84 protein-coding genes and 2 pseudogenes (1 of these 86 running past the window's edge) are annotated in these 115343 nt (G+C 71.4%); 54 read left to right on the forward strand and 32 right to left on the reverse strand.

The genetic code is table 11. The annotated features are described in order from the left end of the window. The 6 genes from ACG83_RS11820 to ACG83_RS11845 form a co-directional block, all read left to right on the forward strand. A protein-coding gene (locus ACG83_RS11820; protein ID WP_054566165.1) for a thiolase family protein crosses the window boundary here: on the forward strand, positions 1-126 show its final stretch. It extends 1047 nt beyond the left edge of the window; 126 of the gene's 1173 nt are visible here — the last part of the coding sequence; the start codon falls outside the window, past its left edge; it ends in the stop codon at positions 124-126. Positions 127-274: 148 nt separating this feature from the next. Next, positions 275-1939: an NAD(P)/FAD-dependent oxidoreductase gene (locus ACG83_RS11825; RefSeq protein ID WP_083473227.1), complete on the forward strand. Its 1665-nt coding sequence runs from the start codon at positions 275-277 to the stop codon at positions 1937-1939. A gap of 9 nt (positions 1940-1948) precedes the next feature. Then, positions 1949-2734 (forward strand): alpha/beta fold hydrolase, encoded by a 786-nt coding sequence (locus tag ACG83_RS11830; RefSeq protein ID WP_054566166.1) that lies wholly within the window; start codon positions 1949-1951, stop codon positions 2732-2734. Positions 2735-2817: 83 nt separating this feature from the next. Beyond that, positions 2818-3798 (forward strand): zinc-binding dehydrogenase, encoded by a 981-nt coding sequence (locus ACG83_RS11835; protein ID WP_054566167.1) that lies wholly within the window; start codon positions 2818-2820, stop codon positions 3796-3798. 420 nt (positions 3799-4218) lie between these two features. After that, positions 4219-5010, forward strand: coding sequence for an ABC transporter ATP-binding protein (locus tag ACG83_RS11840; RefSeq protein ID WP_054566168.1), 792 nt, complete (start codon positions 4219-4221; stop codon positions 5008-5010). 72 nt (positions 5011-5082) lie between these two features. Beyond that, positions 5083-7938, forward strand: a complete 2856-nt coding sequence (locus tag ACG83_RS11845; protein WP_083473152.1) for an ATP-binding cassette domain-containing protein — start codon at positions 5083-5085, stop codon at positions 7936-7938. 227 nt (positions 7939-8165) lie between these two features. On the opposite strand, the gene ACG83_RS11850 is transcribed toward ACG83_RS11845, so the two are convergent. Together ACG83_RS11850 and ACG83_RS11855 are read right to left on the reverse strand one after the other, a co-directional pair. Further along, positions 8166-9347: an amidohydrolase family protein gene (locus ACG83_RS11850; protein WP_054566169.1), complete on the reverse strand. Its 1182-nt coding sequence runs from the start codon at positions 9345-9347 to the stop codon at positions 8166-8168. A 102-nt stretch (positions 9348-9449) separates the two neighbouring features. Continuing rightward, a complete protein-coding gene (locus tag ACG83_RS11855; RefSeq protein WP_054566170.1) occupies positions 9450-11090 on the reverse strand; it encodes an AMP-binding protein in 1641 nt (546 codons plus the stop codon). 383 nt (positions 11091-11473) lie between these two features. Here ACG83_RS11855 and ACG83_RS11860 point away from each other — a divergent pair, with 383 nt between their 5' ends. The 5 genes and pseudogenes from ACG83_RS11860 (at position 11474) to ACG83_RS11880 (ending at position 17651) form a co-directional block, all read left to right on the forward strand. Then, complete coding sequence (locus ACG83_RS11860; RefSeq protein WP_116437476.1) at positions 11474-12676, forward strand: hypothetical protein; 1203 nt, start codon at positions 11474-11476, stop codon at positions 12674-12676. Then, positions 12669-14300, forward strand: coding sequence for an AMP-binding protein (locus ACG83_RS11865; protein ID WP_054566171.1), 1632 nt, complete (start codon positions 12669-12671; stop codon positions 14298-14300). Before ACG83_RS11860 ends, ACG83_RS11865 begins: the two co-directional genes overlap by 8 nt. A 144-nt stretch (positions 14301-14444) precedes the next feature. Continuing rightward, positions 14445-14870, forward strand: a pseudogene (locus tag ACG83_RS11870) (dihydrodipicolinate reductase); the annotation flags it as partial. A gap of 101 nt (positions 14871-14971) precedes the next feature. Beyond that, entirely contained in the window at positions 14972-16264 is a 1293-nt protein-coding gene (locus ACG83_RS11875; RefSeq protein WP_054566172.1) for an acyl-CoA dehydrogenase family protein, read from the forward strand. 97 nt (positions 16265-16361) lie between these two features. Further along, entirely contained in the window at positions 16362-17651 is a 1290-nt protein-coding gene (locus ACG83_RS11880; protein ID WP_083473153.1) for an acyl-CoA dehydrogenase family protein, read from the forward strand. A gap of 168 nt (positions 17652-17819) precedes the next feature. Here ACG83_RS11880 and ACG83_RS11885 read toward each other — a convergent pair whose 3' ends face one another. Both ACG83_RS11885 and ACG83_RS11890 read right to left on the reverse strand, forming a co-directional pair. Continuing rightward, on the reverse strand, positions 17820-19010 hold the full coding sequence (locus tag ACG83_RS11885) for a cytochrome P450 (protein ID WP_054566581.1): 1191 nt from the start codon (positions 19008-19010) through the stop codon (positions 17820-17822). A gap of 156 nt (positions 19011-19166) precedes the next feature. Then, complete coding sequence (locus tag ACG83_RS11890; RefSeq protein WP_054566173.1) at positions 19167-20540, reverse strand: ABC transporter substrate-binding protein; 1374 nt, start codon at positions 20538-20540, stop codon at positions 19167-19169. Between the two features lie 351 nt (positions 20541-20891). On the opposite strand from ACG83_RS11890, the gene ACG83_RS11895 reads away from it, so the two are divergent. Beyond that, positions 20892-21914 carry an LLM class F420-dependent oxidoreductase gene (locus ACG83_RS11895; protein ID WP_054566174.1) on the forward strand — a complete coding sequence of 341 codons (1023 nt, stop codon included), beginning with the start codon at positions 20892-20894 and terminating at the stop codon, positions 21912-21914. A 91-nt stretch (positions 21915-22005) separates the two neighbouring features. Here ACG83_RS11895 and ACG83_RS11900 read toward each other — a convergent pair whose 3' ends face one another. The 3 genes from ACG83_RS11900 to ACG83_RS11910 all read right to left on the reverse strand — a co-directional run bounded on the left by ACG83_RS11900 (position 22006) and on the right by ACG83_RS11910 (position 24233). Next, positions 22006-22569: an enoyl-CoA hydratase-related protein gene (locus ACG83_RS11900; RefSeq protein ID WP_054566175.1), complete on the reverse strand. Its 564-nt coding sequence runs from the start codon at positions 22567-22569 to the stop codon at positions 22006-22008. 26 nt (positions 22570-22595) lie between these two features. After that, positions 22596-23396 (reverse strand): SDR family oxidoreductase, encoded by an 801-nt coding sequence (locus tag ACG83_RS11905; RefSeq protein ID WP_054566176.1) that lies wholly within the window; start codon positions 23394-23396, stop codon positions 22596-22598. 198 nt (positions 23397-23594) lie between these two features. After that, complete coding sequence (locus ACG83_RS11910; protein ID WP_054566177.1) at positions 23595-24233, reverse strand: TetR/AcrR family transcriptional regulator; 639 nt, start codon at positions 24231-24233, stop codon at positions 23595-23597. 257 nt (positions 24234-24490) lie between these two features. Between ACG83_RS11910 and ACG83_RS11915 the strand changes: the two genes are divergently transcribed. From ACG83_RS11915 to ACG83_RS46580, 9 genes are all read left to right on the forward strand, one after another. Further along, complete coding sequence (locus ACG83_RS11915; RefSeq protein WP_054566178.1) at positions 24491-25480, forward strand: hypothetical protein; 990 nt, start codon at positions 24491-24493, stop codon at positions 25478-25480. A gap of 71 nt (positions 25481-25551) precedes the next feature. After that, a complete protein-coding gene (locus ACG83_RS11920; RefSeq protein WP_054566179.1) occupies positions 25552-26397 on the forward strand; it encodes an SDR family oxidoreductase in 846 nt (281 codons plus the stop codon). After that, positions 26394-26864 carry a nuclear transport factor 2 family protein gene (locus ACG83_RS11925; RefSeq protein WP_054566180.1) on the forward strand — a complete coding sequence of 157 codons (471 nt, stop codon included), beginning with the start codon at positions 26394-26396 and terminating at the stop codon, positions 26862-26864. The genes ACG83_RS11920 and ACG83_RS11925 overlap by 4 nt, the downstream gene beginning before the upstream one ends. A gap of 361 nt (positions 26865-27225) precedes the next feature. Further along, positions 27226-28026 carry an enoyl-CoA hydratase/isomerase family protein gene (locus ACG83_RS11930; protein ID WP_054566181.1) on the forward strand — a complete coding sequence of 267 codons (801 nt, stop codon included), beginning with the start codon at positions 27226-27228 and terminating at the stop codon, positions 28024-28026. After that, the gene (locus ACG83_RS11935; RefSeq protein WP_054566182.1) at positions 28023-29342 is read left to right on the forward strand and encodes an acyl-CoA dehydrogenase family protein; all 1320 of its coding nucleotides are present in this window, start codon (positions 28023-28025) and stop codon (positions 29340-29342) included. Before ACG83_RS11930 ends, ACG83_RS11935 begins: the two co-directional genes overlap by 4 nt. Beyond that, positions 29342-30682 (forward strand): acyl-CoA dehydrogenase family protein, encoded by a 1341-nt coding sequence (locus tag ACG83_RS11940; protein ID WP_235497833.1) that lies wholly within the window; start codon positions 29342-29344, stop codon positions 30680-30682. Before ACG83_RS11935 ends, ACG83_RS11940 begins: the two co-directional genes overlap by 1 nt. A 396-nt stretch (positions 30683-31078) precedes the next feature. Beyond that, on the forward strand, positions 31079-31687 hold the full coding sequence (locus ACG83_RS11945) for a hypothetical protein (protein ID WP_054566183.1): 609 nt from the start codon (positions 31079-31081) through the stop codon (positions 31685-31687). A gap of 148 nt (positions 31688-31835) precedes the next feature. Further along, complete coding sequence (locus ACG83_RS11950; protein WP_054566184.1) at positions 31836-32846, forward strand: alpha/beta hydrolase; 1011 nt, start codon at positions 31836-31838, stop codon at positions 32844-32846. Between the two features lie 67 nt (positions 32847-32913). Beyond that, positions 32914-33993 carry a helix-turn-helix domain-containing protein gene (locus ACG83_RS46580; RefSeq protein ID WP_054566185.1) on the forward strand — a complete coding sequence of 360 codons (1080 nt, stop codon included), beginning with the start codon at positions 32914-32916 and terminating at the stop codon, positions 33991-33993. A gap of 69 nt (positions 33994-34062) precedes the next feature. On the opposite strand, the gene ACG83_RS11960 is transcribed toward ACG83_RS46580, so the two are convergent. Further along, positions 34063-34449: an SHOCT domain-containing protein gene (locus ACG83_RS11960; protein WP_054566583.1), complete on the reverse strand. Its 387-nt coding sequence runs from the start codon at positions 34447-34449 to the stop codon at positions 34063-34065. Positions 34450-34988: 539 nt separating this feature from the next. On the opposite strand from ACG83_RS11960, the gene ACG83_RS11965 reads away from it, so the two are divergent. Genes ACG83_RS11965 through hypE form a run of 4 tightly spaced genes read left to right on the forward strand, consistent with a single transcriptional unit; the run spans position 34989 to position 41434 of the window. Continuing rightward, positions 34989-36374: a hypothetical protein gene (locus ACG83_RS11965; RefSeq protein WP_083473155.1), complete on the forward strand. Its 1386-nt coding sequence runs from the start codon at positions 34989-34991 to the stop codon at positions 36372-36374. Further along, positions 36371-39217: a carbamoyltransferase HypF gene (locus ACG83_RS11970; RefSeq protein WP_054566186.1), complete on the forward strand. Its 2847-nt coding sequence runs from the start codon at positions 36371-36373 to the stop codon at positions 39215-39217. The genes ACG83_RS11965 and ACG83_RS11970 overlap by 4 nt, the downstream gene beginning before the upstream one ends. After that, positions 39214-40314, forward strand: a complete 1101-nt coding sequence (gene hypD, locus ACG83_RS11975) for a hydrogenase formation protein HypD (RefSeq protein ID WP_054566187.1) — start codon at positions 39214-39216, stop codon at positions 40312-40314. The genes ACG83_RS11970 and hypD overlap by 4 nt, the downstream gene beginning before the upstream one ends. Next, positions 40307-41434 (forward strand): hydrogenase expression/formation protein HypE, encoded by a 1128-nt coding sequence (gene hypE / locus ACG83_RS11980; RefSeq protein WP_083473228.1) that lies wholly within the window; start codon positions 40307-40309, stop codon positions 41432-41434. The genes hypD and hypE overlap by 8 nt, the downstream gene beginning before the upstream one ends. A gap of 84 nt (positions 41435-41518) precedes the next feature. Here the strand turns inward: hypE and ACG83_RS11985 are convergent, their stop codons facing one another. Next, positions 41519-42583 (reverse strand): ketoacyl-ACP synthase III family protein, encoded by a 1065-nt coding sequence (locus ACG83_RS11985; protein WP_054566188.1) that lies wholly within the window; start codon positions 42581-42583, stop codon positions 41519-41521. A 189-nt stretch (positions 42584-42772) separates the two neighbouring features. On the opposite strand from ACG83_RS11985, the gene ACG83_RS11990 reads away from it, so the two are divergent. Then, the gene (locus ACG83_RS11990; RefSeq protein ID WP_054566189.1) at positions 42773-43312 is read left to right on the forward strand and encodes a pyridoxamine 5'-phosphate oxidase family protein; all 540 of its coding nucleotides are present in this window, start codon (positions 42773-42775) and stop codon (positions 43310-43312) included. Between the two features lie 12 nt (positions 43313-43324). On the opposite strand, the gene ACG83_RS11995 is transcribed toward ACG83_RS11990, so the two are convergent. The 3 genes from ACG83_RS11995 to ACG83_RS12005 form a co-directional block, all read right to left on the reverse strand. Further along, the gene (locus ACG83_RS11995; protein ID WP_054566190.1) at positions 43325-44512 is read right to left on the reverse strand and encodes a GDSL-type esterase/lipase family protein; all 1188 of its coding nucleotides are present in this window, start codon (positions 44510-44512) and stop codon (positions 43325-43327) included. Between the two features lie 611 nt (positions 44513-45123). Further along, entirely contained in the window at positions 45124-46719 is a 1596-nt protein-coding gene (locus tag ACG83_RS12000) for an LCP family protein (RefSeq protein WP_054566191.1), read from the reverse strand. 211 nt (positions 46720-46930) lie between these two features. Next, a complete protein-coding gene (locus ACG83_RS12005; protein ID WP_054566192.1) occupies positions 46931-48352 on the reverse strand; it encodes an MFS transporter in 1422 nt (473 codons plus the stop codon). 333 nt (positions 48353-48685) lie between these two features. On the opposite strand from ACG83_RS12005, the gene ACG83_RS12010 reads away from it, so the two are divergent. Then, complete coding sequence (locus ACG83_RS12010) at positions 48686-49135, forward strand: hypothetical protein (RefSeq protein WP_054566193.1); 450 nt, start codon at positions 48686-48688, stop codon at positions 49133-49135. An 89-nt stretch (positions 49136-49224) separates the two neighbouring features. Continuing rightward, positions 49225-49809, forward strand: a complete 585-nt coding sequence (locus ACG83_RS12015) for a GNAT family N-acetyltransferase (RefSeq protein WP_083473229.1) — start codon at positions 49225-49227, stop codon at positions 49807-49809. On the opposite strand, the gene ACG83_RS12020 is transcribed toward ACG83_RS12015, so the two are convergent. Beyond that, entirely contained in the window at positions 49801-50541 is a 741-nt protein-coding gene (locus ACG83_RS12020; protein ID WP_200931305.1) for a hypothetical protein, read from the reverse strand. The two genes, ACG83_RS12015 and ACG83_RS12020, sit on opposite strands and share 9 nt — an antisense overlap. A 215-nt stretch (positions 50542-50756) precedes the next feature. Here ACG83_RS12020 and ACG83_RS12025 point away from each other — a divergent pair, with 215 nt between their 5' ends. Next, on the forward strand, positions 50757-51968 hold the full coding sequence (locus ACG83_RS12025; protein ID WP_063793041.1) for a helix-turn-helix domain-containing protein: 1212 nt from the start codon (positions 50757-50759) through the stop codon (positions 51966-51968). A 61-nt stretch (positions 51969-52029) separates the two neighbouring features. Here ACG83_RS12025 and ACG83_RS12030 read toward each other — a convergent pair whose 3' ends face one another. The 4 genes from ACG83_RS12030 to ACG83_RS12045 form a co-directional block, all read right to left on the reverse strand. Then, complete coding sequence (locus ACG83_RS12030; RefSeq protein ID WP_054566196.1) at positions 52030-52833, reverse strand: MBL fold metallo-hydrolase; 804 nt, start codon at positions 52831-52833, stop codon at positions 52030-52032. Then, a complete protein-coding gene (locus ACG83_RS12035; RefSeq protein WP_054566197.1) occupies positions 52833-53630 on the reverse strand; it encodes an alpha/beta hydrolase in 798 nt (265 codons plus the stop codon). The genes ACG83_RS12030 and ACG83_RS12035 overlap by 1 nt, the downstream gene beginning before the upstream one ends. Then, positions 53627-54466, reverse strand: coding sequence for an alpha/beta fold hydrolase (locus ACG83_RS12040; RefSeq protein WP_054566198.1), 840 nt, complete (start codon positions 54464-54466; stop codon positions 53627-53629). The genes ACG83_RS12035 and ACG83_RS12040 overlap by 4 nt, the downstream gene beginning before the upstream one ends. A gap of 89 nt (positions 54467-54555) precedes the next feature. Beyond that, entirely contained in the window at positions 54556-57483 is a 2928-nt protein-coding gene (locus ACG83_RS12045) for a LuxR family transcriptional regulator (protein ID WP_235497835.1), read from the reverse strand. Positions 57484-57628: 145 nt separating this feature from the next. Here ACG83_RS12045 and ACG83_RS12050 point away from each other — a divergent pair, with 145 nt between their 5' ends. From ACG83_RS12050 to ACG83_RS42200, 3 genes are all read left to right on the forward strand, one after another. Continuing rightward, entirely contained in the window at positions 57629-58636 is a 1008-nt protein-coding gene (locus ACG83_RS12050) for a helix-turn-helix domain-containing protein (protein WP_054566199.1), read from the forward strand. Between the two features lie 185 nt (positions 58637-58821). Then, positions 58822-59319 carry a hypothetical protein gene (locus ACG83_RS12055; protein WP_054566200.1) on the forward strand — a complete coding sequence of 166 codons (498 nt, stop codon included), beginning with the start codon at positions 58822-58824 and terminating at the stop codon, positions 59317-59319. A gap of 53 nt (positions 59320-59372) precedes the next feature. Further along, on the forward strand, positions 59373-60344 hold the full coding sequence (locus tag ACG83_RS42200; protein WP_054566201.1) for a hypothetical protein: 972 nt from the start codon (positions 59373-59375) through the stop codon (positions 60342-60344). A gap of 79 nt (positions 60345-60423) precedes the next feature. Here the strand turns inward: ACG83_RS42200 and ACG83_RS12065 are convergent, their stop codons facing one another. Beyond that, the gene (locus ACG83_RS12065) at positions 60424-61704 is read right to left on the reverse strand and encodes a cytochrome P450 (protein WP_054566202.1); all 1281 of its coding nucleotides are present in this window, start codon (positions 61702-61704) and stop codon (positions 60424-60426) included. A gap of 48 nt (positions 61705-61752) precedes the next feature. Next, positions 61753-63378, reverse strand: a complete 1626-nt coding sequence (locus tag ACG83_RS12070) for an AMP-binding protein (protein WP_054566203.1) — start codon at positions 63376-63378, stop codon at positions 61753-61755. 113 nt (positions 63379-63491) lie between these two features. On the opposite strand from ACG83_RS12070, the gene ACG83_RS12075 reads away from it, so the two are divergent. Beyond that, positions 63492-64748 carry a CdaR family transcriptional regulator gene (locus ACG83_RS12075; protein ID WP_054566204.1) on the forward strand — a complete coding sequence of 419 codons (1257 nt, stop codon included), beginning with the start codon at positions 63492-63494 and terminating at the stop codon, positions 64746-64748. A 333-nt stretch (positions 64749-65081) separates the two neighbouring features. Beyond that, a complete protein-coding gene (locus ACG83_RS12080; RefSeq protein ID WP_054566205.1) occupies positions 65082-67445 on the forward strand; it encodes a diguanylate cyclase domain-containing protein in 2364 nt (787 codons plus the stop codon). A gap of 88 nt (positions 67446-67533) precedes the next feature. Here ACG83_RS12080 and ACG83_RS12085 read toward each other — a convergent pair whose 3' ends face one another. Both ACG83_RS12085 and ACG83_RS45995 read right to left on the reverse strand, forming a co-directional pair. Further along, positions 67534-68760: an amidohydrolase family protein gene (locus ACG83_RS12085; RefSeq protein WP_054566206.1), complete on the reverse strand. Its 1227-nt coding sequence runs from the start codon at positions 68758-68760 to the stop codon at positions 67534-67536. A gap of 141 nt (positions 68761-68901) precedes the next feature. Continuing rightward, entirely contained in the window at positions 68902-69291 is a 390-nt protein-coding gene (locus ACG83_RS45995) for a hypothetical protein (RefSeq protein WP_200931306.1), read from the reverse strand. On the opposite strand from ACG83_RS45995, the gene ACG83_RS46000 reads away from it, so the two are divergent. Further along, positions 69284-69529 carry a hypothetical protein gene (locus ACG83_RS46000; RefSeq protein ID WP_198955593.1) on the forward strand — a complete coding sequence of 82 codons (246 nt, stop codon included), beginning with the start codon at positions 69284-69286 and terminating at the stop codon, positions 69527-69529. The two genes, ACG83_RS45995 and ACG83_RS46000, sit on opposite strands and share 8 nt — an antisense overlap. A gap of 276 nt (positions 69530-69805) precedes the next feature. Here ACG83_RS46000 and ACG83_RS12095 read toward each other — a convergent pair whose 3' ends face one another. The 3 genes from ACG83_RS12095 to ACG83_RS12105 all read right to left on the reverse strand — a co-directional run bounded on the left by ACG83_RS12095 (position 69806) and on the right by ACG83_RS12105 (position 72530). Then, a complete protein-coding gene (locus tag ACG83_RS12095; protein ID WP_083473230.1) occupies positions 69806-70951 on the reverse strand; it encodes an enoyl-CoA hydratase/isomerase family protein in 1146 nt (381 codons plus the stop codon). 157 nt (positions 70952-71108) lie between these two features. Then, complete coding sequence (locus tag ACG83_RS12100; RefSeq protein WP_054566208.1) at positions 71109-72095, reverse strand: aldo/keto reductase; 987 nt, start codon at positions 72093-72095, stop codon at positions 71109-71111. A 57-nt stretch (positions 72096-72152) separates the two neighbouring features. Beyond that, entirely contained in the window at positions 72153-72530 is a 378-nt protein-coding gene (locus ACG83_RS12105; RefSeq protein WP_054566209.1) for a DUF2255 family protein, read from the reverse strand. A gap of 152 nt (positions 72531-72682) precedes the next feature. Between ACG83_RS12105 and ACG83_RS47900 the strand changes: the two are divergent. Continuing rightward, positions 72683-73093, forward strand: a pseudogene (locus tag ACG83_RS47900) (helix-turn-helix domain-containing protein); the annotation flags it as partial. 116 nt (positions 73094-73209) lie between these two features. Here the strand turns inward: ACG83_RS47900 and ACG83_RS12110 are convergent. Then, on the reverse strand, positions 73210-74250 hold the full coding sequence (locus tag ACG83_RS12110) for an alpha-hydroxy acid oxidase (protein WP_054566210.1): 1041 nt from the start codon (positions 74248-74250) through the stop codon (positions 73210-73212). Positions 74251-74394: 144 nt separating this feature from the next. Then, the gene (locus ACG83_RS12115; RefSeq protein WP_054566211.1) at positions 74395-75948 is read right to left on the reverse strand and encodes an alkaline phosphatase family protein; all 1554 of its coding nucleotides are present in this window, start codon (positions 75946-75948) and stop codon (positions 74395-74397) included. Between the two features lie 1322 nt (positions 75949-77270). Here ACG83_RS12115 and pglW point away from each other — a divergent pair. From pglW to ACG83_RS12160, 9 genes are all read left to right on the forward strand, one after another. Beyond that, the gene (pglW, locus tag ACG83_RS12120) at positions 77271-81299 is read left to right on the forward strand and encodes a BREX system serine/threonine kinase PglW (protein WP_235497837.1); all 4029 of its coding nucleotides are present in this window, start codon (positions 77271-77273) and stop codon (positions 81297-81299) included. 938 nt (positions 81300-82237) lie between these two features. Further along, positions 82238-85810: a BREX-2 system adenine-specific DNA-methyltransferase PglX gene (pglX, locus tag ACG83_RS12125; protein ID WP_054566212.1), complete on the forward strand. Its 3573-nt coding sequence runs from the start codon at positions 82238-82240 to the stop codon at positions 85808-85810. A gap of 50 nt (positions 85811-85860) precedes the next feature. After that, positions 85861-89958, forward strand: coding sequence for a hypothetical protein (locus ACG83_RS12130; RefSeq protein ID WP_054566588.1), 4098 nt, complete (start codon positions 85861-85863; stop codon positions 89956-89958). Beyond that, the gene (gene pglZ / locus ACG83_RS12135) at positions 89955-93344 is read left to right on the forward strand and encodes a BREX-2 system phosphatase PglZ (RefSeq protein WP_054566213.1); all 3390 of its coding nucleotides are present in this window, start codon (positions 89955-89957) and stop codon (positions 93342-93344) included. The genes ACG83_RS12130 and pglZ overlap by 4 nt, the downstream gene beginning before the upstream one ends. Then, entirely contained in the window at positions 93341-94729 is a 1389-nt protein-coding gene (gene brxD, locus ACG83_RS12140) for a BREX system ATP-binding protein BrxD (RefSeq protein ID WP_054566214.1), read from the forward strand. The genes pglZ and brxD overlap by 4 nt, the downstream gene beginning before the upstream one ends. A 65-nt stretch (positions 94730-94794) precedes the next feature. Further along, complete coding sequence (locus ACG83_RS12145) at positions 94795-96945, forward strand: DEAD/DEAH box helicase (RefSeq protein ID WP_054566215.1); 2151 nt, start codon at positions 94795-94797, stop codon at positions 96943-96945. A gap of 73 nt (positions 96946-97018) precedes the next feature. Beyond that, positions 97019-97246 carry a type II toxin-antitoxin system RelE/ParE family toxin gene (locus ACG83_RS12150; RefSeq protein WP_235497838.1) on the forward strand — a complete coding sequence of 76 codons (228 nt, stop codon included), beginning with the start codon at positions 97019-97021 and terminating at the stop codon, positions 97244-97246. A 12-nt stretch (positions 97247-97258) separates the two neighbouring features. Next, a complete protein-coding gene (locus ACG83_RS12155) occupies positions 97259-97540 on the forward strand; it encodes a helix-turn-helix domain-containing protein (protein WP_054566216.1) in 282 nt (93 codons plus the stop codon). 74 nt (positions 97541-97614) lie between these two features. Next, positions 97615-98793 carry an alkaline phosphatase family protein gene (locus ACG83_RS12160; RefSeq protein ID WP_054566217.1) on the forward strand — a complete coding sequence of 393 codons (1179 nt, stop codon included), beginning with the start codon at positions 97615-97617 and terminating at the stop codon, positions 98791-98793. Here ACG83_RS12160 and ACG83_RS12165 read toward each other — a convergent pair. Continuing rightward, entirely contained in the window at positions 98759-99628 is an 870-nt protein-coding gene (locus ACG83_RS12165; RefSeq protein WP_152991349.1) for a hypothetical protein, read from the reverse strand. The genes ACG83_RS12160 and ACG83_RS12165 overlap by 35 nt on opposite strands. A gap of 256 nt (positions 99629-99884) precedes the next feature. On the opposite strand from ACG83_RS12165, the gene ACG83_RS12170 reads away from it, so the two are divergent. Continuing rightward, the gene (locus ACG83_RS12170; RefSeq protein ID WP_054566219.1) at positions 99885-100403 is read left to right on the forward strand and encodes a DinB family protein; all 519 of its coding nucleotides are present in this window, start codon (positions 99885-99887) and stop codon (positions 100401-100403) included. A 68-nt stretch (positions 100404-100471) separates the two neighbouring features. Here ACG83_RS12170 and ACG83_RS12175 read toward each other — a convergent pair whose 3' ends face one another. Then, the gene (locus ACG83_RS12175; protein ID WP_054566220.1) at positions 100472-101200 is read right to left on the reverse strand and encodes a hypothetical protein; all 729 of its coding nucleotides are present in this window, start codon (positions 101198-101200) and stop codon (positions 100472-100474) included. Positions 101201-101605: 405 nt separating this feature from the next. On the opposite strand from ACG83_RS12175, the gene ACG83_RS12180 reads away from it, so the two are divergent. From ACG83_RS12180 to ACG83_RS12190, 3 genes are all read left to right on the forward strand, one after another. Next, positions 101606-102775, forward strand: a complete 1170-nt coding sequence (locus ACG83_RS12180; RefSeq protein WP_054566221.1) for an MFS transporter — start codon at positions 101606-101608, stop codon at positions 102773-102775. Positions 102776-103133: 358 nt separating this feature from the next. Then, positions 103134-104291, forward strand: coding sequence for an acyl-CoA dehydrogenase family protein (locus ACG83_RS12185; RefSeq protein WP_054566589.1), 1158 nt, complete (start codon positions 103134-103136; stop codon positions 104289-104291). Then, complete coding sequence (locus ACG83_RS12190) at positions 104288-105424, forward strand: acyl-CoA dehydrogenase family protein (protein ID WP_054566222.1); 1137 nt, start codon at positions 104288-104290, stop codon at positions 105422-105424. Before ACG83_RS12185 ends, ACG83_RS12190 begins: the two co-directional genes overlap by 4 nt. A gap of 198 nt (positions 105425-105622) precedes the next feature. On the opposite strand, the gene ACG83_RS12195 is transcribed toward ACG83_RS12190, so the two are convergent. The 3 genes from ACG83_RS12195 to ACG83_RS12205 form a co-directional block, all read right to left on the reverse strand. After that, positions 105623-106309: a TetR/AcrR family transcriptional regulator gene (locus ACG83_RS12195; protein ID WP_054566223.1), complete on the reverse strand. Its 687-nt coding sequence runs from the start codon at positions 106307-106309 to the stop codon at positions 105623-105625. Between the two features lie 289 nt (positions 106310-106598). Continuing rightward, positions 106599-108455, reverse strand: a complete 1857-nt coding sequence (locus ACG83_RS12200) for a class I adenylate-forming enzyme family protein (RefSeq protein ID WP_054566224.1) — start codon at positions 108453-108455, stop codon at positions 106599-106601. Between the two features lies 1 nt (position 108456). Continuing rightward, a complete protein-coding gene (locus ACG83_RS12205; protein ID WP_006541931.1) occupies positions 108457-109245 on the reverse strand; it encodes an enoyl-CoA hydratase/isomerase family protein in 789 nt (262 codons plus the stop codon). Positions 109246-109478: 233 nt separating this feature from the next. On the opposite strand from ACG83_RS12205, the gene ACG83_RS12210 reads away from it, so the two are divergent. Genes ACG83_RS12210 through ACG83_RS12220 form a run of 3 tightly spaced genes read left to right on the forward strand, consistent with a single transcriptional unit; the run spans position 109479 to position 113130 of the window. Then, positions 109479-110657, forward strand: coding sequence for an amidohydrolase family protein (locus ACG83_RS12210; RefSeq protein WP_054566590.1), 1179 nt, complete (start codon positions 109479-109481; stop codon positions 110655-110657). Next, positions 110654-111865 (forward strand): acyl-CoA dehydrogenase family protein, encoded by a 1212-nt coding sequence (locus tag ACG83_RS12215; RefSeq protein ID WP_369812874.1) that lies wholly within the window; start codon positions 110654-110656, stop codon positions 111863-111865. The genes ACG83_RS12210 and ACG83_RS12215 overlap by 4 nt, the downstream gene beginning before the upstream one ends. Next, positions 111865-113130: an amidohydrolase family protein gene (locus ACG83_RS12220; protein ID WP_054566225.1), complete on the forward strand. Its 1266-nt coding sequence runs from the start codon at positions 111865-111867 to the stop codon at positions 113128-113130. Before ACG83_RS12215 ends, ACG83_RS12220 begins: the two co-directional genes overlap by 1 nt. 102 nt (positions 113131-113232) lie before the next feature. Here ACG83_RS12220 and ACG83_RS12225 read toward each other — a convergent pair whose 3' ends face one another. Beyond that, a complete protein-coding gene (locus ACG83_RS12225; protein ID WP_054566226.1) occupies positions 113233-113742 on the reverse strand; it encodes an NUDIX hydrolase in 510 nt (169 codons plus the stop codon). Between the two features lie 164 nt (positions 113743-113906). On the opposite strand from ACG83_RS12225, the gene ACG83_RS12230 reads away from it, so the two are divergent. Continuing rightward, positions 113907-114500: a TetR/AcrR family transcriptional regulator gene (locus ACG83_RS12230; RefSeq protein WP_054566227.1), complete on the forward strand. Its 594-nt coding sequence runs from the start codon at positions 113907-113909 to the stop codon at positions 114498-114500. Beyond that, on the forward strand, positions 114497-115333 hold the full coding sequence (locus ACG83_RS12235; protein WP_054566228.1) for an alpha/beta fold hydrolase: 837 nt from the start codon (positions 114497-114499) through the stop codon (positions 115331-115333). The genes ACG83_RS12230 and ACG83_RS12235 overlap by 4 nt, the downstream gene beginning before the upstream one ends. Positions 115334-115343 lie beyond the last annotated feature (10 nt).

The raw sequence follows: 115343 nt of genomic DNA on the forward strand, positions 1-115343 counted from the left end.
GCCACCGGCGCGCGGATGGTGGTCACCATGGTCGCCGAGCTTCGCCGCCGGGGGAACGCGCTCGGCGTGGTGTCGATGTGTGCCGGCGGCGGCATGGGTGCCGCGATGGTCATCGAGGCCCTCTGACCCTCGGGGCCTGGTGAGCTGGGAGCGGCCGGTGTCGGCGCGGCGCCCGGTCGGCGCCGGCCGCTCCCTTGACGACACCCCCTGCGGGCGAAATATTTAGAGCTATGCGGGGGTCTGACTTACACCAGCGATTCGTGGGGGCGTGGCCGTGAGCGACGGGAACGGAACACGCGCAGGTAGCACCCGGCCGACGGGCGCCGCTGACCGGCACTATGACGCGATCGTGGTGGGTGCGGGGTTCGCCGGCCTGTACGCCCTGCACAGGTTGCGCGCGGACGGGCTGCGGGTACGGGTGCTGGAGGCCGCCGACAGCGTCGGCGGGACCTGGTTGTTCAACCGTTACCCCGGCGCGCGCTGCGACATCGAGAGCATCGAGTACTCGTACAGCTTCTCCCCGGAGCTCCAGCAGGAGTGGAACTGGTCCGAGGTGCTCCCGGGCCAGCCGGAGATCGAGGCCTACCTGAACTTCGTCGCGGACCGGCTCGACCTGCGCCGCGACATCCAGTTCGACACCCGGGTCGTCGAGATGTCCTTCGACGAGGCCGACTCGACGTGGACGGTGCGGACCGAGGCGGGGGAGCGCTTCACCGCGCCGTTCGTCGTCGCCGCCACCGGCATCCTCTCCGCGCCGCTCGACCCGGGCATACCCGGCCTCGACACCTTCGGCGGCACGGTCCTGTTCAGCAGCCGGTACCCGCGCGAGGGCTTCGACCTCGCCGGCAGGCGGGTGGCGGTGATCGGTACCGGCTCCACCGGTGTCCAGATCATCCCGGTGGTCGCCGAGCAGGCGGAACACCTCTACGTCCTGCAGCGGTCCGCAGCCTACACGCTGCCCTCGCCGGCCCGCCCCTACGAGCCGGGCGAACTCGACGAGCTCAAGGCGAACTACGACGACATCCGGGCCGCCCAGCTGGTCGCCCACGTGGGCGCGGCCCGCACGAGCGCCTTCTCCGTGTTCATGAACATGGGCGGTTTCCCGCCGCTGAAGACGGCGACGCGCGAGGAGCAGCTGCGCGCGATCGAGGAGAACGGCGTCCGGGGAGCGCTGTACTGGAGCGACGTGCTGTCCGACCCCGAGGCGGGGGAGCTGGCGACCGCGCTGTACGGCGAGGCGGTCGCGCTGATCGTGCGGGATCCGCGGACGGCCGCCGGCCTGACCCCGGCCTATCCGTTCGGCTGCAAGCGGCCGATCATCGACGTCGGCTACTACGAGACGTTCAACCGGGACAACGTCACGCTGGTGGACCTGCGCCAGGGCGCGATCGAGGAGATCACCCCCACCGGCATCCGCACCGGGCAGGGCCATCACGAGGTCGACGTGATCCTCTTCGCCACCGGCTTCGACGCGCTTACGGGCGCGCTGACGCGCATCGACGTCCGTGGCCGGGATGGCGTGGTCCTGGGCGACGTCTGGCGGGACGAGGGCCCCGTCGCCTACCTGGGCTTGGGCGTCGCCGGCTTCCCCAACCTCTTCCTCATCCAGGGGCCGGGCAGCCCGTCCGCGGCGTCGAACTATCTCGCGACCATGGAGTACCAGATCAGGTGGATAGCGGACTGCGTGGCCCACCTGCGCGGCGGTGGCCACCAGACGATCGAGACGCTTCCCGAGGCACAGAGCGAGTGGATCGACGGGGTGCAGGCGCTGGTGGCGGGCAGCGTGCTGCTCCACCCGAAGTGCGACTCCTGGTACAACGGCGCCAACGTCCCGGGCAAGAAGCGGATGTACACGACCTACGTCGCCGGCGTTCCGGAGTTCCACAAACAGTGTGATCAGGTCGTCGCCTCGGGCTACTCCGGCTTCAAGATCTCCTAGGGGCTTCCGGTGGCGTTCGCGCAGGTCGGTGACGTCCGACTGTTCTTCACCGACGAGGGCACCGGCGACCTGCCGCTGCTGCTCGTCCACGGCTACACCTCCGATTCGCATGACTGGAGCTGGCAGCTGCCGTACCTGGCCGCCCGCCGGCGGGTGATCGCCGTCGACCTGCGCGGTCACGGCCGCTCCAGCGCGCCTCCCGACGGCTACACGACCACGCAGTTCGCCGCCGACCTCGCCGGGCTGCTCGACCAGCTCGAGGTGGAACGGGTCGTCGCCGTCGGTCATTCGATGGGTGGCAGCATCGCCGGCAGCCTGGCGGTCGAACACCCCGACCGGGTGGCCGCCATGGTCGGCGTCGACCCCGCCTACCTGCTCCCGGACGAGATCGCCGGCGGCATCCGGCCGCTGCTCGACCTGCTCGCGGTGTCCGACCCGGTGCCCCTGGTCCAGCAGCTGGTGGGGGGCATGGATTCCCCGGCCCGGGACCCGGCCCTGCGCACCTGGCAGGTTCGCCGCATCGCCGGCATGGCCGACCACGTGCTGCGCCAGGCGCTGGAGGCCCAGGCGACCGGGATGGCGCTGCACTCGCACAGCGCGCCCTACCTGCGCAGGCGGACCTGCCCGGTGCTGACCTTCTACGCCGACCCGACGCGGGCCGCCGCCGAGCAGGCGATCTTCGCGGACCCGCGGTCCCGGGTGGTGACCTGGGAGGGCGCCGGCCACTGGCTGCACCAGGAGCGCCCAGCCGAGTTCAACTCCCTTCTCACCACGTGGCTGGATTCGCTCGCCTGAGCTGCTCCTCGGCTGCCTGCGGCGGCCACGAAAGACGTCGATCTCACGCGACCGTTGACCGGTCGTGGAACAAGCGAGGTGTCATGCGCGCGGCTGTGATCGCTTCCGGGGGCCGGTATGAGATCACCGAGGTCCCGGATCCGTCCCCGGGCCCCGGCGAGCTCCTGCTCCGCGTCACCGCGTGCGGGTTCTGCGGCTCCGACGTCAAGGCGCGGGCGGCGATGCCCGCAGGGGTGATCATGGGGCACGAGTTCGGCGGCGAGATCGTCGGGATCGGCCCGGACACGGCGGGTTGGCGGGAGGGCACCCAGGTCGCGGTGCTGCCCGCGCTTTCCTGTGGGAAATGCGAGTGGTGCGCCTCCGGCCGGGTGATCCACTGCCCGCGGGTGCGCCTGGTCGGGCTCGGTGGCAGTGGGGGCGGCTTCGCGCAGCTGGCGGTGGTCACCGCGGCCGCCGCCATCCCGCTGGCACCGGGGATCGATCCCTTGTACAGCGCGCTGGTGGAGCCGTTCGCGGTCGGCCTGCACATCGCCCGGACGGGGCACCTGACCGAAGGTGACGACGTGCTCGTCGTCGGCGCCGGGACGGTGGGCCTCACGACGATCGCGTGGGCGCGCCGACACGGCGCCCGGCGGATCACCGCCGTCGACCCGGTGGCCATCCGCCGGTCAGCCGCGGCATCCTTCGGGGCGACCGAGGTCGTCGGCTCCGTCGAGGAGGTCGCCGCCGGCACCTACAGTTTCGTCGCCGAGTGCGCGGGCAGGGCATCGCTGCTCGACGCCTGCGTGACCGCCGCGCGGCCGCGGGCCCGGATCGTGATGGCAGGTGTGACGATCGAGCCGACCCCGTTCGCGTCGGTCACGGCCCTGATGAAGGAGGTCTCGGTCGGCTTCGCCGTCTACTACACCCCCGAGGAGTTCCGCACCGTCGTCGACGCGTTCGCCGGCGGGCGGATCGACCCGGAGCCGCTGATCGCCCGGTGGGTGGGCCTCAGCGAGGTGAACGAGGCCTTCGACGATCTCGCCAACGTCACCGCGAGCGCGAAGATTCTCCTCCGGCCCTGACCCCGCGTCGTCACAGCACTTAAATATCTAGCCCATTCGCGGGTCAATGCTCCGCCGTGGTCGATCTGCCGCCCGGTTCGCCGGGCGTCGCCCAGCCCGTGGCCTCCGGGTTCCGTGGATCGTGTCGACGCCTGCGCGGGATGGCGGTGCGGGCGTTCGGTGATCGCCGGTAGGGTTGGGCTAGAAACATATATATCTATCAGCTAGGCTTCTGTGTGAGTCGTCACATGTAGGGCGAGCGGGCCTGGAGCCGGTGCCGGGCAGCCCGCCCTACCGACCTCGCCCGGGATGTCATGGCCGCCCACCCTGACGCGTCCCGTCAGTAGCCCTGGCCAACGGCTCGAGCCCTGGCCAATGGCTCGAGCCCTGGCTAACGGCTCGCCACACATCGATCACCTCGTGCGTGACACAGGAGGCCCCATGCCCACCCCGGCGGCACCCGCTGCCCCAGCGGACGACCCACTTCTGACGCTCGGCGGCGTCAGCAAACGATTCGGCGGCGTACATGCGCTCACCGACGTCGACCTGGAGGTCGCACCGGGAACCGTGCGTGGCCTGATCGGGCCGAACGGAGCGGGGAAGACGACGCTGTTCGACGTCATCTCCGGGATCACCCCGGCCAGCCGCGGCTTCGTGCGGTTCGCGGGCGCCGACGTGACCGGCCGGTCCTCGACCGCACGCGCGCGCATGGGCATGCGGCGGACCTTCCAACGTGCCCAGGTCTTCAGCTGGCTGTCCGTGGCGGACAACGTGCTGGCAGCGTTGGAATGGCGTGGTGGCGGCGGGGGCGTCCTGGGCGATCTGTGCGGCTGGCCGGCGCGGCGGCGGCACGAACGCGAACGCCGGGAGCGGGTCGCCGAGATCCTCGAGTGGTGTGGCCTGACAGCCGTCCGCGGGGTCACCGCCGGTTCGCTGCCACTGGGGCAGCAGCGACTCGTCGAGCTGGCGCGGGCGATCGTGGACCGCCCGACCCTGCTGCTGCTCGACGAGCCCACCTCGGGCCTGGACGCCGCGGAGTCCGCGCGTTTCGGTGATCTCATCGAGTCACTGCGAAGCGAGGGCTGTGCGGTCCTGCTGGTCGAGCACGACGCCGGCTTCGTGATGCGGATCTGTGACCGGATCTCCGTGCTCAACCTCGGCTCGGTGCTCGCGGAAGGAACCCCGGACGAGATCCAGCGTGATGAAAGAGTCCGCGATGCCTACCTCGGCTGACCGGCTGGCGAAGGCACCCGCATCGCTGACCGCGAAACGTCCGATGGAAAAGGCTCACTGGGAGAGGAACGCATGACCGAATTTCTCAGCCTGGTGGTCGCAGGCCTGGTCTCCGGTGCCTTATATGCGATTCTGGCGTCAGGACTCACTCTCACCTATCAGACGTCGGGTGTCTTCAACTTCGGGCAGGGCGGGGTCGCGTTCGCGACCGCCTATCTCTTCTTCCAGCTGAACACCGGTCAGGACATGCCGGTGGTGCCAGCGGCTCTCCTGTGCGTCGGAGTGTTCGCGCCACTGCTCGGCTGGCTGCTGCACCGGGTGCTGTTCAACCCGTTGCGGGAGGCGTCGATCGCGGCCCGGATGGTGGGAACGCTCGGTCTGCTGATCGCGCTGCCCGCGTTCGCTTTGTGGGTCACCGCGATGCTGCGGGAGAAGGCGCACTGGGACCTTCCGGCGATCGAGGACGTGTTCCGTATCCCCGGTCTCGGTCCGAGCCCGAAGGAGAACTTCTCCTTCGGGGACGGGCTGGTCATCGACACCGACCAGCTCGCCATGCTAGGCGCGGCGATCTTCGCCGCGCTGCTGCTGTGGTGGTTGGTGCGGCACACGCGGATCGGCCTCGAGATGCGCGCCTCGGTGAGCCGGCCCAAGATCGCCGCACTGCGCGGTGTCGACCCGGACCGGGCGTCGGCGGTCTCCTGGATCCTGTCCTGCGGCCTCGCCGGCCTGGTCGGTGTGCTGCTGGCGCCGATGTTCGGGCTCGGCAGCTTCACGTTCAACACGATGCTCTTCGTGTCGATCCCGGCCGTCGTGCTGGCCCGGTTCGCCTCGATTCCGATGGCGATGGGCGGCGGTCTGCTCCTGGGAGTGGCACAGAACCTGGTCGCGGGCTACGTCGACCTGGACATCACCGGTTTCCCGACCGCGGTGCCGTTCATCATCCTGTTCGGCCTGCTGATCTATTTCGGTGCCGAGCGCGGCCGCAGTGCCGGGGCCACGCTGGAGGAGAAGCCACCGGCGGACGATCCGACCGAGGCCTCGCCGTGGGCCCGGCGGGCGCTGTGGGCCGCCGCGGTCGCGGGACTACTGGCCTACACGGCGTTCGGTGCGACGGACTTCTGGGCGGGGCTGCTCGCCCAGGGGCTGGCGACCGCGATCGTGCTGATGTCGTTCACGGTCGTCACGGGTGTCGGCGGGATGGTCAGCCTCGCCCAGGCGGCGTTCGTGCTCTCGGGTGCGTTCACCGCCGGCATCCTGATCGGGCATGACGTCCCGTTCCTCCTCGCACTGCTCGCCGGGACAGCGGTGGCCGCGATCACCGGGCTGATCGTGGCGCTACCGACCCGCCGGCTCGGTGGTCTGCCGCTTGCCCTGGCAACCCTGGCGCTGGCGTACATCGGGCAGAACCTGCTCTTCCAGATCCACGACATCTCCAACGGCAGCTCAGGCTGGGCCCTCCCGGCGCCCGACCTGGGGATCGTCGATACGGAGAACCCACGGTGGCTCGTCGTCCTCATGCTCGTGCTCGTCGGCCTGGTGCTCTGGCTGGTGCACGCGCTGCGTACGTCGAGCACCGGGCGCGCGATGCTCGCGGTGCGCTCCACCGAGGTCGGCGCCCGTACCAGCGGCATCGCCGTCGACCGGATGAAGCTGCTGGTGTTCGTCATCTCGGCGGCGATCGCCGGCTTCGGCGGGGTGATGTTGGCGACCAGCCGGGGACGGGTCACCAACACCGACTACGACGTTCTGCTCGGCCTGGTCTGGCTTGCCACAACCGTCACCTTCAGCATTCGCCGGCCGGCCGGTGCTGTTCTCGCCGGCCTGGTCAGCGCGCTCGCACCGCAGGCGTTCGAGGCCGTCCCGGCCTCGTCCTACTTCATGCAGGTGCTGTTCGGCCTCGGCGCGATCGGCCTGGCCCGCGACCCGGACGGAGCGCTGGCCGCCATCGGCCGCTCGAGCCGGAAACGACGGCGCGCGCGGGCCACGGCGGGCACCGCCGACCTGGTGGCGGTGTCCGAGACGACGGCTCCGTCCAAGGTCACAGCCGTCTCCGAGGCAGCGGCCGCGGTCGCTGACACGGCCGCGGAGCCTGCAGGCCCGGTGCTGCTGAAGGTCCAGGGGGTACGCGCGGGCTACGGTGAGATCGAGGTGCTGCACGGCATCGACCTCACCGTCGCCGCCGGCGAGGCGGTCGCGCTGCTCGGTGGCAACGGCGCGGGCAAGAGCAGCCTGTGTGCCGTCATCGGCGGCCTGTTGGCCCCGAGCGCGGGCACGGTCATCCTCGCCGGAACGGACGTGACCCGGACCCCTGCCCAGCGTCGTGAGCGGGACAGCATCTACCTCGCACCCGAGGGCCGGGGCATCTTCCCCGACCTCACGGTCGAGGAGAACCTGATGCTCTGGCTGCGTCAGGAGGACGAGCGCACCGCGGCCTACGACGCCTTCCCGGTGCTCGGTGAGCGTCGTCGCCAGCTCGCCGGCGCCATGTCAGGTGGTGAGCAGCAGATGCTCACCCTCGCGCCGGCGCTGGTGCGGCCGCCGCGCCTGCTCATCGCCGACGAACCGTCCCTGGGCCTGGCACCGCTGGTCATCGACCAGATCTACACGGCGCTGCGTGAACTGCAGGGCCGGGGCACCGCACTGCTCATCGCCGAGGAGAAGACCCGCGACGCGCTGGCGTTGGCCGACCGGGTCGCCTTCCTCACCGTCGGTGACATCTCGTGGAGCGGTCCGGTCAGTGCGGTCGACTCGGACCGTCTTGCCTCCGCCTACCTGGGCATGGCCGTCGATCCGGCGGAGGCCGGTGCGCGGCCGGGCTCGGAACCGGAGGCGGTGTCAGCCACGGAGAAGGCGGGGGTCCTCACGGGATCCAGCGCCGAGGGCGGCTCGCCTGGCCCGTCCGGCCCCTCCGGCCCGTCGAACGACTGACAACAGCGGGACTCCGCTGGTCACGGATGCCCCTCGCCCGGCCGCGTCAGCGGCCGGGCGAGGGGCATATCGGAAGGGCATATCAGGAGAAGGTGCAGCCGGGATGGGCAGTCGGCTGGGCCCGGCGACGAAGACGGTCGGCATGCGTTCCCCCGCCCCGCGTCAAACGTCGTGGTCGTGGTTCCGAGCGGCGTCCGGCCGGTGCGCAGGCGCGGGTGTCGGGTCGCTCAGGAGCCGGCCGTGCCGAGCAGGTCGAGGCAGTTGTCCCGCATGATCTTGCGGGCCTCGTCGTCGGTGAAGCCGTCGAGCTCCTTGAAGAAGTCGGTGGGCTCGGCGAGGCCTTCGCCGTGGGGCCAGTCGGAGCCGAACAGGATGCGTTCGACGCCGATGAGGTCGGCGAGCTTGCGGAGGTCCTCCTCGTAGTAGGGGGTGACCCAGACATGCTCGCGGATGGTGTCGAGGGGGTCGTCGGTGAACGCCCAGGGGGTCTGGTTGGCCTGCTTGCGGAGGCGCTTGGTGAGGAGGGCGACCCAGTCGGAGCCGTTCTCGATGCTCGCGACCCGCAGGGTGGGGTGGCGGGTGAAGACGCCGTCGATGACGAGGGAGGCGATGGTGTCGTGGATCGCGCGGTCGGAGACGAGGACGCGGGTCAGGACGCTGACCTGACCGAAACCCTCGAAGCGTTCGGAGCCGCCCCACACGGTGGTGGAGGCTTCGTAGCCGCTGTCGCCGAGGTGGAAGGCGACGGGGATCGACGCTTCGGCGAGGCGGGCCCAGACCGGGTCGTAGCGCTTGTCGCCCAGGGAGCGTGAGGTGCCGTTCTCGGCGGGAACGGGGGCGGGGCGGACGTGGACGATCCGTGCGCCGCGCTCGATCAGGCTGTCGATCTCGGTGACGGCGGCTGCGGGGTCGGCGAGGGAGATCATCGGTGCGCTGATGAGCCGGCCGCGGTAGTTGAAGCCCCAGTCCTCCTCGAGCCAACGGTTGAAGGCGTGGAGGCTGGCCATCGTGGCGTCGATGTCATCTTTGAGTGCCTGCTCGACGCCGCAGCCAAGGGTGGGGAACAGCAGGATCGAGTCGAGGCCCTGCTGCTCGACGAGGTCGGCGCGGATGTCCTTGTCGCGGTATTCCGGGCGCAGCGGCTCGACCTTCATGAGGGTGCGTGGGTCGACGCCGTCGGGGATCTGGCCGCGGAACAGCGGGTCCAGGCAGCCGGGAACGATGATCGGGTCGAAGGTCGGGTTCGGGATGAACCGGTTCACCCGCCCACCCATGATCAGTTGTACCCGCTTGCCGGCCTGCACGACCTGGACAGCGCGGTGCCTGAACCTCGGATCCAGGTGACGGGTGAACGCGTCGAGGCTCTCGTAGTAGTGGTTGTCCGCGTCGATCGGCCTGTAGCTCGTCATCGGAGTCCTTTGATGAATGCGTCGGACGACGTGAGTGGATCTGGTTGTCGGGCGGTGCGGATGTGTTCGTCCCGATGCCTCGTCGCGCCCGGGACGGGGGTCCTACGTCCTGATGGTGGTGGCGGGCACGGCGTCCACCGCGGCCTTTCGTGCCCAGGTGTAGTCGGCCTTGCCGGACGCGTGGCGGCCGAGCTGGTCGCAGATCAGGACGGCGCGTGGTGCCTTGAACCGGGCGAGGGAACGCGCGACGAACTCCCGGATCTCCCCGGGAGCCAGCGAGATACCCGCGCGCGGCTGGACGAGCGCGACGACCTCCTGCCCGAAGCGCTCGCTCGGGCGGCCGACCACGAGCGCGTCGAGCACGTCGGGGTGCTGGCGCAGCACCTCCTCGACCTCCTCGACGAAGACCTTCTCCCCGCCGGTGTTGACGACCATCGCGTCCCGGCCGAGAAGCTCGATCCTGCCTTCGGCGGTGAGACGGGCCCGGTCTCCCGGAACGGCGACCCGCTGGCCGTCGATGATCGGGAAGGTCTCCTCCGTCTTCGCCCGGTCGTCGAGGTAGCCGAGCGGGGTGCGCCCGACGCGCACCACCCAGCCGATCTCGTCCTCGCCGGGGGCGAGGAAGCGGGAGCGGTCGGCGGCCAGCACCGCGGCACCGGGCGAGGGCTCGAACTCGCGGGTCTCGGCGCCCTTGCGGGAGGCCCCGAAGGCCATGCCGCCCGTCTCGGAGGCGCCGTAGCCGTCGACGACCGTGAGGCCGGGCAGCAGCTCGAGCAGGCCGTGCTTGAGACTCGCGCTCGTGACCGCGCCGCCGGTTCCGAGGCGGACCAGCGAGGACAGGTCGTAGTGACGGGCCCGCATCTGTTCGAGCAGGGGCCGGGCGTAGGCGTCGCCGACAATGGACATCAGCGTCACGCGTTCGCGTTCGATGGTCTCGAGGATTCCCGGAGCGTCGAAAGGCTTCGCGTCGTCGTGCAGGATCACCGTGGCCCCGTTGTCCAGCCCGGCGAACGCGGTCCACTGGGCGGCGCCGTGCATCAGCGGTGGTGCCGCGAACCAGACGCCGGCGCCGTTGCCGGCGATCGAGGCGATCAGCTCGCGGGTGGCCCCGTCGACGCCGCCCGCCGCGGAGACATAGACATCCGCCTGCCGCCACAGGACGCCCTTCGGGGTCCCGGTCGTGCCGCCGGTGCAGACGAGGTACAGATCGTCCGGGGACGGCTCGGGCAGGTTCTCGACGTCCACGGCGGCGGCGATCGCGTCCTCGAAGGCGATGCTGCCGGGCAGCGGCTCGACCCCGGAGCCGTCGTCGACCTCCAGCAGCAGGCACCCCGCGGCGCCGCCGGAGGCGGCGATCGCCGGGCCGAGGCGCCGGTGGTAGACGATGGCCTCGGCGCCGACCTGGTCGAGCAGCGCGCCGATCTCACGCGGTGCGTAGTGGTGGTTGACGTTGAACGGCACCGCGCGGGCGCGGAAGGCTCCGATCATCGTCTCGATGTACTCGGGGCAGTTCGACAGCAGGATCGCCACCGGGCTCTGCCCACACTCCCAGCGCTCCAGCTCCGCCCGCTCGTGCCGAACGCCGAGCCCGCGGCTCACGAGGAAGGCGGCGAGGCGCCGCGTGCGGTCCCGTACCTGCGCGTAGCTGCGGCGCACGGTCGTCCAGACCAGCATCTCGCGCTCCGGCGCGACGTCGGCGACGATGTCGATCACCGCGGGCAGGGACCACTCGTTCGCTGTCATAAGGACTCCTCGAGACGCCTCGGCATGAGGCGATGTTACGAAGATGTCTAAATCTATTCAACGTCTTGGTTCGGTGGTGGCACCTCCCCGTGCCATCGGCCGCCGGTCCGCCGGGGCGGTTCCGGTGGTGGCCGGGGTGGGGCCGGTTCGGTGCCGCCGACGAGGTGGTGCCGGGCAACTCGGTCTCCGGGTGGCGGCTGACCGCTCGGGCACGGGAGGCGCCGTGGAAAAATTTAGATCTATCGGCTAGCATCCGTCGCGGCGAGAGTGGAGGCGCAGCCCGGCCCAGAGGGATCCCCGGCGTTCCGTTGCCGCCGGCTGCCGCCCGCATGGTGGTCGGTCTGGCACACGAGAACCTGGTCCGCCCGGAGAGGGAGCCGACGTTGCTCATCCCTTTTGATGACTACCCGCTGCACCAGACGGCGCTGCCCGTCGCGCACGCGGGTGACGGACATGCTGACTTCTATGATCGTTTCTGGTTCAACGGCTACGACGAGGACATGTACTTCGCGGTCGCACTCGGGCTGTATCCGAACCGCGGCGTGATCGACGCTGCTTTCAGCGTGGTCCGCGACGGGATGCAGCGTTCGGTGTTCGCCTCCGGGCGGATTCCGCTGGACCGGACCCGCACGACCATCGGCCCGATCTCGGTCGAGATCGTGGAGCCGATGCGGGTGAGCCGGATCGTGGTCGACTCCCCGGAACACGGGCTGACCGCCGACCTCGTCGCGACCGCCCGTACCGCCGCCTATGAGGAGCCGCGCCAGACCCGCCATGAGGGGACGCGGCTGGCCATGGATGTCACCCGCGCCACGCAGATGGTCAGCTGGTCCGGGGCGTTCTCGACGGGTGGTGAGGAGGTCCGGATCGCCCCGGGGACCTTCGGGACCAAGGACCGCTCCTGGGGGATCCGAGGCGTTGGAGACCCGGCTCCGGCGGCACCGCGTACCGCGCTTCCCCAGCTGTTCTTCGTGTGGGCTCCGCTGAACTTCGCCGACGAGTGCCTGCACTACCTGGTGTTCGAGAACGAGCTCGGGCAGCCGTGGGCGGAGACGGCGGTGGTGATGCCGGTACTCGCGCCCGGTGCTCCGGTGGCCGGGCCGGATCTCGGGTTCCGCCAGCTTCCCGGGACCCGCCACGACATCCGTTGGGCGCCGGGGCTGCGGCGTTCCGAACGTGCTTCGCTCGTCATTCCCGGCGCTGAGCCGGTCGAGCTGGAGCCGCTGCGGACGTTTCGCATGAAGGGCGCCGGCTACCTGCATCCCACCTGGTCGCACGGCAGATGGCACGGTGAGCTCGCGGTGGGCGGCGAGGCGCACAAGACCGCCGACCTGGATGTCCTGGCCTTCGACACGGTGCACGTACAGCAGGTGGTGCGGGCTACCTGGGGGCAGCGGACGGGCCTCGGCGTGCTGGAGCAGGCCGTCATCGGGCGGTACCGGCCCGGCGGCTTCCTCGAGCTGTTGGACGGGGCGCAGGAGCGGCGCGGTGACGAGGTGGCCCGCGTCGAAGTGGCCCGCGTCGGAGCGGCCCGTGTCGAAGCAGGCCGCGGTGAGAAGGGCGAGGAGGAACTGTCCGGTGAGTGACGGCGTGTGGAGCAGCGCCCAGCAGCACACCACCACGGAGCTGCTGGTGCGGCGGATCGAGAAGGATCCTGACAGCGAATATCTGGACGTCGGTGGCCGCGCGCTGACGGCGGCTCAGGTCGGCGACGGCGCCGCGCGCCTTGCCGCCGGCCTGCGGGCGCTGGGGGTCGCCCCCGGTGACCGGGTGGCGATCCTGCTGGAGAACTCGCCGGAGATGCTGATCTCCTGGTGGGCGGCGCAATGGGCGGGCGCCGTGGCGGTGCCCATCAACACCGCCTACAAGGGCGAGTACCTGCGTCATCAGCTGCACGACTCGGGGTCGACCGTGCTGGTGGTCGCCGGTGACCTCGCCGACCGCGCCGCCGCCGTCACCGCGGACCTGCCCGCGCTGGCCCACGTGCTGGTGACCGGGCCGGAGATCCCGACGTTCCCCGGCGCGACCGGGCATCCCTTCGACGATCTGCTGGCCGGTGCGCCGCTGGCGGAGCCGGTGGCACGCCGGCCCTCGGACCTCGCGACCTTCATCTACACGGGCGGGACGACCGGACTTTCCAAGGGCTGCATGCTCAGCCACAACTACCACGAGGCGCTGTCCCGCCAGATCGGGTACAGCTGGGGCCGCACGGCGGATGACGTGGTGTGGACACCGCTGCCGATGTTCCACTACAACGCGCTGGTCACGGCCGTGGTCGGAACACTGGTATACGGCGGGAGAGCGGCGATCTACCGGAAGTTCTCGGTGTCGAACTTCTGGCCGGAGATGAACCGCACCGGCGCGACGATGACCTCGACCCTGGGCACGATGGCCTACCTCCTGGCACACGACGTGGACCGGCCGGAGATGCCGCGCTCGGGTGCGCCGGAGGCCAACCGGACCCTGCGGCTCATGGGCGCGGCGCCGCTGCCGCCCGAGGTCGACGACGTGATCCGTACCAGGTTCGGGATCGACACGTTCTCCGGGGCGTACGGCGTGACCGAGGCGAGCCTCATCTCCTGGCAGCCGCCGGGGGTGCGTAACCGGCCGCGGGCCGCGGGCGTCATCAACACCGAGTACTTCGACGTGCGGATCTTCGACGACGAGGACAACGAGCTGCCGCGCGGAACCGACGGCGAGATCGTGATCCGCCCGAAGCGGCCGCACGTGATGTTCGAGGGCTACTGGGGCCGCCCCGAGGTCACGGTCGAGACCAGCCGCAACTGGTGGTACCACACCGGCGACATCGGAAAGATCGACGAGGATGGCTACCTCTACTTCGTCGACCGCAAGGCCGACTACCTGCGCCGGCGCGGGGAGAACATCGCCAGCTTCGAGGTCGAGCGCATTCTCATGAGCCACGGCCAGCTCGCGGACGTCGCCGTGCACGCGGTGCCGAGCCGGCTTACCGAGGACGACGTGAAGATCACCGCGACCCGTGTCGCCGGCTCCACGCTCACCGAGGAGGAGCTTTTCCGCTGGTGCGTGGACGCCCTCCCGTATTTCGTCCTTCCGCGCTATATCGAGTTCCGTGACGAGCTGCCCCGCAGCCCGGTGGGCAGGGTCCTGAAGCGTGAACTGCGTGCGGAGGGCCCCACCAGCACCACCTGGGATGTCGAGGCGTCCGGCATCACCTACGAGAAGCGGTAGCCCGAAACCGCACCAGGCCGACGACCGCACCGCGGCGCGGTCGTCGGCCTGTCGAAATGGGCGCGGGGGCTCCTTCGGAGCCGCCCGATACTACGGAACGGACGGTGGACATGACGTTTCGTGTTGTGCAGTGGACGACCGGCAATGGACGAGGTCGTCTGCGAGGCCGAGTACGCCAGGACGACCCAGGATGTCGATCTCGGCTCGTGGCGGATCGCCGCCGACCATGTCGCCGGCATCGCCGTCAGCTGGCAGTGGAGGGTCGGCGGCCGGACGATCGTCGACCTGCGGGTGCGGTGGCGCAAGGGCCAGACCCTCGACCCGGACTGGCAGATCAGGACCGGATACGTCATCGAGGTCCAGGGACGCCCGACGATCCGTACCAAGGTCGACATCGCTCCGCCACCTGACTTCGCCTGGAAGACGCTCGGCGACTTCATGGTTCTCGGAATGATCATGACCGCGCTGCCGGCCCTGAACGCGATCCCCGCGGTCGTCGCGGCGCCGCCCGGCATCGTCACCTACACCAACATCCCGCTCCCGTTGCCGCGCGGGCGCGTCCGCGTCTGAGCGCAGCCGGATGCCGACAGCCGACCCGGCGTGCCCGGAACACCCGGCGCGGCGGCGGACCATGGACGAACGAGACGCACGACTCAGCCGAGGAGCCGGCCGTGGATGATGTTCTGACCGACGAGCAGCGGATGCTGGTGGACGCGTCCGCGCGTTTCATCGAACGCACCTGTCCGCTGGAGAAGGTCCGCGCGCAGGCGTACACCGATCCGGCCTTCGCCGGGGCGTACCGGCGCCAGGCGGCCGAGCTGGGTTGGTTCGCGCCGCTCGTTCCCGCCGACCTCGGCGGCGGGAGCATGTCCGACAACGCGGTTTTCGACGCGGCCCTGGTCGCCTACCACCGCGGCCGCCTGCTGCAGCCGGGTCCGTTTGTCGGGACCAACGTCGTGGCGTACGCCCTCGCGGTCGCGGGCACCGGCGAGCACACGGCGAAGGTGCTGCCCGCCCTGCTGTCGGGGGAGGCCTCGGCGGCCTGGGCACCCGCGGTGCCGTCGGCGTCGGCGTCGGTGCCGACGGGAACCGGCCGCGTGCCGGGCGCCCGCCCGTGGCCGAACCGTGTCGGTGGCCCGGGAAATCCTGTGTCGGCGACCAGGAGCGGCGATGGCTGGCGCCTGTCCGGGCGGGCCACCTTCGTGGAGAACCCCGGCCCGGACGGCTGGTATCTCGTGTCCGCCGCGGCCGAAGACGCCACAGCGACCACCGACGGCGGCGGCGGGCCGGCGCTCGTGCAGTTCCTGCTGCCGGCGGACACGCCCGGCCTGCGTGTGCAGCCCCTGGAATCGCTGGATCTCACCCGCCGGTTCGTCGGCCTGGAGTTCGACGGCGTCACCGTCGGGTCCGCCGGCCGGCTGCACGCGGCCGATCTCGGCGACGACGAGCTCATCGCCAGGCAGCTCGCCCTCGCCTGCGTCCTGACCGCGGCGGAGTCGGTCGGCGCGATGGACTACGAGCTCGCGCTGACAGTCCAGTACGCGAAGGACCGGATCGCGTTCGGCCGCCCGATCGGCTCGTTCCAGGCGCTCAAGCACGTGCTGGCGGACGCCAGTCTGGTGCTGGAGATGAGCAAGGCGATCACGGCCGCCGCGGCCCAGCGCCTCGGCGAGGCGGTCGGCCTCGCCGGCACGGACGTGCCGGGGCGGTCCACGGACGCGAACCCGGCCGAGGCGGGCTCCGACCTGCGGGACTACGGCCTGGAGGCGGCGAGCATGGCGAAGGCCTACGTCGGAGAACACGGCGTCTCCCTGGCCCAGAACTGTTTCCAGATCTTCGGTGGGATCGGCTTCACCTGGGAGCACGACCAGCACCTGTTCCTGCGCCGCCTGACCACCGACGCGGCGTTCTTCGGTGACCCGGCCTGGCATCGGGAGCACCTGTGCCAGCTTTCCGGGATCTAGTGCCGCGAGTGCGCGAGGTGGGGCGCGGGCGCACCCCGGACGCCAGCGACGACGAGCGACGACGAGCGACGAGACTGATGATGCGAGGGCGGGCGACGTGACGACGGGCGATGCGACGACGGGCGATGCGACGACAGGCAGGGCGATCGGCCTCGACGAGTTCCGGGCCGAGATCCGCGCGTGGCTGGCCGCGAACCTCGAGCGGAAGGCACCGGGCGCCGGGGACGGCGGGGAGGCCCGCAGCGACGAACAGGTCGCGGCCGCCCGTCCGCTGCAGCGCAAGCTGTTCGACGCCGGGTACGCCGGCCTCTCGTTTCCGCGGGAGTACGGCGGCCGGGGACTGACAGGCGAGTACGAGCGCGTCTTCCGGGAGGAGGCGCGGGACTACGCCACGCCGCAGTTCGGCGGTGCCGGCCATGTCACCTTCACCGCGATCGCCCGGTCGATGCTCGCGCACGCGTCCGCGGACTTCCTGAGCCGGCACATCCCGCCGATCCTGGCGGGGGAGCGGTTGTGGTGCCAGTTCTACTCGGAGCCGGAGGCCGGTTCGGACCTGGCGGGGATCCGGACCACGGCGCGCCGCGACGGAGACCGGTGGGTGCTGAACGGGTCGAAGATCTGGAGCACCGGCGCCCACCAGGCCGACTACGCCATGTGCCTGGCGCGCACGGACTGGGATGTTCCGAAGCATCAGGGCCTGACCTGGTTCGCCGTCCCCACCGGCGCCCCCGGAGTCACGGTGCGGCCGATCCGGCAGATCAACGGCGCGTCCGGCTTCTGCGAGGCGTTCCTCGACGATGTCGTCGTCACCGACGAGGACATCATCGGCGAGGTCAACGGGGGATGGTCGGTCGCGCAGACCATGCTGGTGCACGAGCGAGGCGCCGGGAGCTCGAGCGGGGTCCGGGTCGAGCCGCGGGAGCTGGCTCCCGACCTCGTGGAGCTCGCGCGCAGGGCCGGCCGTCTCGACGACCCGCTTGCCCGGCAGGCGATCGCGACCGCCCACATCAACGACTACGCCCAGTACCACCTCGGCCGGCGGATCGCCGCGCGGCTGCGTAGCTCCGCCCAGCCCCAGCCGGCGGTCGCCGCGTACGGCAAGCTGGCCGCGGGCGTGCTCGCCCCGATCCGGGCCCGGATCGGGGTCGAGATCGGTGGGGCCGAGGCACTGCTGTGGCCCGAGGGGGCCGACGAGGCGGCTGCGCTGCCCGCGACCACGTACCTGAACGGCCGGATGGTAGCGATCGCCGCCGGTACGAACGAGGTGCAGCGCAACGGTATCGGTGAGCGGGTGCTGGGCCTGCCCCGGGAGCCGAGCTTCGACGCCCGCAAGCCGTTCCGTGACGTCGTGCGGGACGCGCGTACCTGGGACGGCCGGATCGGCTGAGCCGGCGGCCGGACTCGTCCGGCCACACCGACACGCGACGCCTGGCCGGGCCCTCAGCGAGGAGGGCCCGGCCAGGCGTAGTCGTGCGGCCAGGCGGTCGGGACCGGCGGGCAGCTCCGATGCCAGTACGTGCTGGCATCGGAGCTGGCAATCAGAGCCGGACGGTGGTCAGAGCCGGACGGGCAGCCGCAGCGGACCGCGGACGGTGCTGGTGTAGAGCATCTCGGTGGCCTCGCGGTCCACCGCCCAGTCCGGCCACCGCCGCAACGTCTCCTCCAGACCGATGCGGCCTTCGCGGCGGGCCAGCGCCGCCCCGAGGCAGAAGTGCATCCCGTATCCGAAGGTCATGTGCAGGTCGACCTTGCGGTGGATGTCGAAGATGTCCGGGTTCGTGTACTGCCGCTCGTCGCGACCCGCCGAGCCGGTGATGAGGATGACCCGGGAGTTCGCCGGGATCTTCTGGTCACCCACGATGACGTCGCGGGTCGACCACCGGGCGTTGACCGGGGACGGTGGTTCGAAACGGAGGATCTCCTCCAACGCCCCGGGGATCAGCGCCGGGTCCCGTGCGAGGTCCGTCCGCTGGTCGGGGTGCTGGTCCAGGAGGCTCGCCGCCCAGCCCAGGTTGCGCGCGACCGTCTCGCTGCCGGCGCTGAACAGCAGGATCGCGAAACTGGCGAGTTCCTCGTCGGTGAGCCGGCGCGGCTCGCCGGTCACCTCGTCGGCGACCTCGGCGGTGACCAGGTCGGTGAAGACGTCGTCGCGCGGGTTCGTGCGACGGTCCGCGAAGTGCGCACCCAGGCGCAGCCCGAGTTCGGTCAACGCCGCGTAGGACACCTCGTTCGCCATGCCGACGCCCTCCTCCATGTGGAAGACGTTGTCGACGACCTGACGCAGTTCCTCCCGCTCGCTGCGGGGCACACCGAGCAGGATCGAGATGACCGTCGGCGGGAGGATCGCCGCGAAGTCCTGGACGAAGTCGAAACCGCCCGAGCCGATCCGCGGGTCGAGCAGCTCCGCGCAGATCTCGCGGATGCGGTCCTCCAGAGCCGACACCCGGCGGACCGTGAACGCCCGCGAGACGAGCTTGCGCAGCGTGGTGTGCCTGGGCGGGTCGAGCCAGATCATCATCGCCGAGTCCATCGGTTCCGGCGTCATCGTCTCGAGGGTCGTGCCGTGGTTCGAGCTGAACGTCTCCGCATCGCGGTGCGCCGCCTCGATGTCGGCGAAGCGGGACAGCGCGTAGAAGTCGAGGCGGTCGTTGTGGTAGACCGGCGCCTCGTCTCGCAGCCGCCGCCAGAGCGGGTACGGATCGTCGCGCAGTTCGGGAGAGATCGGGTCCCAGTAGAGATCGGTCATGTCCGCCTCCGGCCGGTTCGGTTCCTGTGACCGAGTGCTTTCCATGCGGTCCGCCGGCGGCAGCCGCGGGCGCGGTTCATGCGCTGCCGGGCACCGGACCGCCAGGCCCGGCAGCGCATGTGGCGAGGTGACGCGTCCGCCACCTCGACCCGGATGTCAGCTCTTCAGGTAGGCGCCGCAGGACAGCTTGCTGGTCACGTCGTACTTGTCGCCGGCGAGTTGGACGACGGAGGTGCACGGCGTGGACACGAAGTGGTTGAACGGCCAGCGGGACTCGGCGACCGCGCCGTCGACGTGGTAGCTGAAATCGCCGTTCAGGACCTTCATGAGCGAGTCGACGGTCAGATCCTTGCCCGCCTTCGTCGCCGCGGCGACGAACATGTCCGCAGCCCAGTACCCGGCCATCGTCGGCAGACTGAGCACGGTCTCGGGGGCGTACTTCTTGATGTCGTCGGTCATCTGCTTGATCGCCGGCACGGAGACGTCGGTGCCGGGCTGCCACTGCAGGGAGGTGTAGGCCCCGTCCAGACCCGCGACCTTGGCTGCGGCCAGGCGGGGGTCATAACCGACGGTGTTGAGGTGCTTCCCCTGGAACCCGGCCGCTTTCAGCGCCTCGGTCAACTTGAGTGTCGTGCTGAAGTCGGTGCCGTAGAGGACCACGTCCGGCGGTGAGCCCTTGCTGGCCGTCATGAGCGCGTTCACGACCGGCGTGGCGTCCGTCAGGCCGGCAGCGGGAACCGGCGTCTCCTGGTACACCACGTCGAGGCCGACCGCCTTCATCTGCCTGGCGATGGAGGCCAGCCCGGCCCGTGCGGTGTCGCCGTCGTTACCGACGAGGGCGACGGTCCGGCCGGACGCATCGCCGTCGAACAGCGAGTTGAGCATGACGCCGTAGGTGGTCGCCTTTGCCGTGATCTCCTTGCCGGGCAGCAGGCATCCGGTGATGCCGAAGCCGATCGAGGTGTTGCAGAAGCCCGAGTTGAAGCCCCAGCCGAAGAACGGAACGGTCTCGTCGCAGAAGGTGTCGAGGTAGCTGGCGTTACTGGTCATCACCGGCACCGCGGCGAAGATCTTCTTCTGGTCGACGAGCGCCTTGGCCTGCGAGCTGTTGCGCGCGGGGTCGTTGCCGTCGTCCAGGGTCCCGACGTAGTTGATCTTTCTGCCGTTGATGCCGCCCTCGGCGTTGGCCCGCTCGAACCGGGCTCGCGCCCCCTCCTCCGTGCCGGCCATCGAGGAGCCGGACGGGCTCGTCAGATAGGCGAGGCCGCCGATGGTGATCTCGGTGTCCGTCACTCCCCGGGTGGGATCGGACGCCGTCTGGCCGCATTTCATCGTGGACAGGTCGGGCTGGAAACCGCCGTCGCTCCAGCCGGACTCCGGTCCGGCCTTGATGTCGGCGATGGTGACTGCGGGAGCACTCGCGGTCGGGTCGGGCTCGTCGTCCGAACAGGCCGTCATGCCGGCCATCACGGCGCAGGACGTGGCCAGCACCGCGACGACTCGGGAAGCTAATCGTGCCGCTTGCTTCATGGGGGTCCTTTGGTGTTAACCGCAGCGTGAGTCGGACATGCTGCGACCGATGGGATTGGAAGAGGAACCGCGCCGCGGGGGAGGATCAGACCCCCGTGGCGACGGCGTCGCGGCCCCTGCCGCAGCGTGAAAAGAACTATAGGTTTTGATGTCCTGTGTCGCTAGCCCAGGACCCGCCTCGGTCGCAGAATGTCGTCCTGATCCGAACGCGGGGGCATCCGTACCAGCGACAAGTGAGTGGTGGTAGCTCTGCGTCCCGGTGGCGGCGTCGCGCTCCGGTCCGAGTGGGTGGCGAGATCGCGTGCCTATGTATCTAAACTATTAGCGGGTTTCGGGCTAGGGTGGGGCGTCATGCGGATCGATGGTGGGATGCCGTCCGTGCTTGCCGGGGTGCCGGCTGCGGCCGGCGCACTGGAGCGGATGGGGTACGACGGCGCGTGGTGCGGCGAGGTGAACCACGACCCCTTCCTGCCGCTCGTGCTCGCCGCCGAGCACACCACCCGTCTCGAGATCGGGACCTGCATCGCGGTGGCGTTCGCGCGCAACCCGATGTCCGTCGCCCAGCTCGGCTGGGACCTGCAGACATACTCCGAGGGCAGATTCGTCCTGGGCCTGGGCTCGCAGGTGCGAGCGCACATCGAGAAGCGGTTCGGCATGCCGTGGGGGAAGCCGGTCGGCCGGATGCGGGAGTTCGTCCTCGCGCTGCGGGCGATCTGGTCGTCCTGGCAGGACGGGAGCCCGCTGCGCTTCGAGGGCGACTTCTACACCCACAAGCTCATGACGCCGGCCTTCGTCCCCGAGCCGCAGCCGCACGGCCAGCCGAAGATCTTCGTCGCCGCGGTCGGTACCGCGATGACCCGGATGTGCGGCGAGGTGGCGGACGGGATGCACACGCACGCCTTCACGACCCGCCGGTACCTGGAGGAGGTGACTCTCCCGGCCCTGGCCGAGGGCCTCGACGCCGCCGGCCGTGCCCGCGGTGACGTCCAGGTCTGCTGCCCGGCGTTCGTGGCGACCGGAGTGGACGACGCCCAGGTGGCGGCGGCCGCGGACGCGATGCGCCAGCGGATCGCGTTCTACGGGTCGACCCCCGCCTACCGGGCGGTGCTCGAACTGCACGGCTGGGGTGAGCTGCAGACCGAGCTGCGGGCATTGTCGCTGCGAGGGGAGTGGGCGAGGATGGGCACCCTGATCGACGACGAGATCCTCGACGCCTTCGCGGTTGTGGCGCCGCTGGAAACGCTCGCGGTCCGGGTCCGGGATCGCTTCGAGGGCGTGGTCGACCGACTCATGCTGAGCCTGCCCGCCGGCACGCCCGCGGCGACCGTCGAAGCGGTGCTGGACGAGGTACGCGGATCCCGCGGCATCGGCTAGGCATCGATCAGGCATCGGTCAGGAATCGTCTGGCCGGGCGATGCCATGCGTCGCCTGGGCGGCTCGGTGGGCGGTCCGCATCCGTTCGGGATCAGGCTGGTGGGAGCAGATCCAGGCGGTCGAACCTTGGCTCGCGGCGTTCGAGGAACGCCGTGGCGCCCTCGACGGGGTCAGGGCGCCGGAAGGACTCCCGCATGAGGCCGTCGGTCTGGTCGACGGCCTCGCCGAGATCACGTTGAAGGTGCTGGTAGACAAGCTGTTTGGACACCATCATCGAGTGCGGCGACGCGATGGCGGCCAGCTCGGCGATGTACGCGCGACATTCGTCCAGCAGGCGATCCGACGGCACGACCCGCTGGGCGAGACCGATGGCCAGTGCCTCCGGGGCCGAGACGACCCGGGACGACCAGAGCAGGTCGAGGGCGTGGGCGGGCCCCACGAGGCGCGGCAGCAGCCAGCTGACGCCCTGCTCGGCGCCGGTGAGGACGATGCCCACCACCCGCCGATCGTGCTCGGCGAGGGTGAACGCCTGGTGCAGCTCCCGCAGCGTCTGCCCCCGGAAGGCGTTCATGCTTGCGGGCCGGTCGATCGTCACGACGGCGACCGGGTCATCGATGTCCAGGCGAACGTCCTCGAACGCGCCGGTTGCCGGCATGGGGCTCTCAACCTTCCCGGTCGTCGTCAGGGGGTTGCGTTCCCCGCCGTCAGCGTGTCGACGGGGGATGGCGCCGGGCGGCCGGCGGGGCGCGGGACGAGAGTCAGTGACGGCACCACGCTGCTGGCGCCGAAGCCGAGCGTGGCGGCCGTGACGTCGACGAGGTGCTCGACATCGATGAAATGGCCTGTCAGGTAGCCGAGGCGCTGCCACTCGTTGACCGCCCGACCGATGTGCTCAGGGTCGTTGCCGGTGAGCGAGCCGGTCGCCGAGTCTCCCTCGCCGCCCAGGCAGTCGCCGATCGTCAGGCGGGTGAAGCCGACGGAGGGATGCTCGACGTTCCACGCCTCGATCATCTTGTCCAGCGCGGCCTTGCTCACCGCGTAGCCGCCGATGAACGGCCACGGAGGCCCCGCCGAGGCGCTGATCGACGACAGGTACACCGCCGACCCGTGGGACTTGGCCAGATATGGCAGCGCCGCCGCGGTGACCAGCGAGGCGCCGGTGACATTGGTGGCGAAGAGCCTGGCCCAGGCGGCCGCGTCCATCTCCTCGATGGGCCTGATGGTGATCAGGCCGGTGGAGTACACGAGGCCGTCGATGCCACCCATCGCGTCGGCGGCTCGCGCGATCGCCTCCTGGCAGGACGACTCCACGGTGACGTCGCAGGCGATCGCGACGGCGCCGTCACCTGCCTCCTCGGCCGCCGCCTCGAGACGGCCGAGCCGGCGGGCGAGCATGGCGACCCGGTGGCCCCGCTCCGCGAGACCGAGGGCGATGCAGCGGCCCAGGCCGCTGGAGGCGCCCAGCACGACAATCCGTTTCATGCGGCGCTCACGGGGGCCACGGCACGGTCCCCGGCCGGCTGCTCGTGGGCCGAGCCCCCGGCTGCCTGGGCGGGCGCCAACCGTCGCAGGCGTCGACAGCGGAAGGTCATCGCGCCACCTCCGTTCTCGGGAGCCCGACAGCCACGGTGGCCGCGATCCCGCTCCCGCCCCTGTTCTAACGCATCTACCCTTAAATATCTAGATATTAAATTCAGGTGCGGAGGCCGCCTGCTGTCGCGCGGGACGGCTGCCGTCCACGGCCCCGGCGAGACGCGGCCAGATCGTGCGGCACAGCTCCGCCGGCGTGCCCGGGCAGTCGTGACGGAGCCAGTCGAGGACGAGGCCGAGCAGCGCGCCGGCGTACAGCGCGGCGGTCGGGTCGTAGGGGATGTCGGCCGGGTCGTCGGCATGGGTGCCGGTGCCGGGATGGGTGAGGTTGACGTGCAGCGAGATGGCGAGCCGCCGGTGCAGATGGTTGATCACTCGGGCGCTGCCGTCGTCGCCCAGCAGGGCGTAGTAGAGGCCGGCCTGCTCCTTGATGTGCGTCAGCACTCGGATCAGGGCATCCCGCTCGTCGAGCTGCCGGGACGGGACGCGGCTCGGCGCGATCACCGGCGAGCTGGAGATCAGTTCGTCGAACATCATGGTGCAGGCGCTTGCCGCGAGGTCGTGCACGTCGGCGTAGTGCTCGTAGAAGGTTGTGCGGTTGACGTCGGCCCGCCTCGTCAGGTCGGCGACCGAGATCTGGGCCAGGTCGCGCTCGGTGATCAGCTCCAGCAACGCGCGTTCCAGCGCGGAGCGGGTCCGTCGGGTCCGACGGTCGAGGGGTTGCGGCATGGGCGGTCCTCCGCCATAGTTACCGGACAGATGTCCTCTAACGGACGATAGTCCTTTCGTCGGGGCCGCGCGCGGCGAGCGGCTGATCGTGCCGTAACCGCTGATCGTGCCGGAACCGCTGATGGCGCCGGAACCGATGGTGCCACTACTCGTGATCTCCTCTCGGGCTGCCGAGGCGGACGGCATCCCATGCCCGGCCGCGATCCTCCCGAGCTGGTCGGTGCTCCGTGAAAATGCCACCAAACAAAAGGGGCAGCATGCCGGACCTCGATGTTTCGAAGGCCAACATCATCCCGTATGTTCATCTGGCCGACGCGTCCGTCCAGGACTATTCGACGCAGGACGGGCAGTTCCCCGGTCTCCACAACGACCTGTTGTTCCTCTGGGCCATGGCCGACACGGAGGACGGCAAGCGCTACGAGCTGATTCGCATGCTCTCGTCGGGCGGGACGTTCGACTTCATCGTCCATGAATGCTCGACCGACCTGTGGGCCCATCCGACGACGGTCCGTTTCCCGTACGAGAGCGACCTGTACTGGGGCCCCATTGTCTGGGCCGACTCCAAGGCCGGCAGGGCCGCGATCCCCGTCAACTTCAGCGCGAAGCACAGCCTTTCGATCTCGCTCGGGCCGGCGGCGTACGTCTGGAAGGAGGACGACGGGCTCGTCGACGTCGTCCTGACCCCGCTGCCGATGAACGTGACCGCCATCTACGTCCCGGGCCTGCCCGACGACGTCGGCTACACGAGCTCGGGGTGCACCGTGGCGGGCAGCATCGCCGGGTCGAGGATCACCGGCGGCTACGGCGGCCTCGACCGGATGTACTGCCTGCCCGGCCTGAGTGCCTGGGTGTCGAAGATCGCCAAGCTGGAGCACTACTGGTTCGTCTGGGGGTCGATCCTCGAGGACGGGCGCTGGGAGACCGGCAACGCCATGCTCGGCGCGGGCGACTACGCGACCGCGACCTTCCACCGTGAGGGTGAGTCACCGGTCATCGCGACCAACGGTGACGTCAGCTCGAAGATCGTCTGGGAGACGAAGGGTGAGGTGAGCCAGCCGAGGCTGGCCAGTCTCACCTTCGGCGGCCGCACCTTCAACTTCGAGGGAACGCACAACGCGGCGGCGGCCGCGGTATCCCTGGGAATCGCCTGGCTGCACGGGACCATGCAGGAGGAAGGCGGCCCCAGACCGGTGCGGAGCTGGTCCACGATGGAGATCATCAAATCCCGCGCGACACCGCGCGAATAACTCCCCGCCCAGTGGCCGCCGTCTCCGACGGCTGCCGAAGGAAATCATCGGAAAACGGCAGAGGAGGATGGTTGAACCTGACAACGGAGCTGGCCGGAAAAGTCGCGGTCGTCACGGGCGGCGGGGCGGGCCTCGGCGCCGCCCTGGCCCGGGTGTTCGCGCGGCAGGGCGCGGCGGTAGCCACCCTGGACATCGACGGTGTGGCCGCCGAGCAGACCGCGAAGACCATCACCGAGGAACTCGGCGTTCCGACGACCTCGGCACGTGTCGACGTCGGAGACGGTGAAAGCCTCGCCGTGGCGGCGCGGCATGTACGGGAGACGCTCGGCGGGTGCGACGTGTTGTGCGCGAATGTCGGCGTGCAGCAGTTCGGGGCGATCGATCGGCTGACCGACCAGGACTGGGAATGGGTCCTGAACGTCAACGTGCTCGGCACGATCCGCACGGTGCGGGAGTTCCTCCCGCTCATCCGTGAGCGCGCCGGCTGGCGTCGGATCGTGCTGACCGCCTCGTCCAGCGTGCTTACTCCGGCCGTGCGGATGGGTGCCTACCAGACGAGCAAGTTCGCCGTCACCGGGTTCGGGGAGACCCTGCGCGAGGAGCTGGCCCCCGAGGGCATCGGCGTGACACTCCTGTTCCCCGGCGGGATGGCCACCGGGCATCTGGAGAGCAGCGTTCAGGCACGGCCGGCGGCGCTCGGCACGACGAGCGTCGACATGGACGACCTCGCCGCCATGCTCGCGCACCGGCCCGTGGGCGAGGCCGACGTCGTGACACCGGAGCACGCCATCCGCAACCTGCTCACCGACCTGCGTGACGACGAGCCGTACTCCGTCACGCACGGCTCGTTCCGCCCGTTCTACGTCGCCCGGCGCGACGCGATGGACGCCGCTCTGAACCGGATGGAGGCATCGTGACCGACCAGGAACCGACCCTGCTGCGCCGGCTTCTCGACCTCGAGGAGCTCAGGCGGCTCAAGGCGAGCTACTTCCGGAACCTGGACACGAAGAACTGGGACGGTTTCGCCGGGGTGTTCGCGTCCGCCGCCGTCCTGGAGGTTCCCGAGGCCGAGATGGTCGTCAACGGCCGGGAGGCGATCGTGAGGTCGGTCAGCGAGGCGTTGGCCGGTACCCGGACGGTTCACCACGGCCATATGCCGGAGCTCGAGCTCACCGGGCCGGACACCGCCCGCGGCACCTGGGCGATGTTCGACTACGTCGAATGGCCCGCACCCGAGTCGGGTGGTCGGGTCGGCCTGCAGGGCTACGGGCACTATGTGGAGGAGTACGTCCGCGAGGACGGTCGGTGGCGGATCAACCGCTCGCGGCTGGAGCGCCTGCGGGTGGATTCGCTCGCCTCCGACGTGCCTGCCGTCGCCGGGTAGCGCCGGTCGCCGGTCGGCATGACTCCAGCCCATAGATCTAGATGTATCCATCCCTGGCCACCCTTGATCGGGTGATGTGGCGGTTGGCGCGGTCAGGATGAAGATCGTTGGATCTGGTGGTGCGGTGTACGTGGGCGGGGTGCGGATGCGGGCGAGTGCCGACTTTGCTCGACACCACTCAAACATCTAGATAGATTGAGCCACTGGAGGTGCCCCGCCGTCGGCGGTGTGCTCGTCCACCCGCTCGGTCTTGCTCGCACCGACCCACGCGAGCGGTCCTTCCGGTTGGAGGTCCGGTGTCCCGACCCCGGGGCGGGGTCGGGACACCGCAGACGTTCCCGCCCCAGGAGGGGATTTCGTGATGGACTCGACGCTCGTCGAACGCAAGGACGGCCTGGTCACGGTGACGTTCAACCGCCCGGAGCGGAAGAACGCGCTCGACGCGGCCAGCTGGGCGGCCCTGGACCAGGTGCTCACGGAGGTCGCCGGCAACCCCGAGGATCGGGCCCTGCTCCTCACCGGGGCGGGCGGTAACTTCTCGTCCGGCGCCGACCTGACCGGCAGCGGTAGTGGTGCCAGTTCGAGCGGGCTCACAGGCCGCGGCCGGCAGGCCATCCTGCACGAGATGCGACATGTCGGCGAGCTCATCAACCGGTTACACCGGCTGCCGAAGCCGACGATCGCAGCGGTCGACGGGGTCGTCGTCGGGGTGTCGATGGGCCTTGCGCTCGCCTGCGACCTCATCGTCGCCAGCGACCGGGCGCGGTTCAGCTCCGTCTTCGTCCGGCGTGGCCTCGCCCTCGACGGCGGGACGTCCTGGAGCCTGCCGCGCCAGGTCGGCCTGCGCCGGGCGAAGCAGCTCGCCTTCCTCGGGGACTGGCTCGGCGCCGAGCAGGCCCTGGACTGGGGGCTCGTCAACGAGGTCGTGCCGGCCGAGGACCTGCACAAGACCGCGGCGGCTCTCGGCCAGCGGCTCGCGGGCGGCCCGACCACCGCGATCAGCCTGATCAAGCGGATGCTGGACGCCAGCGAGTCGCTGACCTTCGAGCAGGCGGTCGAGGAGGAGGCCCGGGCGCAGCACATCACCTACACCACCAAGGACATGCGAGAGGGCATCCAGGCGTTCATCGAACGCCGCGAGCCGAAGTTCACCGGCGAATGAGCGTTCGGCTGCTGGCGGCGGCGACGGCCGAGCAGGGGATGCTCGTCGACACCACCGTCCGTTTCATCGAGGACACGCTGCCGCTGACCGGTGTCCGCGCACTCGCCGAGAGCACCGAGCCGGTGGGTGCGGCCTACATCGCCGACGCGGCCTCCCTCGGCTGGTTCGGGATGCTGGTCGACGAGCGCCACGGCGGTGGCAGCGCGTCCGGTATCGGGCTTGTCGACGCGGCCGCCGTGGCCGCCGAGCGTGGCGCCACGCTGCAACCGGGTCCCTTCGTCGGGACGAACGTCGTCGCCCACGCACTGTCCGTCGCGGCGATCCTCCCCGCGGACCAGGCGTCCGGCGACGAGACGTCTGGCGACGAGACGTCTGGCGACGAGACGTCTGGCGACGAGACGTCTGGCGACGAGACGTCCGGCGACCAGGCGTCCGGCGACGAGACGTTCGGGGACCGGGCGCCCGGGGAGGCCGGCCCGCACGCAGATCTGCTGGCGCGGCTCGTCGCCGGGCAGGCCGTCGCGATCTGGGTGGCCGGTGCGGTGGGCGGCCTGACGCCCGGCGCCGGCGAGGTCACCATCCGGCCTGCCGCCGCCGCGCCCGGCAGTGGCTCCGCTCTGGACGGCTATGTCCTCGATGGCGAGGTCCGCCACGTCCCCGACGCCCTCGGCTGCGACGTACTGCTGGTCACCGGGAACGGCACGGACGGCCTGACGCAGGTCCTCGTCGACACCACCGCACCGGGCGTCGAGATCCGCGCGCTGTCCGGCCTCGACATCACCCGGCGAACCTGCTCCGTTCGCCTGAGCGGTGTCCACGTTCCCGCCGGCGCGCTGGTCGGGACGCCCGGAACGGCCACCGAGGAACTGTTCGCCCGGCAGACACAGGTGGCCGCCGTGCTCGCCGCCGCCGAGTCGGTCGGCGCGATGCACCGGGACTTCGAGCTGGCCGTCGAGTACGCCCGGGCCCGGATCGCCTTCGGCCGCCCGATCGGCTCGTTTCAGGCGATCAAGCACCTGCTCGCGGACACCAGCCTGTCGCTGGAGATGGCCAAGGGCCTGGTGACCGCCGCCGCCGAGGCACTCGGCGGGGGTGCGCCCGACGGCGCCGAGCTCGCCCACGCCGCCAAGGCGTTCGTCGCGGAGCACAGCATCACCCTCACGCACGCGTGCTTCCAGGTCTTCGGCGGGATCGGCTACACCTGGGAGCACGACCACCACCTGTTCATGCGCCGGCTGGCGGCCGACGCGGTGACCTACGGATGCGCGCAGTGGCATCGGGCGCGGCTGGCCGAGCGGATCGGAGGAGTCGGCTGATGGGGGACACCGCCGTGAAGGGTGAGGAGCAGACCGCGGTGCCGGCCGAGGCTTCGAGCGAAACGCCCGGAACATCCGAAACGCCGACCCTCGACGAGTACCGGGCCAGGGCCCGGGCCTGGATCCGGGAGAACCTCAGGCCCGTTCCGGCCGCGGGGCCGGCCCCGGTGGGCATGCGCACGACGGAGACACCTCCGGAGGTCATCGCCGCCGGCCGCGCGCTGCAGCGAAAGCTGTTCGACGCGGGGTACGCCGGCATCACCTGGCCGCGGGAGTACGGCGGCCAGGGGCTGGGCGGGGAATACGAGCGGGCTTTCCTGGAGGAGGCGCGCGGCTACCAGATGCCGAATCTCGGCATCGCCGGGGGCACGACGTTCGGTGTCTGCGCGATGACGATGCTCGCGCACGCGTCAGCGGATTTCCTGCGGCGTCACATTCCGCGGATCCTCACCGCCGAGGAGCTGTTCGTGCAGTTCTTCTCGGAACCGGAGGCGGGATCCGATCTCGCCGGCGTCCGGTCGCGGGCGGTCCGGGAGGGCGGTCGCTGGATCCTGAACGGCGCGAAGATCTGGAGCAGCGGCGCCTACTACGCCGACTGGGGCATGTGCCTGGCCCGCACCGACTGGGACGTCCCCAAGCATCGTGGCCTGACCTGGTTCGCGGTTCCGATCGGCGCCAAAGGCGTGACGGTCCGGCGGATCCGGCAGATCACCGGGGACGCCGAGTTCTGCGAGGAGTTCTTCGACAACGTCGAGCTGACCGACGACGACGTGATCGGCGACGTCAACGACGGCTGGACGGTCGCGCAGACCATGCTGATGTTCGAACGGGGCGGCGGGCTGAGCCACGGTGGCCCGGTACGCAAGGTCCCCCAGGGCATCGCGCCGGATCTGGTCGAGCTCGCCCGGTCCGTCGGCCGGATCGACGACCCGCAGGCCCGGGACCTGATCGTGCGGGCGCACGTCGACGATGTCGCCCGCCGTGCGCTGATGGCCCGGCTCGGTGGCCTCATGCGGGCCGAACCGGGCCGGGCCGCCCACCTCGCGTCGTACGCCAAGCTGGCCTCCGGTGTCCACGACCCCGTCCGGGCGAACCTCGCGATGGCGATCGGCGGCCCGGACGCGGTGGCCTGGGAGGAGAACGACGAGGCAGCCGGGCGCACCGCGATCGGCTTCCTCAACAGCCGCTTCATGTCGATCGCCGGCGGGACGAACGAGGTTCAGCGCAACGGCATCGGTGAGCGGGTGCTCGGTCTGCCCCGGGAGCCCTCGTTCGACAGCGGCAAGCCCTTCCGGGAGGTGCTGCGCGACGCCCGGAACTGGTCCGGCCGCGCGGGCTGAGCCGCGCGCCGGCCGTTCCCGCGACCGGCCGCTCCCGCCTGACCCGAGCCGCCCCGGCCTGACCCGAGCCGCCCCGGCCTTACCCGACCCGATCCGGCCTGACCCGCCCCGGCCCCGCGACGGAATTTCCGGCATTCCCCGCAGGCGCGGAATGGGTATCGCTCACCGAGCGGAAACCGAGCGACGGCCTTAGGGTCCGTGGACAGGGGGAGGGAGAACCGAGGTCCACGTTCTCCGGCTGTGTTCTCCGGCTGCCTTTCGCCGGGGATTTCCGCGCCGCGGATGACGGTCAGACGGGCCTGCGATCTCGGGAGTACCCCGTAGTCGTCGGTGCGGTCGTTGGGGAGCGATGTGTCAGGTCCAGTCCGGCCCAGAAGGCGGCCTCGCGGTGCCACGGTGAACGCGGTTCGCGGGGTTCTTTTCGTTGTCTCGCTGCTCGTGCCCACCGCTGTCTCGGTATGCGCGGCCGACGCCGCCGCCGGGCGACCGTTCGGTAGCGACCGGGTTGTCGTCGCCAGCGGAACCGTTGGATTCACGCTCGTCGTTGGTGGCGGTCCCGGCGGCGGCGACCACACCGGCGGGTACGGCGTCGGTGGTGGCGGATCCGGCGGTGCGGGATGGGGTGAGGGTGAGACCGGCGGCTCCGGCTCCGGCAACCATGGTCCGCAACCGGCCGGTCCCACCGGCGTCGGCGGCGTCGGCGCGGCGGCCGGGTCAACGGGTCCCGGCGGCACGGCGGGCCCGGTCGGCGCGGCCGGTACGGAGGACAAGGCCGGTGCGGAGGACAAAGCTGGTGCGGCTGACAGGGGCGGCGCGCCGGCCGAACCGACGGGTCGGCTGCCGTTCACCGGCACGGTCCCGCTCCTGCTGGTGGCAGTGGGCGCGCTGCTGGCCGGCGGTCTCGGGATCATCTTGATCTCCTCGGCGGTGCCGAGGCCGGTCACACCTGCGGCCCGCCGCCGTGGTGGCGGCGCGCGGCTCCGAAGGCGCCCGCGACGGCGGTGATCCCTCCGGATCGTCGGGCAGCCGGGTTCGAAGAGCGGGAATCGCCCGCCGGCTGGCGGGCGATTCCCGCCGTCTCGCATCTTTCGTGATCGCGCGCGGCAGGCCAGCATCAGGGATGTCGGCCGAGCTGGAACCTGCGGGAGCGAGAATGGCTGTGAGCGATGTGGATACCGGTGACGTGCGGGTCGGTCCACCACCGCCGTTCGACGTCGAGCTGGCGGCTGCCCTCGAGATGTTCGGGGCGCTTCTGCCGCAGCCGATGACGCCGGCGGTGATCCGGGAGCTTCGCGAGCGGATGGCGGGCATCGTCGTCTCGGATGAGCAGCTCGCCCGCGGCGGCGCGTTCACCGTGGAGACGGTCTCGTTACCGGTCGGGCTCGGCGGTCAGGGTGGGTTCGAGCTGCCGCTGGTCGTGTGCCGGCCGACGTCGACCAGGACCCCGGCGGCGGCCGTCTACTTCATGCACGGCGGCGGGATGGTCATCGGTGACGCGCGCACCGGTGTCTCCGAGGCGCTCGAGTGGGCCGAGGAGCTGGGTCTGGTGGTCGTGTCGCCGGACTACCGGCTCGCGCCGGAGAACCCGCATCCGACCCCTGTCGACGACTGTTACGCCGGCCTGCTCTGGACGGCGGAGCGGCTGGCCGAGTTCGGTGTCGCCCCGGGCCGAACCATCGTGGCGGGCACCAGCGCGGGCGGCGGCCTGGCCGCGGCCGTGGCGCTGATGGCCCGCGACCGCGGTGGCCCGGCCCTGGCCGGGCAGATGCTGCTGTGCCCGATGCTCGACGACCGCAACGACACCCCGTCGGCCTGGCAGATGGCCGGGCGTGGTGTCTGGGACCGGGCGTCGAACGAGACCGGCTGGACGGCACTGCTCGGCGATCAGCGCGGTGGCCCCGACGTCTCGCCGTACGCTGCCCCGGCCCGCGCCGGCGACCTCTCCGGCCTGCCGCCGGCCTTCATCGACGTCGGCTCGGCGGAGACCTTCCGGGACGAGGACGTCACCTACGCCAGCCGGATCTGGCAGGCGGGCGGCGCGGCCGAGCTGCATGTCTGGCCCGGCGGCTTCCACGGCTTCGACCTGATGGCACCGCAGGCTCCGGTATCGCAGGCCGCGAAGGCCGCCCGGACGAACTGGCTTCGCCGCCTTCTCGCGCCGTAGCGGTCGCGGCCCTCCCGGTCGGCACGGCACTATTGCCCGGTGAAGGATGCCCGGTGAAGGACGCCCGGTGAAGGAGCTCGCCGGCCGGCTCTCGGCGCTGGACCCCGACGCCGGCGCGGCCTTACGGGCCGTCATCTACTTCGACCGGCTCGTCGAGGGCCGGGCCGGGCTCGAGGCCATCGTGCGGGGTGCGGCGCTGCTGACCGGTGTGCCGGCCCGTCTCGTCGACGTCGGCCGGGGCGTGCACGTCGAGGTCGACGTCGAGGGGCGCCGCCGAGCCGCCGCCACCGCGGCCGACGACACCTGGCCGGCAGTCGCGGTGGTGCCGGGTGGGCCGCCGACGCTGTGGCTGGAAAGACCAGGCCCCATCGGCCCGCTGGACGCGGTCGTGCTCGAGCGGGCGGCGGCCGCCTGCCGAGCGTGTTTCGACCGTACGGGCGCCCGGCCGTCGGTGACCGCCGACGACGGGACCACCCGGGCCTCCATCGAGGTTCTCCTGGACGCGGCGGCGTCGCCACGGACTCGGCGGACGGTGGCGGCCCAGCTCGGCCTCGACCCGGCGGGCCTCGCCCGCGCGCTCGCGCTGTCGGACGGCACCGCGTTGGTGGAGGCCGTGCCGGCGAGGCCCGGCCGGGAACCCGTCCCCGGCCGGGAACCCGTCGCCGCCGGCCAGCGGGTCGTCCCCGCACAGGTCGCGGATCGGCGGACGGGCGTCGGACCAGCCGTGCCGGTGCTGGAGCTACCGTCGTCCTGGCAGGCCGCCCGCACGGCGCTGCGTTTCACTGCCGGCGGCACCGCGATGGACCCGGGACCGCGGGTGGTGCACGCGGACCAGCTCGGCGGTCTGGCCGTGCTGGCCGCGGCGGTCGGCCCGGCCACGCCGCCCGACCCCGACGTCCAGGCCCTGAACCGGGCTGCCGCGGCGGCCCCCTGGATGCTCGCCACCCTGGAGGCCGTCACCACCAGCCCGAGTCTTCGCGCGGCGGCCGTGGGGCTCACCGTGCACCATTCGACCCTGCAGGAACGTCTCCACCAGGCGGAGCAGGTTCTCGGCTGGTCCGTCCACGATCCGAACGGCCGCCTGCGCCTGCATCTCGCGTTCGCGCTGCGGAGGCTGCACCGCAGCCACATAACCGGCGCGGGATGACCGTCGTGATGCTGACCGTCGTGGTGCGGCGGGCTGACCTACGCGGTTCCGGCCGCGGCCACCGGTGAATCAGGTCAGGATTCGCCGTTTCCCCTGCTCGAACTCCGCTTCGCTGATGTCGCCCTGCCGGCGGAGATCGGCCAGCTTCGCAAGCTCGTCAGCGGTCCCCTGGGTGGCCCGCACCGCGGAAGGGCCGAACCCCTGCTGCAGGGAGTCGCGCCGTTGAGCTTCCTGGTAGGTGCGCTCACCCATCTCCTGGCCGTAGATGATCGTGTAGGTGAAGACACCCAGCAGCGGAAGCAGGATCACGGCGGCGAGCCAGCCGGTCTTGCCCCAGCCGGACAGGTCGCGCCGGCGGAAGATATCCGCGATCACAAAAACCAGGACACAGATCCACAGTGCGAAGGCGAAGAACCAGAGCATCGTCCAGAAGACGTTGAGAAGTGGATAGTCCATGAACGGTTCCTCCTCCGGCTCGCGGACGGCCACCGCAATGTGAAGGCCTGGTCCGGTAGGTACCCTGCCAGCCCGAAGGTCCAACAGCTCCGATGACCGCAAGGTGGTTCGGTGGCCTTTGGCCGAGCATTCACCCGGCCGAGACGGGTCCCCTCGACCGGGGGGCTGGTTCTCGTCGGCGGCGAACCGGTTGGCGCCTAGGTGGCAGTGTCCGTCCACTGCCGATCGGCGTAGTGGCCGGCGGCACATAGCGTTTGGCTGCCGAAGGCGTCCGCGGCGGGCCCGCCAGCACGAGGGCCCGGTGCCACCCGGGACGTCGCCGACCGGCCCGGAAACGCTCACCTGACGAAGGGGACCGATGTCATCCGAGCTGTGGCTTCTGGGCGGGACGCGCGCGCGGCGACCACGCGACCTCTCCCGCCGGTGACCCGGACGGGGCACACGACTGAGCCTTCTCCATCGTCGATTCGGACCGGCGGCATCCCTGGCCGTGCACCGTGCGATGGACAAGGCCCACTGAACCACGACGGGTGACACAGATGGCCACAGACCTCCCTGCCCACACCGAGCCCACCGAGGCTGCGGAGCCCACCGAGGCTGCGGAGGCCGCCGGCTCCGGTGCTGCCGTGCGGTGCGCGCGTCCGCAGCCCGTCGGTGTGTTTCCGCTGCCCGCGGGCTTCCTGCTCATCCCCGGCGGGGACGAGACGGCCGCCGTTCGGCGGTCCCTGGCGGCCGGGATGCTGCCGACGGCGTGGCCGCCGCAGCTCGCGGCGATCGAGCTCGCCTACCGGGGGGACCTCGCCGGCGCCGTCGCGCTGCTGACCGGCGACGACCCGGTTACCCGCTACAACCGGTTCGTCCTGAGCCCGACCGGTTCCGCGGCGCCGGCAGGGGCGGAGACGGCGGCGGCCACCGCGACGGACGACCCGCTCTCGCTGCGCACGGCGCTCGGTGACGAGCTGGGCATCCTGGTGGATGTCGTCCGCTTCGCCGGCGGTCAGCGGTCCGTGCCGCCGATTCTCACCGGCGAGTCCGAGGAGATCGCCGCGCTGGTGTGGTCCGCGCACGCCGCGCACGCGACAGCCGCCGGCCGGATCGGTGATGCGGCCCGGATGCTCGGCCGCGCGATCGCGGCGGCACACAAGGCGGCCCCCGGGCTCGCCGCCCAGCTGATGGCGACCACCGCCGGGCTGCGCCGCGACGTCGAGGGACCGACCAGCGAGGTCATCGCCGACCTGACGGCCGCGCTCAACACGCTGGAGCCCACTGACCTGGTCGCCGTCCGGGCCGAGCTGCACCTGACGCTGGGCTCCGTCCACCATGAGCTGGCCGGCGCCGGCCAGACCGGCGACGACCAGGTGGGAGAGGATCTGGCCGGTCTGCGTACCGCCGCCGAGCACTACCTCGCCGCGCTGCGGCTGATCACCATCGACACCGCGCCGGAGCTGTTCGCCTCGGCCCAGGTCAGCCTGGCTGCCGCCTACCTGGCGATGCCGATGAACTCGGCCTCCGACCAGCTTCGCATCGGGGTGGCGATGCAGGGCCTGCGGACCGCCCTCACCGTGTACACGCGCAAGACCCATCCCCAGCAGTGGGCCAGCACCCAGCTCAACCTGGCGAACGCGCTGGTGCATGCCCCGTCCTCGCACCGGCGGGACAATCTCGTCGAGGCGGTCGGCCGCTACCAGGAGGTCATCGCCAACAAGGTGGGCCTTGCCGACCCGCCCGCCTATGCCCGGGTGCTCACCAGCCAGGGCAACGCGCTCGCTCGTCTGGGCGCGTTCCCGCAGGCCACGGCGTTGCTTCACGAGGCCCGCACGATCTTTGAGAACAGCGGTGACGACGAGTCCGCGGCCACGGTCCGCCACCTGCTGGACGAGATCGCCCGCCACCGCGCGCTGATCAGCTCGACAGCCGGATCTTGACGTCTCACCCCTCGCCCGACGACGGCGCGACCACAACGTTCGCGGACGGCGGGGCGGCGCAGGCTGGCGGCAGCGCGGGCCGGGTTCGGTGGCGGGTGACCGCCGAAGGTGTCGTGCAGGGAGTCGGGTTCCGGCCCCATGTCTACCGGCTCGCGGTTGGACTGGGGCTGGCGGGCTTCGTCCGCAACGACGCGGGTGCGGTCGTCGTCGAGGTGGAGGGGGCGGCCCGCGCCGTCGCCGAGTTCCGGCGGCGGCTCACCGCCCCGTCCCCACCGCTTGCGCGGGTGCAGCGGATCACCGTCACCGAGATCGCGCGCGCCGGGAACGCGGACGCGGCCCTGAACGCGAACCATGCGGACGCGAACGGTGCGGACGCGGACGGTGCGGACGCGGGCGGTGCGGACGCGGGCGGTGTGAACCTGGGCGGTGCGCGCGCTGCCGGGGCGGCCGCGGCCGCGGGCTTCCGCATCCTCGCCAGCGCACCGGCACCCGGCCCGCGCACAATGGTCCCGCCGGACACGGCCGTGTGTGACGACTGCCTGCGCGAGCTGGCCGACCCCGCGGACCGCCGCCACCGGCACCCGTTCATCACCTGCACGAACTGCGGTCCCCGCTTCACGATCATCGAGAGCCTGCCGTATGACCGCGCGGCGACCACGATGGCCCGGTTCCCGATGTGTCCCGAGTGCGCGCGTGAGTACGGCGACCCGGCGGACCGGCGGTTCCACGCCGAACCCATCTGCTGCCCGTCCTGCGGGCCGACGCTGTGGTTCGAACGAGCCACCGACCCGGGCACGAGCCGGGCCGACCACGACCGCGACGGCGAGCGCGGCGGTGACGGCGAGCGCGACGGCGACGGCGACCGTGATGGCGAGCGCAGCGGCAGCGGCAGCGGCGGCGGCGGCGGCGAGGGCGACCGAGCCTGCGGCCCAGAGGCCGCGTCCGCGCGGCGGCGGTCGGATGTCGCGGATGTCGCGGATGTCGCGCTCGCGGCGGCGCAGCGAGCGCTGGTGGCGGGTGAGATCGTGGCGGTCAAGGGCGTCGGCGGCTATCACCTCGCCTGCGACGCAGGTGCCAGCGACGCCGTCGCGCTGCTGCGCGCACGTAAGGGACGTCCGGACAAGCCCCTGGCGGTCATGGTGGCGGACCTGGCGAGCGCCGCCAGGCTCGCCGACCTGTCCGCGGCCGAGCGGGAGCTGCTGGCCTCGCCCGCCGCGCCGATCGTCCTCGCCCGACGGAAGGCCACCGCGCCCCTCTCGGAGCTGGTGGCACCCGGTAGCCCGCTCATCGGACTGCTCCTGGCGTACACGCCGCTGCATCATCTTCTGTTCACCCCGGTGCCCGGTGTGGACGCGGATCCACCCCAGGCGCTGGTGATGACCAGCGGCAACCGCTCCGGCGAGCCGATCTGCATCGCGGACGACGAGGCCCGCGCCCGGCTGCGTGGCATCGCGGACGCCTTCCTGGCCCATGACCGGCCGATCATCGCGCCGTGCGACGACTCGGTCGAGCGATTCGACGGCGAACGGGTGCTGCCGGTGCGCCGTTCCCGTGGCTACGCCCCGCAGGCGGTCGACCTCGGACGTCCCGTCGGCTCCGTGCTGGCGGTGGGCGGCGACGGAAAGGCCACGGTGTGTCTCACCACCGGACGGCACGCGGTCGTCTCGCAGCACCTCGGGGACATCGCAGGGCTCGACGCGCTGCGCACGTTCGAGGATTCCTGCGCCCGGATGACGCGGCTGTACGACGTCGCGCCGGCCACGCTCGCCGCCGACCGCCATCCCGGCTATCTCACCCGGGCCTGGGCGATCCGGCGACCCAACGGTGCCAGCCGAAGCCACGATGTCGGGCACCATCACGCGCACGTCGCCGCGCTGCTCGCCGAGCACGGCCGGCTCGGACGTCCCGGTGCTCCCGGCACGCCTGGTGCTCCCGGCACGCCTGGTGCTCCCGGCGGGTTCGGTGCTCCCGGCGGGGCCGGCGATCCGGTTGCCGGACCGGTCCTCGGGATGGCGTTCGACGGCACCGGGTTCGGGCCCGACGGGACCATCTGGGGCGGTGAGGCGCTGCTGGTCGGGGCCGATCTCACCAGCGTCGAACGGTTCGCGTACCTGCGGCCGGTGCCGCTGCCGGGCGGCGACGCGGCTGCCCGCGAGCCGTACCGCTGCGCCCTCGCGCATCTCGCGGCCGCCGGGCTGCCCTGGTCCGACGATCTTCCGCCGGTTCGGGCCGTGCCTCCGGCCGCGTTGGCGGTGCTGCGGACGATCCTGGACCGCGGCGTGTCCTGCGTGCCGTGCAGCAGCATGGGCCGGCTGTTCGACGCGGTGGCCGCGCTGCTCGGTGTGCGTCAGCGCAGCACCTTCGAGGCGCAGGCCGCCACCGAGCTGGAAGCCGCGGCCGATCTGGCAGACGTCGAGGGGCTGGCAGACGTCGAGGGGCTGGCGTCCGCGCTCACGTTCGGGTTCGACCGCTGGCCCGGCGGGGGTGTGCTCGACCCCGCGCCGCTGATCTCCGGCCTGGTCGAGGGGATCCGCGCCGGGGTCGCGGTGCCGGTGCTGGCGCAGGCGTTCCACCTGGCCGTCGCCGAGGCGGTGGTGACGGTCGCCCGTGCGGCGCGTGACCTGCGCGGCGTCGGCGCGGTCGGGCTGACCGGCGGCGTGTTCGCGAACGTCGTCCTGGTGCGGGCCTGCCGCTCCCGGCTGGTCGCGGCCGGCTTCGAGGTGCTGACCCACCGAATCGTTCCACCCGGCGATGGCGGGCTCGCGCTCGGGCAGGCCGCGATCGCGGCCCTCGCCGGCCCATCCGACCGTCACGATCGAGATGATGAGGGCGAACGCCGATGAGGTATCTGCGGGAGTTCCGTGATCCCGTGCTCGCGGCCCGGCTCGTGGACGCGATCGCCACGGTCGCCACCCGCCGGTGGACGATCATGGAGGTCTGCGGTGGCCAGACCCACTCGATCATCCGTAACGGCCTCGACCAGCTGCTCGCCGAGCAGGTCGAGTTCGTCCACGGGCCGGGCTGCCCGGTGTGCGTCACTCCGCTGGAGACGATCGACCGGGCGCTGGCGATCGCCGCCCGTCCCGAGGTGATCCTCTGCTCGTTCGGCGACATGCTGCGGGTTCCCGGCAGTGACACGGATCTGTTCAGCGTCCGTGCGCGCGGCGGTGACGTCCGGGTGGTCTACTCACCGCTGGACGCCGTCCGCCTCGCCGAGGAGAACCCGCGCCGGCAGGTCGTGTTCCTCGGCATCGGCTTCGAGACGACCGCCCCGGCCAACGCCATGGCGGTGGTGGCCGCCCGGGCCCGCGGCCTGCGCAACTTCTCGATGCTCGTCAGCCACGTGCTGGTGCCGCCGGCGATGGCCGCGGTGCTCGCGGCGCCGGAGAACCGGGTACGCGCCTTCCTCGCCGCCGGGCACGTGTGCGCGGTCATGGGGACGTCCCAGTACGAGCCGCTGGTTTCGTCGCACCGGGTGCCGATCGTGGTCACCGGCTTCGAGCCGCTGGACCTGCTCGACGGGGTCCGCACCGCCGTCGAGCAGCTTGAGGCGGGCCGCGCCGAGCTGGCCAACGCCTACTCCCGGGCGGTGTGCGCCGACGGCAACGTGGTGGCCCGGCGCACCCTCGACCGGACGTTCACCGTGTGCGACCGGGCCTGGCGTGGCATCGGGGTCATCCCCGGTTCGGGCTGGCGGCTCGCGGACGAGTACGCCGAGTTCGACGCCGAGATCCGGTTCGACGTCACGGGCCTCACCGCCGAGGAGTCGTCCGAGTGCCACAGCGGTGACGTGCTGCGCGGCATGATCAAACCCCCGCAGTGCCCGGCGTTCGGCGGCCGGTGCACTCCGCGTACCCCGCTGGGAGCGACGATGGTGTCCACCGAGGGCGCGTGTGCCGCCTACTTCCAGTTCCGCAGGCTCGGTGCCGACCATGGCTGACACGGGCTCGGCTGGCACCAGCTCGGCTGGCACCAGCGCGGCTGGCACCAGCGCGGCTGACGCCGGCGCGGTGGATCCGTCCCGCTGGGTGTGCCCGCGCCCGCTGCGGGATCACAGCGCGGTGATGCTGGGGCACGGTGGCGGGGGCATCCTGTCCGGCGAGCTGATCGAGCACCTGTTCCTGCCCGCGTTCGGTGCGTCACCGGACCAGCCGATGGCCGATGCGGCGGTGCTGGAGGTGGGCGGCATCCGGCTCGCCTTCTCGACCGACTCGTATGTGGTCCGCCCGTTGTTCTTTCCGGGGGGCAGCATCGGCGAGCTGGCCGTCCACGGCACCATCAACGATCTCGCGTGCAGCGGTGCCGCCCCGATCGCGCTGTCCGCCGGCTTCATCCTGGAGGAGGGCCTGGAGCTGGGCGTTCTCGGCCGGGTGGCGCAGGCGATGGGGCAGGCCGCGGCCCGGGCGGGGGTGCGGCTGGTCACCGGCGACACCAAGGTCGTCGAGCGCGGGCTGGCGGACGGCCTCTACGTGAACACGAGTGGCATCGGTGTTGTCCCTCCGGGTGTCGACATCCGGCCGGAGCGGGCCCGGCCCGGTGACCGGGTGATCATCTCGGGGCCCGTCGGGGGGCACGGAGTGGCGGTGCTGAGCGTCCGCGAGAACCTGGAGTTCGGCGGGGACGTCCGGTCGGACACCGCCGCCCTGCACGGGCTGGTCGCGGCGATGCTGGCGGTGGCGCCGGCCGGGGTGCACGCGCTGCGCGACCCGACCCGGGGAGGCCTCGCCACCAGCCTGTGCGAGATCGCCGCCGCCTCCGGCACCGGCGTCGAGTTCACCGAGGGCTCCGTGCCGGTCCCGCCGGTGGTCGAGGCGGCCTGCGCGTTCCTCGGCCTCGACCCGCTGCACGTCGCCAACGAAGGCAAGATCGTCGCTTTCGTCGCACCCGAGGACGCCGACGCCGTGCTGGCGGCGATGCGAACGCATCCGGCCGGGAGTGACGCGACAATCATCGGCACCGTGACCGCCGAGCATCCCGGGATGGTCGTCGGGCGCACCGCCTTCGGGACGACCCGCATCGTCGACCGCCCGCTCGGCGAGCAGCTGCCCCGCATCTGCTGATCGGCGGTCGCCGGGTGGCCGTCGCCCGATGGCGGTCGCCGTCCGTGGCGGTGGCCGCCACCCGGCGGGCGGGCGACGGACGGGTCAGGCGGCGGGGGCGGTGAGGGCCGCGCAGGACCAGGTGAACCCGGCTCCGGTGCTGAGTACCAGCGCGGTCTCGCCGGGGGCCAGGATCTTGCTCTCCAGCAGGTCGGCGATCCCCGCGGTGAGGTCGCCGGCGCCCAGATGCCCCGTCTCACGGCCGAAGTCGATCGGTTCGGCGCCGGTGACATCCGCGACGATCGGGACGAACACAGACTGCAGCGGCGCCCGGTGCACGCGCGGCAGGACCACACAGCGCGGGCGCGTTCCGCGGGGGAGCTCGGCCTCGGCCACGGCCAGCCGCAGCAGCGTCTCCACCCGTTCCCGCTCGGCGGCCCGGTACCCGGAGCTGCCGTGGCGGCGCAGATAGGCCCGCTTCGTCCGGCGCGTGTCGACGGTGGGAGCGTTCGCGCGGGCCGCCGGGGAGAAGGTGTCGTTGCCCCGGTGCATGCCTTCCAGGCTCGGCGCGGAGACGGAGCTCATCGAGGTCAGGTGAAGCTGGGCTCCGCTGCCGGCTCCGCCGCCGAGGACTGCACCGCCGGTGGAGCCGCCGGTGGAGCCGGCGAGGTCGGCCCGGCTGACCAGGACGGCACTCGCGCCGTCCCCGTAGGCGACGCCGAAGTCACTGTTCCACCGGTCGAACCCGGGCGGGCAGAAGCGGTCCGCGGTGGTGACCAGCACCCGGGCCGTGGACGGATCGGCGAGCAGGTGCGTCGCGGCGGTCTGCAACGCGGCCGCGCCGCCGTTGCACATCTGCTGGATGCCGATCGGCTGTGCGGCCTGGGCGCCGAGCTGGTCGGCGATGTAGTGGGCTGGCGACCAGAAGTCGTGCCCCTGGTAGTAGCTCCAGGCGTGCAGGACGAGGTCCAGCTCCGCTCCGTCCCAGCCGGCCCGTTCCAGCGCCGTGCTCGCCGCCAGCACCGCCATCTCCGGAGCGGAGGGGCCGTCCGACACGGTCAGCGATGTGTAGCCGGGGTCGTCCGCGGAGTCGTCGGATTCGGCTGGAGCCTCGCTTCGAGGCGGGAGCCAGGCGGCGGCGGCACTGATGACGACAGCATCTGTCCTCACCCGGACGTGCTCCCTCCCACGAGTCAAGGGGCCCGGAGACATACCCGACGTGCTCGAGGGAGCTCGACGGCTGCCTACAAAGAATATGCGGATCTGTGGTGCGAGGCTCCAGTTATCCCGCGGAGGGCCCGCCGGGCGTGGCGGCGGCACCGACGATGAGTTTCGGGAGTCAGCGTGGTCCAATCCCACATGCACGCACCCGACGCGACCAACCTCGCCGACCTCTACGACCTGCCGCCGGTGGACTGGGCGTTCATCCAGGCGCGCCTCGAGGGCGGGCTCACCCAGGCCCCGGGCTCCGGTGGGCCCGGCCGGCACACCTGCTGGCTGACGACGCTCAACGCGGACGGCTCGCCACATGTCACCGGCATCGGGGCCCTGTATGTGGAAGGGGGCCTCTGGTTCGAGACCGGCGAGCGCACTCGCAAGGCGCGCAACGTCGCCCGCGATCCGCGCTGTGCGCTGAGCCTGGCCACGGCCGAGTTCGATCTCGTGGTCGAGGGGCGGGCCAGCCAGGTCACCGATCCGTCGGTCGTCGCGGCACTGGCTGCCCGCTGGGCGGGGGAGGGCTGGCCGGTGTCGGTGGACGAGTCCGGCCGGGCCCTGACCGCCGAGTTCAGCGCGCCATCCGCCGGCCCGCCGCCCTGGTTCGTCTACCGGATCGATCTGACCGCGGCGACGGCCGTGCGGACTGTCGATCCCGGCGGCGCCACCCGGTGGCGTTTCTGAGCCCGCCGGGTGTCAGCGCATCGGCAGCGCCTCGATGCGTGCCGTGCTCGCGGTCGGGGACGCGGGGCTCAGGTAGGGACCGTGCACGGCACGCACGTAGTACTCGAACGTGTGCGCCGGATCCGGCAGGACGAACTTCCAGCTGTCGGCGGGCAGCGGCAGGTCGGATGGGGCGAACTCCCGGCCGAGGGTGGCATCCCGTGAGTACAGGACGTAGCCGCCGGCGCCGAACGAATGCGACCAGCGCACCGTCACGATGCCGCCCGCCTTGACCGCGGTGATCGACTGCGGGGCCGACGGCATGGTCTCCGGGACGGTCTGCGGTATCGGCGTGCGGTAGGGCGGGAGGCCGAACGCGGTGGCCAGCGCGTCGGCGAACGCCCTGGCCACCCGGAACTCGCCCACGCCGCCCGGATGGACGCCGTCATACGTGTCGGTCGCCGCCTGGTAGGCGGCCCCCAGGCCGGCGAGCGCCACCGGGGACGAGGCCGTGCCCCAGCTCGGGAGCTCCCGGGCCAGCAGCGCGTTGTACTCGGAGATCCTGGCGTCGAGGTCGGGTGACATGCCCGGCAGCGGCGTGGGATGGATGACGTCCGCCAGCACCACCTTGATCGACGGCCTGGCCGCGCGCGCTCTCGTGAGGAGAGTGTGCAGATCCGCGACGAGGCCGGCGGGCGTGTTGAGCGCATACGCCAGATCGTTGTAACCGAGCTCGACGAGCAGGATGTCCGGCTGGTACCGGGCGACGTCGCCGGCGATGGTCTGTTTGGCCTCCAGCGCGGTCCAGCCCCACTCGGCGTTGTTCTCCGTGGGAAAGTCGATGCCCGCCCGGTAGGCCCCGTCATGGGAGATCGGCGCGTCGACCTTCGGATACTCGTCCGGCTGGGCGGGCGGGATGACATAGGTGCCCGTCCAGGGACCGACGAACCGTGCGTTCACACCGCCGGAGCGAAAGTGCTCCCACAGGCGATAGCGCCAGGTGAAGTCGCCCTCCCGGCCCTGACTGATCGAGTCACCGGTGACCATCACCCGCAGCGGTCCGTCCTGCCTGTTCTTCCCGTCGCGCCCGGCCAGGTTGGTGCGGCGGGTTGGTTCCGGTCCGGCCGGAGCGGCTTCGGCTGGCCAGACCAGGGCCGCGACGGCCCCCGCGCAGGCGGCGGTCGCGACGAGTGCGGTCAGGGCCAGTGCCAGCGCGACCACGGCCCACGTGGACCGCCTCTTCTTCCTCGAATGATTCGGCAAGATGGCGTCGATATTCCTGGTCGGTGCCCGGATGTGGGCAGGCTGGACCGGTGGAGGATTCCGAGGAATCCGGTTAACCGAGGTCGCGGGCTTGGGAGCCGTCATTACCCGCGCAGGCGACGAGCCCGGGTTTCCCCGGGTAATCATTCGGAGGGCTGGCCGAAGGCCGCCGTCTCCAGCTGGACAAGATCTTCCGGGAAGATAGCCGCGAACGATGCGGATGCGCAAGCCGGTGTTGTCCTCTCGGGACAAGGTATTTGTTCCCGGCGTTCGCGACGCATGCACATCGGGTCGCGGAAGAAAATACTGAGCGTAGCGTCCGTGTCTATCGGGCTGAGCCTCGCATGGTCCTGCGGCAGGGCCCTGACGACGGCTTGTTGCTCTTTTGTTGAATGCCTGGCAAGGCGCGGGCCGGTGGGGATTCTAACGGCGTGTGATTGTGCTGCTTTCGGTTCCTCGCCGCGGGTGACAGGTTCCTGTGGCGGTTGTCACATCGATGTGTCGGTGCTTCGGGCGACCGGCCCGTGCGCGGGCCGGTCGCGGGCCGATGCTCCGGCCGTCGGCCGCGATCACAGCGTGCAGGTCGGCGGGGCCTGGCCCTGCGCGGCGGGGCTTTCGGGAGCGGGTGCGGGTGCGGGCGCGGCCGCGGTGGCTGGCGCCGTGCCGGTGGTCGTGCCTGTCACGGTGGGGGTGACCACGCCGGTGTACTCGGAGCCCAGGATCAGGTGGATCCCGGTGATGGTCGGGTCGGCGCGGGTGATCGAGCCGGGTACGGCCGCCTGCACGGTCCAGGCGGCCTCCTGTCGGCCGGGGCCGTACAGCACGCGGGGTGCCGTGTACTTCTTCGAGTCGGCGTTTCCCGCACTGGTCGCGTGGAAGCCCTGGCCCGTGAGCGCGGTCGTCGCCTTCGCCGCGAGGCCGGACGTGGTCGAACCGTTGTAGACCGAGACGGTGACCTGGTCCGCCGGGACCGTCACGGGCCCGGGTGTCGCTCCCGGGTCGGGCGTGCCGGCCGCACCGGGAGCGGCCGTGCCGTCGAGGTCGACGTCCTCGACGTGCCCGCCCAACGGTACGACGATCTTCGCGAGGTCGACCGGATCGTAGAGCTGGACCGACCCATACGGAGGCAGTGTCCCGTCCTCGGGGTTCCCGCCGTCGGCGAGGCCGGGGGAGCGCGTGGGCAACGTCGTCACGTTCATCCCGCCCACCATGCCCTTCATGGACAGTGCCAGGTCCAGGAGCTCGTCGAGACTGGTGTCGTCGTCGAGGGTCACCGCCCCGGTCGCCGCCCGCAGCAGCGCGGACGACTTGAGCGGGTTGGTGAGGACGTCACCGCTCATGGCCTTGTGGAACACGGCGCCGAGGAACTGCTGTTGACGCTGGATCCGGGCGATGTCGCCGTCACGAAAACCGTGCCGTTGGCGGACGAACGCGAGTGCCTGATCGCCGTTGACATGCACCGTGCCCGGACCACCAACCCAGCCGCTCATCGAGTCCTTGGTGTTGGTGCTCGTCCGCCAGCGGCCGTTGTCGTCCTTGAAACGGTCCACGAAATCCGAGGGCTTCACGCAGACGTCGACGCCTCCGATCGCGTCGGTGATCTTCTTGAAGCCGGCGAGGTCGACCGCCACATAGTGGTCGACCTGCATGCCGGTGAGGCTCTGGATCATGTTCACGAGCAGCTGGGGGCCGCCGTCGTGCAGTGCCGAGTTGAACTTTCCCTTGTGCTGCCGATGTTTTTTGCCGGCATTATCGGTGTACGCGGGGATGTCGACGAGGGTGTCGCGTGGAAAGGAGATCATCGTGGTGGCGCCGTCGGCGGCGACATGCATCAGAATGGTGGTGTCCGAATGCTGGCCGGGCTCGTCACCGTATTCGCCGTTGGTGCCTGCTCGGCTGTCGTTGCCGACGAGCAGGTAGTTGGCCACGTCATGCTTCGCGGACTTGTCGTCACCGCCCAGGTCGAGCCCGAGGCGCGTGACGTTGCGGTCCGAATAGGTGGCGACGGACCAGCCGCCCACGCTGAACAGCAGCACGGTCGCGGAGCACAGGGCAAGCACCGACAGACCGAGGTGCCCGGCGAGCCCACGCCCACCCTGCGACCGCCCGAGCCCGCCACCCTCGTGCAGGCCCAGGTGCGAGGGAAGTCGCGTCCCGCCTGGCATGGTGTGCCCCCCGATATTGCACCATGTGCCCTGATAATGCATGCGCCTGAATAGTGATGATGGCAGCGTAATGTGCCAGATCGGCAGGGTAGCTGCGGGGTCCGGAACCAGACTGAGTGGCCTGGAGGCCGTGCCACTCGACGGCCCTCAGCACCCGATCTCGGCACGCGCTCTCAGCGTGGAACCCGGCGCGGAGCCTCAGCGTGAAGTCTCAGCGTGGAGCCGGCGTCACATCCGGGTCGAGGGCCGGCACGGTGCCCACCGGAGTGAGGCCGGCCGTGGCGGGGGAGCGTCGCGTGCTCAGGAGCACGGTGGCGGCGGCGAGCACGGCGAACGCGGCGGCGATCAGGTAGCTGACGGCGAAGGGGCCCGGTTCCAGCGTGTCCGCGACCACGGCGGAGAGCAGGCTGGTGCCGACGACACCGCCGATCTGGCCCGCGGTCTGCTGTAGCGAGGTGACCAGCCCGAAGCTTCCGTCGGCGACGGCGTTGCTGGCGATGACGATCAGTGGCGGCTGCGCGTGCCCGAAAGCCAGACCGCTCACGATCAGCCCCACGATGACCAGCCACAGCAGGTCCGCCCGGGCGCCGAAGGCCAGGATGAGCAGCGCGACGACATACACACAGCTGGCGAGAGCGGCCAGCAGCCGGGGCCCGAACTTCGTTCCGAGCCAGCTCGCGGACGGAGCGGCAAGCGCGATCGACAGGGTGCGGCACATCGTCACGACCGAGGTGAGCGACACCGACAGCCCGAAGACGCCCTGCAGCAGCAGCGGCGTCACCAGGAAGTTCCCCAGGTGCGCGGCGCAGAGCAGGAACGACGTCCCTCCGGCGGCACGGACGTCCCGGGCCGCCAGCAGCTCCAGCGGGACGACCGGCTCGGCGCTGCGTCGCTCGACCACGACAAGCAGCCAGAACAGTCCGGGTGCCGCGGCCAGCAGCACGCAGACGATCGGCTTCGGCCCCCACGCCGCCGCGCGGTTCACCCCGAAGGTGAGCGTGAACACCGCCAGAGCGAGGACCGCGGCACCCGCCTTGTCCAGCGCGGCCCGGCTCTCGCCGTGATCCCGGGGCAGCACCCGGACGGCGGCGACCAGCGGAACGATCGCGATGCCGGCCTGCAGGAAGAACACCGCACGCCAACCGATCGAATCGATGATCACACCGCCGACGGCGAGGCCGGTGACCGACGCGCCGGAGAGCACCCCGGAGGCCCACGCGGACGGCCGCACCCGTTCCTGCGGCGGGAAGACGTTGAACAGCATCGCGAACGACGCCGGAATCGTCGCCGACCCGGCGAGCTGCGCCAGGATCCGGAACGTGATCAGGGACGTCGCGTCCCACGCCAGCGCGGTGGCGGCGGAGAAGACGACGGCGAACGCCGTGCCGGTGAGGAAGGTGCGGCGATGCCCGCGGATGTCGCCGATCCGGCCGAGAATCGGCATCGCCACCGCCAGGGCGAACAACGCGCCTGTCACCGACCAGGAGATCACCCCGACGCTGGAGCCGAGGTCCTCGGCGACGGTGCGCAGGGAGACGGTGAGCAGTGTCGCGGTGAACGTCGTCGCGAACATCGCGGTGAGGCAGGTCAGCAGCACTCGCCGGCGTGCCGCCGGATCGCCCACGCTCGGCATCAGTGGCTCCTCCCCCGCGCGGGCGCGGGAGGCACCGCCTTTGAAATCCTGTGCCCTGGTTGTGCCCACAGGCAAGCGATGCCGCCTACTGATCGTCAACGGCGGTGCCGGGATCAGTGCCGGGAGCTGCGACAGGAGCGTCCGTGGCAGTGGCCGGACCGCCGGCCGCGAAGAGCGGTCGCACCTTCGGCTGGCACGGCCTGATTCGCTCGGATTCCCTCTGGGCCAGGGTGGCGGATGAACCCGCGTCGGTGGATTCTGTCGCCTCCGTGACAGATCAAACGAGGCGCGCGAAGAGCCATGGTCGAATGACAGGTGCTGTCCAGACCACGTGTGGCCGCCGGGCTTGCTGTTGCTTTCCTGGTGGGCGCGGTGGCGTGTGATGCCGCACCGGCGCCGCTGGCGACCTGTGAGCTGCTGACACCGGAGGAAGTCACTCGCGCGGTCGGCGTGGAGTTCACCGAAGGCCAGCCCTTCCCCAGCGAGGGCGCCCCGGAGGTCATCGGCTGCCCGTATGGTTCAGCCAGGGGCTGGGTGCAGGTCTGGGCCACCCGAGACAATGCCGGCCAGAAATACCAGAGAATGCGCGATCACCCGAAGCTCCAGCCGGCAGAGGATGTTTCCGGGGGCGGTTACAAGGCATTCACCTACACCAGCGGCGGGAACATCCAGGACTTCTACGCGGTCAAGGGAGGGGTGTACCTCTATGTGACCGTCGGCGCCGGAGCGAAGCCGGGAACGGCGCGCGCACTGGGGGAGATCGCGGTCACCCGGCTGCCCTGAGCGGGCGTCACCGGCCCTGGTCTGCCCTGGTCCGAGCTGGTCTGGCGGAGGGCGCGCCGCTGTGCCTGAATAGCATCGTCAGGGTGAACGTGCGCCGCATCGAGGCTGCCGACGCCGAGCGGCTGCGCGAGGTGCGACTCGCGGCGCTCGCCGACGCACCCGACTCGTTCTGGCAGACCCTGGCCGGTGAAGGCGCCCGGCCCTTCGCCGACTGGCAGGCCCGCGCGGCCCGCAACGCCACCGGCGACGCGCACGCCACCTTCCTGCTGGAACACACCCCGGGCCGGCCCGAAGGCGCCCTGGGGCAGCTCGTCGGCATGGTCGACGTGCATCGTCCGTCGCACGCGCCGGAGTTCCGCGAGCTCGCCGCGATGTGGGTGGCGCCGGCCGTGCGCGGCACCGGGGCGGCCGACCTGCTGCTCGGCGCCGCGCTGGGGTGGGCGCGGGAGGTCGGCGCGGTCGGTGTGCGCCTGTGGGTGGTGCCGACGAACCCGGCCGCCGTCGGCGTGTACCTGCGCCACGGCTTCCGCCCCGTCGGCACGGTCGAGGAGGCCGCCCCGGACCAGGCAGGAAAGGTCTACCTGCCGATGCTGCTGGCGTTGGACGACGACGCCGCCGCCGAACCGACGTTCCTCGAACGCGCGCAGGCGCCCTGGACAGACGAGTCAGGATAGGCCCCGCGGCGCCCGGCGGACAGTGTTCTCCCCGTCGGTGACCAGCGGGGGAAAGTTCGCCTCCCACACCTCCACCGGTGAGATGACTCCGTGGTCGCGCAGGTGTACCCGATGCGCCGAGAACGTCACTCCGTCCGGGATCATGTCGTCGCTGGGAAGTGACCCCGCCATCACGATCCGGGGCAGCGTGCCGGCCGCGAGCCGTTCGTGGCGCAGCCGGACACCCACCGCCCACGCCACCCGCGTCTGCATCAGGGATGTGAAGCGGCGATGCAGCACAACCAGGCCCACGGTGGCCAGTTGCGCCACGCCGATGCTCGCCCCGACCATCACATCCGCGTCGACCCGGATCAGGTCGCACAGCAGCATCTCCTGTGCCTCCCCGCCCGCCTGGATCGACGCAGGCAGCAGGCCGACGATCAGGCTGTCGGACGGCTCCGGCCACAGGGCCCGAAGCCCACCGGACTCGAACTCCCAGCGGGTGGCCGCCGTAGCCGTCGACGGGGTCGTCTCCGCCGTGGATCCGCCCGCCGGGTCATGATCATCTCCGGCGCCGGACGCGGCCATGCCCCGCAGCGCGGCGTCCGGTAATCCGGCGACGGAACTCCCGGCCCACGGGTAATCCAGCCACCGGAATTCTCCGGGCAGCCAGGGCCAGGGCGTGAACCAGTCGTCGTTATTCCACATCCATTCGTCGTCAGCGTCGATGTCCGTGCTGTCCCCATCCCTCATAGCCACCTCCCGAATCCGTCAGCGCCGCTGGCGATCGCGAGCGGAGTCATGTCGTGGGACAGGCTATGTTTCGCGCGTAACCAAACGTTCACACCTGCGAACCGATTTGGCCGGACGGGTCGTGTGGCGTTCACCGCCGTGAATGCGGGGTGTCTCATCGGGCGGGATAGGCTGGCGGCACCTGCCCGCGCTCCGTGAGACCGGGAGACGCTGTCATGAACGACGGATCGGATCTGCCGACAATCGGCATACGCATACGGTCCTGCCGGCGCTACCGCGGAATGAGCCTGGAGACCCTCTCGGGGCTCACCGGACTGTCCAAGGGCTTCCTGTCGATGGTGGAGAACGGCCAGCGCCGCATGGACCGCCGATCACACCTCGAAACGGTGGCCGCCGCCCTGCAGGTGTCGATCACGGACCTGACCGGCCAGCCGTACGCGCCGACGAACCCGGCCCAGGCCCAGTCCCTGGCGGCGATTCCCGCCCTTCGCATCGCCATCCTGGGCACGGCCTTTCACGAGCGGCCGGAGCGGCCCGCCCGACCCGTCGCCGAACTCCAGCGGATCGCCGCCGAGGTCGGTGTCGCCTGGCAGGCATCGGAGCACGCCAGCTACGCCCCGCGCCTGCCGGAGCTGATCGAAGGGCTCCACAGCCACGCCGCCGACCCGCACGGGCCGGGCTCCCGGGCGGCCATCGCCACCCTCGTCGAGGTCTACCGCGCCGCGTTCGTCCTGGCCAAGGACCTCGGCTATGTCGACCTCGCGTGGATCGCCGCGGAACGTTGCGTGCAGGGGACGCAGCTGCTGGAAAGCCCGGAATGGGCCGCGCTCGGTGAGTTCTCCCGCGCGAACGGCCTGCTCACCGCCGGGGCCCGCGACCGTGCGCGCCGGGTGGCGCAGCACGCGGCGGACACCGCCGCCGCCAGTCTCGACCACCCGGACGTCATGCCCGTCTACGGCATTCTTCACCTGACCGCGGCATTGGCCGCCGCCCCCGGCAGCGACCCCCGCGACATCGACGCCCATATCGCCGAGGCCGCGGACATCGCCCGGCGCACCGGGGAGACCAGCGCCTTCCGCCTGCATTTCGGGCCGACAAATGTCGCCGTCTGGCAGGTGAGCATCGCCGTCGAACGAGGCGACGGCGGCAAGGCCGCGGAACTGGCGCAGGGAGTCGACCCGACCGTTCTGCCGTCGCGCCGCCGCCGCGCGCATTTCTACGCCGATCTCGGCCGCGGCCTCGCGCAGACCCGCGGAAAGGACCAGGAGGCCCTCGCCATGTTCCGCGAAGCCGAGAAACTCGCGCCCGAGCAGATCAGAACCAGCCCGCTCGTCCGCGAGACCGTCGCCGTCATGCTGCAGCGGGCCCGCAGCGCGGCCGGCGGCCGCGACCTACGCGGACTCGCCTACCGCATGGGCGTCACCTGAGAACACAACCCCGCCGTGGCCGGCCTCCTTACGGCGCGCCCACGCGGAAACGGCCGCGAGGTCAGGTTTCCAGGTCGGTGGGTGATCCCAGGGGCAGCCAGCGGATGCGGTCGCGGACGTCGGGCGGGGCGTCCGCGAACTCGCGTTCGATGGTGGCTCGGGACTGCTGGAAGTGCTGCCACCCCTCGTAGTGCACCGGCACGGCGGTGTGCGGCCGGACGGCGCCGAGCAGGTCGACCGCGTCGCGGGCGGTCATCGTGTAGCGCAGCGGGCCGGTGACCGGGAAGCGCACACCGCCCAGGTGCAGCAGCGTGAGCCCGACGGTCAGCCGCTCGGCGACGTGGCGGACACCGCCGTAGAGCACGGTGTCCCCGGAGATCCACAGCACGCCGTGCCGCTGCCCGTCCCAGCGCAGGGCGAAGCCGACGACGTCCCCGACGATCGGATGGCTCAGCGGCGGCCCGTGCCGGCACGGGGTGGCGGTGACCTCGATGGACGGCCGCCCCGGAGCCTCCAGCGTGGTCGACTGCCAGGGGCTCAGCCCCCGGGCGCCGGCGCCGAGCCGGGCCGCCCCGGGCACCGTGGTGATGACCGTGCCCGCGGAGGGCAGCAGTGCGCGGCCGGCCTCGTCCAGGTTGTCGCCGTGGTGGTCGTGGGTGAGCAGCACCGCGTCGATGGGCCCGAGCTCGCCGGCCGGGATGGCCGGGCCGGCGAGCTTGCGCGACGAGGTGCCCCAGCCGAACGCGTACCTGCGCCCGGCCGGGTCGAACGTCGGGTCGGTCAGCAGCCGCCAGCCCGCGAACTCCAGCAGCGTGGTCGGCCCGCCGATGTGGGTGACGCGGACGGTGTGCGGGGCGGAGCTCATCACTGTGCGTGCCGCAGCGCCCAGTCGAGGGCGTAGTCGGCGATCTCCTCCCAGCCCTTCTGCGCGGGCAGCAGATGCGCGTACCCCTCGTACTGCTTGATCTCGGTGATGGTGTTCGACTTGTAGTGCTTGGCGTTCGACTGCTGGATCGCCGGCGGCATGATGTGATCCTCGCTGCCGGAGATGAACAGCAGCGGCGCACGGTCGTCGTTGTGGTAGTTCACCCAGGTGTCCTGGTGGCCGGGCTGGAAGTTCGCCAGGACGCTGCCCCACAGGATCCCGCCGTTGGCGGGGATGTGGTAGCGCTCGTAGAGGGCCTCGGCCTCCTCGGCGGTGAACGTGTTCGTGAACGCGTACGTCCACTGCTCGAGCGAGAGCCCGACGGCCTTGTGCCGGTTGGCCGGGCTCTTGAGCACCGGGAACGTGGACTTCACCTGGGACAGCGGTACGACCTTGACGCCCTCGGTGGGCGCCGAGTTGAGCGCGACGCCGGCCGCGCCGTAGCCGCGGTCGAGCAGGATCTGGGTGAACGCGCCGCCGGCCGAGTGGCCCATGATGATCGGCTTGCGGTCGAGGCCGTCGATGATCCCCCCGATCTTCTCGATGATCGCGGGAACGGTGACATCCACGATGATCTGCGGGTCGGCCCGCAGCGCCTCCACCTCGACCTCGAAGCCCGGGTAGCCGGGGGCGATCACCCGGAAGCCCTTCGCCTCGTAGTAGCTGATCCAGTTCTCCCAGCTGCGGGGCGTCACCCAGAAGCCGTGGACGAGGACGATCGTGTCCGGTGCGGTCACTGAGACTCCTTGTGTTTGTCGAGGAAGGCCAGCAGGTCGTCGCAGAGCTGCTGCTTGTGGGTGTCGGTGATGCCGTGCGGTGCGTCCGGGTACACGACGAGCGCCGCGTCCCGGATCCGCGTGGCGGAGGCCTGGCCGCCGACCTCGAACGGCACGACCTGGTCGTCGTCGCCGTGGATGACGAGGGTCGGGATGTCGAACGCGTCGAGATCGGGACGGAAGTCGGTGGCGGAGAAGGCCGCGATCGACTCGTAGGCGTTGCGGTGCCCGGACTGCAGGCCCTGGCGCCAGAACGCGTCGCGGACGCCCTGGGAGACGCTCGCCCCGGGCCGGTTGAGGCCGAAGAACGGGCCGTCGGCGAGGTCCCGGTACAGCTGCGACCGGTCGGCGAGCGAACCGGCGCGGATCGCGTCGAAGACATCCACGGCCAGGCCGCCCGGGTTGTCGTCGGTGCGCAGCATCAGCGGCGGCACGGCGGAGACCAGCACCGCCTGGGCGACCCTGGCCGTGCCGTGGCGGCCGATGTACCGGGCGACCTCCCCGCCGCCGGTGGAGAACCCGACCAGCGTGACGTCCCGCAGGTCGAGGGCCTCGATCAGGGCGGCCAGGTCGTCGGCGTAGGTGTTCATCTCGTTGCCGCCCCAGGTCTGGGTGGAACGGCCGTGCCCGCGGCGGTCGTGCGCGATGGCCCGGTAGCCGTGCTCGGCGAGGTGGAGCTGCTGCGCCTCCCAACTGTCGGAGTTGAGCGGCCAGCCGTGGCTGAGCACGACTGGCCGGCCTTCGCCCCAGTCCTTGTAGTAGATCTGCGTGCCATCAGCGGTACTGACGAACGGCATGGAAGCGCTCCCAGGGGGAGAGTGCCGAACTCCGGTCCGCACCATCGTGGGGCCGGGCGCACGGCCGCCGAATCCCGCGAAACACGTAGTCACGAAAGCCGGGCCGTCCCCCGCGTGTGGTTCGGGCCCGACCCGGCGTCGGCCGCGTTGTCGGCGTTGTCGGTGTTGTCGGTGTTGGCGGGGTTGGCGGCGTCGTCGGGGTGCCGGCCCAGCTCGGCGGCGAGCACGGGCCCGAGCTGGCGGCGGGACGTCACACCGAGCTTCCGGAAGACCTTGCGCAGGTGGTAGTCCACGGTGTTGGCGCTGATGAACAACTGGGCCGCGATCTCGGTGTTCGTCGCACCGGTGGCGGCCAGCCGGGAGACGGCGAGCTCCTGAACGGTCAGGCCGGTGACCGTTTCCGGGCTCCGGGGGCGGCAGGTCTCGCCGGTCGCGGCGATCTCCTGCGCGGCCCGGGCGGCGAATCCGGCCGCGCCGATCTCCTCGAACATCACCAACGCCGCACGCAGCTGGTCGCGGGCGTCCCGGCGACGCCTGCGGCGGCGCAGCCACTCGCCGTAGAGGAGGTGAGCACGGGCGAGGTCCGTGCGGGCGCGGCTGGCGGAGAGCAGGGTGATCGCCTGCCGGTAGAGCGGCTCGGCGCGGTCGTCGGGGGCGAGCACGGCCTGGCAGCGTGCCAGCAGGCCGAGCGCCCACGAGCCGCCGGCCGCCGTCGCACGCTCGGACAGCGTGCGCAGCGTCGCGGTCGCGAGCACCCGGTCGCCGCTGCGCACCGCGGCCTCGACCAGGTTCGGCAGGACCCGCGAGTGCACACCGCGAGTATCGGAGGCGATCAGATGGTGTGCCTCGGTGCGGGCCCACGCATAGTCGCCGCCACCGAGCGCGAGGATCACCCGCCCGATCCGGGCGATCGACTCGACGGCACCGTTGCCGAGCCAGGTCGCGGCGCGCATCGAATCGTCCAGGACCTTGGTCAGATCGTCCCCGCCGGCCCGCCACGCCAGCAGCTCCGGGTGGCGGTAGATCGCCCACACCTCATCCGTGGCGCCCATCGCCGCGCGGACCTGGTTGCCGTCGGCCATCAGCGTGTCAGCGGCCGCGAAGTCGCCGAGATTGGTCTCATGCATCACCGCGCAGTACAGGGCGGTGTCCAGCTGCCACAGCGCGCCGGCGCGCCGGGAGACCTCGACGGCCCGGCGGATCACCGCGGTGTGCAACGGCTCGTCCCAGATCATCATGCTCATCCAGACCGCCGACAGGTAGCCGCGCAGGTAGTCCTCGTCGGAGGTGGACGGGCCGACCAGCACCTCGCAGGCGCGTCGCAGGTGGGGGACGGCGGCCACGTACCCGTCGAGGGCGAGCACGTCGAAGGCACGCAGGAGCAGGTCGGGCCCGGTCGCCAGCCTCGCGCCACCGGTGCCGTCACCGGTGCCGGTGTTGCCCGGCGTGGCGTCGCCGTCGCCGTCGTCGGTGATGCCCAGGATCTCCCGGATCACCCGCGCGATGTCAGCGTGGGTGATGTCGAGCAGCAGGCCCTCCGCGCCGTTCGTGTACTCGACGGCCTTCAGCAGCGCGTCCCGGGCCCGTTCCGGCGCGTCCGGGCCGAACGCTGATGCCGCCCGCAGTGCCAACGCCGGCGCCCGGGCGAACGCCCCCTCGGCGCCCAGCGTGAGCAGCGCTCCGGCACTGACCACCAGCGCCCTCCCACGGCCGACGTCATCCGTCGCCGACTCCTCGACGGAGTCCAGCAGCGCCTGCGCCTGCAGCGGGGCGCCGGCGAGGAAGGCGGCCTCGGCGGCGGCCAGTCGCCGCTCGGCGCGGCCCGACGTCTCCAGTGTGAGTTCGGCGGCCCGGGCGAGGTAGGTGGCCCGGGCCGCGTACCCGCCGCGCGCGCCGGCATGGTCGGCCACCCGCTCCAGCTCGGCGGCGACATCGGCGTCGGTACCGGCGCAGGCGGCTGCCAGGTGCCAGGCCCGCCGGTCGGCGTCGGCGGGTCGGGACGTCGCCTCGGCCAGCGCGGCATGCGCACGGCGCCGCGCGACACTGGTGGCACCGCCGTACACCGCGGACCGCACCAGCGGATGGCGGAACTCGACGGCTGCCCGCACCGCCACCAGCCGCGCCGCCTCGGCGGGGCCGGTCGCGTCCGGCCCGACCCCGAGCCGCGCGGCCGCGTCGCGGAGATAGTCGAGGTCGCCGGCCGGCTCCGCCGCCGCCAGCAACAACCAGGTCCCCGTGGGCTCCGGCAGCGCCGCCACCTGTCGCAGGTAGTGCTCCTCCAGCCGGCTCCCGACGGGCAGCGGCTCCGGCAGCGACACCCCACCGGCCAGCTGGGCGCTGGTCAGCTCCTGCCCCAGGTCGGTGAGGGCCAGCGGGTTGCCGCCGGTCGCGGCCACGATGCGGGCCCCGACCCGGGCGTCCAGCTTCCCCGCCACGGTCGAACGGAGCAGCTCCAGCGCGTGTTGCTCGTCCAGGCCGGTGACGGGCTGGACCGGAATTCCGGCGAGCCCGTCACAGCGCCCCCGCACCGCGAGCAGCAGGCCTATGCCGTCGGCGTGCAGCCGGCGCCCGACGAACGCGAGCACGCCGAGCGACTCGGCGTCGATCCACTGGGCGTCGTCCACGCAGCACAGCACAGGCCTGGTGGCGGCGACCTCCGCGAGCAGCGTCAGCGTCGCGAGCCCGACCAGGAAGCGGTCGGGCGCCGGCCCTTCGGCCAGCCCGCACGCCACCCGCACCGCCTGCTCCTGTGCCGGCGGCAGGCCGCGTGGCGCTCCTAGGAACGGGAGCAGCAGCCGGTGCAGCGCGGCGAAGGCGAAACCGGACTCGGACTCCACGCCGGCGACCCGGACGACCTGCACGCCCGCGCCCGCGGCGGCCTCGGCGGTGTGTTCCAGCAGGGCGGTCTTGCCGATGCCGGCGTCCCCCTGGAGCAGGAGAACGCCGCTGAGCCCGTCACGCACGGACGCGACCAGCCCCTCCAGGCGTGTACGTTCCTCAACCCGCCCACGCAGCACCGCTACCTCCTGATAAGACTCCGGAAGGAACGTTAGGGGGGTGGTGCGCCGACAGCAGGGCTGTGCGTGCACCGTTGTCGGCTCACCGTGCACACAGGGCGAAGCAGAGTACACAGGGCGGAGCGGAGTACACAGGGCGGAGCGGATGGGATTCGTGCTGGACACGGCGGACCTGCCGCCGGGGGAGCGGATCGACGCCGTCCACGCGGCGATGATGGAGGCGTCCGTCCCGTCGCACGTGATCCACGAGAACCCGGGCGGTGACGTGCGCACCCGCCTCGAGGTCTGGGATCTCGGGGCGGCGAACGTGTTCGTCGCCCGCTCCTCCGGGCTGCGCCTGCTCCGTACGGCGAAGCAGGCCAGGCAGGACGCCGCGCCGGTGGTCGCGCTGTCCGTCCAGCTGCGCGCCGACGGCCGCCATGAGCAGCTCGGGCACCAGCAGACCGTGCCGCCCGGCGCGCTGATGATGGCCGACCTGTCGTCGCCGTACGACTTCTCCTGGTCCGGTGACGGCGCGGCCGGCTGCATCCAGATCCCGTTCGAGCAGGTCGGGCTCCCGATCGACGTGATCCGTCGCGCGGCGGTCAACCTGCGCGACAGCCCGCTGTACGGCCTGATGACCGACCATGTCGCCCACCTGGTCCGGGAGGCGCCGAGCCTGAGCGTCGACCCGGCCGCGCACCTGCTCGGGCGGGGAAGCATCGAGCTGGCCCGCGCCCTGCTGGCGTCCGCCGCGCACGCCGAGCCGCGCGCCCGTGACGTGCTCGACGAAACGCTGCTCACCCAGATCCGGGCCTACTGCCGCCGGCATCTCGTCGACCCCGACCTGCGGCCGGCCGTGATCGCGGCCGCCCACAACATCTCCGTGCGCCACCTGTACAAGATCTGCGCCCAGGCCGACGTCAGCCTCGAACAGTGGATCATCGGTGAGCGGCTGCGGGGCGCCCGCGAGGAACTACGCCGCCCGGAGCACCGGCACCGCACCATCGCGATGGTCGCCAGCCGCTGGGGCTTCAGCGACCCCACCCATTTCACCCGCCGCTTCCGCCGCCTGTACGGCGTCACCCCGCGCGAGTGGCAGCGGCAGTCCGCGGAGCCGCACCGCTCCGGTGAGCAGCATTGTCCCGGGGAACAGGCAGCGCCCCGACCGTGAGGGCCCTGGGATTCGACTCCGCTGTTCGGTGGGCTTGAGGTCCGCTCCGGAAACGGGCGGCGGGAAATCGCATAGCAGCCGATCCTTCGCCACCACGGCCCTACTATGTTGCCTTGCTTGTCTCTTCTTGCTCTCCTTCTCCTTCGGTGGCCTGCGGTGGAACGAACGTTGGAAACGGAGTCCCTGTGGACGTCGACCTGAGCGAGGCCGAGGAGATCCAGCAGCGTCTGCGCGCGCAGCACCGCGCACTGGGAGAGAAACCCCGGCAAGGTGTGGAGTACCAGGAGGCGGTGAACGGTCTCCTGCGGACCACCGTCGAGTTGCTGGACAGCAAGGATCGGGCGGAGAAGGCAGCCGAGGAACGGCGGCGACTGGCGGCCGTCAGAACAATCCGGATGGTCAGTGCGGTGACCGCTGGTGTCGCGGCGCTCGTGCTCGTCTCGGCCGCGGCCGGCTGGGTCAGCCGATGGTGGCTCCTGATAGGCGTCCCCGGGCTGCTGGCCCTTGTGAACCTCGGTGCCGAGTCGCGCCGGCCACGTACCGGACAGGACCGTCGCCTCCTGCGAGCCGTGGCCCTCGCCACCAGCGCCGCGGCGGCGGTTCTGGTCGCCTTCGGCGCTCTCCCCGGCTGGTGTGCGGTCATCGTCGTCCTGGCGGTCCTCGGTGTCCTGCTGTCCGGCTGAGCCGGCGCGGTGAGAACGCCGGCCCCGCTGCCGGCTCCATGAAAGGGAGCGCCATGGCAACCGAGCAGGACCCGCCCCACCCCAGCCAGTCGGATTTCGACGATCTGGAAAGGGAGGTTCGCACTCTCAGAGCCGATCTTCGTAAGGCGACGAAGAAGTATGATGACGTCAAACGGCGGGTTGAGCTGCTGGACGATGGCCGCCTGGAGGAGGTGACGGCCGGCCTGGTCGGCCTCCGGGAAGAATTCGAGAAGATTTCGGCGGCGCTGGTCGTGGCACGGAATGATACGGAGGACCTGAAGCTCCGAGTGGACTTCATCGAGCAGGCCGTGCGGTCGACGGACGGGGCCCCCGTGGCCGATCTCGATGACTCCGACCATTTCACCAGGAACCTCATCGGGATAATCCGACGGGGCGACGAGGCGCGGGCCGCGGTGTTGGCCGAATCCGACCGGGCCCACCACGTCCAGGTCGTCGAGCGCCATCGAAGTCTCGGCGACCAGTACGTTCGGCGGCGGTCCGAAGCGGTCAGGCACAGCGCCGTCCTCGCCGACGTGCCGCTGGGCGGCGCTCCACACGGCGAGGCGGCGGACGCCTTCCGCCAGGCCGTTCTTGACGCGGACACTCTTGCGCGACAACTCGAGCAGGTCAGGCAGGAGGCGGCGTCGGCCTCCGCCCTCATCGCCGCGGACGACGACCAGCAGGCCGTGCACGGCCCCGCGATCACTGGCGGGGATGAGGCCCGTGCCCGGCTGTGTCAGCTGCTCCGGCGGCGGGTCGTCGCGGCGGTCAACGAGTCGGCCCTGCTGCCGAAGTGGCTGACCATCGCCCTCGGCTACGGCCCGCCATCCGGGCTGAAAGGCGGTGGCTGGCTGGACACGGCCGCGTCGTTGGCGGCGTACCGCGTCACCTACGGGGTGACGGACCTGGTCGACGCCCTGGGCACACCACCGCGGGAAGGCCAGCGTGGGCCGTACGCCTGGTACGACGAGCTCCGCACGCAGCTGCGTACCTACCAGCGATGAGCCGCCGGTGGGCTGCCGATGGCGAGGCCTCGGCGGGTCCGGGGCGCCGGCCCTGCACCTGAATGCGCGAAGGACGGGCTCAGTGGGCGGTGAAGTCGCAGTTCAGGCGCTTGACGCCGTTGATGAAACTGCTGGCCAGCCATTCGGGTTCGCCGACCGCGTGGATGTCCGGGATGCGGGCGAACAGCTCGCGCCAGATCACCGAGATCTCGCGGCGGGCCAGGTGGGCGCCGAGGCAGAAGTGCGGGCCGTGGCCGCCGAACCCCAGATGCGGGTTGGGGTCGCGGCGGACGTCGAAGCGGTCGGGGCCGGTGAACACGGACTCGTCGCGGTTCGCCGACGAGTAGAACAGCAGCACCTTGTCGCCGGCCGCCAGCCGCTGACCGGCGACGTCCACCTCGCGGGTGACGGTGCGGCGCATCCAGCGCACCGGGCTCGCCCAGCGCACGATCTCCTCGACGGCGGTCGCGGTCGTCCCGTCGATGTCACGTTGCCAGATCTCCCGCTGGGCCGGGAACGCCGTCAACGCGAGCAGCGCGTGGCTGATCGCGGTGCGCGTGGTCTCGTTGCCGGCGACCAGCAGCAGGATGAAGAACGAGGCGATCTCGCCGTTGTCCAGCCGCTCGCCGTCGACCTCGGCGAGGGCGAGCGCGGTCGTGAGGTCATCCGTCGGGTTCGCCCGCCGCGCCGTCGCGGTCTCCTGCAGCAGCGCGGCGAGCTCAGCACCCGCGCCGAGCAGGGCGGCGACGATGTCGGTGCCCTCGGGTACGTAGTCCGCGTCGGCGGAGCCGAGGATCACGTTCGTGCAGCGGAAGACGTCGGCGTAGCGCTCTCGCGGCAGGCCCATCATCCGGCAGATGACCTCCAGCGGGAGCCGGGCGGCGACCCGCTCGACGAACTCGCCCGGACCGCCCGCGACCAGGTCGTCGACGACGGTGCGGGCGATCGCGGCGATGTCGGCCTCGGTCTGCGCGATGATGCGCGGCGTGAACGCCCGGGAGACGATGCGGCGTAGCCGGTGGTGCCGGGGTGCGTCCAGGTTGATCATTCCGCCGAAGAACTCCAGGAACTCCGCCGGCAGGTCGACGATGGTCGTGGCGCCCTGCGCCGACGAGAAGATCCCCGGCTCGGCGCTGATCCGTGCGATGTCGGCGTGGCGGGTGACGGCGTAGTAGCCGGCGCCCGAGGGGATGGCGCCGTTGGCGAAGACCGGCTCCGGGTAGAACGGCAGCGGGCGTTCGGCCCGCAGCAGGGCGAACGCGGCGTCGATCTCGGCCCGCGGCCGGACCCAGAAGGACATGTCGGACAGGTCGACGTCGTCGACCGTGCGTAGCGGCGTCGAACCGGCGGCCACTGTCATCGCGGCGCATTCCTCCCGGGTCGGAGCTGGCTGGTGGCCGGCCTGGTCCTACTGGCTGGCCTGGCTGTTCTTGCTGTACTGGTCTACAAGTAGCCGCTTGTAGAGCTTGCCGGTGGGATGCCGGGGCAGCTCGGTCACGATATCGATGTCCCTCGGCCGCTTCGGGCCGACGAGGTGCTCACGGCAGTAGCGCATCAGCTCGTCGACCAGCTCGTCCTGCGCCGCTGCGATGGCGGTGTCGGTGATGGCCGCGGCGGGACCCGCGGTGGCGGCTCCGGTGATGCTCTCGACGACGGCGGGCACGGGCTGCACGACGGCCTGCACGCGCTGGCCCAGATCCGGGTCGGGCACGCCGAAGACGGCGGCGTCGAGGACGTCCGGATGCCCCACCAGCAGATCCTCGATCTCCTGCGGGTAGACGTTCACCCCACCGGTGATGATCGTGTAGGACCTGCGGTCGGTGAGGTAGAGGAAGCCCTCCTCGTCCAGATAGCCGATGTCGCCGAGGGTCGACCAGCCGCGGGCGTCGTGCGACTCGGCGGTCTTCACCGGATCATGGTGGTAGCTGAACTCGGGACCCCCGGAGAACCAGACCGTGCCGATCTGGCCGGGGCCGAGCTCGACGCCGTCGTCGTCGGTGATGTGCGGGACACCGAGCAGCGCCCGGCCGACCGAACCGGGATGCGCCAGCCAGTCCTGCGGTGAGCAGGCCACATAACAGTTGCCTTCCGAACCCGCGTAGTACTCGTGGACGATCGGCCCCAGCCAGTCGAGGACGGCCTGCTTGACCTGGCGCGGGCACGGCGCCGCCGCATGGATCACATACCGCAGGCTGGAGATGTCGTAGGCGAGGCGCTGCTCCTCGGGCATCTTCAGCAGCCGCACGAACATCGTCGGCACCACCTGGGCGTGGGTGGCCCGGTACTCGCTGACCGCGCCGAGGAACGCCGCGGGGTCGAACCGCTCCATCACGACGACGGTGCCGCCGAGCCGGGTCGCGGTCACGCAATACCGCAGCGGGGCCGCGTGGTAAAGCGGTGCCGGCGACAGGTAGACCGTGTCCGGCCCGAACCCGTAGAGCTGCCGCAGCAGCGCGGGCAACGGCCCGCCCTCACCGATCGGCGCCGGCTCGGCGATAGCCGACCGGATGCCCTTCGGACGCCCGGTCGTCCCCGAGCTGTAGAGCATGTCCCCGCCCTCCAGCTCGGTGTCGAGCGGACGCGCAGGGAAGGCCGCGACGGCCTCCTCGTAGCGCTCGTGGCCGGGCAGGTCGGCGCCGACCGCCAGTCGGACGCGCACCGATGGCGTGCGGTCGAGCAGCGTGAGCGCCGACTGCTCGGTGGCGGCGGAGACGACCAGGGCCCTGGCCCCGCTGTCGTCCACCATGTAGGCCAGCTCATCGGGAGTCAGCCGGTAGTTGGCGGCGGTGTACAACAGGCCGGAGCGCTGCGCCGCCCAGACCACCTCGAGGTAGCGGGCGTTGTTCTCCATGCAGACGGCGACCACGTCGCCGGGTCGCAGCCCGCGGCTCCACCACAGCTGGGCGAGCCGGTTGGAACGCTCGTCGAGCTCGCGGTAGGTGACCGACTCCCGCACCTGGCCGGCCTCAGTTCCGTCGATGACCAGGTAGGCGATCTTGTCTGGCACATCGCGGGCGACCGATCCCAGGTACACGTGTCTCCTCCGATCCTCATCCACCGCCGACGCGGTGTGAGCGCAGCCTGAGTCTCGACAAATGTGACCTGGATCGCAGTGCATGTCAGCCCGAAACGACGTAGGGGTTTGTTGTGAGATCTCACAACGGCGACGCGAGCCCGCCGGCCGAGCCGGGCCCGCAGCCGGTGCGGCCGCAGCCGCAGCCGCCGCGCTCGATCTGTGACCGGCTCGACCGCTCGCTCGGCGTGATCGCCGGCCGGATGGTCTCCGCCGTGATCGCGGAACTGCCGCCCGCGCAGGTCGTCCCGGAGCTGGGGCACGGTGAGCTGTCCGGGCTCGCCTTCGCCGGAGTGGAGCTGTTCGCCCGCTGCCTGCGCGAGGACCGCCTGCCGACCTCCGCGGAGCTCGCCCTGCTGAAGCCGTCGGTGGCGCTGTCCGCGCCGGACGAGGTGGCGTCCGAGGCCATGCTGATGGCGCACCACATCGGCGCGCGGATCACCCTGGAGGAGGTCGCCCGGCTCGCCGGCCCCGGCGAGGAGGACGACGTGATCGCCGTCGCCGTGTTCCTCCAGCGCTTCCTGCCCATGCTCATCCCCGGCGTCGGCGCCGTCGCCGCCACGAACACCGGTCACGCCGCCCAGCGTGAGCTGCTGCGCGAGCTGGTGGGAGCACTGCTCGCCGGCGCGCCCGCGGAGGTCCTCGCCGACCGTGCGGGGGTCGTGCTCGGCGCCGCCCACGTCGTGGCGGTGCTCCGTGCGCGCCAGCCCGGCACCCCGGACCGGACGGGCCGCTACGCCCGGCGGCTCCACGAGGCGTTCGGTACCTGCTTCGGGCCGGCGGTCCCGGTTGCCGTGGACGACGACGGCCGCGGCGCGACGGCCCTGCTCCCGGTCGATGACGACGACACCGCCGCCGTCATCGACCGGATACCGGCCCTGCTTGCCGCGGCCACCGAGGCGCTCGACGGCGCGCCGGTGGATGCGTCGGTCGTGGCGGCGGATCGCCGGGCCCGATTGCCCGAAGCCCACGAGCAGGCCACCGAGCTGCTGCGGCTGGCCCGGGCGCTCGAACGAACCCCGGGCCTGTTCCAGCTTGCCGACCTGCTGGTCGAGTACCAGCTCACCCGGCCCGGCGTCGCGCTGCCGGCGATCGAGCACCTGCTCGACGGCCTCGAGGGCAGGCCCGATCTTCAGCGCACACTGCGGACGTACCTGGCCCTCGACCTGCGCCGCCAGGAGGCGGCCACGGCGCTGCACATCCACCCGAACACCCTCGACTACCGGCTGCGCCGGATCGCCGAGCTGACCGGCGCCGACCCGACGACCGCCCGCGGCCTGCACCTGCTCTCCGCCGGCCTGACCGCCCGCGCGGCCCGCAGGGACCCCTGACGAACGAAGCTTCCCCCGGGTGGCGGGGCGGTTCCCTGGACTCGGAATGGGATGCCTGCGGGCGGATCATCCCGATGGGCACGGTGAGGATTCATCTGGCCACGGTTGGTTAGAATACTGATGATCGGTGTTATGGCGATGCGGCATCCGGACGGTCGTCCGGCCGGGGCGAGCCGATCGGGGATGTGACGTATGCCGATGGATGAGTCCGGTGGGCGGGATCGCCGGCTGTGGCCGGCGGCGTTCGGGTGCTGGTCCTGCTGGGCTTTTGCCCTGTTTGCCACGATCTGCGTTGTCGTACTGCCGGCCCCTTATGATCTTCAGGCTGTCGATATGGCCTGCACGGCGGCGACGCTGGTGGCCACCGTGGTGCTGCTGTCCACCGCGCGGCGCGCCGGTGGGAACGACCGGCGATGGCGCCTGCTGGTCGCCCTGACCACGTTCGGCGGCTTCCTGATCGCGTCGGCGAACTCCTGGCACGGCATCGTCCACGGCGCCGATGTCTACAACGAGATCCAGCTTGTGCACGCCACGTTCCTGCTCGCCTACCTGCCGGCGCTCGCCGGGCTGCTGCTCCTGCCGTCCGAGCTGGTGCTCGCCCGGGCGGGCCCGCGCAGCCTGCCGCGGCCGCACGGTCGGCACTGGTATGTGATCACCGTGCTCGACAGCGCGCTGATCGTCGGTTCCGGCGCACTCGTCGCCTGGTCGACGCTGCTGGCGCCGGTCGTCCACCGAACCACGCTGAGCAGGCCGGCCCTGGCGATCGTCTTCAGCTCCATCGCGATCGGACTGGTTCTCGTCGTGGTGGCGGCACTGCTGGCCACGGCCCGCCGGCCCCGCTCGCTGCCGACGCTGATACTGCTCGCGGCGGGCATGGCCGTCATGTCGGTGACGATGGGTGTCTACCTGTACCTGGCCGCGGCCACAAACGGAGTGGTGCCGGCGGCGGTTCACCTCGGCTACCTCGTCTCCTGGCTGCTCATGATCAGTGCGGCGCTGGTCCCGCCCCCGCCCGGACCGCTGCCGTCGGAGCCGAGCCCGCAGACCGGTGCCTGGGTGTTCAGCGTGCGCGCCGTCCTGCCGTATCTCGCGTTCGGCGCGGCCGGAGCGGTCACCCTCACCCGGCTCGCCACCGGCGCGCGGGCCGATGAGCTCGACTTCTTCGGCCTGATCGGCCTGCTGGTGTTCCTCGTCTGCCGGCAGCTGGCGACGATCGGCGAGAACGCCCGCCTGCTCTCCCTGGTGGACACCAGCCGACGCGAACTGCACCATCAGGCGTTCCACGACCCCCTCACCGGAGTGGCGAACCGGGCGCTGTTCGCCGTGCGGCTGGAACAGGCCGTCGCCGCCCACGTCCGCGACCACCGACGACTCGCGGTGCTGTACTGCGACATCGACGACTTCAAACAGATCAACGACAGCCTCGGGCACTCCGTGGGCGACGCGCTGCTGCAGGTCGTCGCCGGCCGGCTCCAGCACGGGACCCGTGACACGGACACGGTCGCCCGCCTCGGCGGAGACGAGTTCGCCGTCGTCCTCGGCGGTGCGGGTGGTGATCCGGAGCCGGTGGCCCGCCGGCTCGGGAACATCATGCGGGCCCCCTTCCACCTGGGGGAGCACAGCTACCCCGTCGGGATCAGCCTCGGCCTCGTCGTCAGCGAGCTGTCCCCCGGAACGGGCGACCGCGGGGCGACAACCGTCACGGCCGACAGCCTGCTGCGGGATGCCGACATCGCCATGTACGCGGCCAAACGTGCGAAGCGGGGTGGGCTCGTCGTCAGGAGGGCCGGCAGGCCTTCCTCGGACTCCCCGATACAGCTCGGTGGTCAGCTCGCGGCGGCGTTGCGCGGCGAGCCCGGCAACGGGACGCTGGACGTCGTCTACCGCGATGTCGTGGACCTCAGGGACGGTCGCGTCGTCGCCTTCGACGCCGGACCATGCTGGAACCACCCGGAGATCGGCCGCGTCGATGCCGGTCGGCTGTACCGCCTGGCCGGCCGCGGCGGGCTCGCTCGGGCGATCGACACGTTCCTGCTCCAGCGTTGTTGCGAGGAGCTCGGCCATGACACGGCGGACGCCGGCTGCGCCGGTGCGGATGACGGTGCGGATGCGGATGTCGACCGCCCCGCCGTGCTCGTCCCGATCTCCGCGGGCCGTGCTGCCGAGCCGTCGCTGGCCGCCGAGATCCTCGAGGCACTCGCCGAGCGGGGGCTCCCGCCCCGCGTGGTCGTTCCCGCGTTCAGCGCCGCGGCGGCCGAGGTCGGTGACCTCGTCGCGGCCCGGAACGTGCTCGGCCAGCTGCGCCGCAGCGGTGTCCGGTGCGCCCTCACCGAAGCGGCCGGCGACGCCGCCACACTGCGTCTGCTGCGTCTGCTGCCCATCGACATCATCCGCCTCGACGCGGCCCTCACCAGCGTGGACGGTGAGGTACCCGCCAACCGTGACGCCGGCGACGCGGCGGCCGGCGCGGGAGCCGGAAACCGGGGCAGTGGCGAAGGCGACCCGACGATGGCGGACACGATCCGGTCCGCGCTGGTAGGCGCCGCCATCCGGCGTGGTCTCACCGTGATCGCCCCCGCCGTCCGCGGCGAGCGGCAGGAACACCGACTCGCCGCCGACGGCTGCCAGCTCGGGGAAGGCCCGCTCTACGACCGTGCAAGGCAAGGACGTCGAAGACACGGCCCGGCGCTCGTATAACTCGTACAGCTCGTATTCGGGTCTCGGCACGGAACTTCCGGACGGTACCGAGCCGCCGGACGCAGGCGCCTGACCGCAGGGATGGGCACTATCCGAAGGTCAGCTCCCGGGCGTTCTCGGCCATGATCCTGCGCTGGTCCGCGGCCGGGAAGTCGGTGACGTTGGCGAGGAAGTCCTTCGGCTCGGCGACGCCCTCGGCGTGCGGCCAGTCCGACCCGAAGATGATTCGCTCCACCGGCACCGACCGGGCCAGCTCGGCGACCGTCTCCTCGACGAACGGGGAGACCCACACGTTCTCGTGGAACTGGTCCACCGGGCTGCGGGAGAACATGCCCGGGTTCTGGCTGTGCAGGCGCTGCAGGACCCGCAGCAGCGACGGAACCCAGGTGCCGCCGTTCTCGATCGAGGCGAAGCGGACACCCGGATGCCGCTCGAAAAGGCCGTGGCAGACCAGCGCGGCCAGGAAGTCGTGAATGCGGCGCTCGTGCATGAGGGCGTCCACGAATGGCTCGTAGAACGCGAGCGACGACACCTTTCCGGCGCGCCGCCGGCTCGCATAGCCCCAGGTGTGCGCGATCGCGTCCTCGACCTCGCGATGCCCCTCGTCGAAGCCGGCGTGCGCCGTCACCACCAGCCGGGCTTCGGCGACACGTGCCCAGAACGGGTCGAAAACCGGGTCGGCGGGCGACTTCGTCCCGTCGGCGGTGAAGACCGGCCCAGGCCGGATCGTGACAATGCGCGCGCCGCGCCCGATCGCCCATTCGAGTTCCCGGATCGCGCCGCCCAGGTCGGACAGGGTCAGGTAGGGAACGCCGAAGATCCGGTTCTGGTAGGCGAAGCCCCAGTCGTCGTCCAGCCAGCGGTTGAAGGCGCGGAAGATGTCCACCGCCGCCTCGATGTCGGGCTGCATCGGGCCTTCCATGCACACGCCCTGGGAGGGGAACAGCCAGATCGCCTCCAGGCCCTGCGCGTCCATGACCCGCAGGCGGGCGTCCCGGTTGTACCACTCCGGATGATCGGCCGGCTGCTCGCAGGTGAGCATGTGCGCCACGTCGGCCTTGGCGCCCCGGCCGGCGAAGTACTCGTACAGCGCGCCGGGCCGCGGCCGCGGGTTGACGTCACCGGGGCCGGGAATCCAGGGATGCGGCTCGTCACCGACGACGTAGCGCATCCGCCCGTCGATCTCCTTCACCAGCACGCCGCGATCGGCGTACTTCGGGTCACGGTGGCGGGTGAAGGCGTCGCTCGTCTCCCAGTAGTGGTTGTCGGCATCGAAGATCGTCGGCAGTTCCGGGCTGATGCTGATCACGCTCATCGACCTTTCCGCACGTTCGGAACCGACCGATGCCGCCCGGCGACGGCTCCCTCGGTATCGACACTGACCTCGACATTAGAAATGGCACTGATGAGTGTCAAGGTGCTGGTCGTCCCCTGCCGCGGACTCGCGCCGACGGTCTCATGCGTCGATCAGCAGCTGCTCGCGTGCGATGTCGAACATCTGCTGTTGGATCGCCAGCTTCTCGGTTGTGGCCGCGGTGTCGAAGAGCAGCTGGTAGACCTGGCCTGCCTGGCCCGCCACGAACAGCTCGACCCGCTTGCGCGGCTCGGCCTGGCCGACCCAGTGGTAGTCCATCTCCAGCCAGAGGGCGTCCTTGCCGTTCTGCCGGATCGGGTGGCTGGCAGGCTCGAGGTCAGCCATGGAGGACTCAGCCGTGTTGCGGTACCAGGCGAGCTGCCCAGCGGCGGCGCTCTCGGGTGTCGACCCGTGCGTGGTGTCCCGCTTGACGCTCATGGCATGGACCTCGTCCGGGGAATGCCAGGTGCTCTGGAGCTCGTTCTTGACCACCCGGTTCCAACCGTCCGGCACGGCGAACGTGACAGTGAGGTCGGGTTCGCTGACCCGGCGCCAGCCGGCCGGCAGCACGGGCGGCGCCGCGGCCGGACCGGACCGCGTGGCCGACGCGAACAAGGTCGGCACGGCCGACGCCGCGGAATCGGAATCGGTCGGCGTTTCGAAAACCGGAGTCCGCGAAACGGCCGGCGTCGCGGAAGCCGTCGATATCGAAGGGGCGTCGGCGCCGTAGGCGAGTGAGCCGCCCGGCGGTGAAGCGCCGGTGAGCTGCCCTCCGAACACCGCTAACAGAAGGCCAAGCACGGCGACGACCGCCGAGACCAGTGCGGCGACCTCCCCGACACCCATCCGCCGCCGCCCCGAAGGCATCCCGCCGTCACCCGGACTGTTCATCTGGCCCCCACGCCCCCCGAATCGCCTGTGCCATAGGCACATTCAACCGTGCGGCGCACTCGTGGACCGCCGTCCGGGAAGGACCGCTCGGCGCGTTTCGTCCGGCTGTCGCCGGCTATCCCTGGCGGGGCCGAAGGTCGCCGGTCGGCGGCACGGCGAAGAACGCGCTGACCTGCTCCTGCGACACCTCGGCCAGGGCCGGCGGGTTCCAGCGGGGGCTGCGGTCCTTGTCGATGATCTGGGCGCGGATGCCTTCGCGCAGGTCGTGGGAACGCAGGCTGGCACCGGAGACGCGGAACTCGGTGACCAGCGCCGCCCACAGGTCGGGCAGCCCGGCCGCGGCGCGCAGCGCCCGCAGTGTGACCGTGAGCGCGGTCGGTGACTTCCCCTCGATCTCGGTGGCGGCAGCCGCGGCGGCGGGATCGCCGTGTTCACGCAACCGGGCCAGGATCGCCTCGACGGTCGGGGCGCCGTAGCAGGCGTCGATCCAGCCCGCGTTCGCTTCCAGGGCGCTGGGCGGCGGCACTACCGTGAACTCCTCGACGATCTTCGCCGGGTTGCCGGCGTCGGTCGTCGCGGTGAGCGCGTCGATGAGCGCGGGCAGCCGTTCGCTGGGCACATAGTGGTCGGCGAGACCCGCGTACAGCGCGTCCGCGCCGGAGAGGTGGCCCGCGGTCAGCGCGGCGTGCGTGCCCGACTCACCTGGCATCCGGGCGAGCAGCCAGGTGCCACCGACATCCGGCACCAGGCCGATGCCGACCTCGGGCATGGCGAGCCTGGTGCGCTCGGTGACGACCCTGACGCCGCCATGCGCGGAGATCCCGACGCCGCCGCCCATGACGATGCCGTCCATGAGGGCGATGTAGGGCTTCGGGTAGGTGCTGATCCGGTGGTTGAGGCGGTACTCGTCGGCCCAGAAGCCCAGCGACCCGGTGCCGCCGGAGCAGGCGTCCGCGTGGAAGGAGCGGATGTCGCCGCCGGCGCACAGCCCGCGCTCACCGGCACCGTCGACGAGGACGGCGTCCACCTGGTCGTCGTGCTCCCAGTCGCGCAGCGCGGCGTCCATCGCGTCGACCATGGGATGGCTCAGGGCGTTGATCGCCTTCGGCCGGTTGAGCGTCAGCCGCCCGACCCGCCCCCGCACCACCCGAACGACCTCGGACGTCCCCGAGGCCCCGGCCGCTCCGGCGGGCCCGTTCGTCGCGGGTGCTCCGGGCGCTCCGGGAACTGGTGTCTGGGACGTCTCGGGGGTCTGGGTCACCGGTGCGGCCTCCAGCTGTGCGCGGGACGTGATGCCCCGCGTGGTCTCGTTCGTCCCTCCCAGCATCTGGCGTGCGCCCCGCCCGCGCACCCTCTTCCCCGGACCGGTTTCCCAGGCCGGCGCCGCCGCCCGCCTCGCCAGCGGCGGTCCCGTACCGTCAGTGCCCGACCAGGCCCATGTGGTAGGCGTTGTAGCGATCGCCGTGAATACCCAGGCGCTGGGCGACGGCGTCGAGGTCGGCGACCTCGTCGGCGGAGAGCGCCACCGAGGTCGCGCCCGCGTTCTCGACCAGCCGCTCGCGGCGCCGGGTGCCGGGGATCGGCACGATGAACGGCTGCTGGGCGAGCAGCCAGGCCAGGGCCACCTGCCCCGGGGTCGCCTGCTTCGCCCGCGCCAGCGCGGCGACGTGCTCGACCAGCGCCCGGTTCACCGCCCGGTTCTCCGCGGTGAACCGGGGAATCGTCGCACGCACATCCCCGGACGCGAACGTGGTCGACGGGTCGACCGTGCCGGTGAGGAAGCCCTTGCCGAGCGGGCTGAAGGGCACGAAGCCGATGCCCAGCTCCGCACAGACCGGGAGGACCTCCGGCTCAGGGTCGCGGGTCCACAGCGAGTACTCGCTCTGCACCGCCGTGACCGGCTGGACGGCGTGCGCCCGGCGGATCGTCGCCGCCGAGGCCTCGGACAGGCCGAAATGGCGCACCTTCCCAGCCTTGATCAGCTCGCTGACCGTGCCGGCGACGTCCTCGATCGGGACGTCCGGGTCGACCCGGTGCTGGTAGAACAGGTCGATCGTGTCGACGCGCAGCCGGCGCAGGGAAGCGTCCGCCACCGCCCTGATCTGGGCCGGCCGGCTGTCGAGCCCGACGGAGCGGCCACCCTCGATTCGCCAGCCGAACTTCGTCGCGATCACCACCTGCTCCCGGACGGGAGCGAGCGCCTCCCCGACGAGCTCCTCGTTGACGTACGGCCCGTACACCTCGGCGGTGTCGAAGAACGTGATCCCGAGGTCGAGCGCGTACCGGAGCACACCGATCATCGCCTGCCGGTCGCCCGGGTTCGGACCGTAGCTCTGCGACATGCCCATGCAGCCCATGCCGACGGCGGAGACGCGCAGCCCCTGACCGAGCGTTCGCGTGTGCATCCAGTTGGCCTTTCAGTCCCTGTGTCGCCTGCCGGTCGCCTGCCGGCCGGTTGGTTGTCAGTCGGTGGGGCGCAGCCGCAGTGTGCTGCTGGCCGCCGCGTCGGCAACCATGGGCAGCACGTACCTGTCGCCGAAGCGGGAGTACTTCGCGCGGTAAGCTCGGTCGACTGCTGCTCGAACGGAGACATCCGGTCCGGTGGCGGTGACGTCGCAGTCGACGCCCGCCGCGTGGATGTGCGCCGCGCCCTGGGCCGAGGTGTTCCGGTACCAGGCACCACCGCGCCCGCGCCAGGAACGGACATAAACCTCGTCCTCGACCCGCACCGTCCAGATCGGAACGGGAGTGCGTAGCGTCCCGTCCGGTCGTTTCGTGGTGATGGTCAGCTCCTCCGCGGCGCCGAGGGCGTCAAGCTCCGAAGATGTCCATGCGCTCATCACGTGGCTCCTTCCTGATCTGGCTGTGACCTGGGCCTTGACCTCGGCCACGGCATCCATGCAACCGGCGTTCGGGCCGGCGTGGGAGGTCACGTACTTCCAGGTTCTGACAGAACCCCCATGCCCCGGCGGGACGCACTTAGCGCGGAGACATGAACGCCAACCGGTCCGAGGCCCGCGATTTCCTGGTCACCCGCCGCGCCGGCTCACACCCGGGCAGGCGGGGCTGACGACCTACGGGACGAACCGGCGCGTTCCCGGCTGCGGCGCGAGGAGGTAAGCGCGGCTCGCCGGAGTCAGCGTCGACTACTAAGCCCGCCTGGAGAAGGGCAACCTGGCCGGCGCCTCCGAAGGCGTGCAGGACGCCGTCGCCACCGCCCTACACCTCGACGAGGCGGAGCGCCTCCACCTGTTCGCACTGGCCAGCGCGGCCAACACCAGCCCGGCCCGCGCGGCGCCGTCCACCCAGCGAGGTCCGCCCCGGCATCCAGCTCATCCTCGACGGGATGACGGACGTCCCCGCCTTCGTCCGCAACGGCCGCCTGGACGTCCTTGCCGCCAATACCTGGTTGCTCCGCTGGCGCAGGCGCCATCCGACACGCTGGCTCCGGGCCGGCCGATCACGAGCTGCCTACTCGGCTGGGGGCCGGGCTGATCACGGCTGTTGCCGTTGACCCCCTTACGGCCAGGCGGTTCCGGTGGCGTAGGCGAAGCCCAGCAGGTCGGGGGTGAGATCGTCCAGACTGCGGGCGCCGGCGAGGGTCATGGCGTGGCGCAGCTCGGAGGTGAGGGTGCTCAGCAGGCGGTGGACGCCGTCAGCCCCGCCCGTCGCCAGTGCCCACAGGACGGGTCTGCCGAGCAGCACCGCGCGGGCCCCGAGCGCGAGCGCGGCCAGGACATGGACGCCGCTGCGGATCCCGCCGTCGACGTAGACCTCGGCGCCGGTGCCGGCCAGCGCCTGGGCGACGGCGGGCAGGGCGGTGGCGGTGGGGATCGCGGCGTCCAGCTGCCGGCCGCCGTGGTTGCTGACGACGACCGCGCCGGCCCCGGCCCGCACGGCGGTCAGCGCGTCGTCGGCGCGCAGGACGCCCTTGACGATGACCGGCAGCCGGCTGAGGCCGCGCAGCCAGGCGATGTCGTCGAAGGTGAGGGCGGCGGCGATGGGGCCGGGGGGATAGCTGGTCAGAAGTTCGCCGCCGTACCAGGGTGCGTCCGCACTGGGCGCGGGGAAGGGACGGTCGCCGATCACCGGGGTGTCGACGGTGAGGACGAGCGCGGCGGCACCGGCGGCCTCGGCCCGCCCCACGAGATCCTCGGTAAGGGAGCGGTCGCGCAGCACGTACACCTGTGCCCACCACGGCGCACCGCCGTCGCGGATGTCGGAGTAGGGCCGGCTGGTCATGCAGGACACGCAGACGAGGGAACCTGCCTTCGCCGCGCCGAGCGCGGTGGCCACCGCGCCGCCGGGTTCGACCACGTGCTGGGCGGCGGTCGGGGCGACCAGCACCGGGGTCTGCACCGGGGCGCCGAGCACCGTCGTCTCGGTGGTGACGCTGGTGACGTCCCGCAGCACCCGGGGGTGCAGACGTAGCGCGTCCCAGGCCGGCGTCGCCTCGTCGAGCGCGGCGTGGGTACCGGCGCCCTGGCGGAAGTAGTCGTACACGTCTGTCGGTAGTACCGCGGCGGCCTGCTGCTCCAGCTCGTCCAGCCACCGGTTCACAGGCCGGCCCCGGACCCCACGCGAACCTCAACCTTATTGTTCATCGATATGATGATAAATAGATGACCGCCGGCGCGGGGTCTGGTCCGCGCCGGCGGCCGTGCCGGCCTCGCTACCAGGGCGAGGACGGACTCAGCCCGGCGGTCAGGAAGTCGTGACCTTGAAGTCGTCCACGGCCCAGTACCAGTTGTTGGTGCCGGTGTAGCGCAGCAGGAACTGGGCGTTCGTCGCTCCGGCCGGGACGGTGGCGGTCACCGTGCGCAGGCCGTTCTCGCTGGTGGTCGTCAGGGCCGCGAGCTGGGTCGCGGTGCCACCGTTGAAGCGCACCGAGACGCGGCCGGTCTGGCTGCCCTCCGCGCGGAAGTCGGAGAAGAAGCTCAGCCTCACCGTCTGCCCGGCGGTCACCGGGTACTGCGGGGTGAGCAGCGTCGAGTCGAACGCGCCGGAGCCGTGCGAGACGTCATCCCACTCGTCGGAGTCGGCGACGGCGAAGACGTCCCGGACGAGCAGTGCGTTCTCGCGGGCCTGGCTGGCCTGGGCGCGCGACCAGAAGTCCTGCGTGGTGAACGTCCAGCCCTTCCACTCCTCCATGCCGCCGGTCGGCATGGAGGAGTTGTCGACGCTCCAGCCGGCCGGCGGGGTGTGCGTGTAGCCCTTGACCGTGGTGGGGATGCCGGTCTCGCCGCTGCGGCTGAGCAGGGACGGGCGCAGGCCGTCGAACGCGTCGGCGGCGTGGCTGCCCACCGGGACGCCGTCGAGGCCCCAGGCCGGGTTGATCGTGATGCCCATCCGGGACAGCGCGGTGGCGCCGGCGTCGGCGAGCTGGATGTCGTTGCGGTAGCCGGCGGGGACGCCGTCACCGGCGACGATCACGTAGGTGCTGCGCTCGGGGATGGTCGCCCCGCCGTGGCCGCCGGTCGGCTTGTGGCCGTGGTCGGCGGTGACGATGATCGTCCACTGCTCGCTCGCCCGGGTCGCGCGGGCGTTGATGGCGGTGAGCAGCTGGCCGAGCCGGGCGTCGGCGGTCTCGATCGCCTGGGTGAACTGGGTGCTGTTCGCGCCGTAGCTGTGGCCCGCGGCATCCACGTCGTCGAGGGCGACGAAGACGACGTCGGTCGCCGGGTCGGCCAGTGCGTTGACGCCGGCCTGGGCGGTGGTGGCGTCCGGGCCGCCGGCGAGAGAGGCGTCGGCGTGCAGGATGGTGCCGCCCGCGGTGACGTTCGTGACCAGCGGTGACCAGGTCGCGAAGGCCGCCGTGCGCAGGCTGGGGCTGACCTGCTCGATGCGGTCGATGAAACTCGGGTAGGTCGCGTACTGCTTGCCGGAGAACGTGTTGTCGACGACGTGGTGCTTCGCGGGCCAGACCCCGGTCAGCATCGTCGACCAGCCGGGGCCCGACAGCGTCTGCGCGCCCTTCTGCCCCCAGTCCGAGTCGCTCGCCGACGAGTAGAGCAGGGTGCTGCCCCAGGTGCCCTGGGCGCGCAGCGCGTCGAGGTTCGGCGCGTTCGCGGCGTCGACCCGGGCGATCTCACCCGCGCCGTCGATGCCGACGAACAGGAGCTTCGGGGTCAGGGCCGCCGCCTGGGCAGGAGTCGTGCCCGCGACGACACCGGCGAGCCCGAGACCGGCGGCGAGGGCCCCGGCCGCCATTCCCGCGGCGACGCGCCGCATCGGACGTCTGAAGAAGCTGACCGTCATGAAAGTGACTCCGATCAGAATCGGTGGTGAGGGCTGGCGCCCTCCGCTGATTACCTTCGCGGGCCCGCTGTCGTGCCGTGGGAGAAAGTGGAGGTGTACATGAAATATTCAGGTGGACATAGGAAAGGTCACCCGGAGGACATGAGGAGGGAACCGGGTCGACAGGTCTCGGGGAAGGTGATTGGAGCTATCCGGAAAACGGTGCGCGGCGACCCGCGACAACTGTCGGCGCCGCTCGGAATCTGCTCGGTCGGTAGGTCGCCGCCGCCACCGCCACGACCACCACCGCCGGCCCGCGGTTCCGGCGATTCACGCCGGAACCGCTCGGAACCGGCGGGTGGGCCGGTTGCGAGCCGCCGTCCGGAAGGAAATTCCCGGGATTGTAGGCGACGGGCGTTGTTGCCGGACAAGGCTCGAGGATTTCGGTTGGGAGGACGGTCGAAATCCTCATCTGTTCGGCCCGCAGCTTTGGGGTGGCGCTGCGGTGGGCATTGCTACCGGGCAAGATCTTAGGATTCAGGTCGCCAGAACGACGAAAATCCTCAACTCTTCGAGTTCGAGTTGGAGTTCTGGCTGTGGGGGTCTCCGATAGGGGGTGAGGTCATCGACCGTGCGGTGTGTGCGGTGTTCACGAAAGCGCCGGTATCCGGAGTCACGGCGAGATCATCCGGGTGGACGCCGGGGGAGCCCGGTGAGTGCTGCCCGGGCCGTCGTGCATGTGCGAGCGTCACCAGGTTCGGGTCCCGCGTCCGCCCCGGTCCTCACGAGCCTCGGCCGCCTGATCGCTGCCCCAAACCTGTCATGTGAAGTACGGTCGGGCACGCGCCGCCGTCAGGTCAACGGGTACGGGGGGGACACCCTTGAGTGTTCGTCTTCCGTTCATTTGCAGCACTTCCTGCCCTTCAAGGGTCGCGTCCGCGGACCGTCAACCTATCTAGTCAGGTTCTGGCCTATCCAGCTCCCGTCGATCCGTGATCGGCAGGAGCGCGGTGTCCGGCGGAGGGTCTGGCTCGGTCCGGCGGGTCAGATGCCGCCTCGGTACGCGGCCGGCTGGATGCCGAGGCGGGTCGCGGCCGGTCGTCGCGGTCCGTGCCGGGTGGATCGCGGCGCGGGAGCACCGGTGCCTGGCGACGGTCGCGACGCGGATGGTCACCACTGATCCAATCGGATCACTCCACGCGGCAAACATGGGGACGGAGGACAGAAAAATTCATCTGACTTCGTACAAACCTCACGGATAACAAGAATAATGTCGCGGTCGGTGACATCGTGGCCTGACGTTCGGGGGCGGGCCGCGGGCATGGCATGGCGGGGGCGGCTGGATGCGCGAGGGGCTGGGCCGGTGGGAGACGGTCACGCCGTCGCAGTTCCCCCATGAGCGGGAGGCCCTGGAGCACGTCCGGCTCCTGCTGCCGGACGCCGAGCCGTTCCGCGCCTGGTCGAACTTCACCTTCACCGCGACCACCGGGCACATCCGCGAGGTCGACCTGCTGGTCATCGCCCGCGGTGGGGTCTACCTCATCGAGATCAAGAGCCTCGTCGGGCGGCTGACCGCGTCCGGGTCGACCTGGACCCAGCACCGGGCGTCCGGGTCCACCCGCATCTTCGACAACCCGCTGCACCTGGCGAACCAGAAGTCCAAGGAGCTGCGGTCCCTGCTGCAGGGGGCCGCACAGGCGAGCCGAACGAAGATCCCGTTCATCCAGCCGGCAGTATTCCTGTCGAATCCGACGCTGCGGGTCGACCTTCCCGACCATCAGCTCCACTGGGTCTTCGGCCCCGAGCGGGTCGTTGCGGGCAACGCCGGCGACGTTGGCGGGGCCGGTGGTGGCGCAGGCGGCGCGGGCATCGCCGGAAACGGCGGCGGTGCGGGCGGTGCGGGCGGCGCGGGCGGTGGGCGCGGCACCGTGCTGCCGTCGATCTGGCCCGGGCTGCTGGACGTCCCGCTGCGCGACGAGCGGCAGCGGATCACCCCGGCGCTGTCGAAGGAGCTGGCCAAACTGCTGCCAGCGGTCGGCATCGCGCGCAGCCGGCGCCATCAGCAGGTGGGTTCGTGGCAGCTAGAGTTCCCCGCCTTCGACTCCGGTCTGACCTGGCAGGACCACCACGCCGCCCATGCCCAGGTCGCGTCCGAGCGGCGGAGGGTGCGGATCTACCTCGTCGAGCGGGCCGCCGGCGAGGCGGAGCGGGCGCGCCGGGAGGCGGTCGCCCGCCGCGAGTTCCTGGTGCTGAACGGGATCAGCCACCCCGGGATCGTCCAGGTCGACGGCCTGGAGAGCCATGAGGCCGGCCCGGCGCTGATCTTCCGGCACCGCCCGGACGAGATGCGCCTCGACCACTACCTCGACCAGTTCGGTGACAGCCTCGACGCCGGCACCAGAGTGTCCATGATCCGTGAGCTGGCGGAGACCGTCGCCTACGCGCACGGACGTCACCTCTACCACCGGGCGCTGGCCGCACGCAGCGTTCTGGTGGTGCCGCGTGCCGGCCGGGGCTGGCTCGCGCCCAGACTGATGATCAGCGACTGGCAGGCCGCGGCCCGTGACACCATCCCGGGCAGCGGCGCGCCGGTGAACGGGCTGTCGACGACGTCCCGCGCACTGGCGGTGGAGCCCGCGGCCCAGCTGCTGCCGCATCTGGAGCTGGCCGCCGGCGGCTACCTGGCACCCGAGATCGGCGCGCCGTACCCGGACCCGGTCGGCATGGACGTCTTCGGCCTGGGCGCGCTGGCCTACCTGATCCTCACCGGCCAGGCGCCCGCGGACAGCCCGAACGCGCTGAAGACGCGACTGGAGCAGTCCGGCGCCCTGTACCCGGCGGAGGTCGTCGACTCGCTTTCGGAGACGGCGAACGAGCTGGTGGCGGGGGCGACCCGCCCGCTGCCGGAGGAACGCTTCGACACCGCCCGGGACCTGCTCGACTGGCTGCAGCTCATCGAGGAGGAGCTGACCCGGCCGGACGTCCTGGCTGCCACCCCCGGCGCGGCCCCGGCGGGCGGCGCCGGCGACACGCCCGCGGATCCGTCCACGCTGGACCCGAACGCCACACTCCAGTCCGTCACGTCCGTCTCCGTCGCGGGGCGGGCCGGCCAGGACGCGCCCGAGGGGGAGTACGACGCGGATCCGCTGGAGGCGCAGCGAGGCGACCTCGTCGGGGGCGAGTGGCGGATCCGGGAGCGGCTCGGCACCGGCTCGACGAGCCGTGCCTTCCTGGCGCACAACGAGAAGACCAACCGCGACGAGGTACTCAAGATCGCGCTCTCGGACGAGCGGGCCCCGCGGCTGGGGCACGAGGCGGCGGTGCTCGGCCGCCTGAACGACTCGCGGGTGATCCGGCTGGCCCGGCCGGACACCCTGGTCGTCGGCGGGCGCACGGTGCTCGTCCTCGACCATGCCGGCGAGCAGACCGTCGCCCGCAAGCTGCGTGAGGGCCGGCTCTCCGTCGACGAGCTGGAGACCTACAGCGACTACCTGTTCGGCGCGGTCGACTACCTCGACGGAGAGGGCATCGTCCACCGCGACCTCAAGCCCGACAACATCGTCATCCGCCGCCGGCCGAACCGGACGTACCAGCTGGTCCTCATCGACTTCTCGCTGGCGAACATCTCCGTCCACGAGACCGGCGCGGGCACGCCCCGCTACCTCGACCCGTTCGTCGGCGCCGGCACCCGCACCACCTACGACGAGCACGCCGAGCGTTACGCCCTGGCGGTCACCCTGCACGAGATGGCGTCGGGGGAGCTGCCGCTGTGGGGGGACGGATCCGCCGAGGCGCGGTTCACCTCGGGCCCGCCGAAGGTGGTCACCGAGGCGTTCGACCCGGCGATCCGCTCCGGGCTCACCGCCTTCTTCCTGCGGGCGCTCGACCGGGACGCCGCCCGCAGGTTCGCGTCGCTGAAGGACATGCGCGACGCCTGGCAGGCCGTCTTCCGCGCCGCCGACTCCACTCCGCCGGCCCCGAGCATCCACCCGGCGACGGCCGGCTCGGCGGCGGTGGTGCGGCCGCACGGCTCGGCCGGCGGCGCCGACGAGGCAGCCGCCGAGCGGGCCCGCGACCTGGCCGCCGCGGTGGCCACCGCCGACACGCCGCTGGAGGCCGCGGGCCTGTCCCCGCGCGCCGTCTCGGCCGCGCACCGGCTCAACGCGACGACCGTCGCCGCGCTGCTGTCGCTCGGCTCGAAGGAGATCATCGGCCTGCCGGGAACCGGCGCGAAGACCCGCCTGGAGCTGCAGTCCCGGATCCGGCAGTGGCGCCGTGCCCTCGCCGCCGCCCGGCCCGCCGTGATCGCCCCGCCCGCCGTCATGCCGACCCCGGCCGGGCCGCAGGACGACGGCGCGTCGGCAGCGGCAGCGGCGGTCGCGGCGCAGGACTACCCGCGCATGCCGGTCGAGGTGCTCGCCGACCGGCTGCTGCCCCGCGCTCCCCGGGTGGCGCCGGCCGATCGCAACGCCACCGATCGCAACGCCACCGAACGCGAGGCGACCCGGCTGCTGCTGGGACTGCCCGACGTTGACGGCACGCTGCCGGACCTGCCGCTGTGGGCCCCGCAGCCGCAGATCGCCGAACGGGTCGGGGTGACGGCGGGCCGGATCGCGCAGGTGCTGATCGCCCGCCGCAAGGCCTGGCACGCCGACCCGGCTGTGCGCTCGGTGCACGACGAGCTGATCGAGATCCTCGGCGACGCCGGCCGGGTGATGGGCTTCGACGAGCTGGTCACCGCCGTGCTGGCCCGGCACGGCAGCGCCTGGCGCTCTCCGGCCGAGCGCCGGTCCTCGGTGGAGCGCCGGGCATTCGCCGGCGCCGTGGTGCGCGCCGCGCTGGAGACCGCCGACCTCGACTCCGACCCGCGGCTGGCCCGCCGCCGCTTCCATGACCGGATGCTGGTCGCGCTCGAAGCCGCCGAGGACGACGGCCCGCTCACCCCGGCCGCGCCCGCACTGTTCGACTACGCCATCGCCCTGGGCAAGGCCGCGGACCGGCTCGCCCGCGCCGAGGAGCTGCCCGCCCCGGCGACCGTGCTGCGGGAGCTCGCCGGTGTCGCGGCCACAGTCAGCTCCACAGCTGCCCCGCCGCCGTTGACGGCCCGGGCGGGCTGCCGGCCCTCGACCAGCGGCGCCTCGTCGGGCTGGCCGCCGCAGCCTCCCGCACCGCCGCCGCGAACGCCCGCCTGGAGATCTACCCGCGCGACCTGGATCTCGTCCGTGCGCTGCGCCTCGCCCAGGCCGGGGTGCAGCCCACCCGCCCCACCGCCGCCCTGCCACCGCCGGGCAGCGCCGACGAGCGGCCCGACCGGCTGCTGCTGGACGTCCCGACCATCCACGAGCGGGTACACAACCGCTTCCCGGGCCTGACCACCGACCTGCCGACCCATCCGGAGCTCGACCGCCCGCTGGTCGCCGCCGGGTTCGCCCTCGAATGGGACGCGGCCCGCGCCGGCTACGTGCCGCCGCACGGCCTGCTCTCCTCCGCCGGGTTCGGCTCGTGGGCGACACCGGTCGCCCGCCAGCCCACCGGCCTGGGCGGCGGGCCAGCACGCGCGCTACTCAGCGACCGCCCCGACGAGACGACGGCGGCACTCGCCGAGCGGCGCCTCGAGACCGCGGCCGAAGCCGGTGGCTTCCGGGCGCTCACCGTCCGGCGCAACCACTACCGGGCCGCCTGCGCGGAGCTGGCCAAACCGCACCGGTTCGCCGCCGAACCGGTCGACGTCGCCGCCGTCTTCCTCGAAGCCCTGCACGCCGAGGTCGACCCGCGGCCCAAGCCGACCTGGGCGACGATCCTGCGCGCCGACGCCGCCGAACCGGGCAGCCGGGCGGCCACCAACCTCGCCGAGTACGTCCGAACAGCCTGGGAACGTGCCGCCGGGCACCTCGCCGCCCACGTCGACGCCGAACGGCCGGCACCGCTGCTGCTCCACGACGCCGGCGTGTTCGGGAACTACAACGGCCGCGGGATGGACGTCCTGTTCGCACTCGCCGACCGTGCCCGCGCCGGCGGGCGGCCTGTCTGGGTGCTGTGCCCGACGACCGAACCGACCCGGCCACCCCGGCTCGACGGCGCCCTCGTGCAGCTCGTCACCGAAAGCGAATGGGTGAGCCTGCCGGACGCCTGGATCGCCAACCGGCACCGCGCCGGCGCCGAGGAGACGCACGCGGGCGGAAGGGCGTCCTGACCGATGGCTGGACGCGCCTCGGGGCGCACGGCGCTTCGCCGTTGCCAGCTGCCTGCCGGCCAAAGGCCGCACCGGGCGAGTTTTCGAAGAACGGGTGGAACGGGTGGGGGGACGTCTGTGATCGACCGGGTGGCGCTGCTCAAGGACGCGCAGCGGCAGGTGAAGGCGCTGGAGAAGGATCTCCACGCCCAGGTGGACGAGGTCCCGGCGATTGGGTCGCGGCTGCGCGCCGAGTACGACCGGGCTTTCGAGGTGGGGCGCACGGACGCTACCTGGTCGGCATGGTTCGGCGAGCGGGTCACGCAGGTTGCGGCCGCCTGGATGGTGGGGACGGTCTTTGTCCGCTTCTGCGAGGACAACGGGCTGATCGGAGACCCGTTCCTGGCAGGCCCGACGCCCGCCCGCCTCACTCTCGCCGAGGAACGCACCGAGGACTTCTACCGCCGCCGCCCCGACAAGACCGCGTGCGACTGGCTGCTCGCGGGTTTCGGTGAGATCGCGAAGGTGCCCGTCGGTGCTGGCCTGTTCGACCAGCGGCACAACGCCCTCTTCCAGATTCCGCTCTCCCACGACGCCGCCAAGGAGCTGCTCACCTTCTGGCGCCGCCGCACCGAGGCCGGCACCCTCGTCCACGACTTCACCGACCTGGCGTGGGACACTCGCTTCCTCGGCGACCTCTACCAGGACCTCTCCGAGGATGTCCGTAAGAAGTACGCGCTGCTGCAGACCCCGGAGTTCGTCGAGGAGTTCATCCTCGATCTGACGCTCACGCCGGCCATCGAGGAGTTCGGCTACGACGTAGTCAAACTCATCGACCCCACCTGCGGCTCCGGCCACTTCCTCCTCGGTGCCTTCCACCGCCTCCTCGCCGAATGGGAGAACAACGCCCCCGACCGCGACATCTTCGAACGCGTCAGCCTCGCCTTGGACGCGGTCCATGGGGTGGACATCAACCCGTACGCGGCAGCAATCGCCAAGGTCCGGCTTACTATCGCCGCATTACGCGCGGCCGGATTGACCACGCTGAACGAGGCAGCTGGCTATACTTTCCCGCTACACGTAGCCGTCGGCGACTCTCTGCTAAAGAACCGCCAGCTTGACCTATTTGGCGAGAGCCGCGACGAACTCGCCGAATTTTCCTATGCAACTGAAGATGTGCATAGATATCCAAAGATTCTCGAAAGTGGTAGCTATCATGTCGTAGTTGGAAATCCTCCATATATTACCGTCAAGGATAAGAAGCTAAATCGCGCATACCGCGATCTATATTCCACGTGCTCCGAGGTCTACTCGATGTCGGTTCCGTTTGTGGAGCGGTTCTTCGACTTGGCCAAGTCGCCCCAGATGGGTAGTAGGGGAGGGGGTTATGTCGGTCAAATAACATCAAATTCATTCATGAGGCGCACGTTTGGCAAAGTGCTGATTGAAGAGTATCTTCCCCGTAAGGATCTTCGAATTGTAGTCGACTCCGAAGGGGCGTGGATACCGGGTCATAACATGGACGGGACGCCCACTGTAATCCTGATTGCAACTAACCAGCCTCCTGTTTCTGGGGTTGTCAGGGCTGTCCTGAGTAAGGGTAAGCGTGAGGGGCGAAGAGATGGAGGAGGGGGTAAGGGTCCGTATTGGAGCTCAATCGTCGATCATATTGGGGAATCTTATTACGACAACGAATGGTTGCGAATCCTTGATCTCGACCGTGCGAGGTTCGCGGACTATCCATGGATTCTTTCTGATGGTGGGGCAGAAAGACTGGTTGAAGTGCTGGAAGTCAACTCTCCGCGTGCTCTAAAGGACATAATTGAGCGGCCTATCGGCCGTGCGGTCAGAGTGGGTGCCGACGAAGCTTTCGTGCGTCCGAATAACTGGCGGCCAAAAAAGTCGCAACTGATGGCAAGACTTCGACCTCTAACGACGGGGGAAAATTTAAGAGACTGGGTAATCGGCCAAAGGTCGAACATCTACTATCCTTACATCTATGGATCCGGGGAGTGTTACGATGGTGGAATAACGGAGGAACTCTGGCCGTTGAGGACGGTACTCGCTGCTCGCAGCACATTCAGTGGAAAGATGTCGGATGCCGGCTTGGTGTGGTGGGAGTATATGCAGCACACCGTTAGTGCCTACGCGACCCCACTTTCCATCACATTTGCGTTCGTGGCATCTCGCGGTCATTTTCTGCTCGATTTCGGTGGTGGTGTTTTTAACCGTCATGCGCCGATAATTAAACTTCCGTCTCAGGCAATAGAAGACGACTATGTTGCTCTACTTGGAGTACTCAACTCGTCGACTGCTTGCTTTTGGCTTAGGGAACGGTCGCAGCCGAAGGGCGGCGCGGCCGACCACCTTTGGCTGCGGACCTTTGAATTCACAGGTGGTAACCTGCAGGAGATCCCCTTGCCGTCGGATTTTCCGCTGGTACGAGCGCGGGGTCTGCAGCGCTTGGCTCAAAACCTGGTGGCGTTCGCGCCCGCAACCGTTGCGGGGGGCGGGATACCAAGACGAGCCCGGTTGGCGGCGGCGCAGGCCGAGTGGACGTCCACGCGGGCGCGGATGATCGCATTGCAAGAAGAGCTGGACTGGCAGGTATACCGGCAGTATGGGTTGCTAAACGACGAGCTGACCCTGCCAATGGCTGAGGTGCCCGAGATCAGGTTGGGTGAGCGGGCGTTTGAGATCGTGCTGGCGCGGAAGATTGCAGCTGGGGTGGAGACACCGGAGTGGTTCGCTCGGCATGGCTCTACTCGGGTTACCGAACTGCCAGTGGACTGGTCGGATAAATACCGGGCGTTGGTAGAGAAGCGGATCGCCGTCATTGAGAGAGACCAGAACATCGCTCTGATCGAACGACCCGAGTACAAGCGGTGTTGGGAGACCGAGGGCTGGGACAAGATGCAGGGCGCGGCCCTGCGTGACTGGCTTCTTGACCGTCTGGAGACCCGCGAGCTGTGGTTCGCCGATGTCGACGGCATGGTGCAGCCGCGGGTGTGGACCACCGGGCGGCTTGCCGACGAGCTAGCCGCCGATGCGGACTTCGTCGAGGTCGCCGAGATCTATCGCCCCGGTGAGAACCTCACGAAGGTGGTCGCCGCGCTCGTCGAAAACGAGCATGTGCCGTTCCTGGCCGCGCTGCGTTACAAGGATTCCGGGCTGGTGAAGCGAGCCGACTGGGAGTCAGTCTGGGATCAACAGCGAGCAGAAGACGCTGCCCCGGACGAGGAGGCGGCGAAGCGTATCCGCGACCGGATTCCCGTGCCGCAGAAGTATACCCAGGCCGACTTCCGCAAGCCCAGCTACTGGCGTTGCCGCGGCAAGCTGGACCTCCCGAAGGAGCGGTTCATCTCCTACCCGTACGCCAGCCCGGAGAACGACCCGACGATGCTCATCGGCTGGGCCGTTTGGGATCACTGCGATCAGGCCCAAGCACTGGCAACCTTGGTCGTCGAGCGTCAGGACAACGACGGTTGGGGTGCAGAGAGGCTTACTCCGCTGCTGGCCGGGCTGCGTGAGGTGATGCCGTGGGTCCACCAGTGGCACAACGACATCGACCCGCTCTACGACGGCTCACCTGCGGAGATGTATGATGCATTTCTCGCGGAGTCGATGGGTCAGCACGCGCTTACGGCCGACGTCCTCACCGCTTGGCGTCCGCCGGCGGCCAGCCGCGGCGGCCGCCGGGCGGCGAAGTGACCGAGCCTGCGCGCCGCAGCCTTTACCCGTTCGACCTGACCGGAGGTGCCGTGACTAGGTCCAGTCCGTCGCCGCAGCCGCTGCTGCGGGAGGTCATCGACATCCCTGTACGGACGTCCGACAGCGACTTCGTTCTCAAACTCACAGAGGGGATCGCCGACGCCGCGACTCTGAGCAACTATGTGGTTACCGAGCGGCTGGCCGGAAACTTCGACGAGGCGCTCGGATTGATCGCGCATGCGGTGAGTACCGGGTCGTCGAAGGGCGTGTACCTGCACGGTTCGTTCGGATCCGGTAAGTCGCATTTCATGGCGGTGTTGCACGCGATGCTGCGTGGCGAGCCGGCGGCGAGGTCACTGGATGACCGGCTGACGGACGTCATCGGCAAGCACGATGCGGCGCTGGCCGGCAAAAGGTTCCTGCTCGTTCCGTTTCACATGCTAGGCGCGAAGTCGATCGAGCAGCGGGTGCTCGGTGGGTATGCAGATCATCTGCGCGCATTACACCCGAAGGCGCCGATCCCGGCGGTGCACCGGGCCGGGGCGCTGCTGGACGAGGCTCGCAGCGTGCGTGCCAAGGTCGGTGACGCCACCTTCCTCGCCGAGCTCAACCGTGCCGGCTCGGGCGGGGCGCGCGGGGCGGGTGCAGACGAGTGGGGTGAGGACGGCTCTTGGACGGCCGCCGAGGTGGACGAGGCGCTCGAGCCGGGCGCCACCACCGATAGCAGAGCCCGCCGTCAGCTGATCTCCGACCTGCTTTCCACCTGGTTCGCGAACATGTTCCGGGACCTGCGTGAGGACGCCGAGGGCTTCATCTCCCTCGACGCCGGCCTTACCGAGATCGCCCGGCATGCGAAAAACCTCGGCTACGACGCGGTCATCCTGTTTCTTGATGAGCTGATTCTGTGGCTGGCAAACAACATGGGTGACCAAGCATTCGTCTCCCGCGAGGCCCAGAAGATCACCAACTTCGTTGAGGGTGGACTGGGACCTCGGTCGATCCCAGTTGTCAGCTTTATCGCCCGCCAACGGGACCTGCGAGAGCTGGTCGGTGACTCCGTCGCCGGTGATGTGCGCCTGTCGTTCCTCGATGTCCTCAACTATGCGGGCAGCCGGTTCGACCCCATTATTCTCGAGGATCGCAACCTCCCTTTGATCGCCAACCGGCGCCTGTTGAGGCCGCGGGACGCCGACGCCGGGGCAGCGATCGCGCGGGCATTCGACACGACGGCGAAGGTCCGCGCCGAGGTGTGGGACACGATGCTCGGCGGCAGTGAACAGCTCGGCGCCGACCGGGACGCTTTCCGGCTGTCCTACCCATTCAGCCCGGCGTTCATGGACACGCTCGTGCACGTCTCGTCGGCCCTGCAGCGCAACCGGACGGCGCTGAAGCTCATGCGCCAGCTGCTCGTCGACCACCGCGACGACCTGCGCCTCGGCCAGGTGGTGCCGCTCGGCGACCTGTGGGATGTGATCATCCGTGGTGCCGAAACTCCGTTCACGGACGTCCTGAAAGCGGAGTTCGACGCGGCGCAGAAATTCTACACCCGCAAGCTGCGCCCCTACCTGCTCGACACGGAAGGCCTAGACGAGGACACCCTTGCTCGGGTCCGCCGAGCCCGAGCAAGCGGCGCTCCTGCTGGCATCGGCGCTACTGGTGCGGCTTCCGGGAGTAGCGTCGACCCGGGGCTTGAGGCAAGGGTCCGCCGGTTCACAGCGGACGATCGGCTGGTCAAGACGCTGCTGCTGTCTGCACTCGCACCGAGTGTGCCCGCATTGCGTAATTTGACGCCTTTGCGGCTCTCGGCGCTCAATCACGGCAGCATCACCAGCCGTATCCCGAGAGGTGAGGCGGGACTCGTCGGCAGAAAGATTGAGAACTGGGCCAGTGAGTTCGGCGAGGTCAAGTATCGCCCGGTGGAAGGCGGTGACCCGGGCGTCGGCCTGGAGCTGGTCGACGTCGAGGTCGACAGCATCCTCAACTCGGCCGTCGCCTACGACAACGGCGGTAATCGGCGCACCCTGGTGAAGCGGCTGCTCGTCGAGGAGCTCGGTGTCACCGTCACCGGGGACGTCTACGGCGACCGGCTCGACCTCGTCTGGAAGGGCAGCAGGCGCTCCGCCGAGGTCATCTTCGGCTCGATCCGCGGCGCGGACCTGCGTGACGACCAGTTCGCCCCGGTCGACCCGGACGCCTGGCGGCTCGTCGTCGACTACCCGTTCGACGACGCCGGCGACGGCCCCGTCTACGCCCGGGCGCGGGTCGAGCGGATGCGCGGTGCGGGCGCCGGGCACCGGACGGTCTGCTGGATCCCCGCCGACCTGACCGCCACCCGCCTGGCCGACCTGGGGATGCTCGTCCGGCTCGACCATCTGCTCGCCGGCAGCGGGCACCGGTTCGACAGCCATGCGCAGCACCTGAGCGCGGACGACCGCCAGCGTGCCCGCGGGGTGCTGAAGAGCCGCTACGACGCGCTGCTGACCAAGACCCGCACCGTGCTGCGCTCCGCCTACGGGCTCACCTCGAAGGACGAGCAGGACGTCACCGCCGACTTCACCGACCATCTGCGCGCGCTGCCGTCGGGGCTGAACCCGACGCTGCCGCTGGGCGCGTCGTTCCGCGACGCCCTCCGGCGCCTGGTGGGCGACCTGCTCGCCGACCAGTTCCCCGGCCATCCCGATCTCGACCCCGACCAGAGCGGGACGGCAGTCAAGCCCGCCGAGCTGAAGATCGTCCTCGGTTACGTGACGAAGGCGGCGGAGGCCGACGGCGGATCGGTCGAGGTCGCCCGCGCCGACCGGATTCCGATGCGCCGGATCGCACCGGCGCTCGGGCTCGGCGTGATGCACGAGGTGCGTTTCGAGCTGGGCCGCGAGTGGGTCGACCACTTCACCCGCCAGGCGGCGCAGGCCGCGGCCGCGGACGGCGCGGGCGGTGCCGGTGGCACGGCTGGTGGGGGTGGTGCGGAGCCGGGTGAGCTACTGGTAGGCGACCTGCTGGGCTGGATCGACGTGCCAAAGGTGCGGGGCCTGGCGGATGACGTCGCCAACCTGATCGTCGCCGCGTTCGCGGAACAGACCGACCGGGCCTGGTACCGGCACCGCGGCCACCTGCCGACCCCACCCGAGCTGACCGCCATCACCAAGGACATGGCACTGCGCGAACAGCCTCTGCCGGACGCCGCCGACTGGGCCACCGCCGTCGACCGCGCCCAGGCGATCTTCGGGGTGCTGCCGCCGGCGCTGCTGCGTGGCCGACTGCTGCGCGGCTTCGTCGACGAGCTGGTCGGGAAGACGCACAGCCGCCGGGCGGCCTGCCAGGAACTGGTCAGCGTCCTGGAGGCCCGTGCGACGGAACTCGGCCTCGACCCACGCACCGGCGCCGCCCTGGTCAGCACCGCCCCGACCCCCGCGAGTGGGCCCGGCAGCACGGAGAGCCTCGGGGACCCAAACACCGACGGCTCGGCGGCGCAGGGAAGGCTGCGGACCGCCCGGGCGGCCCGCGACCTGGTGGTCGCGCTGGACGAGACCAGGGTGGCGACGGAGATCGTCCGCCGGCTCGCCCGCGCCGACCTCGCCGGCCCCGCCCGCCGGCTCGCGGTGAGCATCAGCCGCGCCACGGAGGTCGCGACCGCCGTCCGGGCGGCACCCTGGGACGTCTTCGTGGTCATCGCGGGGCTCGGCGAGCCGTACCGCTCCGAGGCCGACGAGATTCTCGACGCACTGCGGGCCGCGGCTGCTGCCGACGAGCTGACATCACCACTCGCGACGGCGTTGGGAAATGCCCGATCCGAGGCCACCGCCCTGCTGCGCCGCGCGACAGCGGTGCCGGTAACCCGAACCCCGCCGGACCCGCGTCCAGCGATCATCCGGCCGCCGGCCGAGGTCGCGGGCACGCCCGGCATCGACACCGACCGCACCGGAGTGACCGGCGGCGGGAACGGGACCGGCGGCGGCAGTGGTGAGGGCGGAGGCGTCGGCGGCGAGACGGGGACCGTCGACACGGACCGGGTTCCGGTCGGTGAGACCGGTGGCGTGCGGACGTGGCGAGTCGGGCTCGGCGGGCTGGAGAAGGCGTTGGCCGAGTTGCGCGCCCACGCCGGTGACCGGTCCGGTGAGGTCGAGATCGTCTGGCGGCCGCAGCCGTGACCGTCCTGCCTTCCTCGTCCTCCGCCGCGCATGCCGCACCGAGCGGTACGTCCGGTGCGGGTGCCCCGCGGGTCACCCCGGCTGTCGTGCTGGGCCGGGTCGCCCGGCTGCGGCGCGGCGGAAACGGCGATCACAGCGATCACGGTGGCCAGCCGCGGGTGCTGCTAGTTCGGGCCCGGCCCGAGTGGTCTGGGCCCGCCGACCTCGACCTCGGCGGCCGACTGGTCCGGGTGGTGGCGTGCGTGTCGCCGCTCGCGGTGCTCGAGGAGGTCGTCCGCTGGACGCACGCCCCCGTCGAGGACGGCTGGCTGGTGCTGCTCACCGACGCCGACGAGGGGTCGCTGGGAGACTCGCTGCTCGCGCAGGTCCACCGACAGCGGGTCGATGTCATCGAGCCGTGGCTCGCCGTCCTGGAGGACTTCGGGGCCACCCAGGCCGACCCGCGGCTGCGGGGCTCCGAGTACCGCTGGGTCGCTCCGGCGCTGCTGGAAGCCCGGCCCGCGGCCGGCTGGCCGCGCCGGCCAGGCGGTCTGCTCGGCCGGGAGGACGCACTGGCCGAGCTGGCCGCCGCCCGCCTCGGCCTCACCGAGCTGGGCCTGGGTGCCGCCGACCTGGACATCGCCACCCTGCTGCGCTGGACGACGACGCCCGGTGCGACCGCGGCGCTGGGCCGGCTCGGTGCCGACGAACGCGCCGGCCTCACCAGATACCTGGTGGAACGCACGGGACGCGCCGGGCAGGCGCTGTTCACGCTGACAGCCGCCGGCAACGGTGATCGGGCGCTTGCCCTCGGCCTGGTCTGCGACTGCCTGTGGCCACGTTCGCGGCCGGGCCACCGCGGTTCCGCGGAACCGCCTGCCGGGACGTCGGGCGCTGGCGCTGGCGGCGGCTCGGGCGTGGGCACGGACGCGGTCGAGCGGGTGGTCGAGCGGGCCAGGGTACGGGTGGAGCGCTACTTCGGCGATGTGCGTCTCGATGACACGACCATGCGTGCGTTCGCGGACGCCGTCCGCGAGGTGGTGACCACAGCCCTGCTCACCGCCCGCCCGGGCGCAGGCCGGCTCGGCCTCGACGCGGCCGGCGCGCGGGGCGTCGCCGAGGACGCCTCGGCGACGCTGCACCCGGAGGACGGTGTGCCGGCGCTACTCGACACGGCCGACCGGCTGCTCGGCGACCTCGACGCCCGGGCCGCGGGCGCTGCCAGCGACCTCCTGCGGTCCGGGTTCGACCATCGGCTGGGTGTGGTCGCTGCCGCCGTCCGGGACTCTCTCACCGTGGCGCAGTCCGGCGTCCACCGTTCGCTGCTCGCGGGGGCGGCCCGCGACGTCATGGCCGCCGTCGGATCACTGCGCGGGCATCTGCTGGCCGGGCTGGACCGTCCCGAGGTGGAACGGGCGGCGATGGCCGCCCGGCTCGTCGGCTGGCTCGCCACCCAGCCCACCGGCTCGCTGACCGCCACGGCCACTGGTTCGCCTGCCACCGGTTCGCCGACCACGGGGGTGCCGGCCGGGCCGACGTCGCTGGCCGCTGCCCTCGACGCGCACCTCGACGACGGTGCCTGGGCCGACGTCGCGCTCAGCCATCTCGCCGCCGGCACGCCCGCACCCGCGGTCGGCTCCGTGTACCGCGACCTCTACCTGGTCGCGGCCCGGCGCCGCCGCGCCCTCGACGCGACCTTCGCCCGACTGCTCGCCCAGTGGACCACCACCGGTCGGTCGGCGCCGGCGGGATCGGCGGGATCGGCGGGGCCGCTGTGCGTCGAAGAGGTGCTCGACCGGGTGGTCAGGCCGGCCGTGACCGCTCGCGGCGGCCGCGTGCTGCTCCTCGTCCTCGACGGGATGAGCGCCGCCGTCGCCGCCCAGCTCGCCGCCGAGCTGCGCCGGGAGCGCTGGGAGGAATGCGACCCGCTGGGCCTGCCCGTTGCCGAGCCGACCGACCCGGCGCGGCGGCGAGCAGCCCTCGCCGTGCTCCCGACGGTCACCACCACCTCGCGGACGTCGCTGTTCGCCGGCCGGCTGGTCACCGGGGACAAGACGACGGAGAAGGCCGAGTTCGAGAACCATCCGCGCTGGGGCCGCCGGCCCGCGCGGCTGTTCCACCACGCCGACCTGGCCGGCGCGCCCGGCGTCGCCCTCGACGGGGAGCTCACCGACGCGCTGACCTCGGAGATCCCGCTCGTCGCGGTGGTCATCAACACGATCGACGACACGCTCGACCGAGGCCGGCCACACGACGACGGCGGCTGGAGCCTGGCGGACGTCGGCCGGCTGCGCGCGGTGCTCGGCTACGCCCGCACGGCCGGCCGGGCCGTCATCCTGACCAGCGACCACGGCCACGTCGTCGACCACCGCGCCGAAAGGCTGGATCCCGCCGCCGACGCCGACATCCTGTCGGCCCGTCACCGTGCCTGCGGCCCGGGCGAAGGTGAAGGCGCCGCGGCCGAGGTGCTGCTCGCCGGGCCACGGGTGCTCTCGCCCGACGGACGGATCGTCGCGCTGTGGGATCCCGACACGCACTACCTGAGCCGCCGCGGCGGCTATCACGGTGGGGCATCGCCCGCGGAGGTGACCGTGCCCGTGCTGGCGTTCCTGCCGTTCCGCCTTTCCGCGGCGTCGACGAGCCGTCACCTGCCGCCCGGCTGGCGCCCGCTGCCCGACCAGCGTCCCCGCTGGTGGTCCCTGGAGACGACGGACCTGCTCGGCAACCTGGACGGCCTCGCCGGTGGCGACACGGTGCTGGTCGGGCGGCCCACGGCCGCCTCCACTGCCTCCGCGCCCGTCTCCGCCGCGGCTGGCTCCACGGCGGCGAACAGCGGTACGGACGCGACGATGGCCCTGCCCCGCAAGCGGCGCCGGCCGGCAGAGGAGCAGACCGGCCCGGCACTGTTCGACCTGCCGGCGGAGGCGGCCGGGGGGCCGGTCGCCCACCCCGGCGCTGATCCGGCCCCCGGTGGCAGTGCCGTGCCCGGCCGCGCTCCGGCGGACGACACCGCCGTCACCGGAGCAGGAGCAGGAGCAGACGCCGGAGCCGGAGCAGCGGGCCGCGCCGGGGCGGGTGACGGGTCCACGGATCCGATCGATTTTCTCGTCGCCGGGCTGCTCGCGTCCGAGCTGTTCCGCTCCCAGCTCGACGGACTGGCCCGCAAGGTGCCGGTGGAGAAGGTGGAGGCTGCGGTGCGGGCGCTGCTCGGCGCGAACGGCACCCTGGCGACATCCGTCGTCGCCGAACAAGCCGGTGAGCGTGCGGTGCGGGCCGGCGGGTTCGCCGTGACCCTGCGGCGGCTGTTCAACATCGACAACTATCCGGTGCTGGAACCGATCGACGACGGTCACACTCTGCGCCTCAACGTCGACCTGCTGCGCACCCAGTTCGGGCTGACCCCGTGAGCGGCGAGACCGCCGGTGCCGGCGCTGCGGCTGCGGCTGGTGTGAGCGCGGCGCGGCGGCGGGATGTGCTCGACGCGCTGCGGCGCGGGGCGGTACCGGCGGCCGGGCTGGACCTGCTCGCGGTCGGGCTGGACCGGTTCGAGCGCGCCGCCGCCGACGACCTGGCCGCCGTCGCCGCCGGTGGGTCGGTCTTCAAGGCGATCCGCGGCGAGTACGGCTCCGGGAAGACGTTCTTCACCCGCTGGCTCGCGGAACGGGCCAAGAAGGCGGGGCTGGCCACGGCCGAGGTGCAGATCTCGGAGAACGAGACACCACTGCACCGGCTGGAGACCGTCTACCGCCGGCTCACCGAGCGCCTGACCACCGCGACGTTCCCGCCGAGCGCCCTGCGCCAGGTCGTCGACGGCTGGTTCTACGCCCTGGAGGAGGACGTCCTCGCCGCCGACGAGGCGATCGGCGACGACCCGGCGGCGTTCGACGCGGCCGTCGGCGAGCTGGTCGACCGGCGACTCGCCGATGTCGGCCGGACGGCCCCCGCGTTCGCCGCCGCGCTGCGCGGCTACCGGTCAGCGCTGACCGGCGGTGACGAGGCGGCCGCGGCGGCGGTCCTCGCCTGGCTCGGCGGGCAGCCGCACGTCGCCGCGAGCGCGCGCCGGGCCGCCGGGGTCCGCGGCGACCTGGACCATTTCGGGGCGCTCGGCTTCCTGCAGGGGCTGCTGGTGGTGCTGCGCGACAGCGGCTTCCGCGGGCTGCTGCTCGTCCTCGACGAGGTCGAGACCCTGCAGCGGGTCCGCTCCGACGCCCGCGACAAGGCGCTGAACGCGCTGCGCCAGCTCATCGACGAGGTCCACAGCGGACGGTTCCCCGGGCTGTTCCTCGTCATCACCGGAACACCGGCGTTCTACGAGGGCCCGCAGGGGGTGCACCGGCTCGCGCCGCTCGCGCAGCGGCTCGCCACCGACTTCACCGCCAACCCGAGGTTCGACAACCCGCGGGCCGTCCAGCTGCGGCTGGCCGGGTTCACCGAGGCGTCGCTCGTCGAGCTCGGCGGGCGGGTCCGTGACCTGTACGTCGCTGGCCCGGCGGGCGACGCGGCGGCGAGGGAACGCATCGGGCGGCTCGTCGACGACGGCTACCTCGGCGAGCTGGCGGCGGCGGTCGCCGGGAGGCTCGGCGGCAAGGTCGGTGTCGCGCCGCGGCTGTTCCTCAAGAAGCTCGTCGGGGACGTCCTCGACCGGGTCGACCAGTTTGACGACTTCGACCCCCGCCGCGACTACCCGCTGATGATCGCCGCGGCGGAGCTGACCGACCTGGAACGCAACGCCGCCCGCGCCGACGACATCGACCTCGACCTGGACAACGACCCCGACCTGGACCTGTCCTGACCACCGGGCCCGCGGCCGGCGCTGGTGCCGGCGCTCGCGCCGGCGACACCGCCGGTGCCGACCCGGTGGACCTGCTGCATCCGGTGGTGACGCACCACATCGTGAACACGCTGCAGTGGCCGGGGCTGCGCCCACTGCAGGAGGCGGCCGTCGCGCCGCTGCTCGCCGGGTCGGACGCGCTGCTACTCGCGCCGACCGCCGGCGGGAAGACCGAGGCCGCCACCTTCCCGATCCTGTCGCGGATGGCCGCGGAGAACTGGCAGGGCACCTCCGTCCTGTACCTGTGCCCGCTCAAGGCGTTGCTGAACAACCTGACCCCCCGGCTGGAGACCTACACCGGATGGCTCGGCCGCCGGGCGGCGGTCTGGCACGGGGATGTGGCCGAGAGCCGGCGCGGGCGGATCCGCCGCGAACGGCCCGACGTCCTGCTCACCACACCCGAGTCGCTGGAGGCGATGCTCGTCAGCGTCCGCACCGACCATCACGGGTTCTTCGCCGGTGTGCGCACCGTGATCGTCGACGAGGTGCATGCCTTCGCGGGCGACGACCGCGGCTGGCACCTGCTCGCCGTCCTGGAGCGGCTGCGCCGGCTCATCCCCGCCGACCTGCAGGTCATCGGCCTGTCGGCGACGGTCGGGAACCCCGCCGAGCTGCTGCGCTGGCTGCAGGGATCGGGCGCCGGCCGCCGCACCGCTCAGGTCGTCGCACCGGACGTCCCCCTCCAGCCCACCCACGAGCCGATCCCGCCGACGTCCCACGCGGCGATGCCGACGACACCGCCGCCGGGTGAGATCGAGCTGGACTACGTGGGCTCGGTGACGAACGCCGCGAAGGTGCTGGCCGCCCTGCACCACGGCGAGAAACGACTGGTGTTCTGCGACTCGAAGAAGATCGTCGAGGAGCTCGGTCAGGCACTGCGGGCACTCGGCGTGGACACGTTCCTCTCGCACGCCTCCCTGTCTGCGGCCGAGCGCCGCCGCTCCGAGGAGGCTTTCGCGCAGGCCCGCGACTGCGTCATCGTCGCCACCAGCACGCTGGAGCTCGGCATCGACGTCGGCGACCTAGACCGGGTGATCCAGATCAACGCCCCGGCGACCGTCGCGTCGTTCCTGCAGCGCCTCGGCCGCACCGGCCGGCGGTCGGGCACCGTGCGCAACTGCCTGTTCCTCACCCTGTACGAGAGCGCGCTCGTGCAGGCCGCCGGTCTGCTGGCGCTGTGGGGCCGCGGCTGGGTCGAACCGGTCGTCGCACCGCCCGAACCACGGCACATCGTCGCCCAGCAACTGCTCGCCTACTGCCTGCAGGAGAACCGGATCGGCGACCGGAGCTGGGCCGACGAGTGGAACGGCCTCGCGCCGTTCGACCGCTCGGCGGAGCCGATCGTGCGCCATCTCGTCCGCGCCGGCTACCTGGACTCCGACGGCGGCATGCTGTTCGTCGGCCCCGAGGCCGAGCGCCGTTTCGGCCATCGGCACTTCTCCGAGCTGACCGCCGTGTTCACCGCCGCGCCGCAGTTCACCGTCCTGCACGGCCGCGACGAGATCGGCCGCACCGACCCGGTCCTGCTCACCGACCCGGTCGAGGGGCCGCGGCTGCTGCTGCTCGCCGGCCGCAGCTGGCGGGTCACCCACATCGACTGGAAACGCCGCCGCTGCTTCGTCGAACCCGCCGACGGAGGTGGCCGGGCCCGCTGGCTGACCGCCGCCGACGGCGGGACGTCCTTCGCACTGACCAGAGCCATGCGGGACGTCCTGCTCGGCGCGGACCCGCCGGTTCCCCTCACCCGCCGGGCGACGGAACGGCTCGCCGCCATCCGCGAGAACCACCTCGACGTCGTCCACCCCGGGGGGACAGTGATCGCGCGGACGGAGGATCACACCGACGTCCGCTGGTGGACCTGGGCCGGCGAACGTGCCAACCGCACCCTGGCGGCGAGCCTCGGCGACCTCGCCGACCCGCTGCAGTCCCCAACGGCCGCCTACCTGCGCCTGCGTACCGATCTGACCCCGGCCTTCTGGAAGACCGCGACCGTGGACCTGGCCGTCCGCCTGTGCCTGCCGCACGTCACTGAGGACGCCCTCGCCGGCCTGAAGTTCAACACCGCGCTACCCCCACGGCTGGCCGAGGCCACCCTCGCCACCCGCCTCGCCGACCTGCCCGCCGCGGCGGCGGTCGTGCGCGAGCCCGTCCGCTTCACCCACCGAATCCCCGCGTAGCCCTCCCGAAGCGTGTTCGTCACGAATCCAACGCGGAGCGTGGACGTGGAGGCGGCTGGCGGGTCGGCCGCTCGTGGAGCGCCTGAAGGGCAGCATCTATCACCGTATGAAGGAACTTCGGCCTGGCTCGGCCGGCTCCACCGAGGTCCGTATGATCTTCGTTTTCGATCCCCGCCGCGAGGCGATCTTCCTGGTCGCAGGCGACGAAGCCGGGGCTTGGCGGGAGTGGTGCCGGACCGCTGTCCCCCTCGCGGACGAACGGTTCACCGACCATCTGACCAGCCTGAAGGAAGAGGACTGAGGAGGACCAGCCGTGAGCCCGTCGAACTGGCGTGAGGTCAAATCCAAGGCCCGCGCCGCTGATCCCACCTGGGACAATTCTGAACGCGTCGAGCGCCGCGCCGAGATGCTCGCTTCCGTCAGCGGCGCCCAGCTCGCCGAGATCCGCCGCCAACTCGGCGTCACCCAGACCCAGCTCGCCGAGGCCACAGGGCTGACCCAGGCCAGAATCAGCCAGATCGAGAACGCCGGTGCGATGGGCCTCGACACCTTGCGTGTCGCCCGCATCGGAAACATCCAACTCAACATCGCCTGACCGCCACCCCACCGAGGCTCAGTTCCCCGCGTAGCCCTGCCGGCGAGGCTGGGCACGGCCTATGATCGTGGATCATGAGCTTCCTCGCGCCTGACTATCGGGCGGGTTCGCTCGCTGACGTGATGCCGTCCGTGCTGGCCGGGATGGACGTGCCGGGCATGGCCAACGTCCTGGGGCTGCCGGCGGCGTCCAGGGTGTGCGTGCTGCTGGTGGACGGGCTGGGCTGGCAGCTGCTGCGGGAGCACGCCGACCAGGCGCCGTTCCTGACCTCGCTGGCGGCCGGCCGGGAGCCGATCTCCGCGGGTTTCCCGGCGACGACGGCGACGAGCGTCTCCGCGATCGGTACCGGAATGCCGCCTGGTGAGCACGGTGTGGTCGGCTACTCGTTCGCCGTCGGGCCCGACGAGGTGCTCAACGCGCTGGGCTGGCGCAGCCAGGGCAACGGTGCCGGCGGTGGTGACGGCGACTCGTCGGTCGACCTGCGGGACAGGATCGTGCCCGAGCAGTTCCAGCCCCGCGCGACCGCCTTCGAGCGGGCTGCGGCCGCCGGGGTGGCCGTGCGGCTCGTCGGCCCGGCGCACCATGACGGCAGCGGCCTGAACCGGGCGGCACTGCGCGGCGGGCGGCACCGCGCGGCCCACGCCCTGGGGGATCTCACCAGCGGGGTGCGCGACGAGCTGCGCGGCCCCGGCCCGATCCTCTGCTACGCCTACCACGGCGATCTCGACCTGCTGGGGCACCGGTACGGGCCGGGCAGCGATCCCTGGCAGGAGCAGCTGGCCGTCGTCGACCAGCTTGCCGCCAGGATCGCCGCGGGCCTCCCACCGGGCGGCCTGCTGGTGGTCACCGCCGATCACGGCATGGTCGCGGTCGCCGAGCAGGACCGGGTGGACGTCGACACCGAACCGGCGCTGCTCGACGGCGTGCGCCTGTTCGGCGGCGAGGCGCGCACCCGGCACCTGTACACCCACCCAGGCGCGACGGACGACGTGTGGCGCGCCTGGGGCGAGATCCTCGGTGAGCGGGCGCTGGTGCTGCGCCGCCACGAGGCGATCGAGGCGGGCTGGTTCGGCCCGCGGGTGGCCGAGCACGTCCGGCCCCGCATCGGCGATGTCGTCGTCGCCGCGCAGGGGACCCTCGCCCTGATCCGCTCAGGCGTCGAACCACGGTCGAGCCGCTTCGCCGGCCACCACGGCTCACTTACCTCCAGCGAACAGCTCATCCCACTGCTGACGGCCTCGAACTCGCGCTGAAACCCGGTCGGCTCTCGGCCGGCGCCGGGGGAGGCGGCGCGACGCCTCCGGGTTCCCGGACGCGGGGAAGATGGTCGAGCTGTCGATCGCGGATGGAGCTGCCCCGATCCCAGATCGTCGGGTTGAGCTCGTCCGGTGGGGTCGGGCCGGGCTGCTCGGTGAATATTTCCCGGCGCGCGGCCACGGCGGCGCGCACGCGGTGGCGGTAGTCGGAGAAAACCTGGACTTCGCCGTGTGGCCAGGTGAGGTCGGTGTAGTCCATACCGTCGTGCGAGTAGTCGCCGAGGCGGTGAATCCTGACCGCGTGTTCCCTGAGCGTGGCCGGTGCGGCCGCGATGACGATCAGGCCGCCGATCCGGTCGACCCACGGCCGTGGACTCGGGTCCGGCTCCCAGGCCGGCCACTGCCGGCTGCCGAGTGGTGCGGCCTGCCACGCGCGGTTGTCGGCCACGGCGGAGTCCAGGCCGGGGGTGTGCCAACGGACCGTCCCCTCAGGCCGCCGGCCCAGCGGGAGCGTTCTGCGCAGGGCACGGGCCGCGGCGGCGGAAAAGGTGGTGAGCGTGGACGGCAGGAGCACGATGGGGTCGCTCGGGGCGGCGTCGAAGGGATTGGGCGCGAGAAAGGGACGGTCAATGAGGACGAACGTGCCCGGAATCCGCTGATAGGCGAGGCCCCACAACAGTCGGCCGAGAAGGCGGGCGCCATGCCAGTCGCTGAGAACGTGCCAGGTCTCGTGGTAGTTGTTGGTGCTGAACCTGGCATAGCCACCGGGCCGGAGAGTGATGGCCGTACAGGCCCGGCCGTCGAGCCGGAGCTGGTGGCGGTGCAGCTTCATTCTGTCGCCCACCCGGCGCCGAGAATCGGGGCGCGGCTCGGCGCTCCTTCTCACGTGTCTGTCACCTTTCCGCTCCGGTCCTTTCTCCTCGCGCGTCGCACCGCGCGCCCGGTGCCGGTGCCGGTGCCGGCGGAGCGGCTCAGCGGCCGGCTGCCGAGTACACCAGGGCAGCGGCAGGCGGGCCAATGCTTTTCGGGCTGGTCGCCGCGGAGGGCTGCCCGCATGCGCGAGGTGATGGTAGCGATACGGTTACCACATGCAGCCGCCATTGCTTCGCCCACCAGCACAACGGGTCATGCAGGCCACCACCGCCGGTGAGCGCGAAACCCTGGAAGCCTTCCTCGACTTCTACCGGGATGTGCTCGTCCACAAGGTGCGCGGTGTCGGTGACCGGGACGCCGGGCGCAGGCTGCTGCCCTCGCTCACCACACTCGCCGGCCTCGTCAAACACCTGACCGTGGTGGAACGGGACTGGTTCCACCGCATGGTCGGCGGCGGTCCCGAAGCGACCGCGGATGGAGAGGGGGGCACCAGCTGGGCGCTCGCCGAAACCGACACCGTCGATTCGCTGCTGGCGGAGTACGACCGTGCGTGCGCGCTGTCCCGAGAGATCGCGGCAGGGTACGCGCTCGATGACGTCTTCGCTCACCCCAGCGCTCCGCAGGTGTCTCTGCGGTGGATCTACGTCCACATGATCGAGGAGACGGCCCGGCACACCGGCCACGCGGACATCGTCCGCGAACTGACCGACGGCGAGACCGGCGTGCTGGGATAGCAGGCCAACCGAGCCCCGCCGCGTGGACGGTCAGGGCTTGGCCCGGTCAGGCTGAGACGGCGGCCCGGTCAGGCTGTGTGGCCGGCCGTCGGGGTGGTCGCCTCCTGGCCGGTCGCGGTGAGGTCGGGGCGCATGCGGCGCATCAGCTCGGCGAGTTCCTGCATGGTCGGGACCGGCGGTGCGGTGACGCCGGACGGCACGAGGGGGAAGATCTGACCGAACGAGTCCGCGGTGACCCACAGGCAGGTGGGTATCGCGACGGGGGCGTTCGATGACGCCTGGGGAGAGCAGGCCGCCTGGCCGCCGCCGGGGCCTGGAATGACGTCGACGGTCGTGTGGCCGTAATATGTCGCGCCGTCGCGGAATGCCGTCAGGAGACGGGCGGGGTCGGGGGTCTTTCCCCAGAAGACGAAGAGATCGTTGTCGGGCGCCCGGTACACCGCGGAAAGCACGCTCGCGGAATCGACCGTGCCCGCGGGGAGCTGCGCGAGCGTTCGCGCCGCGAGACCTCTGGTCGCCGCTTCCGTCTCGTGGTTCCGCGGCAGCCCGCCGGCGATCTCAGGAGCGCCGCCCACGCCTCCCGGCCAGACTGGCGCGGGGGCCGAGGCCGCCGGCCCGGGAACGGACGTCACGGGCGGGTCGCCGATCTCGGAAAGGTCCCGGGCGGTGCCGCTGTCGACCCCGACGCCGCAGCTGATTCTCCCGGTCGATGCGAGCAGGACTCCCACCACGATCACGGTGGTTCCCACGACCCGGCGGAACCAGGATCGCGGGCGTTCCTCGACTGGGTCGTCCATGACCGTGCCTCACCTCACCAGCCATGCCGGCGTGCGCTCCCGTGACACGGTGAGGCAGCCCGCCGGTGGCCTCTGATGTGTGATCCCAGTGCCTGTCGTCGCCACCAGAATATTCTTGTCTGCCGATTCACGTGCGGTTTTCTGTGTAGTCGTCGGACGGGTTCTCGGCGTATCGACCTGGTCATTTCGCCGACATCTGCCGGGAAGTCATGATCCAGGTGTGCGGAAAGGAAGACGGAAGCAGTATTCTGGGCCGAACAGGGGTATCCCGGCCCCGTCCGGCGGGCGGGCAGGCAGGACCTTCCGAGCCGGCCGATGCACGCACTGCGGGCGGGTTCCGGGCTCTTGCCCCTCTATGTTGGTGGGGTGCTCAGAGGAATCCAGCGTGCCCGTCCGTCCCGGCGGATGTGGCCGCTGTACGCGGCCGGGTTCACCACCGCGTTCGGAGCGCACGGCATCGCCGCGAACCTCGGTGGCTTCTCCGACGACGCGGTCACCTCGCTGCTCGTGCTCGGTGGCCTGCTCGCCCTGTATGACGGCGCCGAGGTGCTGCTCAAGCCGGTTTTCGGCAACCTCGCCGACCGGGTGGGCGCCCGCCCGGTGCTGCTCGGCGGGCTCGTCGCCTTCGCGGTCGCCTCCGCGCTGTACGCCGTCGCGGACAGCCCCGGCTGGCTGTGGGCCGCCCGCCTGGGCCAGGGAGCCGCCGCCTCCGCGTTCTCACCGTCGGCGTCGGCGCTGGTCGCCCGGCTCAACCCGGCGGCGAAGCACGGCCGGGCGTTCGGCTCCTACGGCTTCTACAAGTCGATCGGTTACACCCTCGGGCCGCTGCTCGGCGGGGTGCTGGTCTGGGCTGGGGGCCTGCGGCTGCTGTTCGCGGTGCTGGCGGTCCTCGGTGTGACGGTCGCGGTGTGGGCGGCGGTGGCCGTTCCGGTCGTGCCGCCGCTGCCACGGGCCCGGCAGACGGTGCTGGACCTCGCCCGGCGGCTGGCCAGGCCGGACTTCCTCGGCCCGACCGCCGCGTTGGCGGCGGCGACGGCCGCGCTGTCGGCCGGGGTGGGGTTCCTGCCCGTCTCGGGACGCGCGGCCGGCCTCGGGACGGTCGCCACCGGCGCCGCCGTCTCGGTGCTCGCCGCCTGTGCGGCGTTCGTCCAGCCGCGGACCGGGCGGGCGCTCGACCAAGGGCGCCTGACAGCCCGCGCCGGCATCGCCGCGGGCCTTGCGGTCACCGCGGTCGGACTGGCCGGCGCGATGCTGCCGGGCCTCGCCGGGGTGCTGATCGGCGCCGCCCTTATCGGTGTGGGCACGGGCCTGATCACCCCGCTGGGCTTCGCGGCGCTGGCCGCGAGCACCCCCGCCGAGCGCCTCGGCCAGACCATGGGCACCGCCGAGCTCGGCCGGGAGCTCGGAGACGCCGGCGGCCCGCTGCTCGTCGCCGCCGTCGCCACGCTGACCACGCTCACCTACGGCTTCGGGGCGCTCGCCCTGCTCCTCGCAGCCGGGGCGGCCATCGCCCTCGCGGGCCGCCAGGCCACGGCACCCGCTGCCGAGACGGAGCCGTCGCGAGCGGAGTCGTGACCGGTCGGGTGACCTCACGCCTCTGACAGGCCGGACGCCTCTGACAGGCCGGACGACCGTCATCGGCTTCAGCCTTGCTGCCACCGGTGACGGGCCGGTCGACGAATCCACGCGCGGCGGAGAGGACGACCCGTCCGGCGGCCATGCCGCAGCGCTGGTGCGGACTTGATCTGGCGCCCGCACAACGTCGAGCAGGGGTCCGGCCAGGGGCCGCGGCCCCCGGCCACGCTCCATCCTGGAGAGTGCCCGCTCCGCATCCTGGCGCGACCGCTCCCTGATCCTGAGCGCGGGTCTCACCACGAGCGGTTCGTCCGAGGTTCCGTTGCTTTGGCGTCCAAAAGTTCCTATATTGACGTCGATGTTGCATATAACGCGGAGCAGTGAGTGCGATCCGTATCGTGAAGATGTCGATGCGTATCGGGCGGCCCTCGAGGCATGGCTGGCCACCCGGCCGCCAGTGTTCGAGGCCGCGGCGCGCCCCATCGCGTCCTATGAACAGCGGGTGGCGGTGAGCTGCGCGCTCATGCAGGTGCTGTTCGACCAGGACTGGGCCCGCTACGGCTGGCCCGAGCACCTCGGCGGGCTCGGCGGGGACATCCGCCACCGGGCGGCGATGTGGGAGGCGCTGGCGCGCCACGGGCTGCCCGCGATGGCCCTGTTCGAGCACCTGGAGATCCTGGCTCCGACGCTGGTCGCGCTGGGTGACCCGGGCCTCATGGGCCAGCTGCTGCCCCGGTTCCTGCGCGGCGAGCAGCTGTGGTCGCAGGGCTTCTCCGAGCCGGAGGCGGGCTCCGACCTCGCCAGCGCCCGCACCCGCGCGGTGGCCGTCGACGGCGGTCACGTCATCACCGGGCGGAAGATCTGGACGAGCTGGGCGCGCTACGCGAGATGGTGCCTCGTCCTCGCGCGCACGGGAACGCCACAGGAGCGCCACCGCGGGCTGAGCGCGTTCGTCGTCGACCTGGAGCACCCGGGTGTCGAGGTCCGGCCGATCGAGCAGGCCAACGGCACCGACGAGCTCGCGGAGGTGACGTTCGACGAGGTCCCCGTCGGGCCTGAGCGGCTGGTGGGCGAGCTGGGCGGCGGCTGGCGGGTGGCGATGCACATCCTGGCCCATGAGCGGGGCACCTTCGGCTGGTACCGGCACAGCTTCCTGAACCGGCAGCTGCTCGAGAACCGGGACCAGGGCACATCCGCCGGCGACGCGCTGCTCGGCAACGCGCTGCTCGACCTGGCGGCCGTCCGGGCCGCCAGCGGTGCGGCGGTGCGGGCCCATGCCGCCGGCGGCACCCTCGGCCCGCGAGCCGCGTTCGTGAAGCTGATGCTCGCCGCGAGCGAGCAGGCGGTCAACGACTGGACGCTGGCGAGCGTCCCCGACCTCGCCGTCGCGCCGAACGATGATCACATGGCGGTGTGCCGGCAGGACTACCTGTTCTCCCGCATCGTCACCGTCTACGGAGGATCTCAGCAGATGCAGCTCGACACCATCGCCAAGCAGATCCTCCGCCTCCCGTGAGCCGCGACGGTGACGTCGGGGACGTGCAGGAACAGGCCGACCAGGAGTTCCTCGATGCGGCCTGCCTGGCCCTGCGGGCCCAGGCCGACGCCAGCCCCGGGGGCCCGGGTGGTCCGGGTGGCACCGGTGCGGGTGACGTCGCGGGTGACGGCACGCCGGGAACCCGGAGCGACCCGCTGCGGGAGCTCGGGTGGTTCGACCTGCTGCCCGAGCTGGCCGACCGTGACGCCCGCGTCGCCGCGCTGACGCTCTTCCGCGCCCAGGGCCGGGAGCTGGCCGGCACCCGTGCGCTCGGTGCCCTGCTGGCCCAGCCCTTCCTCGCCGCGGCTGGCCTGCCCCCCGACGCCGCCGTCGCGACGATCAGCCGTACGTCGGCCCGTCGGGGCGAGCGGCTGATGGTCGTCGGGGATGTCGCGGACCCGGCCGGCGCGATCGGCATGGCTGGCACGGCGCTGCTCATCGACCGGCCCGGGCACGGGGCCGCGGTGGTCCCGGCCGAGGAGGTCGAACTGTGGCCGGTGGCCGTCAGTGGGCGCCTCGAGCTCCATGAGGTGATCCACGGGCCGGAGCGCTGGGTTCCCACGGTCGACGAGGAGCACGCCGCCGTCGCCAGGGTCCGCGCCCGGTTCCTCGGACGTCTCGCGGCCGCCCTGGAGATCCTGGGCGCGGCCGAGGGCGCGCTGGCGCTCGCCGTGGCCTACGCCCGCACCCGCGAGCAGTTCGGCCGGCCGATCGGCACCTTCCAGGCCGTGCGCCATCTGCTGGCCTGGGCGCAGACCGACTGCGTCGCCCTGGAGAAGGTCACCACCGCCGCGGCGGCCCTCGACGGGGTGGAGGCGGCGCCGCCCCGCCACGACGAGGTCGTCAAGGCGCTGGCCGGCCGCAACGGCCGGCGGGTCTGCGAGCGGGCGCTGCAGGTGCTGGGCGGGATCGGGTTCACCAGCGAGCACACCCACCACCATTTCCACAGCCGGGTGCTCGCCCTCGACGCGCTGCTGGGTACGTCGGCCGAGCTGACCCACGGCCTGGGGGCCTGGCTGCGTGAGGCGGACGACGACACGACCGCTGCGGCGCTGTGGACCGCGCCGCAGCAGCCGCAGCAGCCGCAGCGGCTGCTGCCGAGCAGGAGCTGAGGATCCTGGCCGCCGGCACAACCGACATCCTCAGCCCTTCTGAGCTGTGGCTTCGAGTTTCCACTGCTGCCGAGCAAGAGTGAAGGATCCTGGTCGCCGGCGCGACCAAAATCCTTCACTCTTCGGGCGGGCAGGCGGGCAGGCGGGCGCAGGCAGGCGGGCAGGGCCGGCCGGGTGCCGGTGGGGGAGCGGGCGCCGTCAGTCGCTCGCGCGGACTCCGAGCGCGTTCGCCCACAGGATGGTGAGCTGCTCGACCGCGTTGTCGAGGGTGAAGCCGGCGCTGTTGTCGGTGTTGAACAGCAGGTCGGCGAAGTAGGCGACCATGCCGCCGAGGGCCTGCGCGGCGTAGGCGGGGTCGACGGTGCGGTCCGCGATGCCGGCGTCCTGCATGGAGGCGACCCGGCGTTCGATGGAGCGGGCGAAGACCTCGTGGCGCTGCAGGCGGATCTTGTGGACGTCCTCGTCGAAGGTCGCGACCTGCTGGATGACGTGCATGATCTTGGCGCTGGTCGCGTACGTCTCGAGGTAGTGCCGGTTCGCTGCGCGGATCCGCTCGACCGGGTCGGCCGTCGAGGTGGAGGGCTCGGGGCTGAGCAGGTCGAGCTCCACGGAGTCGACGACCTCGCGGAAGATCTCTTCCTTGGACACGAAGTACGTGTAGAAGGAGCCGTGCGAGAAGCCGGCGAGGTCGCAGATGTCGGCGACCCGGGCGTGCAGGAAGCCGTCGCGCTCGAACACGGTGCGGGCGGCGTCGACGAGCTGGCTGCGGGTCTGGCGGCCGCGGCGGGTGCGGCCGGTGCCGCGCCGCTTGCCGACCTCCTGGTCGTCGCGGGCCGGGCGGGGGGCGATGGGGGTGGCGGTCCCGTGTTGCGTGTGCTCCGGCACGGCGGCTCCTCGTGGCGTATGTCAACCGGCTCGGCCGGCGGTGCCGGAACCTGGTGACCAGTGACGGGTCAGGGAGGCCCGGCCTCGGTGGCCGGATCGCACCAGTCCCCTCCCGGGACGTCCGTGTCATGGTGCACGAACATTCAGGTCGACGTCGATATTGTAGATGTGGCGTTGGCAACGGTTGACGCGGCGATGATCGTAACTGTCGGCGTGTCGCCGGCGGGCCCGGACGGCCCGACCGGCGTCAGCCCTGCTGTCCCAGCCCGCTGTACCAGTCCTGCTGTGCTCAGTGCGGGTGGTCGTGCAGCCGTTCCGCGAGATCGCCGGGGTGTGCCGCCGCGTCGCGGGCGAGGGCGGAGCGCACGATCTTTCCCGAGGCCGTCCGGGGGAGTGGCCCGTCCCAGCGCACCAGTTGCTCGGGCAGCTTGCGGGTGGCGAGACCGCCGGCGCGCAGATGCGTCAGCACGTCGTCCAGCGTGACGGTTGCATCGCCCGCCACGACGACCGCGACCGCGAGCCGCTCGCCGGTCGTGGCGTCGGGAAGTCCGAAGGACGCGAACTCGGTGACCCCCGCCAGGCCCTGCACGGCGGCGTCGATCTCGCTGAGCGCGATCTTCAGGCCGTTGCGGTTCACGACCTCCTTGAGCCGCCCGACGACGGTGAGCCGGCCGGAGTCGGTGTCGATCTGATCGCCGCTGCGGTACCAGTCGCCCTCGAAGGCGGCCTCGTCATCGGCCGGGTCGAGGTAGCCGAGGAAGACGCTCGGCCCTCGCAGCAGGCCTTCCCGGGGGTGCGCGGCGGACCCGACACGTACCTCGCCGCCAGGCATGAGCGCGCCGTCGTCGGCCAGCCGGCGCTCCAGTTCGTCGGAGGGCAGGCTCCCGGAGAAGTTCGGCGCCTCGGAGGAGCCGTAGACCCGGGCGATCTCGATGCCGAACGTGCGCGACGCCAGCTCGAGCAGCGGGCGCGGCAGCATCGAGCCACCCAGCGCGAGCGTCCGCAGGCCGATACCGACGCGGTTACCGGAGTCGGCCTCGGCGTCACCCTCGGTGTCGCCATCAGTGCCGGAGCCGCCATCAGTGCCGGAGCCGCCATCAGTGCCGGAGCCGCTGCCATTGTCGCTGGCGGTGTCGGCGCTCGGAGTCGTCGTGCGGGTCGCGGCGGCGAGCAGCCGTTCGGCGATGACCGGCGCACCGCCGAGCAGCGTCGCGCCGACGTCGTTCAACCGCCGCAGGGTCGCCGCCGGCTCGAACCGGTCCTCCAGCACGAGCGCTCCGCCCTGGTCGGCCGCGAGATGCAGCTGCATCAGGCCGGTGATGCTGGTCAGCGGGCTGACGAGGAACACGACGGCGCTCTCGTCGGCGGAGGTGATGCGCGCCATGTTCGCGGCACCGGCGGTGAGGGTGTTGAGCGAGTGGAGCACGCCCTTCGGCCGGCCGGTGGTGCCCGAGCTGAACAGGATCACCGCCGGCCGGTCCCGGTCCGGCTCGGCCCACCGCACGGCCGGCGGGTCGCCGGCCGTGGCCGGCCCGTCGAAGTGGTCCAAGGCCAGGGTGTCGGCGGTGGCCAGGGCCTCGCCGAGGCGGTCCCGTTCCCCGGTGGGCACGATGACGAAGGGCCGGGACGGCAGCACGGCCAGCGCGTGGCGCACCTCCGCGGCCCCGCAGCGCCGGTCGAGCACGACCACGGTGGCCCCGGCCCGCAGCAGCGCGTGGTAGGCGATCACCCCGTGGCGGGTGTTGCCGCTGACGAGCACGACGCCGTCACCGGCCCGCACGCCGTGCTCGGCGAGCAGGTCCACCCCGGCGGCGACGGCCGCGGCGAGCTGGGCACTGGTCAGCGTTCGCTCGTTGTCCGCAAGCGCCGGCGCGCCCGGCCGGCGGGCGGCGGCCGCCTCGACACCGTCGGCCAGGCCGCGGCTGTCCCACTGGCCATCTGCCCGGTAGCGTGCCGCCAGCTCCGGCGGCACCCGCCTCGGTGCCGCCAGTCCCGGTGCCGCCAGTCCCGGTGCTGCCAGTCCCGGCGACACCAGTTCCGTCGATGTCAGCCCTGGCGACACCGGCCCCGGCCCGCCGAGGGCCGGCTGGGCGGACGGGTCGCGCGGCTGGTCGGGTCCGGGCTTGTTCCCCACGGCCGTCCCCATGTCAGGCCGATCCGGTCCGGCTCAGCATCCGGGCCAGGTTGCGCTGGAACGCGGGCTCGTCGAACGACGCGGTCTCGCTGTCGAGCGCGGTGGTCAGCAGCCCCTCGACGGCCCGCCTGATGCCGTCGTTGAGCAGCGCCTTGCTCGCGATGACCGCCTGCGGCGGCAGCGCGGCGATGCGGTCCGCGAGCTCCAGCGCGGTCGACAGGGCGGTGCCCTTCGCCACGACCCGGTTGGCCAGCCCCAGTGCCAGTGCCTCCTGCGCCGGGATCCGGTCGCCGAGCAGGATGAACTCCTTGGCGCGCAGCAGGCTGGTGAGCTGCGGCCACATCAGCGCACCGCCGTCGGCGGCGACCAGGCCCAGCATGACGTGCGGGTCGGCGAAGTACGCCTGCTCCTCGACGACGACGAGGTCGCTCATCGACGCCAGGCTGCAGCCGAGCCCCACCGCGGGGCCGTTGACGGCGCTGACGATGGGAACCCGTACGGAGGTCATGCCGCGGACGATGTCGGCGGCCTCCGCCATCACGTCGGCCCGCAGCCGCGGGTCGCGGACCATGCGGTCGAGCAGGCCGAGGTCGCCCCCAGCGGAGAAGGCGCCACCGGCGCCGGTGAGGACGACGGCGCGGATGTCCGGGTCCGCGGCGAGCGCCGGCCACAGCTCGGCGAGCGCGCGGTGCAGGCTCTCGTCGGCGGCGTTGTAGGCGTCGGGGCGGTTCAGCGTCACGACGCGCACCGCACCGCGGGCCTCGACGATCAGCGGACTGCTCGGTTCCTCGCGCTCGCTCACGTCACTCCCTGGAGATCACACGAATGTCGACGTTGCTTCGAGGTTGGCAGTTTCCTATATTGACGTCAACATTGCATATAGCTTACTGGTATCGGCCGCGACCCGTTGTGTGACGGTGTGTACGCGCTGCTACCGCCACCGTGACCACAACCGCGACGAACCACCGCCTCGGGCCGGCAGATCAGCAGATCAGCCGGCCGGTGAGCCGGCGGACCAGCCAGGGAAGGATCTCCATGCCGTCGAGTGTGTCCCCGTATCCGATTTTCGATGCGGACAACCACATGTACGAGACCGAAGAGGCGTTCACCAAGTTCCTGCCCGAGCGGTACCGGTCGGCGATCCGCTACGTGCAGGTCGACGGCCGGACCAAGATCGCCGTCAAGGGGCAGATCAGCGACTACATCCCCAACCCCACGTTCGAGGTCGTCGCGCGGCCGGGGGCGCAGGAGGACTACTTCCGCAACGGCAACCCGGAGGGCAAGTCGTACCGGGAGATCATCGGCAAGCCGATGCGGTCCATCCCGGCCTTCCGGGAGCCGGTGTCGCGCCTGGCCCTGCTCGACGAGCAGGGCATCGAGCGCTCGCTGATGTTCCCGACCCTGGCGAGCCTGCTCGAGGAGCGCATGCGAGACGACGTCGAGCTGACCCACGTCGTCATCCACGCGCTCAACGAGTGGATGTACGAGACCTGGCAGTTCAACTACGAGAACCGGATCTTCTCCACTCCGGTCATCACCCTGCCGATCGTCGAGAAGGCGATCGAGGAGCTCGAGTGGGTGCTGGAGCGCGGCGCGCGCGCGATCCTCATCCGGCCCGCGCCGGTGCCCGGCCCCGGCGGCTCCCGCTCCCCCGGGCTGCCCGAGTTCGACCCGTTCTGGAAGCGGGTCGAGGAGTCCGGCGTGCTGGTCGCGTTCCACTCGTCCGACAGCGGCTACAACCGCTACACCCAGGACTGGGAGGGCGCCAACCGCGAGTACCTGCCCTTCCAGCCGGACGCCTTCCGGATGATCAGCCAGTGGCGCCCGATCGAGGACACCGTCTCCGCGCTGATCTGCCACGGTGCGCTGTCCCGGTTCCCGGGGCTGAAGGTGGCCATCGTCGAGAACGGCGCGGACTGGGTCGCCCCGCTGATCAAGTCGCTGAAGAACGCCTACAAGAAGCACCCGCACCTGTTCCCCGAGGAGCCGGTGTCGGTGCTGCGGCGCAACATCCACGTCAGCCCGTTCTGGGAGGAGAACATGGCCGAGCTCGCCGGCCTGCTCGGCGTGGAGCGCGTCCTGTTCGGCTCCGACTACCCGCACCCGGAGGGCCTGGCCGACCCGGCCGGCTTCTTCAGCGAGCTGACCGACCTCACCGAGGAGGAGAAGGCCCTCATCCTCGGTGGCAACCTGTCCCGGCTGATCCCGGTATGACGAGTTCCGGGTCGGGCCTGGGGGAGAGCGACCTCGCCGAGGTGCTCGCCGCCGTCCGCGCGTTCGTGCGGGAGCGGGTGGTGCCCGCCGAGGCCGAGATCGAGGAGACCGACGCCATCCCGGCCGCGCTGCGGGCCGAGGCGGCGCGGATGGGCCTGTTCGGCTTCGCCATCCCGGCGGAGTACGGGGGCCTGGGCCTGTCGATGAGCGAGGAGGTCCGCCTCGTCGCCGAGCTCGGGTACACGACGCCGTCGTTCCGGTCGATGTTCGGGACGAACAACGGCATCGCCGGGCACGTCCTGCTGGAAGGCGCCACCGAGGAGCAGAAGCAGACCTACCTGCCGAAGATCGCCTCCGGTGAGTGGACGGCGTCCTTCGCGCTCACCGAGGAGGGCGCCGGCTCCGACCCGGCGGGGCTGACCACCACCGCCGTCCGCAAGGACGACGGCTGGGTCATCAACGGCGCCAAGCGGTACATCACCAACGCGCCGAGCGCCGACGTCCTCATGGTCTTCGCCCGCACCGACAGCACGGCGACCGGCGGCGACGGCATCAGCGTCTTCATGGTCGAGCGCCACACCGCCGGGGTGAGCGTGGCGCCGAAGGACGCGAAGATGGGGCAGGCCGGGTCGCTGACGGCCGACGTCCACTTCGACGACGTGCGGGTCGGGCCGGAGACCCTCGTCGGCGGCGCCGCCGACGAGGGGCGCGGCTACCGCACCGCGCTGCGCTGCCTCGCGCACGGGCGGATCCACATCGCCGCGCTGTGCGTCGGCATGGCGCAGCGCCTCGTCGACGAATCCGTCGCCTACGCGGCCAGCCGGTCGCAGGGCGGGCACGTCATCGGCACCTACCAGCTCATCCAGGGGCTGCTCGCCGACTCGGCGACCGACCTGTACGCCGCCCGGGCCCTGGTGACGCAGACCGCCGCCGCGTTCGACGACGGCAGCGACACCCGGATCGGCCCGTCCTGCGCGAAGTACTTCGCCTCGGAGGCGGTCGGGCGCATCGCCGACCGCGCGGTGCAGATCCACGGCGGCGCGGGCTACATGCGCGGAGTTCCGGTAGAACGGTTCTACCGGGACGCGCGGTTGTTCCGCATCTACGAGGGAACCAGCCAGATCCAGCAGCTCGTCATCGCCCGCCAGCTGCTGCGGGACGCGGCGTCGGGGGCACCGGGAGCGGCGGGCCTGAGGGGAGCGTCCTGATGAAGACCGAGGACATGGTGTTGGTCAGCATCGACGACCACGTCGTCGAGCCACCCGACATGTTCACCCGGCACGTGCCGGCGAAGTGGGCCGAGCAGGCTCCCAAGGTCGTGACGACCGACGAGGGCTTCCAGTCCTGGGAGTTCAACGGCAACCGCACCGGCACGCTGTCGCTCAACGCGGTCGTCTCCTGGCCGGCGGAGGAGTGGGGCCTCGACCCCGCCGGCTACCCGGAGATGCGCCCGGGCGCGTACGACATCCACGAGCGGGTCCGCGACATGGACCGCAACGGGATCTTCGGGTCGATGTGCTTCCCGACCTTCCCCGGGTTCAGCGCCGGCAACCTCGGCCGCGGCCGCAACGAGCTCGCCTACGTGATGATCCAGGCGTACAACGACTGGCACATCGACGAATGGGCGGCGGCCTACCCGGGCCGGTTCATCCCGCTCGCGCTGCTGCCCACCTGGGACACCCAGCTGATGGTCGCCGAGATCCGGCGGATCTCGGCGAAGGGCTGCCCGGCCGTCTCGATGCCCGAGCTGCCGCACATCGAGGGCCTGCCGAGCTACCACAACCTCGACCACTGGGGCCCGGTGTTCGCGGCCCTGGCCGAGACCGGCACGGTCATGTGCCTGCACATCGGGCAGGGCTTCGGCGCGCTCAAGCAGCCCTCCGACGCCCCGATCGACAACTTCATCATCCTGGCGACGCAGGTCTCCACCCTCGCCGCCCAGGACCTGCTGTGGGGCCCCGCGATGCGGGACTACCCGGCGCTGAAGATCGCCTGGTCGGAGGCCGGGATCGGCTGGATCCCGTTCTACCTGAGCCGCTGCGACCGCCACTACTCCAACCAGAAGTGGCTGCGCCGCGACTTCGGCGGCAAGCTGCCCAGCGAGGTGTTCCGCGATCACTCGCTGGCCTGCTACGTGACCGACCCGGTGGCCCTCAAGGTGCGCCACGACATCGGCATCGACATCATCGCCTGGGAGTGCGACTACCCGCACTCCGACTCGATCTGGCCGGACGCCCCCGAGCAGGTCATGGCCGAGATGGTCGGCGCCGGCGCCTCCGACGAGGACATCGACAAGATCACCTGGCAGAACTCCTGCCGGTTCTTCGACTGGGACCCGTTCCGCGGCCTGCCGCGGGAGCAGGTCACGGTCGGTGCCCTGCGGGCCAAGGCCACCGACGTCGACACCGCCGTTCGCCCGCGCAAGGAGTGGGCGGAGCTCTACAGGCAGCGCCACGCGACCGCCGCGGGCTGACCGGCTGACCGGGCTGACTGGCTGACCCCGGTTCTGCACCGCGCCGCATCCGCTGCGCCCACTGGGCCCGGCCGCCATCCCGGCGGCCGGGCCCAGCTGTATTCACGCCGTGGTGTGGTCGGGGGCCCAGCCGTCGTGCAGGTAGGCGGTGTGGCCGAGGTGGCGTGCCCGGACGGCGGCCTGAACGCGACGTGCCAGGCGCGGGACGAGAAGGGTGTCGCATTCCGCGGCGGTGCACAGGCGCCAGGCACGAAGCTCGCTCTCCTGGAGCCGCAGGCCGCGCTCCTGCGACGGGGAGAACAATCCCCCGTCGAAGACGAAGTGGACCAGTGCGGGGCGGCCGTCGGGTTGCGGCGGTACCCAGTCGGCGACGAGGAGGCGGCCTGGCTGGACGTCGATGCCGAGCTCCTCCCGGATTTCGCGCTGGGCGGTCTGCAGCGGGTGTTCACCGTCGTCCATGCCCCCGCCGGGGATCTCCCAGGTGTCGTCCCGGTAGGTGGGTTGGACCAGCAGGACCCGGTCGTTGGCATCGCAGAAGATCGCTCCAGCGGCGGCGATCACTCGGGGTAGACGCGCGTAGTAGGTGGCGGCGGGCAGGGGCGGCGTGGGCATGCGCCATGACAGCAGGTGCAGCCGGGGACGCGACCGAGAACCGCGACCGAGAACCGCGACCGAGAACCGCGACCGAGAACCGCGACCGAGAACCGCGACCGCGCCCCATCCTCTTCCTAGATATCCTAGGATTTTCCTAGGTGTCCTAGGAATGCGGAGGGTGCATGGCGCGAGCCGGGCTCACGGTGGAGCGGGTGACGGTCGCGGGCGCCGAACTGGCGGACGAGGTCGGGCTCGGCCAGGTGACCATGTCGCAGGTCGCTCGGCGTCTCGGGGTACGAGACGCGAGCCTCTACACGCATGTCCGCAGCCTGAAGGATCTGCACGGGCGGATCGCGCTCCTGGCAGCGGACGAGAAGTCCATCCAGATCGCGGAGGCGACCTCCGGGCGGGCAGGCAAGGACGCGCTGGTCGCGTTCGCGAACGCCTGGCGGGCGTACGCGCACCGGTATCCGGGTCGCTACCTGGCCACGCAGACCCCGATCCAGATCGCCCCCGAGCTCGCCGCGCAGGCGCCCGGCCCCCGGCGTGCGGTCGCGCTGACCTACCGCATGCTGCGCGGCTACGGCCTGGCCGAACCCGACCTGACCGACGCGGTCCGGCTGCTGCGCAGCACGTTCCACGGGTTCGTCGCCCTGGAGGCCGCGGGTGGGTTCACGCATGAGCGTTCGCCCCAGCAGTCCTGGGTCCGCACCCTCGATGCCCTGCACGCCCTGCTGGAGCACTGGCCGGCGGCGACGGAAGGACACTCCTCATGACCGAACCGACCATCGGAAGCCTGCGTGTGCACGGTGCGACCCTGCACTACGAAACACGCGGCCAGGGCCCGCTCCTGCTGCTGATTCCCGGCGGGACGGGCGGTGCCGCCGCCTTCGATGCCATCGCAGACGATCTGGCTGGCGAATTCACCGTCGCGACCTACGATCCACGCGGGATGTCCCGCAGCACGCTGGACGACCCCGAAGCAGACCAGCGGGTCACGGAACACGCTGACGACGCGTTCCGCCTTCTGCAACTGCTGTCGCCCGGCGAACCCGCTCAGGTGTTCGGTGCCAGCTCGGGAGCCATCGCCGCCCTTGATCTGCTTGTCACTCATCCTGAGCGCATCCAGCGGGTCGTCGCGCACGAGCCGCCGGTCGTGGAGCTCCTGCCGGATGCCGCCAAACACCGCGCGCTGATCGCCGGAGTGCTGGCGGCGTTCCACAGCCAAGGGCTCATGCCGGCGATGGCTATGTTCGCCGCCGGCCTGGCGAGGGACGGCGTCGCCGCACCGAAAGCCGAGATCGAGGTTCCACCCCAGGCGGTGGCGCGAGCCGAGCAGACAATGGCCAACCTGCCCTGTTTCGTCGGGCGAATCGTGCCGAGTTTCATGTCCTATGCCCCGGACATCCGCCGGCTGAAGCCGCTCTCCGAGCGCCTCGTGCTCGCCTGCGGCCAGGACTCGTACGGCGAGCTTCCGTATCGTGCGGCCGCATTCCTGGCCGAGCGGCTCGGCGCGGAGCCGTGGCATTTCCCCGGCGGGCACGTCGGCCTGACCACGCACCCCGCCGAGTTCAGCGAAATACTGCGGAAGGCTCTCGTGCCCAGGTGATTTCGGCTTC

The sequence above is a fragment of the Frankia sp. R43 genome (genome assembly GCF_001306465.1).
Lineage (GTDB): Bacteria > Actinomycetota > Actinomycetes > Frankiales > Frankiaceae > Parafrankia > Parafrankia irregularis.

What these genes read in the sequence shown, in the direction of transcription:
- pglW (WP_235497837.1), top strand. Translation starts at nt 77,271, where the DNA reads ATGCGCGAGGGGCTGGGCCGGTGGGAGACGGTCACGCCGTCGCAGTTC.
- ACG83_RS12115 (WP_054566211.1), bottom strand. Translation starts at nt 75,948, where the DNA reads ATGACGGTCAGCTTCTTCAGACGTCCGATGCGGCGCGTCGCCGCGGGA.
- ACG83_RS12185 (WP_054566589.1), top strand. Translation starts at nt 103,134, where the DNA reads ATGTTGCATATAACGCGGAGCAGTGAGTGCGATCCGTATCGTGAAGAT.
- ACG83_RS11910 (WP_054566177.1), bottom strand. Translation starts at nt 24,233, where the DNA reads ATGCCGCAACCCCTCGACCGTCGGACCCGACGGACCCGCTCCGCGCTG.
- ACG83_RS11895 (WP_054566174.1), top strand. Translation starts at nt 20,892, where the DNA reads ATGCGGATCGATGGTGGGATGCCGTCCGTGCTTGCCGGGGTGCCGGCT.
- ACG83_RS11950 (WP_054566184.1), top strand. Translation starts at nt 31,836, where the DNA reads ATGGCTGTGAGCGATGTGGATACCGGTGACGTGCGGGTCGGTCCACCA.
- ACG83_RS12100 (WP_054566208.1), bottom strand. Translation starts at nt 72,095, where the DNA reads ATGCACACGCGAACGCTCGGTCAGGGGCTGCGCGTCTCCGCCGTCGGC.
- ACG83_RS12040 (WP_054566198.1), bottom strand. Translation starts at nt 54,466, where the DNA reads ATGCCGTTCGTCAGTACCGCTGATGGCACGCAGATCTACTACAAGGAC.
- ACG83_RS11900 (WP_054566175.1), bottom strand. Translation starts at nt 22,569, where the DNA reads ATGCCGGCAACCGGCGCGTTCGAGGACGTTCGCCTGGACATCGATGAC.
- ACG83_RS12175 (WP_054566220.1), bottom strand. Translation starts at nt 101,200, where the DNA reads ATGGACGACCCAGTCGAGGAACGCCCGCGATCCTGGTTCCGCCGGGTC.
- ACG83_RS12000 (WP_054566191.1), bottom strand. Translation starts at nt 46,719, where the DNA reads ATGCCAGGCGGGACGCGACTTCCCTCGCACCTGGGCCTGCACGAGGGT.
- ACG83_RS12105 (WP_054566209.1), bottom strand. Translation starts at nt 72,530, where the DNA reads ATGAGCGCATGGACATCTTCGGAGCTTGACGCCCTCGGCGCCGCGGAG.
- ACG83_RS11845 (WP_083473152.1), top strand. Translation starts at nt 5,083, where the DNA reads ATGACCGAATTTCTCAGCCTGGTGGTCGCAGGCCTGGTCTCCGGTGCC.
- ACG83_RS12225 (WP_054566226.1), bottom strand. Translation starts at nt 113,742, where the DNA reads ATGCCCACGCCGCCCCTGCCCGCCGCCACCTACTACGCGCGTCTACCC.
- ACG83_RS11835 (WP_054566167.1), top strand. Translation starts at nt 2,818, where the DNA reads ATGCGCGCGGCTGTGATCGCTTCCGGGGGCCGGTATGAGATCACCGAG.
- hypE (WP_083473228.1), top strand. Translation starts at nt 40,307, where the DNA reads ATGGCTGACACGGGCTCGGCTGGCACCAGCTCGGCTGGCACCAGCGCG.
- ACG83_RS42200 (WP_054566201.1), top strand. Translation starts at nt 59,373, where the DNA reads ATGGCAACCGAGCAGGACCCGCCCCACCCCAGCCAGTCGGATTTCGAC.
- ACG83_RS11905 (WP_054566176.1), bottom strand. Translation starts at nt 23,396, where the DNA reads ATGAAACGGATTGTCGTGCTGGGCGCCTCCAGCGGCCTGGGCCGCTGC.
- ACG83_RS12230 (WP_054566227.1), top strand. Translation starts at nt 113,907, where the DNA reads ATGGCGCGAGCCGGGCTCACGGTGGAGCGGGTGACGGTCGCGGGCGCC.
- ACG83_RS11840 (WP_054566168.1), top strand. Translation starts at nt 4,219, where the DNA reads ATGCCCACCCCGGCGGCACCCGCTGCCCCAGCGGACGACCCACTTCTG.
- ACG83_RS12005 (WP_054566192.1), bottom strand. Translation starts at nt 48,352, where the DNA reads ATGCCGAGCGTGGGCGATCCGGCGGCACGCCGGCGAGTGCTGCTGACC.
- ACG83_RS11915 (WP_054566178.1), top strand. Translation starts at nt 24,491, where the DNA reads ATGCCGGACCTCGATGTTTCGAAGGCCAACATCATCCCGTATGTTCAT.
- ACG83_RS12165 (WP_152991349.1), bottom strand. Translation starts at nt 99,628, where the DNA reads ATGAAGCTGCACCGCCACCAGCTCCGGCTCGACGGCCGGGCCTGTACG.
- ACG83_RS12080 (WP_054566205.1), top strand. Translation starts at nt 65,082, where the DNA reads ATGGCCTGCACGGCGGCGACGCTGGTGGCCACCGTGGTGCTGCTGTCC.
- ACG83_RS11935 (WP_054566182.1), top strand. Translation starts at nt 28,023, where the DNA reads ATGAGCGTTCGGCTGCTGGCGGCGGCGACGGCCGAGCAGGGGATGCTC.
- ACG83_RS12235 (WP_054566228.1), top strand. Translation starts at nt 114,497, where the DNA reads ATGACCGAACCGACCATCGGAAGCCTGCGTGTGCACGGTGCGACCCTG.
- ACG83_RS12170 (WP_054566219.1), top strand. Translation starts at nt 99,885, where the DNA reads ATGCAGCCGCCATTGCTTCGCCCACCAGCACAACGGGTCATGCAGGCC.
- ACG83_RS11890 (WP_054566173.1), bottom strand. Translation starts at nt 20,540, where the DNA reads ATGAAGCAAGCGGCACGATTAGCTTCCCGAGTCGTCGCGGTGCTGGCC.
- ACG83_RS11850 (WP_054566169.1), bottom strand. Translation starts at nt 9,347, where the DNA reads ATGACGAGCTACAGGCCGATCGACGCGGACAACCACTACTACGAGAGC.
- ACG83_RS12215 (WP_369812874.1), top strand. Translation starts at nt 110,654, where the DNA reads ATGACGAGTTCCGGGTCGGGCCTGGGGGAGAGCGACCTCGCCGAGGTG.
- ACG83_RS12220 (WP_054566225.1), top strand. Translation starts at nt 111,865, where the DNA reads ATGAAGACCGAGGACATGGTGTTGGTCAGCATCGACGACCACGTCGTC.
- ACG83_RS12065 (WP_054566202.1), bottom strand. Translation starts at nt 61,704, where the DNA reads ATGACAGTGGCCGCCGGTTCGACGCCGCTACGCACGGTCGACGACGTC.
- ACG83_RS11965 (WP_083473155.1), top strand. Translation starts at nt 34,989, where the DNA reads ATGGCCACAGACCTCCCTGCCCACACCGAGCCCACCGAGGCTGCGGAG.
- ACG83_RS11855 (WP_054566170.1), bottom strand. Translation starts at nt 11,090, where the DNA reads ATGACAGCGAACGAGTGGTCCCTGCCCGCGGTGATCGACATCGTCGCC.
- ACG83_RS12210 (WP_054566590.1), top strand. Translation starts at nt 109,479, where the DNA reads ATGCCGTCGAGTGTGTCCCCGTATCCGATTTTCGATGCGGACAACCAC.
- ACG83_RS11940 (WP_235497833.1), top strand. Translation starts at nt 29,342, where the DNA reads ATGGGGGACACCGCCGTGAAGGGTGAGGAGCAGACCGCGGTGCCGGCC.
- ACG83_RS12085 (WP_054566206.1), bottom strand. Translation starts at nt 68,760, where the DNA reads ATGAGCGTGATCAGCATCAGCCCGGAACTGCCGACGATCTTCGATGCC.
- ACG83_RS12030 (WP_054566196.1), bottom strand. Translation starts at nt 52,833, where the DNA reads ATGAGCTCCGCCCCGCACACCGTCCGCGTCACCCACATCGGCGGGCCG.
- ACG83_RS12200 (WP_054566224.1), bottom strand. Translation starts at nt 108,455, where the DNA reads ATGGGGACGGCCGTGGGGAACAAGCCCGGACCCGACCAGCCGCGCGAC.
- ACG83_RS12180 (WP_054566221.1), top strand. Translation starts at nt 101,606, where the DNA reads ATGTGGCCGCTGTACGCGGCCGGGTTCACCACCGCGTTCGGAGCGCAC.
- hypD (WP_054566187.1), top strand. Translation starts at nt 39,214, where the DNA reads ATGAGGTATCTGCGGGAGTTCCGTGATCCCGTGCTCGCGGCCCGGCTC.
- ACG83_RS11960 (WP_054566583.1), bottom strand. Translation starts at nt 34,449, where the DNA reads ATGGACTATCCACTTCTCAACGTCTTCTGGACGATGCTCTGGTTCTTC.
- ACG83_RS12020 (WP_200931305.1), bottom strand. Translation starts at nt 50,541, where the DNA reads ATGAGGGATGGGGACAGCACGGACATCGACGCTGACGACGAATGGATG.
- ACG83_RS12050 (WP_054566199.1), top strand. Translation starts at nt 57,629, where the DNA reads ATGGGATTCGTGCTGGACACGGCGGACCTGCCGCCGGGGGAGCGGATC.
- ACG83_RS11885 (WP_054566581.1), bottom strand. Translation starts at nt 19,010, where the DNA reads ATGACCGATCTCTACTGGGACCCGATCTCTCCCGAACTGCGCGACGAT.
- ACG83_RS11930 (WP_054566181.1), top strand. Translation starts at nt 27,226, where the DNA reads ATGGACTCGACGCTCGTCGAACGCAAGGACGGCCTGGTCACGGTGACG.
- ACG83_RS12025 (WP_063793041.1), top strand. Translation starts at nt 50,757, where the DNA reads ATGAACGACGGATCGGATCTGCCGACAATCGGCATACGCATACGGTCC.
- ACG83_RS11990 (WP_054566189.1), top strand. Translation starts at nt 42,773, where the DNA reads ATGCACGCACCCGACGCGACCAACCTCGCCGACCTCTACGACCTGCCG.
- ACG83_RS12160 (WP_054566217.1), top strand. Translation starts at nt 97,615, where the DNA reads ATGAGCTTCCTCGCGCCTGACTATCGGGCGGGTTCGCTCGCTGACGTG.